Genomic DNA, 114,507 nt, shown 5'->3' with positions numbered 1-114,507 from the left:
CGGCAACCTGGCGCTGTACGCCGGCTACCGCAACTACAAGCGCACCTTCACCCCCGGTGCGCCGGATGACCGCAGCGATATGTACTGGGGCGGCGCCAGCTATGACTTCACGCCGGCGTTCACGCTGTACGGCGCGGTCTACAAGCAGAACATCAAGGGCGGCAGCAATGCCGACCCGATCCTGTTCTCGCTGCGCGGCCAGTACGCGCTGTCCAAGCGCACGCTGGCTTATCTGTCGGTGGGTTATGCCGAGGCACGCAACGGCCAGAAAGTCAGCGTCTCGCGCGACTTTGTCGGCTTCGGCAGCAACCAGACCGGCGTGATGGCCGGCCTGCAGCATCGCTTCTGAGGGTAGGACGGCCGCGTTGGCCGCGTTTGCCTGATTGGGAACTGCCAGCCGCCTGGCGCATGGGTGTGCGCCATCCAGGGTGGCCGGCAGCTTGAGGCGTGTTGCCTCAGCCGGGCGCAGGGCGTAGCCGCACGCCTTGCGCCCTTCTTTTACCGGCGGGCTTGCCAGTGAGCGGAGCGCCGCCGGCGTGCGTGCCGCTCAGGGCACGATCACGATCTTGCCGGTGACCTTGCGCGCTTCCATGTCCTTGAGCGCCTGCGGAGCCTGCTCCAGCGGATAGCGCGCCGAGATATGCGGGCGGATCTTGCCTTCCTTCATCCAGCCCAGCATCTGCGCCATATTGGCCTGGTTGGCCTTGGGCTCGCGCCGCACAAAGTCGCCCCAGAACACGCCTACCAGCGAGGCGCCCTTGAGCAGCGCCAGGTTCAGCGGCAGCCTGGGGATCTCGCCGTTGGCGAAACCCACCACCAGGTAGCGGCCGCGCCAGCCGATCGAACGGAAGGCCGGTTCGGCATAGATGCCGCCCACCGGATCGTAGATCACGTCCGGGCCCTTGCCGTCGGTCAGCGCCTTGATGCGCTCGCGCAGGTCCTCGGTACTGTAGTTGATGAGCGCGTCGGCGCCGTGCTCCTTGCACACCGCCAGCTTTTCGTCGGTCGAGGCGGCCGCGATCACGCGCGCGCCGATGGCCTTGCCGATCTCGATCGCCGCCAGGCCCACGCCGCCGGCCGCGCCCAGCACCAGCATGGTCTGGCCGGCCTTCAGCTCGCCCCGGTCGATGACCGCGTGGTGCGAGGTGCCGTAGGTCAGCGTGAAGGCCGCCGCGGTTTCGAAGTCGATGCCTGGGGGCATCGGCACCACCGAGGCCGCCGGCGCCTTGGCCTGGCTGGCGAACGCGCCATTGCCCAGGTAGGCAATCACCTTGTCCCCCGGCTTGACGTGGGTGACGCCTTCGCCGACCGCATTGACCACGCCGGCCAGCTCCGAGCCCGGGCTGAACGGCAATTCAGGCTTGGCCTGGTATTTGTTCTGGATGATGAGCACATCCGGGAAGTTGACGGCGGCCGCCTTGACGTCGATGACCACTTCGCCCTTGGCCGGCACCAGGTCGGGCAGGGTTTCGATGGTCAGCGAATCGGGCGGGCCCCAGGCTTTGCACAGTACGGCTTTCATCTTGTCTCCGGTGATATTGGTGGCATTCCGCAACAGTCAAGCTTATGCGGGCGGGCAGGGCAAGTGTAGCGCAGTAATAGCACGGTCGTTCAGTTCCATGCCGAAGCTGTGGGGGCGGTTATTTGTGGCCTGCATACCGCGTCAGAAACGCGCTTTCAGGGCGGCGCGCGGGCCGCTTGTGCCCGCGCGCTCAGGTACAATCGCGCCATGCATATCCTTCTCGCCAACGACGACGGTTATCTCGCGCCGGGACTGGCCGTTTTGCATGCTGCGCTCGCGCCGCTGGGCCGGATCACGGTCATCGCGCCGGAGCAGAACCATAGCGGCGCCTCCAATTCCCTGACCCTGCAGCGCCCGCTGTCGATCTACGAAGCGCGCGAAGGCGTGCAAAAAGGTTTTCGCTTCGTTAACGGAACGCCGACCGACTGCGTGCATATCGCGCTGACCGGGCTGCTCGACGAAAAACCCGACCTGGTGGTGTCAGGCATCAACCAGGGACAGAACATGGGCGAGGACGTGCTGTATTCCGGCACCGTCGCCGCCGCCATCGAGGGCTACCTGCTGGGGATTCCGTCGGTGGCCTTCTCGCAGGTGGACAAGGGCTGGGAACACCTGGACGCCGCCGCGCGCGTGGCGCGCACCGTGGTGGAGCGCATCATCAGCACGCCGCCGGCCGAGCCGTTCCTGCTCAACGTCAATATCCCGAGCCTGCCGTTCGAACATATCAAGGGCTACCGCGCCACGCGCCTGGGCAAGCGCCATCCGTCGCAGCCGGTGATCACGCAGGTCAATCCGCGCGGCGACACCAACTACTGGATCGGCCCGGCGGGCGATGCGCGCGATGCCAGCGAGGGCACCGATTTCCACGCGACCGCGCAGGGCTTTGTCTCGCTCACACCGTTGCAGCTCGACCTGACCCACCGCGGGCAGCTCGATGCGCTCGACCAGTGGCTGAAGTAGGCCGCCGGTCCTGAGCCGCAGAATCGCTGTGTCGCGCCCCCGATGAGTTCCACGCCCCCTCGCAACAAGTTTCCGCTGCCGCTGGATGCGGTGGTCGAACGCAAGCCCGCACCCGCCCGCACCGCCGGCATGCCCGCCGTGGGCGTGCCGCGGCCGGCCGCGCCCACCCCCACGTCGGCCAAGCCGGCCAAGCCGCGCCTGCCGCGCACCGCGGCACCGGCGCCCGCGCCGGTGCCTGCGAGCGCGGTCGAGCAGCGCGCCTCGGCGGCCACCGCCGGTGGTGGCGGCATGGCCTCGGCACGGGCGCGGGTTGCACTGGCGGCGCGGCTGCGCGCCGGGGGCATTCGCGACGAGCGTGTGCTGTCAGCCATCGCCACCGTGCCGCGCCACCTGTTCGTCGAGCCGGGGCTGGCATCGCAGGCGTATGAAGACGCCGCGCTGCCGATCGGCCACCAGCAGACCATCTCCAAGCCGTCGGTGGTGGCGCGCATGATCGAGCTGCTGCGCGAGGGCCTGGCCGCCGATACGCCGCTGGAGCGGGTGCTGGAGATCGGCACCGGCTGCGGCTACCAGGCCGCGGTGCTGGCCCAGGTGACGCGCGAAGTCTTCTCGATCGAGCGCATCCGGCCGCTGCATGAGCAGGCCAAGGCGAACCTGCGGCCGCTGCGCGTGCCCAACCTGCGCCTGCATTATGGCGACGGCATGCTGGGATTGCCCCAGGCCGCGCCGTTCTCGGCCATCATCCTGGCCGCCGCGGGCATGGAGGTGCCCGAGGCGCTGCTCGAGCAGCTGGCCGTGGGCGGGCGCCTGATCGCCCCGGTGGCGGTAGTGCCGCCGGCGGGCGTGCCGGGCCAGACCGTTACACAGCAGCTGTTACTGATCGAGCGACGCAACCGCCATCGCTTTCACAGAACCGCGCTTGAAGCCGTTTTCTTTGTGCCCTTAAAATCGGGCACCATCTGAGTCGAACTATGCACAACATCGTGAAATCGCAATATTTCGCACGCGCCGGACAACTTTTTGCGGCTTCGGCGCTCACGGCCCTGCTGGCCGCCTGCGCCAATTCGCCGATGCCGGCGCCGGTCGTTGACCGTACCTCCACTTCCGGTACCACGGCCGCGACGCAGGAACCGGCACCCCCGGGATACTATCGGGTCAAGCGAGGCGATACCCTTTACCGTATCGCGCTGGAAAACGGCCAGTCGTATCGCGATGTGGCAGCGTGGAACAATCTGACCAATGTGAACCAGATCGAGGTCGGCCAGCTGCTGCGCATTGTGCCGCCGGGTGCCGACGTCAACACTGCGCCTGGCGTGGCCACCATGCCGGTGGTGCCGGGCACGGTGCAGGCCCAGCCGATCGACCAGGCCCACCCGGTGGGCACGCCGGTGACGCCGCCGGTCGCCGCCGCGGCACCGGCGGCAGCGCCTGCCGCGGCCGCGTCGGCGCCGGTCGCCGACGGTTCGATGAAGCTGGCCTGGCCGGCAACCGGCCAGATGGTTGCTAAATTCGACGACAAAGGCAATAAAGGCATCGATATTGCGGGCAAGAAGGGTGATGCGGTGCTGGCCGCGGATGACGGTCGGGTGATTCACGTAGGCCCCTTGCGCGGCTACGGGAATCTTGTCATCATCAAACACAATGAGACATTTCTTACTGCTTACGGGCACAACGACAAGGTGCTCGTGACTGAGCAATCCACGGTCCGAAAGGGCCAGAAGATTGCGGAGATGGGCAACAGCGATACCGACCGGGTAAAGCTTCATTTCGAAGTTCGCAAGAACGGAAAACCGGTTGATCCGATGCGGTACCTGCCGCCACAGTGAGGGTTCATGCCACGCCAGAAAACTGTCTCCTCCGGAACCGTCAGCAGGGCGCGCCGTCCCAAGCAGCCGGAAGTGAAGGCTGGTGTGGCACATCCCGACGAGCGCGCCGATGCGGAAGGCTTCGAGCCTGATCTCGCGGCCGAGCTGATTCCCGTGACCGACGAGCCTATCGCCACGTCCACTTCAGTGGGCCTGCGCGAGGCCGACCTGCTTGCCGACGACAGTGAGCGCAGCGAGCGCCAACTGCGCGACGACGACGAGGACGACTCTGAGGACGAGGAAGAGGAAAGCGCGGAGAATGGCACCGACGGCGCCCCCGCCGAGCATGACGATTTCCGCACGGTACTGCATACCGAGCTGGCCGCGGACACGGTCCAGCATTACCTGAACCGCATCAGCATCAAGCCGCTGCTGTCGGCGCCGGAAGAGCTGCATTTCTCCACGCTGGCCAAGGACGGCGACTTTGCCGCGCGCCAGGTCATGATCGAGCGCAACCTGCGGCTGGTGGTCAGCATCGCCAAGGGCTACCTCAATCGTGGTGTGCCGCTGCTCGACCTGATCGAGGAAGGCAACCTCGGCCTGATGCACGCGATCGAGAAATTCGATCCGTCGCGCGGCTTCCGCTTCTCGACCTACGCGACCTGGTGGATTCGCCAGAGCATCGAGCGCGCCATCATGAACCAGGCGCGCACGGTCCGCCTGCCGGTCCACGTGATCCGCGAACTCAACCAGGTGCTGCGCGCCAAGCGCCATCTGGAGAAGGGCGGCACCGACGGGCGCGACGCCAGCCTCGAAGACATCGCCCACCTGCTGGGCAAGACGCCGGACGAAGTGCAGGACGTCCTGGCACTCAACGAACACACCACCTCGCTCGATACGCCGTTCGATCTCGATCCTGGCTCGAGCCTCCTGGATTTCCTCTCCGACGAGCACAACGCCGCCCCCGACCAGGAGGTGGCGCACCGCGAGCTGGAAGGGCTGATGAAGCTCTGGCTGGCGCGCCTGTCGGAAAAGCATCGTTATGTGGTGGAGCGCCGCTTCGGCCTTAACCATATCGAGCCCGCCACGCTGGAAGAGCTTGCCGAGGAGATGGGCCTGACGCGCGAGCGCGTGCGCCAGATCCAGCAGGAGGCGCTGGTCAAGCTCAAGCGGCATTTCGCTTCGCAAGGTGTCAGGAAGGACGCCGTTCTATGACCACTGTGCTGGTATTCGACATCGAGACCATTCCCGATGTCGCCGGCCTGCGCCGTTTGCATGACCATCCCGATGCGATGAGCGACGCCGAAGTCGCCGAGCATGCGTTTGCCGCCCGCCGCGAAAAGACCGGCAGCGATTTTCTCCCGCACTACCTGCAGCGCGTGGCCGCGATTTCCTGCGTGCTGCGCCGCACGCACCGCGACGGCTCGGCGGTGTTTCATGTCGGCTCGCTGGGCACCCCCGAAGACGGCGAGGCCACGCTGATCCAGAAGTTCTATGAACTGATCGCGCGCTACAGCCCGCAACTGGTTTCATGGAACGGCGGCGGTTTCGACCTGCCGGTGCTGCACTACCGCGGCCTGGTCAACGGTGTCACCGCGCCGCGCTACTGGGAAATGGGCGAGGGCCGCGAGGACGACAGCCGCGACTTCAAGTGGAACAACTACATCAGCCGCTACCACATGCGGCACCTGGACCTGATGGACCTGCTGGCGATGTACCAGCCCCGCGCCAGCGCGCCGCTGGATGACCTGGCCAAGCTGTGCGGCTTCCCGGGCAAGATGGGGATGGACGGCAGCAAGGTATGGCACGCTTACCAGGCCGGCCAGCTCGACGAGATCCGCGCCTATTGCGAGACCGACGTCGTCAACACCTACCTGATGTACTGCCGCTTCCAGCTGATGCGCGGCGGGCTCTCGCCGCGCGAGTTCGACATCGAGATGGAGTTCGTCCAGGAATCGCTGGCCGAGCTGCCTGGCGAGCAGTGGATGGAATACCTGCAGGCGTTCCGGCTGCAGCGTCTCACGCCGGAAGCCGAAGACCTCGAAGACTGAGGGCGCCGGCGTCCCGCCGGCACGGACTCACAGATCCAGCGACAGCAGGATCGGCTGGTGGTCCGAGCCGGCGGTATCCCCATCGACCTCGCAGCGCCGGATGCGCCCGGCGAGGTTCCCTGTCACAAACATGAAATCGCAGGCGAACGGCGGCTCAGGCCATTGCTCCTTGTCGTAGAGGGCGCAGGTGGGCGCATGCGGCTGGCCGGGATGCGTGTGCAACCAGGCATCGCGCCAGGGCGGCGTGGCATCGTCAAAGGGCTCGAGCACGCGGCGATAGGCGATATCGTCGGGTTTGCTGTTGAAGTCACCGCACAGGACGGCCTCTGACGGGCGTGGCTCGGGCGTGAACGGGCCTGGCCATTGCTCGCTGCGGCCGGGGCGTCGCGCTTGGTCGCAGGCTTCGGCGTGCCAGTTGCGCAAGGCTTCGGCCTGGGCGGCGCGCTGATGTGACGAATAATACTCCAGGTGCGTGCAGATCACGCGCAGCCGCCGGGTGCCGACTTCTACCGTGGCTTCCAGGGCCACGCGCGGCATCGACGCCACCTGCGGGTCCGCCGGCCAGGGCAGCGCATGGCGGAAGACTTCGCGCACCGGCAGGCGCGTGGCGATCAGGTTGCCAAATTGCTTGCGGCCGCCGATGGCGGTGCGCCGGTCGACACCCGGCGCATAGAGCAGGTGGTAGCCGGGCAGCAGGGCGGTCAACTCCGCTACTTGGTCGTCACCAGGGCTACCGCGCAGTTCGCCGAACCCGCGCGTGACCTCCTGCAGGCAAATCACGTCGGCGTCGGCAATGCCGCGCAGGGTGTCGACCTGGCGGCCCAGGTCGACATGCCCGTCGGCGCCACGGCCCCACTGAATATTCCACGAGATCAGTTCCATTTGCCGTCTCCGTCACGTCGGCGGGACGCTGCCACCGGTGCCGGCCCGGTCTGGCATACAATCCCGCTTTCGCAAAACAATACGTCAGGTTTCGTCTGGTGTCCCAAGCCGTGTCCTCTCCCCAAGAAACGCCGGCAGCCCCGGCCGCTGTTGCCGATCAAGGTGCTGCTCCCGTCGCAAAAGAGTCCCGTGTCCGCGCTGCCGCCGACGCTGGCGCCCCCGCGGCCGATCCCGTGGTATCGATCGACAGCCTCGACATGGAGGCCCGCGGTGTCGGCCGCCTGGTGAACGAGGATGGCACGCCCGGCAAGGTGATCTTCGTCGAGGGCGCGCTGCCCGGCGAAACCGTCAGCTACCGCAGCTACCGCCGCAAGCCCAGCTACGAGCAGGCCCACCTGGCCGAGATCCGGCAGGAATCGGTGATGCGGGTGAAGCCCGGTTGCCAGCACTTCGGTGTCTGCGGCGGGTGCTCGATGCAGCATCTGGACTCGCGCGCGCAACTGGCGATCAAGCAGCGCGTGCTGGAAGACAACCTGTGGCACCTGTCGAAGGTGAAGCCCGACGTGGTGTTCCGCCCGATCGCCGGCCCGGACTGGGGCTATCGCTACCGCGCGCGCCTGACCGTGCGCCACGTGGCCAAGAAGGGCGGGGTCCTGGTCGGTTTTCATGAGCGCAAGAGCAGCTACGTGGCCGACATGACCCGCTGCGAGATCCTGCCGCCGCATGTGTCGGCCATGCTGGTGCCGCTGCGCGAGCTGGTGGGCGGGCTGTCGATCCGCGACCGCATGCCGCAGATCGAACTGGCCGTGGGCCAGGAAGTCACCGCGCTGGTGCTGCGCATCCTGGAACCGCTGACCGATGCCGACAAGGACCTGCTGCGCGCCTTTGCCGACCAGTACCAGGTGCAGTTCTGGCTGCAGCCCAAGGGCCCGGACACGGTCTACCCGTTCTATCCGGCCGAAGCCGAGCTGGCCTACACGCTGCCGGAGTTCGGCATCCGCATGCCGTTCAAGCCGACCGACTTCACCCAGGTGAACCACCAGATCAACCGCGTGCTGATCGGCCGCGCGCTGCGTCTGCTGGATGCGCAGCCGCAGGACCGCTTGCTCGACCTGTTCTGCGGCATCGGCAACTTCACGCTGCCGCTGGCCACGCAGGGCAAGTCGGTGATGGGCATCGAAGGCAGCGAGGCCCTGACCACGCGTGCGCTGGCCAATGCCGAATACAACGGGCTGGCGGCCAGGACCGAGTTTGCGTGCCGCAATCTGTTCGAGGTCACGGCCGAGGACGTTGCTGCGCTGGGCCGCTTCGACCGCTGGCTGGTCGATCCGCCGCGCGAAGGCGCGCTGGCCGTGTGCAAGGCGCTTGGCGAACTGGCGCAGCAGGGCAGCGACGTGCTGCCGCGGCGCATCGTCTATGTCTCTTGCAGCCCCGCCACGCTGGCGCGCGACGCCGGCCTGCTGGTGCACGAGGCGGGCTACCGCCTCGCCGGCGCGGGCGTGGTCAACATGTTCCCGCATACCTCGCACGTGGAGTCGATCGCGGTATTCGATCGCGGCTGATCGCGCAGGTGTGCCCAAAGAAAAAACCGGCCATCAGGCCGGTTTTTTCATGCTGCGGGGGCGGTTGCCGTCAGTCGCGGCTGCCGCCGAAGATGCCCAGCAGCGCCAGCAGGTTGACGAAGACGTTGTACACGTCCAGGTAGATCGCCAGCGTGGCGGTGATGTAGTTGGTCTCGCCGCCGTTCACCACGCGCTGCACATCGAACAGGATGTACGCCGAGAAGATGCCGATCGCGATCACCGACACCGTGATCATCAGCGACGGCAGCTGCAGCCAGATATTGGCAACGCTGGCCAGGATCAGCAGGATCACGCCGACGAACAGGAATTTGCCGAGGCCGGAGAAATCACGCTTGCTGACCGTGGCGATGGTGGCCATCGTGCCGAACACCGCCGCCGTGCCGCCGAAGGCATACATGATCAGCGCGGGCCCGTTCGAGAACTGCAACGTCGCGCCGATCAGGCGCGACAGCATCAGGCCCATGAAGAACGTGAATGCCAGCAACAGGACCACGCCCATGCTGCTGTTCTTGGTCTTCTCGATGCCGTAGAAGAACCCGAACGCGATGCCCAGGAACAGGATCAGCGACAGTCCGGGGCTGCCCGCCATGAGGCTGAAGCCGCTGGCCACGCCGATCCACGCGCCGAGCACGGTGGGGATCATCGAGAGGGCCAGCAGCCAGTAAGTGTTGCGCAAGACCCGGTTGCGAACGACGACGTCAGTGACGGTCGACGCACTATTGCCGAAACCGTAGGTGTTCAGCTTGTTATCCATGGTGACTCCTGTCTCAAAACGGTGAGGCGCCGGGGATTCGAGGCTTCGGTTGCGAAGATTCGCATGGACCCCGGACGGAACCATCGTCAATGTGGCATCGGGTAGGCCGAATTGCAAGGGCGGAGTAATTCAAAGGGCACTCCGCACTGGTTTTACGTCCGTTCGACGCCGCTCACATTGGATGTTAGCCGGGGCGCCGCGTTCCCGGCATGACAAGGTTGTAATGTGCGCTCTGGAATACTTTGTGCCGGCTTGTGCCGCAGGGGCGGCCAGACACGCGCCAGAGCAGGGAAGACCCTCGAAAGGGTCATAGTCTTCGTGCTAGAATCGCACGTTTAATCCATTTGTAACCCCTTCATTTTTCGGAGTTTTTCATGGCGATCGAACGCACCCTGTCGATTATCAAGCCGGATGCCGTGGCCAAGAACGTGATTGGCCAGATCTACGCCCGTTTCGAGGCCGCCGGCCTGAAGATCATTGCTGCCAAGATGGTGCATCTGTCGCGCGGCGAAGCCGAGCAGTTCTATGCCGTCCACAAGGAGCGCCCGTTCTTCAAGGACCTGGTGGACTTCATGGTTTCCGGCCCGGTCATTATCCAGGCGCTGGAAGGCGAGAACGCCATCGCCAAGCACCGCGACCTGATGGGCGCCACCGACCCGAAGAAGGCCGAGAAGGGCACCATCCGCGCCGACTTCGCCGACAGCATCGACGCCAACGCCGTGCACGGTTCGGACGCCGCTGAAACGGCTGCCGTGGAAGTGGCGTTCTTCTTCCCGGGCATGAACGTCTACAGCCGCTGATTGCCTGGCGCTGCTGGACTAGACTGATACCGAAGCTGAGTTTGCCGTCATGAACGCTCTCGTCAACCTGCTCGACCTCGACGCGGACGCGCTCACCGCTTATTGCGGCGAGCTCGGCGAGAAGCCGTTCCGTGCGCGGCAACTGCAGCGCTGGATCCACCACTACGGTGCCAGCCGCTTCGACGCCATGTCGGATCTCGCCAAGTCGCTGCGCGAAAAGCTCGCGACGCGGGCCGAGATCCGTGCGCCCGCCGCCATCACCGACAACCTGTCGGCCGACGGCACGCGCAAGTGGCTGCTCGACGTGGGCGAGGGCAACGCGGTGGAAACGGTCTATATCCCCGAGGAAACGCGTGGCACGCTGTGCGTTTCCTCGCAGGCGGGATGCGCCGTCAACTGCCGGTTCTGTTCCACCGGCAAGCAAGGCTTTTCGCGCAACCTCAGCACCGGTGAAATCATCGGCCAGCTGTGGATGGCGGAGTTCGCCATGCGCGAACAACTGGGCCGCGGCCCCAAGGATGACCGCGTCATCTCCAACGTGGTGATGATGGGCATGGGCGAGCCGCTGCTGAACTACGACGCCGTCGTGCCGGCCATGCGGCTGATGCTCGACGACAATGCCTACGGCCTGTCGCGCCGCCGCGTGACGCTCTCCACCTCCGGCGTGGTGCCGATGATGGACCGGCTGTCCAAAGACCTGCCGGTAGCGCTTGCCGTGTCGCTGCACGCGTCCAACGACGCCCTGCGCGACGTGCTGGTGCCGCTGAACAAGAAGTACCCGCTGGCCGAACTGATGGCGGCATGCCGCCGCTACCTGGAATTCGCGCCGCGCGATTTCATTACTTTCGAATACTGCATGCTGGATGGCGTCAACGACGGCGTCGAGCATGCGCGGGAACTGCTGAAGCTTGTGGCCGACGTGCCGTGCAAGTTCAACCTGATCCCGTTCAACCCCTTCCCCGAATCCGGCCTGAAGCGTTCCAACAACGACCAGATCCGGCGCTTTGCGCAGGTGCTGATGGACGCGGGCATCGTGACCACCATCCGCAAGACCCGCGGCGACGACATCGATGCCGCCTGCGGCCAGCTGGCCGGGGAAGTGAAGGACCGCACGCGCCTGGCCGAACGCGGCAAGTTCGGCAAGATCACGCCACTGGTGCCGGTCAATGCCAACGGCCAGCCTCGGGAGGTTCGCCCTGCATGATCCGTCTGATCGCTGCGGCCTTTTTCGGGCTGCTGATGTTGTCCGGCTGCCAGCTGCCGCATGCGCCGGCGCAGGATCTCCAGACCGCTTCCGACCAGACCGATGCAAGGCGCCGCGCCGGCATCCGGCTGCAGCTGGCCACCAACTATCTCGAGGCCGGCCAGAATGCGGTCGCGCTTGACGAGATCAAGCAGGCCATCGCCATCGATCCGTCGCTCGCCGATGCCTACCATGTGCGCGCGCTGATCTACATGAACATGAACGAGCGGGTGCTGGCCGACGACAGCTTCCGCACCGCGGCGTCGATGCGTGGCAACGACGGCGACCTGCTCAACAACTATGGCTGGTTCCTGTGCCAGGAAGGGCGCTACGGCGAGGCCGTGCCGATGCTGCAGCGCGCGGCGTCGGCGCCGTCGGCCGGCGGCCCGGCCAAGCCCCTGATCAGCCTGGGCGCGTGCGAGCTGCGCCAGGGCCACAGTGCCGAGGCGGAGAAGAACCTGAAGGCCGCGCTCGGCTACGACCGCAACAACCCGGTGGCCAACACCAACCTCGCGCTGGTGTTCTACCGGCGCGGCGACTTCGCGCAGGCCCGGCAGTATGTCCAGCGCGTCAACAACAGCCAATTTGTCAGTGCGCAATCCCTCTGGCTGGGAGCGCGCATTGCCCACCGTGAGGGCGACGGCCGCGCGCAGGATGCGCTTGGGGCGCAGCTGCGCAGCCGCTTCCCCGACTCGCGTGAGTTGACCGCCTACGAACAAGGAGCATGGGATGAGTGAGCACGACCGCGCCGCAGGCCAGGCCGTACCGACGCAACAAGTCGGCGGGGGCGCGCACGAAGGAGACCGCGAAGCTGCCGCACGCGAGATCGGCGCAGCGCTGGCGCGCGAGCGCGAGGCGCAGCGGATGACGGTGGAAGACGTCAGCGCACGGCTGAAGGTGGCGGCAGGCAAGCTGCGCGCGATCGAGGCCGGCGACCTGCAGGCGCTGCCCGACGTGACCTTCGCCAAGGGCGTGATGCGTGCCTATGCCCGCATGCTGCATGTCGACATCGACCCGCTGCTGGCGCGTTTCCAGCCGCGCGCGGTGGCGCAGGTGGCGGAAATCGCCCGCCAGCGCGAAGGCGGCATCAACGCGGCCTTCGACGACCGCAACCGCTTCCGCTCCGGCGGCAGCGGCGGCCGCTGGGTCTGGCTGGCGCTGGTGGCGGTGGTGGTGGCCGCGGGCGCCTGGTTCGGGCTCGACCATATCCGCGCATGGATCGATGCGCGCAGCAGCGCTGCCGAAACGGTGAAGGCCGAAGCGCCCGCCGCCGAGATCCAGAGCACGGAAGCCGGCACCGTGACCGCGGCGCTGCCGCCGGTGATGGCTGCCAGCGATTCGCCGGCGCCGTCCGCCGAAACCGTCCCGGCCAGTGCCGCGGCAGCTCCCGCGGCCACGGCCACGGCCACGGCCGCGCAGGCGGCCCCGGCAGCGGCCTCGGTGCCCGCTGCCGCCACGGCTCCTGCCGCGGCAGCAGGCGAGGGCGAACTGCAGATCCGTTTTGCCGCCGATACCTGGTATGAAATCCGGGACAATAGCGGCAAGATCGTCATGGGCGGTACCGCCAAGGCTGGCCAGACCGTGGCCGGCGGCGGCACCGCTCCGTACAAGGTGGTGATCGGCAACGTCAAGGGTGTCGAGTCGCTGACGCGCAATGGCACGCCGGTCGACCTGAAGGCAGCCAACCGCAACAACGTGGCGCGCCTGACGCTGCCCTGAGGCGGGCGCAAGGTGCGGCGAGGTGCGTCTTTGCAAGGTGGTAACGCTATGAACCAACAGCTCTGTCTCCCGGTCCTGCCCGGCCCGCTGCCGCGCCGTCAGACGCGCCAGGCGCGCGTCGCGTGGGGCGACAACGTCGTGACCATCGGCGGCGGTGCGCCGGTGCGCGTGCAGTCGATGACCAATACCGACACGGTCGATGCCATCGGCACCGCGATCCAGGTCAAGGAACTGGCGCGCGCGGGCTCGGAGATCGTGCGCATTACGGTGAACACGCCCGAGGCGGCGGCCGCGGTGCCGTCGATCCGCGAGCAGCTTGACCGCATGGGTGTCGACGTGCCGCTGGTGGGTGATTTCCACTACAACGGCCACAAGCTGTTGCAGGACTATCCGGCCTGCGCCGAGGCGCTGTCCAAGTACCGCATCAACCCGGGCAACGTCGGCCAGGGTGCCAAGCGCGATACGCAGTTCGCGCAGATGATCGAGATGGCGTGCCGCTATAACAAGCCGGTGCGCATCGGCGTGAACTGGGGCAGCCTGGACCAGGACCTGCTGGCGCGCATCATGGACGAGAATGCCGGACGCGCCGAGCCGTGGCCGGCGCAGAGCGTGATGATCGAGGCGCTGATCACCTCGGCCATCGAATCGGCGAAAAAGGCCGAGGAAATCGGCCTGCCGGGCGACCAGATCATCCTGTCGTGCAAGGTGTCGCAGGTGCAGGAGCTGGTTGCGGTGTACCGCGAGCTGGCGCGCCGCTGCGACTACGCACTGCACCTCGGGCTGACCGAGGCCGGCATGGGCAGCAAGGGCATCGTGGCATCGACCGCGGCGCTGTCGGTGCTGCTGCAGGAAGGGATCGGCGACACCATCCGCATCTCGCTGACCCCGGAACCCGGAGCGCCGCGCGAGAAAGAGGTGTACGTGGGCCAGGAAATCCTGCAGACCATGGGCCTGCGCAATTTCACCCCGATGGTGATTGCATGCCCGGGATGCGGGCGCACGACCAGCACGGTGTTCCAGGAGCTGGCGGCCAGCATCCAGGCCTACCTGCGCGAGCAGATGCCGCAATGGAAGACCGCCTACCCGGGCGTCGAGGAAATGGACGTGGCCGTGATGGGCTGCATCGTCAATGGTCCGGGCGAGAGCAAGCACGCCAATATCGGCATCTCGCTGCCGGGCTCGGGTGAATCGCCCGCGGCGCCGGTGTTCGTCGACGGCGTCAAGGTGAAGACGCTGCGCGGCGAGCGCATTGCAGAAGAGTTCCAGGCGATCGTAGACGAATACGTTCGCACGCATTACGGCCCGGGCGCTGCGCGGACCGACAAAGAAGTGGCAGCCTGAGCCGGACCGGCCGGGTGCCAGCAGCCTGACAAGAACAGAATGACGCAATCCGAGAACGTGGCCGCCGAAGGCGCCAAGACCGAACCGAAGGTACGCCCCGCCAAAGCCCTGCAGGGCGTGAAGGGCATGAACGACATGCTGCCGGCCGACGCGCCGCTGTGGGAGCATTTCGAGAATGCCGCCCGGGCCATGCTGCGCGCCTACGGCTACCAGCAGATCCGCACGCCGATCGTCGAGCATACGCAGCTGTTCGTGCGCGGCATCGGCGAGGTCACCGACATCGTCGAGAAGGAAATGTACTCCTTCACCGATTCGCTCAACGGCGAGCAGCTGACGCTGCGCCCGGAAGGCACCGCCGCGGCCGTGCGCTCCACCATCGAGCACAACCTGCTGTACGACGGCCCGAAGCGCCTGTGGTACACCGGCCCGATGTTCCGCCACGAGCGCCCGCAGCGCGGCCGCTATCGCCAGTTCCACCAGCTTGGCGCCGAGGCGCTGGGCTTTGCCGGCCCGGACGTCGACGCCGAGATCATCCTGATGTGCCAGCGCCTGTGGGACGACCTGGGCCTGGTCGGCGTGCGCCTGGAGCTCAATTCGCTGGGGCAGGCCCATGAGCGCGCCGCGCACCGCGAAGAACTGATCAAGTACCTGGAAGGCTTCCGGGACATCCTGGACGACGACAGCAAGCGCCGCCTGTACACCAACCCGCTGCGCGTGCTGGACACCAAGAACCCGGCGCTGCAGGAGATGGCGTCCAACGCGCCCAAGCTGATCGACTTCCTGGGCGAAGAGTCGCTGGCGCACTTCGAGGGCGTGCAGCGCCTGCTGAAGGCCAACAACATCCCGTTCAAGATCAACCCGCGCCTGGTGCGCGGCCTGGACTATTACAACCTGACGGTGTTCGAGTGGATCACCGACAAGCTGGGCGCCCAGGGCACCATCGCCGGCGGCGGGCGCTATGACCCGCTGATCGCACAGATGGGCGGCAAGCCGGCGCCGGCCTGCGGCTGGGCCATGGGCATCGAGCGCATCATCGAGCTGATCCGCGAAGAGGGCGTGGTGCCCGAAGCGGTGGGTTGCGACGTCTACCTGGTGCACCAGGGCGAGGCGGCCGCGCAGCAGGCGATGGTGGCCGCCGAGCGCCTGCGCGACGCGGGCCTGGACGTGGTGCTGCATGCCAGCCCGGACGGCAAGGGCGGCAGCTTCAAGTCGCAGATGAAGCGCGCGGATGCAAGCGGCGCGGCCTATGCCGTTATCATTGGCGACGACGAAGTGGCCGCGGGCGTGGTCCAGGTCAAGGAACTCCGCCAGCGCGATCAGGCCGAAGGCGGTGGGCAACAGGCCACCGTGCCGGCTGAAGGGCTGGTCGATTACCTGATCGACGCCATGGTCGGCGCCAGCGAATAACGCGCGCCGCCACCGCAGTACCCGAGTATCCAACCAACGCAGGTGATTGCCTCGACATGGCTTACGATCTAGAAGAACAGGAACAGCTTGAGAATCTGAAGACCTGGTGGCGCCAGTACGGCAATGCGCTGACCTGGGTGCTGATCATTGCGCTGCTGGCGTTTGCCGGCTGGAACGGCTGGAAGTACTGGGAGCGCAAGCAGGCCGGTGAGGCCGCGGTGCTGTACGAGCAGGTGCTCAAGGCCGCCGAGGCACGCGATGTCGAGCGCATCAAGCGCGCCGCGACCGACCTGGAAGACAAGTTTGGCCGCACCGCATACGGCCCGATGAGCGCGCTGGTCGCGGGCCGCGTGCTGTACGATGCGGGCGACCTGGCCGCGGCCAAGAGCCAGCTGCAATGGGCCATCGACCACGGCGATGAAGCCTATTCGCACCTGGCGCGCGTGCGCCTGGCTGGCGTGCTGCTTGACGAGAAGGCCTATGACCAGGGCCTGGCGCTGCTCAAGGATGAGCCGCCGGCCGCGTTCGCCGCGCTGTATGCGGACCGCCGCGGCGACCTGCTCGCCGCACAGGACAAGCGCGACGATGCGCGCACGGCCTATCGCAAGGCGCTGGACAAGCTGGACCAGGCCGAGCCGGCGATGCGCCAGATCATCCAGTTCAAGCTCGATGCGCTGGGCACGGCCTGATCCGGCCGCTCCCGAACTCGTGCCATACCGTTTATCCCGCGGATCGAAAAACAGGACCGTAATTCTATGACGTCAGTGCTTTCCCGTGCCGTACATCGCCAGCCCGCCCGCACCATGAGCCGTGCGCTGGTGGTAGCCGCCTGCCTGGCCGCACTGGGCGGCTGCTCGCTGTTCAGCAAGGAAAACAAGCACCCGCCCGCCGAGCTCAAGCCGGTATCGGCCACGTTGCAGGTGCGCCAGGCCTGGAAGGCCGATGTCGGCAAGAGCGGCCCTTATTCGATGCAGCCGGCCGCGGCGGGCAACAATGTCTATGTGTCGTCCAACAACGGCAACGTGATGGCGCTGGAAGGTGCCAGCGGACGCCTGCTGTGGAAGGCCAAGACCGACGTCGACCTGACCTCCGGTCCGGGCAGCGATGGTTCGGTGACCGCGGTCGCGGGCGAAAAGGGCGCGGTCTATGCCTTTGACGCCAGCGGCAAGCAGATCTGGAAGAAACAGGTCAACGGCGAGGTGCTGTCGGCGCCGCTGGTCGGCAACGGCCTGGTGGTGGTGCGCACCACCGACACGCGCGTGTTCGGCCTGGACGCCGAGACCGGCGAGCGCCGCTGGATCTACCAGCGTTCGCAGACCCCGCTCAACCTGCGTGCGGCGATGGGGATGGTGTTCGCCGGCGACGGCATCGTGATGGGCTTTCCCGGCGGCAAGCTGGGCGTGCTGACGCCGGGTAACGGCGTGCTGCGCTGGGAAAGCGCGGTCTCGTACCCGAAGGGCGTGTCGGAGATCGAGCGCCTGAACGACGTCACCGGCCTGCCCATGGTCAGCGGCCGCCAGGTCTGCGCCACTACCTTCCAGGGCCGGATCGCCTGCCTGGAGCTGGCCAGCGGCCAGCCGCAGTGGGGCAAGGATTTCTCGTCGCCGAGCGGCCCCGCGCAGGATGACAATGCGATCTACGCCAGCGACGAGCAGTCGGTGGTGCATGCCTTCGACCGCCAGAACGGCGCCGAACGCTGGAAGAACGCCGACCTGCGCAACCGCCGCCTGGGCGCGCCGCTGGCGCTGGGCCGCTCGCTGGTGATAGGCGACTTCGAAGGCTATGTCCACTTCATGTCGCGCGAAGACGGCCAGGTCGTCGCACGCATGAAGACCGATGGCAGTGCCATCACCGCCGCGCCCGTAGTGGCGGGGCAGACCCTGGTGATCCAGACCCGCGACGGCGACGTCTACGGTTTCCAGCCTGGCTGACCGGGCGCCAGGCCCTAATGCGCGCTGCCGTACACCTGTCGGTACGGTCAGCGCCGAATCCGGTAGCATGATCCTTAGCGCGGCAATTGCAGCGGGTCCGTTGACCCGGTGCCGCGCCCGACAGGACAAGCGGCAGTCCGCGCCCAGGTGGCGCGGACTGCCGTCGGACCCATTGACTCCGGAGTTACCGGGGGGCGGCAATTGCCGGCCCCCGTTTCCGTTTATTGCATGAAACCAGTTATCGCACTTGTCGGCCGCCCCAATGTGGGCAAGTCGACGCTATTCAACCGCATGACCCGCTCGCGCGACGCCCTTGTCGCCGACCTGCCGGGCCTGACGCGCGACCGCCATTACGGGGAAGGACGCATCGGCGAACGTCCGTTCATTGCCATCGATACCGGCGGCTTCGAGCCGGTGGTCAAGGAGGGCATCGTCGCCGAGATGGCCAAGCAGACCAAGCAGGCAGTGGTCGAGGCCGACGTGGTGATCTTCATCGTCGACGGCCGCCTCGGCCTGGCGCCGCAGGACCGTGCCATTGCCGACTACCTGCGCAAGACCGGCCGGCGCATCATGCTGGCGGTCAACAAGGCCGAGGGCATGAAGTACACCTCGGTGGCGGCCGACTTCTACGAGCTGGGCATGGGCGATCCGTACGCGATCTCCGCTGCCCACGGTGACGGCGTGAGCGAACTGGTCGACGAAGCCATCGAGCTGGCCGTCCAGGAGCGCCCCGAACTGGCCGAGGAAGTATCCGACGAAGGCAAGGGCGTCAAGATCGCCATCGTCGGGCGCCCCAATGTGGGGAAATCCACGCTGGTCAACACCCTGATCGGCGAAGAGCGCGTGATCGCGTTCGACATGCCCGGCACCACGCGCGACGCCATCTACGTGGAGTTCGAGCGCGGCGGCAAGCCCTATACGCTGATCGATACGGCCGGCCTGCGCCGGCGCGGCAAGGTGTTCGAGGCGATCGAGAAGTTCTCGGTGGTCAAGACGCTGCAGTCGATCGCGGATGCCAACGTGGTGATCCTGCTGCTCGACGCGCAACAGGATATTTCCGAGCAGGATGCGCACATCGCCGGCTTTATCGTGGAGTCGGGCCGTGCGCTGGTGGTGGGCGTCAACAAATGGGACGGGCTGGACGGCCATACCCGCGACCGCATCAAGCACGACCTGGAACGCAAGCTGCAATTCCTGAGCTTCGCGAACTTCCATTTTGTGTCGGCACGCGAGCGCACCGGTATCGGCGCGCTGATGCGTTCCGTCGATGACGCCTTTGCCGCGGCCATGGTCAAGCTGCCGACGCCGCAACTGACGCGCGTGCTGCAGGAGGCCGTGGAGTTCCAGCAGCCCAAGCGCGTCGGCGCGTCGCGCCCGAAGCTGCGCTACGCGCACCAGGGCGGCTCGAACCCGCCCATCATCGTGGTCCACGGCAATGCCCTGTCGGGCGTGGCGGAAACCTACCGGCGCTACCTGGAAAACCGTTTCCGTTCGGCATTCAAGCTCAAGGGCACGCCCCTTCGCATCGAATTTCGCACGAACAAAAATCCGTACGCGGACTCGAAGGATTGAGTCCGGAATCGGATCCTTGCGGGGCCAGTTTTCGTTTGCGTTCGTTTGGAACTGCGGCTAAATTCACGGTAGCAGGGGGTTCCCTGTGCATTGACGCCAACTTGGTACCGTTTTTGATCTTTTTTCTGGCGCGTTTTTGCGCCGACTGACTTGAACCGGGGATTTCCACCCCCATCATTCACCACTAAACCTATAAATTTGGAGTGTGCCATGAGCAACAAAGGGCAACTGCTACAAGACCCGTTCCTGAACGCGCTGCGCAAAGAGCACGTGCCGGTTTCCATCTATCTCGTCAATGGCATCAAGCTGCAAGGCAATATCGAATCGTTCGACCAGTATGTCGTCCTGCTGCGCAATACCGTGACGCAGATGGTCTACAAACATGCGATCTCCACCGTCGTTCCGGCGCGCGCGGTCAATTTCCGCGTGGATGATTCCGCCGAGGCCTGATCTGACTGATCTGCCCGAGGGCATCGCGCGGGCGCCAGGCGGCGCCGCCTCGATGCCTGGCACCGGTGTGCCAATGCGCCCGGTGCCGAGCGGTCCGGCGGTTGCCAGTGCAGCCGCCGCTGCCGCCACGTTCCGCACCATGCGGCGGCCTGTCCCGGCAGGGGCCAGGACAGTGTCCGACATCCGCCAGCCTTCCCCCTGAACCCGTATTTCCCAGCGCATTCGCGCCCTCCCTTGGACCCCAGAGCTACTTCCAATACCGCACCTTCGCGCGCGATCCTTGTCGGCGTCGACTTCGGCAAGCATGATTTCCAGGAAAGCCTCAGCGAACTGGCGCTGCTGACCTCAACCGCCGGCTCGCTGCCGGTGCATACGCTGACGGGCCGCCGCTCGCGGCCGGACCCGGCGCTGTTCATCGGCTCGGGCAAGGCCGAGGAATTGAAGGAAGCCGCCGACGCGCTGGACGCTGACGTGGTCGTCTTCAACCACGCCCTGAGCCCGGCGCAGCAGCGCAACCTGGAACGATTCCTGAACCGCCACGTGATCGACCGTACCGGCCTGATCCTGGATATCTTCGGGCAGCGCGCGCAGAGCCACGTCGGCAAGGTGCAGGTGGAGCTGGCGCAGGTCCAGTACCGCGCATCGCGGCTGGTCCGCGCGTGGAGCCATCTGGAGCGGCAGAAGGGCGGTATCGGCATGCGCGGCGGCCCCGGCGAGCGCCAGCTCGAACTGGACCGCCGCATGCTGGACGAGCGCGCCAAGCGGCTCAAGTCCGATCTGTCGCGGTTGCAGCGCCAGCACAGCACGCAGCGGCGCGCGCGTGCCCGCAACGACACGCTCAGCATCTCGCTGGTGGGCTATACCAACGCGGGCAAGTCGACGCTGTTCAACGCGCTGACCAAGGCTGGCGCCTATGCGGCCGACCAGCTGTTTGCCACGCTCGACACCACCTCGCGCCGGCTGTTCCTGGACGGGCTGGGCAACGTGGTGCTGTCCGACACGGTCGGCTTTATCCGCGACCTGCCGACGCAGCTGGTGGCGGCGTTCCGCGCCACGCTGGACGAGACCGTGCATGCCGACCTGTTGCTGCATGTGGTGGATGCCTCAAGCCCGGTGCGCCACGAGCAGATCGAGCAGGTCAACCGCGTGCTGGCGGAAATCAACGCCCTGGACATCCCGCAGATCGTGGTGATGAACAAGATCGACGCGGCGCCCGAGCTGATGGACCAGGGCCCGCTGATCGAGCGCGACGAGGACGGTGTCCCCACCCGCGTGTTCCTGAGCGCGCGCGAGGGGCTGGGGCTGGACTCGCTGCGCGAGGCCGTGGTCGAGGTGGCGCAATGGCTGGCCACCCGCCCGCCCGAACCGCTGCCATATGATCCGCGCCTGGGCGACGTGCCACAGTACGATGATGCCGGCGCGGATGACCGTGCAGAGGACGGCGGCGTGGCTGACGGCAGCGACGACGCCGATGCTGGGGATTCGCGCCGGCCCTAGCCCGGCGGTGCGCCGCAGGATCGGCGCAAGTTCGCTGGCGGTTCTGCCCAATTCCGGTGCGATTACTGCCCGGATTGCGCGAATTGGCCAAAAGTGGCGCAGATGACTGCTAGAATCCCCCTGTTACAAACTTCCCCGGACCCGTGCACTTCATGCCCCAGTTTCCCCGGAATGCTGATTCGAGCCTGACACCAGGCGGCCGCTTCGCGCTGCGCGCGGGCTGGCAGCGCCTGCGCGCCATCTTCTCGCTGAACGATCCGCGTTGGGGTCGGGATGGTCAGGACGATGACAAGAAGGATGGCCGCGACGATAACCGCCAGCAGAACCAGCGTCCGCAGCAGGATGGCGGCCCGCCCGACCTGGACGAACTGTGGCGCGACTTCAACCGCCGCCTGAACGGCCTGCTTGGCCGCAAGGAAAACGGCGGTGGCGGCAACCAGGGCTTCAGCGGCCCGCGCACGCCGGGCAAGGGCTCGGGCGTTGGCGCCGGTGTGATCGTGGCGGCCGTGGTCGGCATCTGGCTGGCCAGCGGCTTCTTCATGGTGCAGGAAGGCCAGACCGCGGTGATCCTGCAGTTCGGCAAGTTCAAGTACACCACCGGCCCCGGCATCAACTGGCGCATGCCCTGGCCGGTCCAGTCGGCCGAGATCGTCAACCTGTCGGCCGTGCGTTCGGTCGAGGTGGGGCGCGCCACGTCGATCAAGGACAGCAACCTGAAAGACGCGTCGATGCTCACGCAGGACGAGAACATCATCGACGTGCGCTTCACCGTGCAGTACGTGATCCAGGACGCCACCGAATTCCTGTTCTTCAACAAGACCGACCGCGGTGGCGATGAAGAGCTGGTGACGCAGGCCGCCGAGACCTCGGTGCGCGAGATCGTCGGCCGCAACAAGATGGACGCGGTGCTGTACGAGAACCGCGAACAGATCGCGCAGCAACTGGCCAAGTCGATCCAGGCGATCCTGACGGCCTACAAGACCGGCATCCGCGTGATTTCCGTCAACGTGCAGAGCGTGCAGCCGCCCGAGCAGGTGCAGGCCGCTTTCGACGACGTCAACAAGGCCAGCCAGGATCGCGAGCGCGCGATCAGCGAAGGCCAGGCCTATGCCAACGACGTCATCCCGCGCGCCAAGGGTACCGCGGCGCGCCTGAAGGAAGAGTCCGAAGCCTATCGCTCGCGCGTGGTGGCGCAGGCCGAGGGCGATGCCTCGCGCTTCCGTTCGGTGCAGACCGAATACGCCAAGGCGCCGCAGGTGACGCGCGATCGCATTTATCTGGAAACCATGCAGCAGATCTACACCAATTCGACCAAGGTGCTGGTGGACGCGCGCCAGGGCAACAATCTCCTCTACCTGCCGCTGGACAAGCTGATGGGGCAGGCCGATAGCCGCGCCGCGCCGCAACCGGGCCAGCCGGGTGCCGCGAGCACGCCGGCACCGACGCCGGATGCATCGACGGACAACCGTTCGCGCGAATCGCTGCGCAACCGCGACCGCGACTCGCGCTGAGGAGACCGTCATGAACCGACTGATTTCCTTCGCGATTGGCCTTTTCATCCTGCTGGCCGTGGTGTCGTCGATGCTGTTCGTGGTCGACCAGCGCCAGTACGCCGTGGTGTTCGCCTTCGGCGAGATCAAGCAGGTGGTACGTGAGCCGGGCCTGCATTTCAAGCTGCCGCCGCCGTTCCAGAACGTGGTGTTCATGGACCGCCGCCTGCAGACCATCGACGCGGCCGCCAACGAGCGTTTCCTGACCGCCGAGAAGAAAAGCATGGTGGTGGACTGGTTCGTCAAGTGGCGCATCACCGATCCGCGCAAGTTCTTTGTCGCCTTCGGTGGTAACCTGCGCGGCGCGCAGGACCGCATGACCCAGCGCATCGACTCGGTGGCGCGCGAAGAGTTCGGCAAGCGCACCGTGGCCGACGTGGTCGCCGGCGAGCGCGAGCAGGTGATGCAGGCCATCCGCAACGGCATGAGCGAGTACGCCAAGTCGGTCGGCGTCGAGATCCTGGACGTGCGCCTGAAGCGCGTCGACCTGCTGCCCGCGATCAGCGAGTCCGTGTACCGCCGCATGGAGGCCGAGCGCAAGCGCGTGGCCAACGAGCTGCGCTCCACCGGCGCCGCCGAGGGCGAGAAGATCCGTGCCGACGCTGACCGCCAGCGTGAAGTGGTGCTGGCCGAGGCCTATCGCGACGCCCAGGTGATCAAGGGCGAGGGCGATGCCAAGGCGTCGCAGATCTATGCCGAGGCGTTTGGCCGCGATCCGCAGTTCGCGCAGTTCTGGCGCAGCATGGAGGCGTACCGCAACACCTTCCGCGACAAGCGCGACGTGCTGGTGCTGGAGCCCAACTCGGACTTCTTCCGCTACATGCGCTCCAGTGGCGGTGCCGCCGTGGCGGCCCCGGGCGGCTCCGGAGGCAAGCGCTAGCACCGCCGCTTGTCCGTGTGGCGAATTGACGAAACCCCGGCTTGCCGGGGTTTTGTCCGGCTGGAGCCATCATCGCCGAGTGATGGCGCGGGCGCGTGGCGTCCGCAACATTGAGTTTCCGGGCAAGGCCCGGCACCTGCAGGCCCTGCGCCCGCGGGCAACCGAATGACCGAGAAGAGATTCACCATGTCCAATCATTGGCTGCTGCCAGAAAACATTGCCGACGTGCTGCCGTCGGAAGCGCGCAAGATCGAAGAACTGCGCCGCCGCATGCTCGACCTGTTCCGCACCTACGGCTACGAGCTGGTGATGCCGCCGATGCTGGAATACCTGGAGTCGCTGCTGACCGGCACCGGCCATGACCTGGACCTGCGCACGCTCAAGCTGGTGGACCAGTTGTCGGGCCGCACCATGGGCCTGCGCGCCGATATCACGCCGCAGGTCGCGCGCATCGATGCCCACCTGCTGAACCGCCCGGGCGTGACCCGCCTGTGCTACGCCGGCAACGTGCTGCATGCGCGCCCGGCGGGTTTCCACGCCACGCGCGAGCCGATCCAGATCGGCGCCGAGATCTATGGCCATGCCGGCCTGGAAGCCGACGTCGAGATCCAGGAGCTGATGCTGGCCGCGCTGCAGGCGGCGGGGCTGTCGGAGATCCGCATCGACCTGTGCCATGCCGGCATTCTCGAGGCGCTGCTGGCAGGCCTGCCGTCGATCCGCAAGATCGAGGACGCGCTCTTTGCCGCGCTGGAAACCAAGGACGTGCCGGCGCTGCGCGAGCTGACCGTGGGCATGCCGCAGACCGAGCGCGATGCCCTGCTGGCGCTGCCGACGCTGTACGGCGGCGTCGACGTGATCGAGCGCGCGCGCTCGACGCTGCCGGCCAGCCCGGCCATCGGCCGCGCGCTGGATGAGCTGGCGGCCCTGGCGGTGCAGGTGCGCGGCGCCAGCGTGAATATCGACCTGTCGGATTTGCGCGGTTACCACTATCACAGCGGCGTGATGTTCGCGGCCTATGTTGCGGGCCTGCCCAACTACGTGGCGCGTGGCGGCCGGTATGACAAGGTGGGCGAGGCGTTCGGCCGTGCCCGTCCGGCGACCGGTTTCTCGCTGGACCTGCGTGAAGTGGCGGCACTGTCACCCATCGAGGTGCGCGCCCTGGCCATCTTTGCGCCGTGGGACGCGGACCCGGCACTTCGGGCCGCTATTTCCGCGCTGCGCGCGGCTGGCGAGATCGTGATCCAGTCGCTGCCCGGCCACACCCACGAGCTCGATGAATTCAACTGCGACCGGCAGTTGGTACGCCAGGACGCCGGCTGGGCAGTGGTGCCGCGCTGACGCTTGCGCATCGGGCCCGCCCAAAAATCGGCGCCTGCAAGTCGGAATGCCCGGCAACAAGAGTAGAATACGTTTTTAACCTATTGACCAAAGCAATATGTGCGCATCCGCAGTAGGCCAGGGACGCAATGTCGTCGTGATCGGCACCCAGTGGGGTGACGAAGGCAAAGGAAAAATCGTCGATTGGCTTACCGATCATGCAAAGGGCGTGGTGCGGTTCCAGGGTGGCCACAACGCTGGCCACACGCTGATCATCGGTGGCAAGAAGACCATTCTCCGGCTGATCCCCTCGGGCATCATGCGCGAAGGCACGATCTGCTACATCGGCAACGGTGTGGTGCTGTCGCCCGAAGCTTTGTTCCGTGAAATCGAAGAACTCGAAGGCGCCGGCCTGCAGGTGCAGAGCCGCCTGCGCATTTCCGAGGCCGCCACGCTGATCCTGCCGTACCACGTTGCCATCGACAAGGCGCGTGAAGCCCGCCGTGGCGCCGCCAAGATCGGCACCACTGGCCGCGGCATCGGCCCGGCCTACGAAGACAAGGTGGCCCGCCGCGCGCTGCGCGTGCAGGACCTGTTCGATCCGCAGCAGTTCGCCGAGCGCCTGCGCGAGAACCTGGATTACCACAACTTCATGCTGACCCAGTACCTGGGTGCCGAAGCCGTGGACTTCCAGCGGACCCTGGACGAAGCGCTGGCCTATGCGCCGCGCCTGGCGCCGATGGTGGCCGACGTGTCGGCCGAGCTGTACGCGGTCAACGCCGCCGGCGGCAACCTGATGTTCGAAGGCGCGCAAGGCACGCTGCTGGACGTGGATCACGGCACCTATCCGTTCGTGACCTCCAGCAACTGCGTGGCCGGTGCGGCCGCAGCCGGCGCGGGCGTTGGCCCGGGCCGCCTGAACTACATCCTGGGCATCACCAAGGCTTACTGCACCCGCGTGGGCGCCGGTCCGTTCCCGAGCGAGCTGTACGACAACGACAACCCGTCGCGCCAGGATCCGGTCGGCGTGCGCCTGGCCAACGTCGGCAAGGAATTCGGCTCGGTCACCGGCCGTCCGCGCCGCACCGGCTGGCTCGATGCCGCCGCGCTCAAGCGTTCGGTGCAGATCAACGGCGTGTCGGGCCTGTGCATGACCAAGCTGGACGTGCTGGACGGCCTGGAAAGCATCAAGCTGTGCGTGGGCTACGAACTGGACGGCAAGACCGTCGATATCCTGCCGCGCGGCTCCGACGCTGTGGCGCGCTGCGTGCCGGTCTACGAGGAATTCCCCGGCTGGAACGAGTCGACCTTCGGTGTGAAGGCGTGGGACGCGCTGCCCGAGCAGGCCCGCGTCTACCTGAAGCGCGTGGAAGAAGTGGTCGGCATTCCGATCGACATGATCTCGACCGGCCCGGACCGCGACGAGACTATCATGCTGCGTCACCCGTACAAGGCCTGACCTGCGGCAAAGCACGCCTTAAAGGCTGCGGCGCCACGAGCGCTGCGGCCCGCCAGAAATAAATAATCGGCCCGCGCAAGCGGGCCGAGCCATATCGGTCAACCGACCCGACGATACAAAGAGTAAAACGATGAACCTGCCAACGAACGATGACGAGAACCTGTGGGTCTCCTGGGATGAATACCATCGCCTGATCGCGCGCCTGTCGCTGAACGTGCATGAGTCGGGCTGGAAGTTCGACAAGATCCTGTGCCTGGCGCGCGGCGGGCTGCGCGTGGGCGACCAGATGTCGCGCATCTTCGACGTGCCGCTGGCCATCCTGGCCACCAGCAGCTACCGCGAGGCCGCGGGCACGCAGCAGGGCAACCTGGACATCGCGCAGTACATCACCATGACCCGCGGCGAGCTGACCGGCCGGGTACTGCTGGTCGACGACCTGGTGGATTCGGGCATCACGCTGGAGCGCGTGGGTCGCCACCTGAAGGAACGCTATCCGGCCGTGACCGAGGTGCGTTCTGCGGTGCTGTGGTACAAGGCGTGCTCGAAGGTCGAGCCGGACTACCACGTGACCTTCCTGCCCTCGAACCCCTGGATTCACCAGCCGTTCGAAGAGTACGACACGCTGCGTCCGCACAACCTGGCCGCCTGGCTCAAGCGCGGCAAGCGCGCCGCCCAGGACGACGGCGCGCAGGCCTGACGCGCTTGCGGCTTAGTAGCCGACCGTAAAACGCTGGCGTGAATGCGCCGGCTTCTCGATCTCGTCGAGCATCGCGATGGCGTAGTCTTCCATCGAAATCCAGCTCTTGCCGGCTGCGTCGCTCAGCAGGGTTTCCTCGCCAATGCGGAACTTGCCGGTGCGCTCGCCCGGCTCGAACAGCGCCGATGGCGACAGGAAGGTCCAGTCGATCTGTTGTTCCCCGCGCAGCGCGTCCAGGAAATCCCGGCCCGCGAGCGCCTCGGGCTTGTAGGCTTCGGGGAAGTTGGGGGTATCGACGAGTTGCACGCCCGGTGCGACATAGAGGCTGCCGGCACCACCCACCACCAGCAGGCGCGGCACGCCGGCCTGGCGTACGGCCGAGGTCACCTGCTGCGCGTTCAGCTGCGCAAAGCGCGCGCTGCTGATGACGACGTCGTTGCCGGCCAGGGCCGCGGCCAGTGCGGCGCTGTCGGTCGCATCCACGTCTTTGCTCGTCACGCCCGCGCGTGCGGGCAGTTTGCTGGCCTGGCGCGCAATGGCGGTCACCTGGTGGCCGCGGCGCAGGGCTTCGTCGGTCAGGCGCATGCCAACGCGGCCGGTGGCGCCGATGATTGCGATCTTCATGGTCACTCCTTGTTTCGGGTCGGGTTGATATGAAACCAATGTGGTTACATATCGGGATAAAAAAATCAGCGCTTGCGGCGCTGGTTGCTGCCTTCGATATCGGCGAGCATGCTGGCGATGGTGATGCCGGCAAGGGTATCGTCCATGGCCGCCTGCGCACGGTCAGCGACCTTGCGCAGCGCGCCGGTGATCTCGCGCCCCACCAGGCACGCCGGATTGGGCGCGCTCTGGTGCAGCGTGATCAGCGCGGTAGTCTCGACCACGCGGAACACGTTCAGCAGGGTGATCGAGGCGGCCGGGCGAGCCAGCGTGGCGCCGCCGGTACTGCCCATGGTGGTCGCCACCAGGCCGGCCTCGGCCAGCTGGCTCACCAGCCGCCGGATCAGCGCCGGGTTGGTGCCAACGCTGCCGGCGATCAGCGACGATGGCACCGGCTGCGCCGAACTGGCGAGCAGGGTAAGGATGTGAACCGCCACGGCGAACCGGCTGCTTGTGCTCACTGCTTGGACTCAGGACGTCAGGGTCAATGTGAAACCATGATAGTTACACATCGGCGCGCTTGTCAAGCAAGGGGCATGAGGCAGGAACGCAGGAAGGGGAGTCAGTGATACGCTGAAGTGGCCGCGAGTGGCCGGTGGAATGCCGGAATCGCCACTGAAGCTGTTACACTCCTCGACATTGCCGTACCCTTATGGTTCGGCTGCCGCGCGGGGTACGGTGCGCAGTTTCACGGACGGGAAAAAACCCGTACGCTCGCAGTTAAGACATCGCGGCAAGGCCGCCAAGCAAGGAGTGCAAGTTGCCGGATCTGATGCGCGAAACAGGCGTCAAAAACAAAAAACCCGCAGGGCTTGAAAGCGCTGCGGGTTTTCCGTTGATCTGGTGCCCAGGAGAGGACTCGAACCTCCACAGTGTTGCCACCGCTAGGACCTGAACCTAGTGCGTCTACCAATTCCGCCACCTGGGCAGGTGTCGAAACAACCGAAGCGCTCATTATAGAGAGCGCGAGAATTTTGTCAAATAGTTTCCAGAAAAAATTGAATCAGAACAACTATCCGATCCCCAGCCGGGAAGAAATCCTGGGCGTGCTGAGAACGTCGGGATCCCCCCAGTCGGCCGGCGATATCGCCAAGGCTCTCTCCGTCACGCGCAAGGAGCATGACGGTTTCCAGAAGCGCCTGGCGGCCATGGAACGCGACGGCCAGATCGAGCTGAACCGCAAGGGCCGCTATGAGCTGGCCCATCAGCCCAACTTCGTCACCGGCCGGGTGCAGGGCCACCGCGACGGCTTCGGCTTCCTGATCCGCGACGACGGCGAGGACGATATCTTCCTGCCCGAGCGCGAGCTGCAGAAGGCCATGCACAACGACCGCGCGCAGGTGCGCGTGATGGGCTACGACCGGCGCGGGCGCCCCGAAGGGCAGATCGTCGAGATCATCGAGCGCGCCAACCGCTATGTCATCGGCCGGCTGCTCAGCGAGGGCGGCGTGCTGGTGGTGGCGCCCGAAGACAAGCGCATCAGCCAGGACATCCTGATCCCGCCCAAGGCGCAGGGCAAGGCACGGGTGGGGCAGGTGGTCAGCGTCGAGCTGATCGAGTACCCCGACCGCTACGCGCAGCCGGTGGGCCGCGTGGTCGAGGTGCTGGGCGATATCGACGATCCCGGCATGGAGATCGAGATCGCCGTGCGCAAGTACGGCGTGCCGCATGCGTTCTCGCCGGCCGCCGCCCAGGAAGCCTCCGGGCTGCCCGACGAGGTGCGCCAGGCCGACCTGGACCACCGCATCGACCTGCGCGACATCCCGCTGGTGACCATCGACGGCGAAGACGCGCGCGACTTCGACGACGCGGTCTATTGCGAGCCGGTCAAGATCGGCCGCGCCAAGGGCTGGCGCCTGATCGTGGCGATCGCCGACGTGTCGCACTACGTGCGTCCGGGCACGCCGCTGGATGCGGATGCGCTGGACCGGGCCACTTCGGTCTACTTTCCGCGCCGCGTGATCCCGATGCTGCCGGAGAAGCTGTCCAACGGGCTGTGCTCGCTCAATCCGCACGTGGACCGGCTGTGCATGGTGTGCGATGCCGTGATCACCGCCAAGGGCGAGCTCAAGGGCTACCAGTTCTACCCGGCCGTGATGCATTCGACGGCGCGCCTGACCTACAACGAGGTCTGGTCGGTGCTGTCCAACACCAAGGGTCCCGAGGCGCACAAGCGCGGCGAGCTGGTGCCGCACCTGCAGAACCTGTACGAGCTGTTCCAGGTTCTGCTCAAGGCGCGGCGCGCGCGCGGCGCGATCGACTTCGACACCACCGAGACCTATATCGTCTGCAATGCGCAGGGCAAGATCGAGCAGATCCTGCCGCGCACGCGCAACGACGCGCACCGGCTGATCGAGGAGTGCATGCTGACCGCCAACGTGTGCGCGGCCGACTTCCTCGAGCGCTTCAAGCACCCGGCGCTGTACCGCATCCACGCGGGCCCCAGCGAAGAGAAGCTGAAGAACCTGCGCGAGTTCCTGCGCACCGCCGGCCTGTCGCTGGGCGGTGGCGACAAGCCGCAGGCCTCGGACTACGCCGAGGTGATGGACAAGATCAAGTCCCGCCCGGATGCGCCGATGCTGCAGACCATGCTGCTGCGCTCGATGCAGCAGGCGGTGTACAGCCCGGACAATATCGGCCACTTCGGCCTGGCGTACGAGGCCTACGCGCACTTCACCAGCCCGATCCGCCGCTACCCCGACCTGCTGGTGCACCGCGCGATCAAGGCGGTGCTGGCGCATACCAAGTACCAGCCGGCCTTCGCGCACGGCACCGAGCTGAACACGGCGATCTCGCCCAAGGCGCGCAAGCTGCAGGCCAGGGATGCCGAGCAGAAGGCAGAGCTGACCGCGGCCCGCGCCAAGCGCAACGAGGCCATCTGGGACGAGCTCGGCCTGCACTGCTCGGCCAACGAGCGCCGCGCCGACGAGGCTTCGCGCGATGTTGAGGCCTGGCTCAAGTGCTACTTCATGCGCGACAAGCTGGGCAGCGACTTCGCCGGCACCATCAGCGCCGTGACCTCGTTCGGCATCTTCGTGCAGCTCGACGAACTGTATGTGGAAGGCCTGGTCCACGTGACCGAGCTGGGCAGCGACTACTTCCAGTACGACGAGGCCCGCAACGAACTGCGCGGCGAACGCACCGGCATCCGCTACCGGCTGACCGACCGCGTGCGCGTGCAGGTGTCGCGCGTGGACCTGGATGCGCGCAAGATCGACTTCCGCCTGGTGCAGGAACCGTCGGCGAAGACCCTGCGTGCCCGCGCGGGCGGCACCGAGGCCCAGCCGCGCGTGCCCGCCGCCCATGCGGTGCCGGCGCGCAAGAAGGGTCGCCAGCTGGCTGCGTTGCTGGGCGGCTCGTCCAAGCCGGAAGAGTCGTTCGACGAGACGCTGGACCGCGTGATCGAAGAGCAGCCGGTGTTCGAGGCCGTGATCACGCCGCTCAGGCCGCATGTGAAGACCGGCGGCAAGCCGGCCAAGCACGCGGCCAAGCCCAAGCCTTCGCACCTGGAGAAGCCGCACAAGCCGGCCTCCAAGTCGCGCCAGGCCAAGCCGGCGGGCAAGACGCCGGCCAAGAGCCCGCGTACCCCGCGCACTCCGCGCAAGCGCTGAAGCCTGCGGCGGCCGCCATGGCCGCCGCCATGCCCATCGCCGCGCCCTCGCGCGCGGCGGCGGGTTTGGGGGCGGGGGCGAGTACAATCGCGCCATGGCTAAAAACAAACTCCTGATCGGCTTTCACGCCGTCACCGCACGCCTGCGCCAAGATGCCAAGGGCGTGACCGATATCTATATCGAATCCGCACGCCGCGACCGGCGCATGCAGGACTTCGTGCGCCTGGCCGAAAGCCTGGGCGTGCGCTTGCATCCGGTCGATGCCGAGCGCCTGCGCGGCATGGCCGGCACCGACCGCCATCAGGGCGTGGTGGCACGTGCCGAAGACGTGGCACTGGCGCTGAACCTGGATGAACTGCTCGATGGCATCGAAGGCACGCCGCTGCTGCTGGTGCTGGACGGCGTCACCGACCCGCACAACCTGGGCGCCTGCCTGCGCGTGGCCGACGGTGCCGGCGCGCATGCCGTGATCGCCCCCAAGGACCGCAGCGTCGGCCTCAATGCCACGGTGGCCAAGGTCGCCAGCGGCGCCGCCGAGACCGTGCCGTATATCACCGTGACCAACCTGGCCCGCACCCTGCGTGAACTGCAGGAACGCGGCATCTGGGTCATCGGCACCGCCGACGGCACCGAGAAGTCGCTGTATGACATGGACTTCAAGGGCCCGACCGCGATCGTGATGGGCGCCGAAGGCGAGGGCATGCGCCGCCTGACGCGCGAGACCTGCGATGAGCTGGTCGGCATTCCGATGGCGGGCGGCGTGGAAAGCCTCAACGTCTCGGTGGCCAGCGGCGTATGCCTGTATGAGGCCGTGCGCCAGCGGCGCCTGCCGCGATAAGCCTATGGCCGGTGATTCCGCTGAGCCGAACGGCGATTCCCGTGTTTCTGCGTTGCCCGGGCTTGAGGAGGTGCGCCGGCTGATCTCTGCCGCCAGCAATATCTTCGTGCTGACCGGCGCCGGCATTTCCGCCGAGTCCGGCGTGCCGACCTTCCGCGACGCGATGACCGGGCTGTGGGAACAGTTCGACCCGGAAGAGCTTGCCAGCGAGGACGCCTACCGCCGCCAGCCGGCGCTGGTCTGGGAGTGGTACCTGCACCGGCGCGAGCTGGTCGCGGCCGTGGGTCCCAACCCGGCGCACCATGCGCTGGTGGCGCTGGCCGCGCAGAAGCCGGTCACGCTGGTCACGCAGAACGTTGACGGCCTGCACCAGCGGGCCGGCAACGAGGGCGTGATCGAACTGCATGGCAACCTGTTCGCCAACAAATGGCTGGATGGGTGCGGACGCTGCAGCGAGGCTACCGCGCTGCCGGGCATGCCGCCGCGCTGCAACCTGTGCGGCGCGTTGATGCGTCCGGGCGTGGTGTGGTTCGGCGAGGACCTGCCGCGCGTGGCGCGCTACCGCGCCGAGCATGCGGCGCAGACCTGCGACCTGTGCCTGGTGGTCGGCACCTCGGGGCTGGTGTATCCGGCGGCGGGATTGCCGGGCGTGGCGCGCGAGCATGGCGCGCCGGTGATCGTGGTCAATCCGCAGCCCTCGGCGCTGGACCAGACCGCGGATATTGTGTTGTCCGCAGCGGCAGGCGCCTGCCTGCCGCTGCTGTGGCCGCAACTGGCTCGGGCAGCCAGTTGAGCGCATGTCCGGGCCTTGCGGCCCGGACATGCGCTTACTTTGCGATCTCGCCGATCAGCTTTTCCAGCTTGACCGCATCGGCCGCGAACAGGCGGATGCCTTCGGCCAGCTTTTCAGTCGCCATCGCATCTTCGTTCAGCTGCCAGCGGAAGGCCGGCTCGTCCGCGGCGATGCGGGCGATATTGGCGGCCTGGGCCTGGTCCACCGACAGCTTGTGCGCCACCGGGCCCTGGCCGGCGGCCAGCTGCTCGAGCAGCTCGGGGCTGATGGTCAGCAAGTCGCAGCCGGCCAGCGACAGGATCTGCGCGGTGCTGCGGAAGCTGGCGCCCATCACCTCGGTCGGGTAGCCGAACTTCTTGTAATAGTCGTAGATCTGGCGCACCGAGCGCACGCCGGGGTCGTTGTCGCCGCCGTTGGCGGCTGCGTCCCATTGCTCGCCGGCCTGCTTCTTGTACCAGTCGAAGATGCGGCCGACGAAGGGCGAGATCAGCTGCGCGCCGGCCTCGGCGCATGCCACTGCCTGCACCAGCGAGAACAGCAGCGTCATATTGCAGCGGATGCCGTCGCGCTGCAGGATCTCGGCCGCGCGGATGCCTTCCCAGGTGGAGGCGATCTTGATCAGCACGCGCTCGCGCGCGATGCCGCGCTGCTCGTACAGCTGGATCAGGTGGCGCGCCTTGGCCACGCTGGCCTCGGTGTCGAAGGACAGGCGCGCATCGACCTCGGTCGACACACGGCCCGGCACGATCGCCAGGATCTCGCAGCCGAAGGCGATCAGCACGGCATCCATCACCGCATCGATGCCGCCGTTGCCGTGGTGGTCGCGCACGGCCTGCTCCAGCAGGTGGCGGTATTCGGGTTTCTGCACCGCCTTCAGGATCAGCGACGGATTGGTGGTCGCGTCCTGCGGGGTGTACTGCTTCATCAGCTGGAAGTCGCCGGTATCGGCCACCACCGTGGTGAACTGCCTGAGTTGTTCGAGCTGGTTCATGGTCGCTTGGTCGTCTGCTTGAGCGTCTGCAAAATCGTTCGCGGGCATCAGGGGGCGCACAGGTCGCACCCGCCACGCCGGTCCGGCCCATTGTACCGTCGCCTGCATGACCTGCCGCCGCAATCCGCTACACTACGCGTTTCCTCCAACGCAATCTGGCTGTTGTCATGACTCAGGATGAACTCAAGGCGCTGGTCGCGCAAGCCGCCGCCGACTACGTCAAGCAGGAAGTGCCCGAAGGTGCCGTGCTCGGCGTGGGCACCGGCTCCACCGCCAATCTCTTCATTGACGCCGTGGCGGCGTTCAAGGAGCGCTTCGCGGGTGCGGTGTCCAGCTCCGAGGCTTCCACGCGCCGCCTGCAGCAGCACGGCTTCAAGGTGCTGGACCTGAACGAAGTCGACGAGATCCCGGTCTATGTCGACGGCGCCGACGAGATCGACGCCAGCGGCGCCATGATCAAGGGCGGCGGCGGCGCGCTGACGCGCGAGAAGATCGTGGCCTCGGTGGCCAAACGCTTTGTCTGTATCGCCGACGGCAGCAAGCTGGTCCAGACCATGGGCACCTTCCCGCTGCCCGTTGAGGTGATCCCGATGGCACGTGCCGCGGTGGCGCGCAAGCTGCAGGCCCTGGGCGGCCAGCCGCGCCTGCGCATGACCAAGGAAGGCGGCATCTACAAGACCGACAACGGCAATGTGATCCTGGACGTGGTCGGCCTGAAGATCGACGATCCGCGCGGCCTGGAGCAGACCGTCAACCAGGTGCCGGGCATGGTCACGGTGGGCCTGTTCGCGCTGCGCGGCGCGGATGTGCTGCTGCTGGGCACTGGCGACGGCGTGCAGCGCACGGACTACTGAGCCGGGCGTTCCGCCACTTAAAGCAGAAAGGGGTGCCTGAGGCACCCCTTTTGTCATGCGGCGGTCCGGATCAAGACTGCGGCGGCACGTAGCCCTGGGCCTGGTCGGCGCCTTCGCCGAAGAAGTACTTCTCGGTCTGCTTGAGCAGGTACTGGCGCGCGCGCGCATCGGCCATGTTCAGGCGGTTTTCGTTGATCAGCATGGTCTGGTGCTTGAGCCAGCCAGCCCAGGCTTCCTTCGATACGCTTTGCCAGATCTTCTTGCCCAGTTCGCCGGGCAGCGGCGGGAAGTCGAGGCCTTCGGCTTCCTTGTTCAGCTTGATGCATTGGACCATGCGGGCCATGGGGACTCCTTGGTATGTTCGTTTGAGCTTCGGCGCTGGCGCTATTGTAGCCAAGCGGGGCGCCCGGCCGCGGCGCGGCGGCGATTGCCCCTACGGTGTCACAGTTTTTTCATCAGCACCATGGACTTGCGCTGCCAGTTGTAGAGCTTGCGCTTGTCCTCGGGCAGGTCGTCGACGGTGGCGTGGACGAAACCGCGCTTGAGGAACCAGTGTTCGGTCCGGGTGGTGAGCACGAACAGCCGCTCCAGGCCGAGCGCGCGGGCGCGGCGTTCGATGCGCTTGAGCAGGCGCTCGCCGTCGCCAGTGCCCTGGGCTTCCTGCGAGACCGTCAGGCAGGCCATCTCGCCCATGTTCTCGCGCGGGTAGTCGTACAGCGCGGCGCAGCCGAACAGCACGCCGTCGTGCTCGATCACCGAGAAGTTGCCGATATCGCGCTCGATCAGGTGGCGGCCGCGCGGCACCAGCGTGCCGTCCTGCTCCAGCGGGGCGATCAGCTGCACGATGCCGCCGACGTCGTCGAGCGTGGCCTCGCGCAGGCTTTCCAGGTCGGTGTCGGACAGCATGGTGCCGACGCCGTCATGCAGGAACAGTTCGAGCAGCACCGAGCCGTCGAGCGAATAGGGGATCAGGTGCGCACGCGGCACGCCGCCCTTGAGCGCCTTGACCAGATGCTGCAGGTAGTTGGCCACGTCCGGCGGCAGGTGGTTGTTCTGCAGGCGCTCCACCGCGGTGCGCAGCGACATTTCCTGCATCATCTTGCCGACCGGGTCGGGCACGCCCGGCACCTCGGTGATGAAGATCAGCTTGTCGGCCTTGAGCGCCGTGGCCGTGGCGCTGCCCACGTCTTCCATCGACAGGTTGAAGGCCTGGCCGGTGGGCGAGAAGCCCAGCGGCGACAGCAGCACCACCTTGCCGTGCGATAGCGACATGCGCACGGATTCGGCGTCGATCTTGCGCACGAGGCCGGTGTGCTGGTAGTCGGTGCCGTTGACGATGCCGACCGGGCGCGCGGTGACAAAATTGCCGGAGATCACCGACAACTGGGCGCCCGCCATCGGTGTATTGGGCAGGCCCTGGCTGAAGGCGGCCTCGATGTCCAGGCGCAGCTCGCCGGCGGCTTCCTTGGCGCATTCGAGCGCGGCGTTGTCGGTGACGCGCACGCCATCGACGAACTGCGACTCGACATGGCGCAGCGCCAGCTGTTCTTCCACCTGCGGGCGCGAGCCGTGCACCAGCACGATCTGCATGCCCATGGCGTGCAGCAGTGCGACGTCGTTGACCAGCGCATTGAGCACGCCCGACTTGACCAGTTCGCCGGCGAAGGCGATCACGAAGGTCTTGCCGCGGAAGGCATGGATATACGGCGCCACCATGCGCAGCCAGTCGACGAACTGCTGGTGGTCGGGGCCGCTGCGCTCGGGATCGGCCGCCGTGGCGGACTCGGGGGCGGACGGGGCAGGTGAAGGGAGTTCAGCCGCGGCGAGCGGCTCCGCCGGCACGGGGGCGGCGGGTGCGGAGGCAGGCGCCGTCTGCGGCGCGTCGGTTCTGGCGTTCATCCCGCGGATTATAATCCCGGCCAATGTCAGAAGAACGCCCCGTCAAGCCCAAACCACCCGCCGCGCCGCGCCAGCGCGCCGGCGCCGGTCAGTCCGCCTCCCCAACCCAGTCCCGGCCGGCCCCAGGCCCGGCCAGGCAGCCGGACGTCCGTCCGCCGCCCGTCGCCGCCCGACCGGCCGGCGAGGCCGGACCGCGGCCGCCACGCGGCCCCCGCGAACCGCGCCCGCCGCGCGCGCCTAGGCCGGTCAACCCGCTGCCGCCGATCACCTTCCCCGAGGCATTGCCGGTATCGGGCCGCCGCGACGAGATCGCCGCGGCGCTGCTGGCCAACCAGGTGGTGATCGTCTCGGGCGAGACCGGCTCGGGGAAAACGACGCAGCTGCCCAAGATCTGCCTGTCGATCGGGCGTGGCCCGGGGCGCGAGGGCGGGGGGCTGATCGGCCACACCCAGCCGCGGCGCATCGCCGCCACCTCGACTGCCAAGCGCATCGCGCAGGAACTCGGCACGCCACTGGGCGAGCACGTGGGCTACCAGGTGCGTTTCAACGACACCATGTCGTCGGGCGCCTCGGTCAAGCTGATGACCGACGGCATCCTGCTGGCCGAGACCCAGAACGACCCGCTGCTGCGCGCCTACGACACGCTGATCATCGATGAGGCGCACGAGCGCAGCCTGAACATCGACTTCCTGATCGGCTACCTGCGCGAGATCCTGCCAAAGCGGCCGGACCTGAAGGTGATCATCACCTCGGCCACCATCGACGCGCAGCGCTTTGCCCAGCATTTCGCCTCGGGCGACCAGCCGGCGCCGGTGATCGAGGTCAGCGGCCGCCTGTATCCGGTGGAAGTGCGCTACCGCCCGATCACCGAGGACGTGCCCGCCGCCGGCGCGCCGCGCAGCCCGCAGGCGCGCGAGCGCGACCTGTACGACGGCATCGTCGAGGCCGTCGACGAGCTGTGCCGCGCCGGTCCCGGCGACGTGCTGGTGTTCCTGCCCGGCGAGCGCGAGATCCGCGAGGCCGCCGAGGCGCTGCGCAAGCACCATCCGCCGCATACCGAGATCCTGCCGCTGTTTGCGCGGCTGTCGGTGCAGGAGCAGGAGCGCGTGTTCAAGCCTTCGAACGCGCGGCGCATCGTGCTGGCGACCAATGTCGCTGAAACCTCGCTGACGGTGCCGGGCATCCGCTATGTGGTCGATACCGGGCTGGCGCGGGTCAAGCGCTACTCGTACCGCAACAAGGTCGAGCAACTGCAGGTCGAATCGATCTCGCAGGCGGCCGCCAACCAGCGCGCCGGCCGCTGCGGCCGGGTTGCCAACGGCATTTGCATCCGCCTGTATGAGGAGTCCGATTTCATCGGCCGGCCGCGTTTTACCGACCCTGAGATCCTGCGCTCGTCGCTGGCCGCGGTGATCCTGCGCATGAAGGCGCTGCGGCTGACCGATATCGAGGCGTTCCCGTTTATCGAGCCGCCGCTGGGCCGCGCCGTTGCCGACGGCTACCAGCTGCTGCAGGAACTGGGCGCGGTCGACGACGCCAACCAGCTGACCGGCACTGGCCGCCAGCTGGCCAAGCTGCCGCTGGACCCGCGCGTGGCGCGCATGATCCTGGCCGCGCGCGAGCACCAGTGCCTGCGCGAAGTACTGGTCATCGCCAGCGCGCTGTCGGTGCAGGATCCGCGCGACCGCCCGCAGGAGGCGCAGGAAGCCGCCGACCAGGCCCATCGCAAGTTCATGGACGAGAAGTCCGAGTTCCTGGGCTGGGTCAAACTGTGGAAGTGGTTCGAGGACGCGGTGGCGCACAAGAAGTCCAACCGCCAGTTGCAGGACCTGTGCCGCGCCCACTTCCTGTCGCACCTGCGGCTGCGCGAGTGGCGCGACGTGCATTCGCAACTGCTGACCACGGTGACCGAGCAGGGCTGGCGCCTGAACGACAGCGAGCCCACCTATGAGCAGGTGCACAAGGCGCTGCTGACCGGCCTGCTGGGCAATGTCGGCTGCCGCATCGAGGATGGCGATGGCAAGGGCCGCGAATACCTGGGCGCGCGCGGCATCAAGTTCCACCTGTGGCCGGGCTCGCTGATCGCGCGCAAGGTCGGGCGCTGGATCGTTGCGGCCGAACTGGTCGAGACCAGCCGGCTGTTCGCGCGCACGCTGGCGCGCATCGAGCCCGAATGGCTGGAGCAGGTGGGGCGCCACCTGCTCAAGATCAGCTGGAGCGACCCGCACTGGGAAAAGAAGGCCGGCCAGGTGCTGGCACTGGAGCGCGCCACGCTGTACGGACTGGTGGTCTACCAGCACCGCCGCGTGCACTACGGCCCGATGAACCCGCAGGAAGCGCGCGAGATCTTTATCCGCCGCGCGCTGGTCGAAGGCGAGTTCGACACGCGCCTGCCGTTCTATGCGCACAACCAGCGTCTGGTACGCGAGATCGAGAACCTGGAGCACAAGTCGCGCCGCCAGGACGTGCTGGTCGACGACGAACTGATCTACGCCTTCTACGATCGCGCGATTCCCGCCGACATCTGCCAGCAGACCACCTTCGAGCAGTGGTACCAGGCCGAGAGCGCGAAGGACCGCAAGCTGCTGTACCTGAACCGCGACGAGCTGATGCGGCACGAGGCGGCCGGCATCACCACCGACCTGTTCCCCAAGGCCATGAACGTGGCCGGGGTGGACATGGGGCTGACCTACCACTTCGAGCCGGGCAGCCACCGCGACGGCGTGACGCTGACGGTGCCGTTGTACGCGCTCAACCAGGTGCGGCAGGAGCGCGCCGACTGGCTGGTGCCGGGCATGATCAGGGAGAAGGTGCACCTGCTGCTCAAGTCGCTGCCGCAGAAGCTGCGCCGCCACTGCGTGCCGCTGCCAGAGTATGCCGCTGGCTTTGTCGCGCGCCAGCCGCTTGGCGAGGGCGAGCTGCTGGACGTGCTGATTGCCGATATCCGCGAGCAGACCGGCACCATGGTCAAGCGCGCCGACTTCAAGCTGGAAACGCTGCCCGCGCACCACACCATGAACTTCAAGGTGATCGACGAGCACGGCCGCCAGCTCGACATGGGCCGCAACCTGGCCCAGCTGCGCGCGGAGCTGGGCGGGCAGGCGCAGCAGTCGTTCCAGCGAGTGGCCGCGCAAGCCGCGGCGCAGGCGGCAAGCGAGGCCCCGGAGCAGGCGGCGCCGCTGGCCGCGGCCGAGCTCGGCAAGTACGAGGGCCTGACCGGCTGGAGCTTCGGTGAACTGCCCGAGCTCCTGGAGATCCGCAAGGGCAGCCAGACCCTGTTCGGCTACCCCGCGCTGGTCGACCGCGGCACGCATTGCGACGTGGAAGTGTTCGACGACCCGCAGGAGGCCGCCCGCGTCCACCACCTGGGCCTGCGCCGGCTGTTCGCGCTGCAGCTGCGCGAGCAGGTCAAGTTCATCGAGAAGAACATCCCGGGCCTGCAGCAGATGGCGATGCAGTACATGACGCTGGGCACGCAGGAGATGCTGCGCGAGCAGATCGTCATGCTGGCGCTGGAACGTGCCTGCATGCAGGCGCCGCTGCCGCGCAACGAGGCCGAGTTCAACGCCCGCAAGGACGAGGGGCGCACCCGGCTGTCGCTGCTGGCGCAGGAGATCGCGCGGCTGGTGGGGACCATCCTGGCCGAATACGCGGGGCTGCCGCGCAAGCTGCTGCAGGCCAAGCCGTTCGCCGGCCCCCATGCGGACATGGAGGCCCAGCTCGGGCGGCTGATGGGCAAGCGCTTTGTCGACGAAACCTCGTACACGCAGCTGGCCCATTTCCCGCGCTACCTGAAGGGTATCGCCATGCGGGTGGACAAGCTCAAGGGCGATCCGGGGCGCGATACGCAGCGCATGCAGGAGATGGCGCCGCTGGTGCAGCAGTGGCAGCGGGCCGAAAAACAGCTGCGCACCCAGGGCCGTGGCGGCGAGGATGCGCGGCTGGAAGAATTCCGCTGGATGCTGGAGGAACTGCGCATTGCGCTGTTCGCCCAGGAGTTGCGCACGCCGGTGCCGATGTCGGTCAAGCGGCTGCAGAAGGTGTGGGAATCCATGCAGCGCTGACGGCAAATACACGCAGGCATGCGGCGGAATGCCAGGGCGGGCCGGGTTTGGTCGCTAGGGCGCAACAAACTGCCAAATTCTTGATCGCTATCCGTTGCGACGTCAGCGGATTGCCACGCTCAACCGTTAGAATCGCCGGTTCAGTCTTATTCTGGCAGGTCTTATGTTTGCATTGCAGTTTGCATGGCGTCGTGTTGTGGCTGGTGGGATCACGGCGGGCGCCCTGGCGCTGGGCCTGCTGGCTGCCCCAGCATCGGCGGAAGTGGTGGTAATCCTTAATTCGGGTGATGCAACCGTCACGCTGATCGACAAGGACACGCAGAAGGTGCTGGAGACCTTCCCGATCGGCAAGGAGCCGCACCACCTCATCGCCACGCCGGACGACAAGTCGCTGATTGTCGCCAACGCGGTCGGCAACGACCTGGTGTTCCTGGATCCGGTCACGGGCAAGGTCCAGCAGCGCGTGCCCAATGTCGACGACCCCTACCAGATCGGCTTCTCGCCGGACCAGAAGTGGTTTATCGCCACCGGCAACCGGCTTGACCGCGTCGACCTCTACCGCTGGGACGGCAAGGCGCTGAAGCTTGCCAAGCAGTTCCCGCTGGCCAAGACCCCCAGCCATATCGCCTTCACCGCCGACAGCCGCATCGCCTTCATCACGCTGCAGGATTCCAACGAGGTGGTGGCCATCGACCTGGTCACGCAGAACGTGATGTGGCGCATGGCAACCGGCTCGTCGCCGGCAGGTATCTGGGTCACGCCGGACCAGAAATACCTGCTGGTGGGCATGACCGGGGCCGACTACGTGGCCGTGATCGACTGGCGCACGCGCACCGTGGTCAAGCAGATCCAGACCGGCAAGGGCGCGCACAACTTCCGCGCCGTGGGCGACAAGCGCCACCTGTTTCTCAGCAACCGCGTCACGGGCAGCATCAGCATCATCGACCAGCAGACCCTGACCAAGGTCGGCGACATTACCGGCCTGCCGCCGGGCCCGGACGACATGGAACTGACCGCCGACGGCAAGACCCTGTGGGTGACCTTCCGCTGGGCGCGCTCGGTCGGGCTGATCGACGTGGCCAGCCGCAAGCTGGTCAAGACCGTGCGCGTCGGGCGCTCGCCGCACGGCATCTATTTCCGCACGCGCGCGCCGCTGTATTGACCGGGCAGGGCAGGGACCATGCACGACACCAAGGCATCGCGATCCGGACGGCTCAGGAAGCTGCTGGCTGCGCTGGCGCTTGCCTGCGGCCTGCCTTCCGCGCTGCAGGCGGCGGATGCCCCCAGGCCTGCCGCCAGGGCATGCCCGGCGGGAACGCTCTATCTGACCTTCGACACCGGCAGCATGAGCCAGGCACAGCTGATTGCCGACACGCTGCGCCGCCACCATATCCGCGCCACCTTCTTCCTGGCCAATGAGCCGACGGTGCGCCAGGACAATTCGCTGGACCCGTCCTGGGCGCCATACTGGAAGGGGCTGGTGGCCGACGGCCACGCCTTCGGCACGCATACCTTCGACCACGTCTACCTGCGCAGCGTGCGCGCCGGCCATGTCACCATGCGGCCGCAGTTCGGCGCGCAGGCCGGCAAGGACGTGGCCATGGACACGGCTGCCTTCTGCCAGGAGCTGCGGCGCAGCGCCGAGGCCTTCCACGGCATGACCGGCGCCGACATGGTGCCGCTGTGGCGCGCCCCGGGCGGGCGCACCGCGCCGCAGACGGTGCAATGGGCCGAGCAGTGCGGCTTCCGCCATGTCGGCTGGGCGCCGGCGGGGTTCCTGGGCGATGAGCTGTCGTCCGATCGCTACCCCAACGCGGCGCTTCTGGAGCGCGCGCTGGCCAATCTGCGCGATGGCGATATCACCATGGCGCACCTGGGCATCTGGTCGCGCAAGGATCCGTGGGCACCCGGCGTGCTGGAGCCCTTGCTCGCCGGCCTGGAGCGCAAGGGATTCTGCTTCGCGACGCTGCGCGAGCACCCGGCCTACCGCGACTGGATCGCCAGGCCGCAGCCGGCCGGGCACACGGAGGGCAGGCGGTAATGTGGGAGACGCTGAACGGCTGGATCGGCCAGGTCGAAGGCACGTTGTTCCAGGACGTGGTGCTGCCCGTGGTCTACCACCTCGGGTTTGGCGGCTACGCCGAAGACGCCTTCACCGGCACCGAGTGGCTGCTGGTGGGGCTGGTGCAGATCGCCGTGATGGTGCTGATCCTGGGGCCGCTGGAGAAATGGCGCCCGGTCGAGCCCGTGGCCGACCGCGCCGCGATCCGCACTGACATCCTCTACACCGTGATCCACCGGCTCGGGCTGTTCCGGCTGGCCATGTTCTTCCTGCTGGCGCCGCTGACCGATGCGCTGGAAGGCCACCTGCGGCTGATGGGCTGGCACCGCGTCAATGTCGAGGACTGGTGGCCGGGCGTGACCTCGGTGCCGCTGGTCAGCTTCTTTGTCTACCTGTTGCTGTTCGACCTGCTCGACTACTGGTACCACCGCCTGTCGCACACCTTCCGCTGGTGGTGGCAGCTGCACGCGGTGCACCACAGCCAGCGCCAGATGACGCTGTGGAGCGACAACCGCAACCACCTGCTGGACGACATGCTGCGCGACCTGGTGTTTGCGCTGGTGGCGCTGGGGGTGGGCGTGGAGCCTTCGCAGTACGTGCTGCTGGTGGCGCTGTCGCAACTGCTGCAGAGCCTGCAGCACGCCAACGTGCGACTGCACTTCGGCGCCATCGGCGAGCGCCTGCTGATCTCGCCGCGTTTTCACCGCACCCACCATGCCGTGGGCATTGGCCATGAGGCCAACGGCGCACCGGCCAGGCTGGGCGGCTGCAACTACGGCGTGATCTTCCCATGGTGGGACATGCTGTTCGGCACCGCGGTCTTCACCGGGACCTACCACCCGACCGGCATCCGTGACCAGCTTCCGCCCCCGCTGGGCAAGGGCCGCGACTACGGCACGGGCTTCCTGTCCCACCAGTGGTACGGCATCAAGCGGCTGCTGCGGCTGCGCTGAAGCCAGCATTCGAGGCAGTCCTCCACCCGTGGCGAGCGAGGGCGCGCCGCGGCGGCAAGTGGCGTATGCTAGTGTTTCGGGTTGCCGCCGGTCCGGCCCAGTCTGACTTCTGCCGCGCCCGGCGCCTTTCCTCCTGTTTGCCTTCGACTGCATGAACGATATCTTCCGCTCGTTTGGCCGCGCGCTGGTCAGCCAGCTGCATCCCCGCATGCTGATGCTGACCGTGCTGCCTTTCGTCCTGGCCACGCTGCTATGGGGCGGGCTGCTCTGGTGGGGCTGGGACCCCATCATGGGCGCCACGCGCAGCTTCCTGGAAACCTCCATCCTGACCAGCTGGATCTACAGCGCGCTCGACTGGTTCGGCCTGCAATCGCTGCGTACCATCGTGGCGCCGCTGTTCGTGGCGGCGCTGGCGATCCCGCTGGTGATCGCCTCGATGCTGATGTTTATCGGCTTGTGCTCGGTGCCGGCGGTAGTGCGCCACCTGGAGCGCAGCTATCCGGACCTGGCCAAGGCCCATGGCGGCAGCGTCCTGGGCAGCGTGTTCCAGTCGTTGGGCAGCACGCTGGTGTTCCTGGTGCTGGTGCTGGTGACGCTGCCGCTGTGGCTGATCCCGCCTTTCTTTGCGCTGATCCCGCCGGTGCTGTGGGGCTGGCTGACCTACCGCGTGATGACCTACGACGCGCTCGCCGACCACGCCAGTGCCGAGGAGCGCAAGACGCTGGTGCGGCGCCACCGCACGCCGTTGCTGGTGATTGGGGTGGCAGTGGGCCTGCTGGGCTCGGCGCCGACGCTGCTGTGGGTGTCGTCGGCGGCGGTGATCTTCCTGTTTCCGTTCGTGCTCGCCGGCACGCTCTGGCTCTATGTGCTGATCTTTATCTTCTCGGCGCTGTGGTTCGGCCATTTCTGCCTGCGCGCGCTGGCGCAGCTGCGGGCTGAGCGCGCGGCGGTGCCGGCCCAGCCGCCTGCCGCCCAGTCGTCCGGCGGCGAAGTCATCGACCTGGCGCCGACCGACGTGCGCCGCATCGAAAATTCCTGAAGCGAGGGCATTATGGGTTTTGGCCTGATCGTCATTGGCGACGAGATCCTGTCGGGGCGGCGTGAAGACAAGCATCTGCGCCGCACCATCGAACTGCTGGGCGCGCGTGGCCTGGCGCTGGACTGGGCCGAGTACGTCGGCGACGACCGCGCCCGCATCACTGCCACGCTGCGCCGCACGCTGGCCGGTTCCGACGTGGTGTTCTGCACCGGCGGCATCGGCGCCACGCCGGACGACCACACGCGCCAGTGCGCGGCCGCCGCGCTGGGCGTGCCGCTGGTGCTGCATCCCGAGGCGCGCGAACTGATCGCGCTGCGCATTGCGGAGACCGCCGGCGGCGACCCGGTCAAGGGCGACCTGAACCTGCCGGAGAACCAGCACCGCTTCAAGATGGGCGAGTTCCCCGAAGGCGCGCGCATCATTCCCAACAGCTACAACCGCATCCCGGGCTTCTCGGTCGGCCACCATCACTTCATGCCGGGCTTCCCGGTGATGGCGTGGCCGATGATGGAATGGGTGCTGGACCACGACTATGCGCACCTGTTCCACCAGGTGCAGCAGCAGGAGCGGGCCTTCTACGTGTTCGAGGCGCCGGAGTCCACGCTGACGCCGCTGATGGAGAAGGTCGAGGCGGCGCATCCGGGCATCCGCGTATTCAGCCTGCCGTCGGTCGGCGACGTGCAGCGCGGCGACCGCTTCGCGCGCCGCCATATCGACCTGGGCGTCAAGGGCCCGGCCGATCTGCTGGCGCCGGCCTATGCCATGCTGCTCGAAGGCGTGCGGGCGATGGGCTTCGAGACCGTGGAGCAGCCGCCGCGCAAAGCCGCGCAGGCCTGAGGGCCACTGGTCGCAAAAAAAAGAAGGGGCAGCCAAGGCTGCCCCTTTTCCTATTCAGGCCCGACCGGGATCAGGCGCCGTGCCACGGCAGGTCGCGCACGCACCAGCCTTCCACGGTCTTGCGATGGTGGTGGTCGTCGCGGTTGCCCTCGAAGCCTTCCAGCACGTCCATGGCAAAGTGGTAGCCGGCTTCGGTGGCCACGCGCGCGGCGTGCTTGGAGCGCGCCGCGCTGCGGCACAGGAACAGCACCGGCACATCGGCCGGCACGCGTGCCTTCAGCTCTTCGACAAAGCGGGCGTTCTGCGCGCCGCCAGGGTAGGACATCCATTCGACATGGGCGAATTGCGCGTCGGGCACGTCGACGCCACCCACCCAGTCCAGCTCGGCCTGCGTGCGTACGTCGACCAGCACGGCCGAAGGGTCGTTCTGCAGCAGCGCATAGGCTTCCTGCGGCGACAGCGCGCCGAAATACGGGAGCTGGTTCTGTTGCTGGCGCTGGCGGGCGGCCTGGAGGAGATCGTCTCGGGTGGTCATCTGCGTGACAAATTTGAGGAATGGAATGAGGCCGTAATCCATTATTCTATAGCGCCGGCATGGTTCGAAGCCGGATTGCCGCGCGCTGGCCCGAAACCCTTGTCATCGCAGGGTACGAGATGACTCGTTTGGGTGCGTCTGCACTATTAATGTGCTGACGCTTGCTGAATGCACCATTGTGGTGTTTTATAAGGAGGCACTGCACCGGAATGTGTGTTATCGGTGCGCCACTCGGCCACGGGGCGGCCTGTGCCAAACCGGAGCCAGTCGCCGCCGCGGTGCGCGGTTCGCCGGCGTTGCACATTTTTCGAGCCACCAGCAGCAGAGGGGCGTTTGCTTGGCACGCTTTCTGCTAACATTCCTCGTCCTTTCGTGGCTGGTCGGGACGGCGCGATAAAGCATGTATCCATGCCCAGGCGCCGGTGACGACAGGCCCAAGAATTGGCTTTCTCAGACTTCCGCCGAATATCCAGGAGATTGGCATGGCCCACAGCGTTGCAGACGTGATGAAGCTGGTGAAGGAAAACGACGTCAAGTTCGTCGATTTCCGTTTCACCGATACCAAAGGCAAGGAGCAACACGTGTCCGTGCCCGTGTCGCATTTCGATGAAGACAAGTTCGAAAGCGGCCACGCCTTCGACGGTTCGTCGATCGCCGGCTGGAAGGGTATCGAAGCTTCGGACATGCTGCTGATGCCGGATCCGAATACCGCCAACGTCGATCCGTTCTACGAAGAACCCACGCTGGTGCTGACTTGCGACGTAGTCGAGCCGTCGGACGGCAAGGGCTATGACCGCGACCCGCGTTCCATCGCCAAGCGCGCCGAAGCCTACCTGAAGAGCACCGGCCTGGGCGACACCGCCTTCTTCGGCCCGGAGCCCGAGTTCTTCATCTTCGACGGCGTGACCTGGAACGTCGACATGCAAGGCTGCTTCGTGAAGATCCACTCCGAAGAAGCCCCGTGGTCGTCGGGCAAGGAATTCGAGCACGGCAACAGCGGCCACCGTCCGGGCAAGAAGGGCGGCTACTTCCCGGTTGCCCCGATCGACACCTTCCAGGACATGCGTTCGGAAATGTGCCTGATCCTCGAATCGCTGGGCATCCCCGTTGAAGTCCACCACCACGAAGTGGCTGGCCAGGGCCAGAACGAAATCGGCACCAAGTTCAGCACGCTGGTGCAGCGCGCCGACTGGACCCAGCTGCAGAAGTACGTGATCCAGAACGTCGCCCACACCTACGGCAAGACCGCCACCTTCATGCCGAAGCCGGTCGTTGGCGACAACGGTTCGGGCATGCACGTGCACCAGTCCGTGTGGAAGGACGGCCAGAACCTGTTCGCGGGCAACGGCTACGCCGGCCTGTCGGAATTCGCGCTGTACTACATCGGCGGCATCATCAAGCACGCCCGCGCCCTGAACGCCATCACCAACCCGGGCACGAACTCGTACAAGCGCCTGGTGCCGGGCTTCGAAGCTCCGGTCAAGCTGGCCTACTCGGCCCGCAACCGTTCGGCTTCGATCCGTATTCCGTATGTGGCCAACCCGAAGGGCCGCCGCATCGAGACCCGCTTCCCGGATCCGCTGATGAACCCGTACCTGGGCTTCTCGGCACTGCTGATGGCCGGCCTGGACGGCGTGATGAACAAGATCCACCCGGGCGAAGCCGCCGACAAGAACCTGTATGACCTGCCGCCGGAAGAGGATGCAAAGATCCCGACCGTTTGCTCGAGCCTGGACCAGTCGCTGGAGTACCTGGACAACGACCGCGAGTTCCTGACCCGTGGCGGCGTGTTCTCGAACTCGATGATCGATGCCTACATCGAACTGAAGATGGAAGAAGTCACGCGTTTCCGCATGACCACGCACCCGATCGAGTTCGACATGTACTACTCGCTGTAAGCGGCCTTTGCCCGGGAATGACGCAGGTTGTGACCGGGCAACAGTTGCACCAGAAAGGGGCGGCTTCGGCTGTCCCTTTTTGCTTTGCTCGCTAGAATGGGGAATCGTGTTCCATCCCCATTCAATCCAACCGCCATGTCCATGGACGCCTCTTCACGCACGGCTCGCCGGATCCTGCCCTTGCCCCGTTCTCTGCACCAAATTCGAGTCAGATTCCCCGTTCTGGTGAGTGCCGTGGCGCTGACGCTGGGCGCATGGGCCGGGCAGCCGCGCGCGCAGTCATCGGATGTCTATGTCTGCACCGGGCCCAATGGCGTGCCGGAGTACCGCAACGGCAATGGCGGCAAGGGTTGCAAGAAGCTGAACCTGCCCGAGGTGGTGACGGTGCCGGGTGGCCGCATCCTTGCGCCTGCCAAGGGTGGCGGCAGCACTGCGGGCACTGCCGGCAGCACCAGCTTTCCGCGCGTGGACAGCGCCACCCAGCGCAGCCGCGACAGCGAGCGCCGTACCGTCCTGACGCAGGAGCTGCAGGCCGAAGAGGCCAAGCTGCAGGCGCTGCGTGCCGAGTACAACAACGGCCAGCCGGAGCGCCAGGGCAATGAGCGCAACTATCAGAAATACCTCGATCGCACGGCAGCGCTGCGCGACGATATCGCCCGCAGCGAGGCCAATGCGGCGTCACTGCGGCGCGAGCTTGGCAATTTGAAGGACTAGTCTTATGCGTCGCCTGATTCGCGGAGTGTCACGCAAGGTCAGTGGTGCCGATGGCGCCCGTGGCGACTCGCCCGCGGCGGAAGCGGCACCGGCCGAAAGCAGCGCCCAGGTGCTGACCATGGGTGCCGTGGCGTTCCATGCCGGCCTGGACGTGGTGGCCAACCCGGTGCTGCTGGTGCGCCAGCCGGGGCTGCGCGTGGTTTATGCGAATCCGGCCGCCGAGGCCACCTTCGGCGTGTCGCGCAAGGGCATGGTGGAGCTGACGCTGCCAGACCTGTTCGGGCGTTCCGATGAGCTGCACAGCATGCTCGACACCGTGGTCACGCGGCAGTTCGACGTGCGCCGGCAGGACCTGATCCTGCACCCGCCGCTGCAGGAGCCGGTCCATGTGCACGTAGTGATCGCCGCGCTGGAAGCGTTGGCCGACACGGTGGTGGTCGAGATCCTGCCCAATGAGCAGAAGGTGCGCAGCGAGCGCGAAGAGCGCATCCTGGACCTGACCTCGGCCAACAAGGAACTGATCCGCAACCTGGCCCACGAGATCAAGAACCCGCTGGGCGGCATCCGCGGCGCCGCGCAACTGCTGGAGTTCGAGCTGCCGGAACGTTCGCTGCGCGAGTACACGCAGGTCATCATCAAGGAGTCCGACCGGCTGCAGACGCTGGTGGACCGGCTGCTGGAGCCGCACCGGCATCCGCATATCGTATCGAGCCTGAATATCCACGAGGTGCTGGAGCGCGTGCGCTCGGTGGTTCTGGCCGAATTTCCCAACGGGCTGGAGATCGTGCGCGACTACGACGCCAGCCTGCCCGAGCTGCGGGGCGACATGGAGCAGCTGATCCAGGCGGTGCTGAACATCGTGCACAACGCCGCGCAGGCGCTGGCCGACCGCATGGCGCGCGGTGACGCGCAGATCGTGCTGCGCACGCGCGTCGCGCGGCAGGTCACGATTGCCAAGCGCTTGTTCAAGCTGGCATTGGACTTGCATGTGATCGACAACGGCCCGGGAATTCCCGAAGACATCCGCGAACGCATCTTCTATCCGCTGGTATCGGGCAGGGATGGCGGCAGCGGACTCGGTCTCACACTCGCTCAAACCTTCGTGCAGCAGCACGAGGGCTTGATCGAATGCGAGAGCAGGCCGGGCTGTACCGACTTCCGCATCCTGCTGCCGCTGCACTAGCTTTTGCCGGCGTCCGCGAGCGCGTGCATCGCCGTGGCCGGGGCATGCGGAAGACCAAATGACACCGAGCAGACAAGCGACGCACATGAAGCCGATCTGGATAGTCGACGACGATCAATCAATCCGCTGGGTCCTGGAAAAGGCCCTTGCCCGTGAAAGCCTGCTCTCGCGCAGCTTCACCAATGTGCGGGACGCGCTGGCCGCGCTGGAAGACGACCAGCCGCAGGTGCTGATATCGGATATCCGCATGCCCGGAGGATCGGGCCTGGACCTGCTGCAGGCCATCAAGACGCGGCACCCGGGCCTGCCCGTCATCGTGATGACGGCCTACTCGGACCTGGACAGCGCCGTGGCCGCATTCCAGGGCGGTGCCTTCGAATACCTGGCCAAGCCCTTCGATGTCGACAAGGCGGTCGAGCTGATCCGCCGGGCGCTGGAAGAAAGCCTGCGCGAAGAAGAGCTGGAAGACCGCCTGGTCGACGCGCCCGAGATCCTCGGCCAGGCGCCGGCGATGCAGGACGTGTTCCGCGCCATCGGCCGGCTCTCGCAGTCCAACGTGACGGTGATGATCACCGGCGAGTCCGGCACCGGCAAGGAACTGGTCGCGCGCGCGCTGCACAAGCACAGCCCGCGCGCCAACGGACCCTTTATCGCGCTCAATACCGCGGCCATTCCCAAGGACCTGCTGGAATCGGAACTGTTCGGCCATGAGCGCGGCGCCTTCACCGGCGCGCAGACCATGCGACGCGGGCGCTTCGAGCAGGCCGAGGGCGGCACGCTGTTCCTCGACGAAATCGGCGACATGCCGTTCGACCTGCAGACGCGCCTGCTGCGCGTGCTGTCGGATGGCAACTTCTATCGCGTCGGCGGCCATAACCCCTTGCGCGCCAATGTGCGCGTGATTGCCGCCACGCACCAGAACCTTGAGCTGCGCGTCAAGGAAGGGCTGTTCCGCGAGGACTTGTTTCACCGCCTGAACGTGATCCGGCTGCGCCTGCCACCGCTGCGCGAACGCCCGGAGGACATCACGCTGCTGGCGCGTCATTTCCTGCAGAAGAGTGCCAAGGAACTGGGCGTCGAGCCCAAGCGCATGTCCGACGAGGCGCTGGTCTACGTCAGCACGCTGCCGTTCCCCGGCAACGTGCGCCAGCTGGAAAACCTGTGCAACTGGCTGACCGTGATGGCGCCGGCGCAGACCATCGAGGTCAAGGACCTGCCGCGCGAGATGCTGGAAGCGGGCACCAGCGAGCCGGTCAATGCGCCGCGGCCCGAGCGCGTGGCCGAAGTGCGCACGCCCGACTATGAAGGCGCACCTGACCTTGCCGACTACGGCGGGTATGCGGTGCCGGTGGCGGAAGGTGACACGGCCACCGCGGTGCGGCCGGCTTCCGTGGCCACAGTGGCTCCGGCGCTGGCATCGGCTGGCTGGGAAAGCCTGCTCGCCAGCGAGGCACGGGCCATGCTCGAATCCGGTCAGCCGGAAGTCATGGACGCGCTGACGCGCCGCTTCGAGAAGGCGGTGCTGGAAGCTGCGCTTGGTGTCACGCGCGGCCGCCGCGTCGAGGCCGCGACCCGGCTCGGGATCGGGCGCAATACCATCACCCGCAAGCTGCAGGAGCTCGGGTTCGACTGAGCCAGGGCAGGGCGGGCAATAAAAAAACCGGCCGGGATTCTCCTGGCCGGTTTTCTTTTTGCGTGGCGTATTCAGCCGCGCGCTTCGACCAGCCGCTGCGCCATCTCGGCAAAGCCCTCGCCGCCGGCGGCCGTGGTGATGTAGGCCGGCGGCACCGGCAACTGCGGCAGGATATCCCGCACATTGGCCACTCCCACCGAAAGCGGAAAGTGGGCGAACATGCTGGCATCGTTCGCCGAATCGCCAATAAACAACCATTCATCGCGGTGCGCGTCCAGGTCCTCGCCCAGCAGCTCGGCCACGCACAGCTTGCTCATCGACAGCTTGTCGTGCAGGCCGAACCAGCCGTTCACGTGGATTGAGCTGACCGTGGCGGTCATGCCGGCCTCGCGCATGATGGCCGCGATGCGGGCTACGGCGTCTTCGGGCAGGGGCGCAACGTCTTCCGCATGGTCGATGGCCAGGTCGGCGGCATGCCAGGCCTGGTCCGAAGCCAGCGCGCAGCCGGGCACCTCGCTCAGGATGCGTTGGCCGAGTGCATGGATGCGTTCCAGGTTGCGTGTGCGCGTGGGCGTATCGTCCAGGAAGCGCGTCCGCAGGCGGCCGTTGTGCAAGTGCAAGTAGAACGCACCGTTCTCGCCGATGATGGCGTCAACCGGCCACAGCCGGGTCAGGATCTCGGCCCAGGCGATGCAGCGGCCGGTGACCGGGATCACGTGCAGGCCGGCGCGGCGTAGGCCGTCGAGCGCCAGGTAGGTCGAGGCCGGCAGCCGCCCGTCGGTGGTCAGGGTGCCGTCGATATCGGTCAGTACGCCGCGCACGCTGCGCAACGCCATATCAGAGAGCTTGTTCAGGGATTGCATGGCGAGTCATTGTAACTGTGGATCTGGCGGTAATTTCTCCTATTGCACTGCAAAACGCACCGAGCTGGCCATACTGGTGAATCTGCTGATTTGCTAGTGCAGGTGCGACGGGCGTAACATGCCGCTGTCATAAAAGAATCACATGCTGTCGGATTTTCGACCGACTGAACAGACAGACCAAAGGAGAGCCACCGATGTCCTTTTCCCGTACCGTGCTCAAACTCGCCGCGCTGGCGGCCCTGACCGGGGCCGGCAGCGCCCACGCCGCTGTTGAGATCCAGTGGTGGCATTCGATGGAAGGGGCGCTTAACGACAAGGTGAATGCAATCGCCGGCCAGTTCAACGCCAGCCAGTCTGATTACAAGATCGTGCCGGTCTACAAGGGGCAGTACGACGAATCCCTGGCTGCTGGCATCGCCGCATTCCGCTCGGGCAATGCGCCGGCGATCCTGCAGGTATTCGAGGTGGGTACGGCCACCATGATGAACGCCAAGGGCGCCATCAAACCGGTGGCGACGGTCATGAAGGAGGCCGGCGAGAAGTTCGACGCCAAGGCCTACATTCCGGCGGTGGCGGGTTACTACACGTCGAGCAAGGGCGAGATGATGTCGTTCCCGTTCAACAGCTCGACCACGGTGATGTACTACAACAAGGATGCCTTCAAGAAGGCGGGCCTGGACCCCAACAAGCCCCCGGTGACCTGGCAGGAAGTGGCAACCGATGCCGCCAAGCTGAAGGCAGCCGGCGTGTCGTGCGGCTACACCACGGACTGGCAGTCGTGGGTGCAGCTCGAGAGCTTTTCTGCCTGGCATAACGTGCTCTTCGCCACGGAGAACAACGGCTTTGGCGGACCGGGTGCGCGCCTGGCATTCAATTCGCCCCTGCATGTCAAGCATATCGCCAACCTGCTCGACATGGCGCAGAAGGGCTACTTCGTCTATGGCGGCCGCAAGGACGAGCCCAAGGCCAAGTTCATCGCGGGCCAGTGCGCCATGCTGACTGGCTCATCGGCGGCCCTTGCCAACATTCGCAAGAACGCGAAGTTCGATTTCACCGTGGCCCAGCTGCCGTATGAACAGGGCGTGCCGGGTGCGCCGCAGAATACGATCATCGGCGGTGCCTCGCTGTGGGTGATGGGCGGGCGCAAGCCCGAGGAATACAAGGGCGTTGCCAAGTTCTTCAGTTACCTGTCGCGCCCGGACGTCCAGGCCGACTGGCACCAGTCAACCGGCTACCTGCCCGTGACGCTGGCGGCTTACGAGCTGACCAAAAAGTCAGGTTTCTACGAGAAGAATCCGGGGGCCGACGTGGCGGTCAAGCAGATGATCGTCAAGACCACCGATAAATCGCGCGGCATTCGCCTGGGCAACTTCCCGCAGATTCGCAGCGTGATTGACGAGGAACTCGAGGCGGTCTGGTCGGGCAAGAAGCAGCCCAAGGAGGCACTGGACGCCGCAGTGGCGCGGGGCAATGAACTGCTGGAGCGATTCCAGAAGACCGTGCGCGAGTAATCTCTGTCAGGCGGGCGCATGGCTGAGAACCTGCTCGGCCTGCGCCCAACTTCTTGGGCGCGGCAGCGCTTTCGCTGTCGCGGCACTGGATGCGCTATGGAAAAACGGGTCGTATTCCGCTCCTCGTGGCTGCCATACCTGCTGGTCTTGCCGCAGATGGCCGTGACGTTGGTTTTCTTCTTCCTGCCGGCGGCGCAGGCGCTGTATCAATCCATGTTTCAGCAGGATGCGTTCGGCATCGACCTGCAGTTCGTCGGGCTGGACAACTTCCGCACGCTGTTCAACGACACCGAGTACCTGAATTCGTTTCGCGTGACGGCGGTATTCGCGGTAGGCGTGACGCTGCTGGGCTTGTCGGTTTCGCTGCTGCTGGCTTACTTTGCCGATCGCGTGGTGCGCGGCGCAGCCGGCTACAAGCTCCTGCTCATCTGGCCCTATGCGGTGGCCCCGGCTGTAGCCGGCGTGCTCTGGATGTTCCTGTTCAATCCTACATTGGGCGTGGTGTCCTATGCACTGCACGCGCTTGGCGTGAACTGGAACTTCCTGCTCGACAGTACGCAGGCGATGACGCTGGTGGTGATCATCGCTGCATGGAAACAGGTCAGCTACAACTTCCTGTTTTTCCTGGCCGGCCTGCAGAGCATTCCGAAATCGCTGATCGAAGCGGCGGCGATCGACGGTGCCGGGCCCTGGCGGCGGTTCTGGTCGATCGTGTTTCCGTTGCTGTCGCCGACCACCTTCTTCCTGATGGTGATCAACGTTGTCTATGCCTTCTTTGACACCTTTGCGATTATCGATGCGGTGACGCATGGCGGCCCCGTCAATGCGACCAATACCCTGGTCTACAAGGTCTACCACGACGGTTTCCGCGGGCTCGATATCGGCGGCTCGGCGGCGCAGTCAGTGGTATTGATGGCGATCGTGATGGTGTTGACCGTGGTGCAGTTCCGGTACGTGGAACGCAAAGTCCAATATTGAAGGCGGGCAAGATGGTAGAGCGACGACCTTTCCTTGATGTGCTTTCCCACCTCGTGCTCCTGCTGGGCGTGGGGCTGGTGGCGTTCCCGGTCTATGTCACGTTCGTGGCGTCCACGCTGACCGCGGATGAGGTGCTGCAGGCGCCCATGACGCTGCTGCCCGGAAGCCACCTGCTTGAGAACTACCGGACTGTATTGATCGATGGTGTTGGCAATGCCGCGTCGCCGGTCTCGACCATGATGAAGAACAGCCTGATCATGGCGCTGGGCATTGCGCTGGGGAAGATCGCCATCTCGATCATCTCGGCCTTTGCCATCGTCTATTTCAAGTTCCCGCTGCGCAAGACCTTCTTCTGGCTGATCTTCATCACGCTGATGCTGCCGGTGGAGGTGCGCATCCTGCCGACCTACAAGGTGGTGTCGGACCTGGGGCTGCTGGACAGCTACTTCGGCCTGACCGTTCCGATCATCGCGTCGGCGACTGCAACGTTCCTGTTCCGGCAGTTTTTCCTGACCATTCCGGACGAGCTGGCCGAGGCCGCGCGCATCGACGGGGCAGGGCCTTTGCGCTTTTTCTGGGACGTGGTGCTGCCGCTGTCGCGCACCAGCATCGCCGCGCTGTTCGTGATCCAGTTCATCTACGGCTGGAACCAGTACCTGTGGCCGCTGTTGATCACCACGCAGAAGTCGATGACGCCGGTGGTGGTGGGGGTCACGCAGATGATTTCGCGCTCGGGCGATGCCGCTACCGACTGGAACCTGGTGATGGCCACGGTGATGCTGGCGATGGTCCCGCCCGCGGTGGTGGTGGTGCTGATGCAGAAGTGGTTCGTCAAGGGCCTGGTCGAAACGGAAAAATAAGGCGTGGCGCGCCACCCGCGCGCACGCAGGACTACAGCAATGGCAAAACTGTCGCTACGCAACGTTCAGAAAACCTACGCCGGCAACGTCAAGGTCGTGCACGGCATCGACATGGAAATCGCCGACGGCGAGTTCATCGTCATCGTCGGGCCCTCGGGCTGCGGCAAGTCCACGCTGCTGCGCATGGTGGCCGGGCTGGAAACCATCACCGGCGGCGACATCCATATCGGCGACAAGATCGTCAACGGGCTGGAGCCGGCCGAGCGGGACATCGCCATGGTGTTCCAGAACTACGCGCTCTATCCGCATATGAGCGTGTACGACAACATGGCCTACGGCCTGAAGATCCGCGGCATGGCCAAGACCGAGATCGCGCAGCGGGTGAACCATGCTGCCGGCATCCTGGAGCTGGCGCCGCTGCTGGACCGCAAGCCACGCCAGCTCTCCGGCGGACAGCGCCAGCGCGTGGCCATGGGCCGCGCCATCGTGCGCGAGCCGGCGGTGTTCCTGTTCGATGAGCCGCTGTCCAACCTGGACGCCAAGCTGCGCGTGCAGATGCGGCTGGAGCTGAAGGAGCTGCACCGGCGCCTGAGCACCACCAGCCTGTACGTGACCCATGACCAGGTCGAGGCGATGACGCTGGCCGACCGCATGATGGTGCTCAACGCCGGGCAGGTGGAGCAGATCGGCACGCCGCTGGAAGTCTATTCGCGGCCGGCCAGCACCTTCGTGGCCGGCTTTATCGGCTCGCCGCCGATGAACCTGATCCCGGTGGCGCGCAACGCCGGCGGCGACACCACCGCGCAGATGCGCGTGGTCGCAAAAGAGGGCGGGGCCGCCAACGCCACGCTCGGACACCTGCCGATGGGACTACACTTGCCGGAGCAGGCGCTGCTTGGGCTGCGCCCGGAGCATATCGAGCCGTGCGCCGCGCATGAGGCCATCGCCGAAGTCGATGTGCGCGTGGTCGAGGCCCTGGGCGCGGATTCCTTCGCCTATGGCTCGCTCGGCGGGCAGGCGGTGGTGGTGCGGCTGGACAGCCATGCGCGCGTGCGCGCCGGCGACCGGCTGCCGGTCACGTCGTCGGCAGAGCACCTGCATTTCTTTGCGCCCGATACGGGCAAGCGCATCGAGGCCTGATCATGGCAGACGAACAGACAAGCTGGGCAGGTGCGGTGACCACAGACAACTGGCCGTATCCGCGCCATATCGCGCACCGTGGCGCGGGCAAGCTGGCGCCGGAGAATACGCTTGCGGCCTTTCGCCACGGCGCGTCCTTCGGCTACCGGATGTTCGAGTTCGATGTAAAGCTGACGGCTGACGGCAAGCCAGTGCTGATGCATGACGCCACGCTGGACCGCACCACCACCGGCAGCGGACGGGTGGACAGCCTGACCCTGGGCGAAGTGGCGCTGCTGGATGCCGGCAGCTGGCACAGTGCAACCTTTGCCGGCGAGCCTGTGCCAACGCTGAAGGCGATCGCACGCTACACCTGCGCCAACGGGTATTGCATCAATATCGAGATCAAGCCCGTCCCCGGCCGCGAGACGCTGACCGGCGCGGCCGTGGCGCTGGACGCGCAGAGCCTGTGGCGCGGCGCGTCCGTGCCCCCGTTGCTGTCGTCCTTCTCCGACGAGGCCCTGGCGGCGGCGCGCCGGGTTGCGCCGGAGCTGCCGCGGGCGCTGCTGCTCGACAAGCTCCCCGCGGACTGGCTGGACCGGCTGCGCGAGCTTGACTGCGTGGCGCTGGACGCCAACCACCGCGTACTCAATGCCAAGGTCATTGCCGACGCGCATGCCGCCGGCTTCCGGGTCCTCAGCTACACCGTCAACGACCCTGAGCGTGCCGCGCAGTTGCTGGCCTGGGGTCTGGACGGCCTGATCACCGATGCGGTCGACCAGATCGCGCCGTGATTCATATTGTTGCGCGGCTGTTGCTAATTCGCTGAATACGCAAGGAATTGTCGCTCCAGTGTGTTTCGCATCGCGAAAAGTCCACATTGATCAAAAGCAATTCGTGCTATCCTTACCGCCGTGAAGACTTTAGGTCCTTCCCCGCACAACTTGCCCTTTCGGGCCCTGTGAGGAAGCCATCACATGCGGCACCCAGGCGGTGCCGTTTGCGTAGGCGCCTCAGTTGGGCTCCCAAGAGTTGTTTGCGATCCGCTAACCGGTCAAGCCGTGTCGCGGAAGGTTGAATAACCCGCTGAACTCCGGCATTCCCGGAGAAAAGTGAGCGTCCCCATGATGCAGCAGTATCAGAGCAACTCGTACCTCTTCGGCGGTAATGCCCCGTATGTCGAAGAACTGTACGAAGCCTACCTCCAGAATCCCGCCTCGGTTCCCGACAATTGGCGCGCGTATTTCGACGCCATGCAGAACGTTCCTGCGGTCGACGGCACCAGCGCCCGGGATATCGCCCACGCCCCCATCGTTGCCTCGTTCGCCGAGCGCGCCAAGCAAGGCCCCATCAAGACCATCGTTGCCTCGGCCGATTCCGACATGGGCCGCAAGCGCGTCGCTGCCACCCAGCTGATCGCCGCCTACCGCAACATCGGTTCGCACTGGGCCGACCTGGACCCGCTCAAGCGTCAGGAGCGTCCGCCCCTGCCGGATCTGGACCCGGCGTTCTACGGCTTCTCCGAAGCAGACCTCGACATCGTCTTCAATGCCAGCAATACCTACTTTGGCAAGGAGTCGATGAGCCTGCGCGAGCTGCTCAACAACCTGCGCGAGACCTACTGCGGCACCATCGGTTTCGAATTCATGTACGTGAGCGACCAGGCGCAGAAGCGCTGGTGGCAGGAGCGCCTGGAAACCACGCGTTCCAAGCCCGTGTTCACGCTGGACAAGAAGAAGCACATCCTGGACCGCCTGACCGCGGCTGAAGGCCTGGAGCGCTTCCTGCACACCAAGTACGTCGGCCAGAAGCGCTTCTCGCTCGAAGGCGGCGAAAGCTTCATCGCCGCCATGGACGAGCTGATCCAGCACGCCGGCAGCAAGGGCGTGCAGGAAATCGTGATCGGCATGGCCCACCGCGGCCGCCTGAACGTGCTGGTCAACACCCTGGGCAAGATGCCCGCCGACCTGTTCGCCGAATTCGAAGGCAAGCACGTCGACGACCTGCCGGCCGGTGACGTCAAGTACCACAAGGGCTTCTCGAGCGATGTCTCGACCGAAGGCGGCCCGGTCCACCTGTCGCTGGCGTTCAACCCGTCGCACCTGGAAATCGTCAACCCGGTGGTCGAAGGCTCGGCCAAGGCCCGCCAGGAACGCCGCGGCGAAGCCGGCCACGGGGAAGTGCTGCCGGTGCAGGTGCACGGCGACGCCGCCTTTGCCGGCCAGGGCGTGGTGATGGAGACGCTGAACCTCGCGCAGACCCGCGGCTACGGCACGGGCGGCTCGATGCACATCGTCATCAACAACCAGATCGGCTTCACCACCTCCGACCCGCGCGACGCCCGTTCGACGCTGTATTGCACGGACGTGGTCAAGATGATCGAGGCCCCGGTGCTGCACGTGAACGGCGACGATCCCGAAGCCGTGGTGTACGCCATGCAGCTGGCCGTGGACTTCCGCATGGAGTTCAAGAAGGATGTCGTGGTTGACATCATCTGCTTCCGCAAGCTGGGCCACAACGAGCAGGACACCCCGGCGGTCACGCAGCCGCTGATGTACAAGAAGATCGCCCAGCACCCCGGCACGCGCAGGCTGTACGCCGACAAGCTGGCCGCGCAGAACCTGGTTCCGGCCGAGTTCGGCGACGAGAAGGTCAAGGAATACCGCGCCGCGATGGACGCCGGCAAGCACACCGCCGACCCCGTCCTGTCGAACTTCAAGAACAAGTTCGCCGTGGACTGGATGCCGTTCCTGAACCGCAAGTGGACCGACGCCGCCGACACCGCCGTGCCGGTGACCGAGCTCAAGCGCCTGGCTGAACGCATCACCACCACGCCGGAAACGCTGAAGCTGCATCCGCTGGTGGAAAAGGTCGTCAAGGACCGCGCCAACATGGGCCGCGGCGACCAGCCGCTGGACTGGGGCATGGGTGAGCACCTGGCCTTCGCTTCGCTGGTGTCCTCGGGCTACCCGGTGCGCATCACCGGCCAGGATGCCGGCCGCGGCACCTTCACCCACCGCCACGCGGTGCTGCACGACCAGGCCCGCGAGCGCTGGGATGCCGGCAGCTACGTGCCGCTGCAGAACGTGTCGGAAAACCAGGCACCGTTCACGGTGATCGACTCGGTGCTGTCCGAAGAAGCCGTGCTCGGTTTCGAATACGGCTACTCGGCCGCCGAACCGAACGCGCTGGTGATCTGGGAAGCCCAGTTCGGCGACTTCGTCAACGGCGCCCAGGTGGTGATCGACCAGTTCATCTCGTCGGGTGAAGTGAAGTGGGGCCGTGCCTCGGGCCTGACGCTGATGCTGCCGCACGGCTACGAAGGCCAGGGCCCGGAACACAGCTCGGCCCGTATCGAGCGTTTCCTCCAGCTGTGCGCGGACCACAACATGCAGGTCTGCCAGCCGACCACGCCGGCCCAGATCTTCCACCTGCTGCGCCGCCAGATGATCCGCCTGTTCCGCAAGCCGCTGGTGATCATGACGCCGAAGTCGCTGCTGCGTAACAAGGACGCGGTGTCGCCGCTGTCGGACCTGGCCAAGGGTCACTTCGAGACGGTCATCGCCGACCACGAAGAACTCAACGCCAGCAAGGTCAAGCGCGTCATCATGTGCTCGGGCAAGGTCTACTACGACCTGGTCAACACGCGCAAGGAACGCGAGGCCAACGATGCGGCGATCATCCGCCTGGAACAGCTGTACCCGTTCCCGCACAAGGCCGTGGCCGCGGAGCTGAAGAAGTACCCGAACGCCACCGAAATCGTGTGGTGCCAGGATGAGCCGCAGAACCAGGGCGCCTGGTTCTTCGTGCAGCACTACATCATGGAAAACATGACGGATGGCCAGAAGCTCGGTTATGCCGGTCGTCCCGCGTCGGCTTCGCCGGCGGTGGGCTACTACGCAAAGCACAACGAGCAACAGAAGGCGCTGCTGGATGCTGCCTTCGCCAAGCTCAAGGGCTTTGTTCTGACCAAGTAATCAGGCGGCAGCCACGGCGGCGCGCGCAGGCGACCGCCGTGGCATTGCCAGCATAAAGACAACACGCATAACACGAGGAATTCACAACCATGGCTATCGTTGACGTCAAGGTTCCGCAACTGTCCGAATCGGTCGCCGAAGCGACCATGCTCAACTGGAAGAAGAGGCCGGGCGAGCCAGTTGCACAGGACGAAATCCTGATCGAGATCGAGACCGACAAGGTCGTGCTGGAAGTGCCGGCCCCGTCGGCAGGTGTCCTGTCGATTATCGTCAAGAACGACGGCGATACCGTCGTGGCCGAGGAAATCATCGCCAAGATCGACACCGAAGCCACCGCTGGCGCCGCCGCTCCGGCCGCCGCCGCTCCCGCACCGGCCGCTGCCGCCCCGGCACCGGCTGCTGCCGCTCCGGCCGCCGCCGGCGCCGTGGCGATGCCGTCGGCTGCCAAGCTGATGGCCGAAGCCGGCCTGTCGGCTGGCCAGGTTGCCGGCACCGGCAAGGACGGCCGCATCACCAAGGGCGACGTGCTGGGCGCGGCCGCCGCGCCGGCTCCCGCCGCCAAGGCTGCCCCGGCTCCGGCCGCCAAGCCGGCGCTGCAGCAGGTTTCGGCTCCGGTCGACTTCGCCGCGCTGGGCGACCGCCCGGAAGAGCGCGTGCCGATGAGCCGCCTGCGCGCCCGTATCGCCGAGCGCCTGCTGCAATCGCAAGCCACCAACGCCATCCTCACCACCTTCAATGAAGTGAACATGAAGCCGGTGATGGACCTGCGCAACAAGTACAAGGACCGCTTCGAGAAGGAACACGGCGTGAAGCTGGGCTTCATGTCGTTCTTCGTCAAGGCCGCAGTCCACGCGCTGAAGAAGTTCCCGCTGATCAATGCTTCGATCGACGGCAACGACATCGTCTACCACGGCTACTTCGACATCGGTATCGCGGTGGGCTCGCCGCGCGGCCTGGTGGTGCCCATCCTGCGCAATGCCGACCAGATGAGCCTGGCCGACATCGAGAAGAAGATCGCCGAGTTCGGCGTCAAGGCCCGTGACGGCAAGCTGTCGCTGGACGAACTGACCGGCGGTACGTTCTCGATCTCCAACGGCGGCGTGTTCGGCTCGATGCTGTCGACCCCGATCATCAACCCGCCGCAATCGGCCATCCTGGGCGTGCACGCCACCAAGGACCGCCCGGTGGTGGAAGACGGCCAGATCGTGATCCGCCCGATGAACTACCTGGCGATGTCCTACGACCACCGCATCATCGATGGCCGCGAAGCCGTGCTGGGCCTGGTCGCCATGAAGGACGCGCTGGAAGATCCGGCCCGCCTGCTGCTGGACCTGTAATACCGGTCCCCCCGCGCACGCCAAGGTGCGCGGGGTGCGCTCCCCGTGATGACGGAGCGCCGGCACTTGCTGTCGCCGGCGCCCACAAAGGAATTCCCATGAGCAAACAATTCGACGTGCTGGTGATCGGCGCCGGCCCCGGCGGCTACATCGCCGCTATCCGTGCCGGCCAGCTGGGCCTGAACGTGGCCTGCTGCGAAGGCAATCCGTATGACGATCCCAAAGGCGAAGCCCGCCTGGGCGGCACCTGCCTGAACGTGGGTTGCATCCCCTCCAAGGCGCTGCTGGCTTCCTCGGAAGAGTTCGAGAACGTCCAGCACCACCTGGGCGACCACGGCATCACCGTGGGCGACGTCAAGGTCGACGTGGCCAAGATGCTCAAGCGCAAGGACGATATCGTCGGCAAGATGACCAAGGGCATCGAGTTCCTGTTCCGCAAGAACAAGGTGACGCTGCTCAAGGGCTACGGCAAGTTCGTCGGCAAGACCGCCGAAGGCTTCCAGGTCGACGTCGCCGGTGAAGTCGTGACCGCCAAGCAGGTCATCATCGCCACCGGTTCCAAGGCTCGCCACCTGCCTGGCGTCAAGGTCGACAACGACCTCGTCAGCGATAACGAGGGCGCGCTCAAGTTCCCCGCAGTGCCGAAGAAGCTGGGCGTGATCGGCGCCGGCGTGATCGGCCTGGAGCTGGGCTCGGTGTGGCGCCGCCTGGGTGCCGAAGTGACCGTGCTGGAAGCGCTGCCCGCCTTCCTGGGCGCCGCCGATGAAGGCGTGGCCAAGGAAGCGCAGAAGCAGCTGACCAAGCAAGGCCTGAAGTTCAGCCTCGGCGTGAACGTGAATGAAGTGACGACCGGCAAGAACGGCGTCACCGTCAAATACACCGACAAGGACGGCGCCGCGCAGACGCTGGAAGTGGATCGCCTGATTGTGTCGGTCGGCCGCGTGCCCAACACCGACAACCTGGGCCTGGATGCCGTCGGCCTGGCCGCGGACCAGCGTGGCTTCATCGAGGTGGACGACCACTGCGCCACCAAGGTGCCGGGCCTGTGGGCCATCGGCGACGTGGTGCGCGGCCCGATGCTGGCGCACAAGGCCGAGGACGAAGGCGTGGCCGTGGCCGAGCGCATCGCCGGCCAGAAGCCGCACATCGACTACAACTGCGTACCGTGGGTGATTTACACCTTCCCGGAAATCGCATGGGTAGGCAAGACCGAAGCCCAGCTCAAGGCCGAAGGCCGCGAGTACAAGGCCGGCCAGTTCCCGTTCATGGCCAACGGCCGTGCGCTGGGCATGGGCCATGCCGACGGCTTCGTCAAGATGCTGGCCGACGCCAAGACCGACGAGATCCTGGGCGTGCACATCGTTGCCGCCAACGCCTCGGATCTGATCGCCGAAGCCGTGGTGGCGATGGAGTTCAAGGCCGCCAGCGAGGATATCGGCCGCGTCTGCCATCCGCACCCGTCGATGTCGGAAGTCATGCGCGAAGCCGCGCTGGCCGTCGACAAGCGTCAGCTCAACATGTAAGGCGCATGCCTTCCGTTGCCTGAGTACCGGCGCGCCGCATTCGCGGCGCGCCGTTTTCACTTGCGGGGCGTCCCCTGGGAACCCGCCCGCCAGAACCCGCCAGCATGAACGTCACCGAGTACTACCAGAAGGAACTGAAGGAGCGCGGCTACCAGTCCGACGAAGCGCAGCTTCGCGCCGTGGCCCGGCTGCAGCAGTGCTACGACGAATGGGTGGCCTATAAGAGCCGCCGCAACAACGCGCTGAAGAAGCTGCTGGTCCATCCCGATGTGCCTCAGGGCGTCTACATGTGGGGCGGGGTAGGGCGCGGCAAGTCCTTCCTGATGGACAGCTTCTATTCCTGCGTGCCGGTGGTGCGCAAGACGCGGCTGCACTTCCATGAGTTCATGCGCGAGGTGCACCGCCAGCTGGAAGATCTGCGCGGCCGTCCCGATCCGCTGGACGAACTGGCCAAACGCATTGCGCGCCGCTTCCGGCTGATCTGCTTCGATGAATTCCACGTCAATGACGTCGCCGATGCGATGATCCTGCACCGCCTGCTGCAGCAGCTCTTCGACAACGGCGTGCAGTTCGTGATGACCTCCAACTACCGCCCGGACCTGCTGTACCCGGATGGCCTGCACCGCGACCGCGTGCTGCCCGCCATCGCGCTGCTGCAGCAGAAGCTGGACGTGCTCAATGTCGACGCCGGCATTGACTACCGCAAGCGCGCGCTGGAACAGGTGCAGGCCTACCACACGCCGCTGGGCGCCAAGGCCAGTTCGGCGCTGCGCGACGCCTTCACCTCGATCGCCGGCGTGGCCGACGAATCACCGCTGCTGCATATCGAGCACCGCGAACTGCGCGCGCTGCGCAAGGCCAACGGCGTGGTGTGGTTCGACTTTGCCACGCTGTGCGGCGGCCCGCGCTCGCAGAACGATTACCTCGAACTGGCTTCCCAGTTCCATACCGTGATCCTGTCCGACGTGCCGCGCATGACGCCGCGCATGTCGTCCGAGGCACGCCGCTTCACCTGGCTGATCGACGTGTTCTATGACCACAAGGTCAAGCTGCTGATGTCGGCAGAAGTGCCCGCGGACGAACTCTATACCGAAGGCCAGATGGCCAATGAGTTCCATCGGACGGTATCGCGCATCATCGAGATGCAATCGCGCGAATACCTGGAATCCGAGCGCCGCACCGTGGACACCACGCTCACCTGAGCGTTGTTTTCCGGCCCGGCGCGACGATAGCCGGGCCGCATTGACCTATATCAAGGTCGATTCGGGGACCCGCATATACCCTCCACTGGGTAGAAAAAGGTCCCCATGTCGTCGCCCCCAGTCACCAGTCCTTCGGCCAGCTTGCTGGCGCCATTCCCGCCGGCCATCGATCGCGATGCCGCGGGCACGGCCGCAGCCGGCGCCGGCGCGCGGCTGGCCTGCTTCCATTGCGGCCTGCCCGTCACCGATGCCGAGCCCCTTGCCGCCGACCTGGACGGCAGCCGCCGGCTGTTCTGCTGCGGCGGTTGCCAGGCCCTGGCGCAGACCCTCCATGCAGCGGGCTTTGCCCATCTCTACGGGGATGAAGCCCGCTTCGCACGCCCCATCGACGACGACGCCCGGCGCGAGTCCGAGCCGATCTGGGCCGCCTACGACACCCCCGAGCTGCGCAGCCAGTTTGTCCGTCCCCTTGACGGCGGCCGCGCCGAGATCACGCTGGCGCCCGAGAACATCCGCTGCGCCGCCTGCGCCTGGCTGATCGAACAACACCTGAGCCGCCAGCCGGGTGTGGAGTCCGCGGTGGCCAACGTGGCCACGCGGCGGGTGGTGGTCCGCTGGCGTGACGGTGCCCAGTCGGTGGCCGGGCTGCTGGCCGCGCTGGCCGGCATCGGCTACATGGCCTGGCCGTTCGAAGTCTCGCGCACTGACCAGCAGGACCGCCGCGCGCGCCGCGGGCTGCTGATGCGCATGGCCGTGGCCATGCTTGGCATGATGCAGGTCATGATGTACGCGTGGCCGATCTACACCCACGAGGCCACCATCGACCCCGGGCAGCTCCAGCTGATGCGCTGGGCCAGTTTCGCGCTGACGTTGCCGGTGGTGCTCTATGCCGCCTCGCCGATCTTTGCCGGCGCCTGGCGCAGCCTGCGCCAGCGCCATATGGGGATGGACGTGCCGGTGGCGATCGGCATCGGCGCCGGCTTTGCCGCGAGTGCGCTGGCCACGGTGCGCGGCGTGGGCGAGGTCTATTTCGATTCGGTGACGATGTTCGTCGCCTTCCTGCTGCTGGCCCGCTACCTGGAGCTGCGCGTGCGCCAGGCCTCGCGCAGCGGCGCCGAGATGCTGGCGCGCCAGCTGCCGGCCACCTGCGAGCGGCTGGCCGCGACGGGTGCCGCCGGCGAGCGTGTTCCGGTCGCGCGCCTGCGTACCGGCGACCTTATCCGCGTCAAGGCTGGCGAGATCGCCTCCGCCGATGGTGCCGTGGTGGCGGGCGCGAGCGAACTGGACGAATCCATGCTGACCGGCGAGAGCCGCCCGGTGCGCCGCGCCGCCGGCGAGACCGTGCTGGCCGGCAGCTTCAATACGGCCAGCCCGCTGGAGCTGCGGGTGACCCGCGTCGGCGCCGGCACCCGCCTGGCCGAGATCGTCGCCGTGCTGGACCGCGCGCTGGCGGAAAAGCCGCGCCTGGCCACGCTGGCCGACCGCGTCGCGGGCTGGTTCGTGGCGACGCTGCTGGTGCTGGCGGCGCTGACTGGGCTGGTATGGGGCCTCTGGATCGATCCGTCGCGCGCCTTGCTAGTGACGATCGCGGTGCTGGTGGTCAGTTGCCCGTGCGCATTGTCGCTGGCCACGCCTGCTGCGTTGGCCGCGGCCGGCGCGGCGCTGTCGCGGCGCGGCGTGCTGCTGACGCGCGGCCACGCGCTGGAAACGCTGGCGCGCGTCACCGACGTGGTGCTCGACAAGACCGGCACGCTGACCGAAGGCCGCTTTGCCGTGGTGGCGGTCGAGCCGCTGGCCGACGCCGATCAGGCCCAATGCTTGTCGCTGGCCGCGGCGATGGAGCGCGGCGGCGAGCATCCGATCGCGCGCGCGCTGGTGGCCGCGGCGCAGGACAGCGCCGGCATGCCGCTGCAGGTCACCGGCATGCGCAACATTCCGGGCCAGGGCCTGGAGGCGGTCGTGGCCGGCCGCCGCCTGCGCCTGGGCCGTGCCGATTTTGTCGCGGCGTTGGTGGCCGATGGCCTTCCAGCGCGCGCAGCGTCCAGCGATCCGACCCATCCCGGTGCTACCGTAGTCCGGCTCGGCGCCGAAAGCGGGCTCCTGGCACGCTTTATCCTGGCCGATGTCGAGCGGCCGCAGACGCCTGAGTTGCTTGCGCGCCTGCACGAACTGGGCCTGCGTTGCCACCTGGTCTCGGGCGACAACACCGCGGCGGTGCACTGGTGGGCATCGCATTTCGGCATCGACTGCGTGGCCGGCGAGGTCCCCCCCGAAGGCAAGCGCGACTACGTGGCGCGATTGCAGCAGGGCGGGGCCGTGGTGCTGGCGGTGGGCGACGGCATCAATGACGCGCCGGTGCTGGCGCAAGCGCAGGTGTCGATTGCCATCGGCAGCGGCGCGCCGCTGGCCCAGGCCGGCGCGGACGCGGTGCTGACGCATGGCGGTGTCGCCGAGATCGCCACCGCGCTGGCGGTGTCGCGCCAGACCCGCGGCGTGGTGCGCCAGAACCTGGGCTGGGCCTTCTTCTACAACGTGATTGCCATTCCGCTGGCGGCGACAGGGCTGGTCACGGCATGGATGGCCGGCATCGGCATGTCGCTGTCATCGTTGCTGGTGGTGGCCAATGCCTGGCGCCTGCTGCGCGCAGGCAAGCCGCGCCACAAGGGAGTCTGACGATGGAAACGCTTTACCTGCTGGTGCCGATGAGCCTGGTGCTCGTGGTGGTCATCGCAGGCGCGCTGTGGTGGGCCCTTCATGCCGGGCAGTACGACGACCTGGACCGGCCCGCCGAATCGATCCTGCTGGACAACGACAAGCCCTGAATCCGCGGCAAAAGAGGGCCTCCGACCGGGGCTTTGCCCGCAGGTTCAACGCGTGCCCGGATCGACTTGATAAAGATCAACGCGCCTGCGGCACAGTTTTCCTAAAGTCACACTGTCAGCAGGTTTTCTCTTTTCTCTAAGCTTTGGGGGTCTGAATGGATGTCACTGCCGCGTCTTCACGCGTCGACACCTTCAATTATGGCGTCGTAAGACAGTTCGCTGTCATGACGGTAGTCTGGGGGATCGTCGGCATGGCCGTCGGCGTGCTGCTGGCAGCACAGCTGATCTGGCCCGAACTCAACTTCAACACTCCCTGGCTGTCGTTCGGCCGGCTGCGCCCGCTGCATACCAATGCGGTGATCTTCGCCTTCGGCGGCAGCGCGCTGTTCGCGACCTCGTACTACGTGGTCCAGCGCACCTGCCAGGCCCGCCTGTTCTGCGGCCCCCTGGCCGCGTTCACGTTCTGGGGCTGGCAACTAGTCATCGTCGCGGCCGCCATCACGCTGCCGCTGGGCATCACCAGCTCCAAGGAGTACGCCGAGCTTGAATGGCCCATCGACCTGCTGATCACCGCGGTCTGGGTGGCCTACGCGATCGTGTTCTTCGGCACCATCGTCAAGCGCAAGACGCGGCACATCTATGTCGCCAACTGGTTCTTCGGCGCCTACATCCTGACCATCGCGCTGCTGCACATCGTCAACAACATCGAGATGCCGGTGTCGCTGTGGAAGTCCTATTCGGCCTATGCCGGCGTGCAGGACGCGATGATCCAGTGGTGGTACGGCCATAACGCCGTGGGCTTCTTCCTGACCACCAGCTTCCTGGGGATGATGTACTACTTCATCCCCAAGCAGGCCGAGCGCCCGATCTACTCCTACCGCCTGTCCATCGTCCACTTCTGGGCGTTGAACTTCACCTATATGTGGGCCGGCCCGCACCACCTGCAGTACACCGCGCTGCCGGACTGGGCGCAGTCGCTCGGCATGGTGTTTTCGCTGATCCTGCTGGCGCCGTCCTGGGGCGGCATGATCAACGGCATCATGACCCTGTCGGGTGCCTGGCACAAGCTGCGCACCGACCCGATCCTGAAGTTCCTGGTGGTGGCGCTCTCGTTCTACGGCATGGCCACTTTCGAAGGCTCGATGATGTCGATCAAGACCGTCAACGCGCTCTCGCACTACACGGACTGGACCATCGGCCACGTGCACTCGGGCGCGCTGGGCTGGGTCGCGATGATCTCGATCGGCTCGCTCTACTACCTGATCCCGCGGCTCTTTGGCGAGAAGCAGATGTACAGCGTCCGCCTGATCGAGTGGCATTTCTGGATCGCGACCATCGGCGTGGTGCTGTATATCGCCTCGATGTGGATCGCCGGCGTGATGGAAGGCCTGATGTGGCGCGCCACGCAGCCTGACGGCACGCTGACCTATGCGTTCGTCGAAGCGGTCAAGGCCAAGTACCCGTTCTACCTGATTCGCCTGCTGGGTGGCCTGTGCTTCCTGTCCGGCATGCTGCTGATGGCCTACAACGTGCTCAAGACCATCGTCGGCAAGCGTGCCGTGGATGCGCCGATCCCGGCCAGCATCCCTGCCTCTGCCCACTGATCAATCCAGGATAGAAAGATGTCCGACAAACAACGCTTCTTTTCCCATGAAACGCTGGAAAAGAACATCGGCTGGCTGATCATCTGCACGATCCTCGTGGTCAGCATCGCGGGTCTGGTCCAGATCGTGCCGCTGTTCTTCCAGCACTCCACCACCGAGCCGGATCCGGGCATCACGCCGTATTCGCCGCTGCGGCTGATGGGGCGCGATATCTATATCCGCGAAGGCTGCGTCGGCTGCCACTCGCAGCAGGTGCGCACGCTGCAGGCCGAGACCGAGCGCTATGGCCATTTCTCCACGGCGGGCGAATCGGTCTACGACCATCCGTTCCTGTGGGGCTCCAAGCGTACCGGTCCCGACCTGGCCCGCGTGGGCGGGCGCTACTCGGATGACTGGCAGCGCATCCACCTGCGCAATCCGCGCGACGTGGTGCCGGAATCGGTGATGCCGTCGTACCCGTGGCTGGAAAAGGCCGAGCTGCCCACCAACGATATCCAGTCCCGCATGCGCGCGCTGGTCCGGCTGGGCGTGCCGTACACCGACGCCGAGATCGCCAAGGCACCGGACGAGCTCAAGGGCAAGACGGAAGAGGACGCGCTGGTTGCCTACCTGCAGGGCCTGGGCACCAACCGCCGCAACGTCCGCGTGGATTCCGCCGCGGCCGCGGCACCCAAGGAGTAAGCCATGGCCTTGATCACTGCCATTGCGACCGTCGTGTCGATGGTCGTCTTCCTGGGGATCTGCTGGTGGGCCTGGTCTGCCGGTCGGCAGGCCGCCAACCGGGAATCCGCCATGCTGCCGTTCGCGCTGCCTGACGAAACCACGACAACATCGAGCCGGAACACCTAGTCATGAGCGATTTCATTTCCGAATTCTGGAGTTATTACATTGCCGGCATCGCGCTCATCGGCATCGTCTGGTGCGTGTGGCTGCTGTTCTCGCAACGCAAGATCACCAAGACTGCCGGTGGCGCCGAGGATACCGGGCACGTCTGGGACGGTGACCTGCGCGAGCTGAACAACCCGCTGCCGCGCTGGTGGATGTGGATGTTCCTGCTGGCCTGCATCTTCAGCCTGGCCTACCTGGTGCTGTACCCGGGCCTCGGCTCGTACGCCGGCGTACTGAAGTTCTCCACGCAGGGCGAACTGGCGGCGCACCGCGCGGCGCAGGAGCAGATGCAGAACGAGATCTACGCCAGGTACCTGAAGATGGACGTCAAACAGGTGGCGGCGGACCCGCAGGCGCGCGAGATCGGCCAGCGCCTGTTCCTGAACTACTGCGCGCAGTGCCATGGCTCGGACGCGCGCGGCAGCCGCGGCTTCCCGAACCTGACCGACAATGACTGGCTGTATGGCGGCGAGCCGGAAACGATCCAGCAGACCATCGCCAAGGGCCGCAATGGCGTGATGCCGCCGTTCGCCGCCAGCATTGACGCCAAGCAGGCGGGCGATGTGGCGCAGTACGTGCGTTCGCTGTCCGGGCTGTCGTCGGATCCGATCCGCGCATCGCGTGGCGAGGGCACCTTCAAGACAACCTGCGTGGCCTGCCACGGCTCCGGCGGCAAGGGCAACCAGGCACTCGGTGCGCCGAACCTGTCCGACAACGTCTGGCTCTATGGCAGCTCGGAAGCCAGCATCGTCGATGCCATCCAGAAGGGCCATAACAGCCATATGCCGGCGCATGAGGAAATCCTGACGCCTGAACGCATTCGCATGCTGACGGCCTATGTCTGGGGTTTGTCCAATACCGGGGGCGGAGCCGGGCAATGACCGACGACTCATGTGAGCGGGCGCTGGTGGCTCGCGGGAGAGCATGCTCATGAACGCACCCGGGACTGAGGAAAGGGCCCGGGCGGCCGACCTGCAACGGTCGGCCGCTGCGCCGGGCGAGACCTCTGACGAAACGCTCTACGAGGTCCGCCGCAAGATCTATCCGCGCTCGGTGACGGGCGCCTTCTCCAGTTGGCGGGTCTGGATGGTGATCCTGACCCAGTTGATCTACTATGGCACGCCCTGGCTCCAATGGAATGGCCGCCAGGCCGTGCTGTTCGACCTTGGCGAGCGCAAGTTCTATATTTTCGGGCTGGTGCTGTGGCCGCAGGACGTCATCTACCTGGCGGTGCTGCTGGTCATCTCCGCGCTCGCGCTGTTCCTGTTCACGGCGATCGCGGGCCGGTTGTTCTGCGGATACGCGTGTCCGCAGACGGTCTACACCGAGATCTTCATGTGGATCGAGCGGCGGGTCGAAGGCGACCGCATCGCACGCATCCGCCTCGATGGCGATCCGTGGAGCCTGCGCAAGTTTCGCATCAAAGCCACCAAGCACTTCCTGTGGGTGCTGATCGCGCTCTGGACCGGCTTCACCTTTATCGGCTACTTCGCCCCGGTCCGCGAACTTGGCGGCGAGGTGCTGGCCCTGTCGCTGGGGCCGTGGCAGGCGTTCTGGATGCTGTTCTATGCGTTCGCAACCTGGGGCAACGCGGGCTTCATGCGCGAGCAGGTGTGCAAGTACATGTGCCCGTATGCGCGTTTCCAGAGCGTGATGGTGGACCGCGATACCTATGTCGTGACCTACGACGTCGGGCGCGGCGAGCCGCGCGGCAGCCGCTCGCGCAAGACTGACCACCACAAGGCGGGCCTGGGCGATTGCGTCAACTGCAGCATCTGCGTGCAGGTGTGTCCGACGGGCATCGATATCCGCGATGGCCTGCAGTATGAATGCATCGGCTGCGGCGCGTGTATCGACGCGTGCAACCAGGTGATGGACAAGATGGACTACCCGCGCGGCCTGATCCGGTACACCTCGGAGAACGCGATGCGCAAGGGCTTGTCCGCCGTGGCGTCGCGCAAGCGGCTGCTGCGTCCGCGCGTGATCATCTATTCAGTGGTCTGGGTCGCGCTGCTGGCCGGGTTCCTCGCGTCGATCGCGCTGCGCACGCCGTTGAAGGTCGACATCATCCGCGACCGCGGCGCGCTCGGCCGGGAAGTGGAAGGGCGCTGGATCGAGAATGTCTATCGCCTGCAGCTGATCAACACGACTGAAGCGCCGATGCAGATCCGTGTGAGCGCCGACAGCGACGAGCTGAAGAACCTGACGGTGGAGTACGACAAGCAGGCGGAATCGCTGGCGCCGACCTCCAACCGGTTGCTGCCGATCCGCATTCGCGTGCCGGTCGAGGCCGCGGCGCAGGGCACGCACAAGATCAGCGTGACAGTAACGAGCGAAGGCACGGGGCGGGGGCATGCCGAAATCCGGCAATCCACCAGTTTTATCGTGCCGCGCGATTTGTGAAGCTAGGGGACTCGGACGTAGTCGCCAAGATGAAGGGGGCAAGATGAGTCAGCAAGGGAATCCGTGGTGGAAGGAACCGTGGCCGTGGCTGCTGATGAGCGGTCCGCTGGTGGCCATGGTGGCGTGCGGCGTGACGATCTGGCTGGCGTCAACGCACCCCGACATGCCCGTGCAGGGTGTGGCGCGCCATGGCCTGGTGGTGGAGAAGGCCGCGGCCACGACGCCCAAGACTGCACCTGCGAGGCAGCCATGAGGTTGCGCTGGCTGATGTGGGTACTTTGGCCGGGGTTCCTGATGGCCGGCCTGGCGACTGCGACGGTCTTTTCCGTGGTGGATCCGGGCGAGCTGAACTTCTTCGGGCATCCGATCGAAGCGTCGCGCGAATCGGTCTACACCATCGGCTTCCTGGTCGCATGGGTGTTCTGCGCGCTGTCCAGCGGGCTGACGCTCTACACCATGCCGACGAGGCTCAGCGACACCGACGAACTGGAGTGAGGTTGGCGCTGCCATCGCCGCATGCGGCGATGGCAGCGTGGCAGTGGCTCAGCAGGAACGGCTGTAGAGTTGCTTGATGCCGTCGATGTCGACCAGCTTGACGTGGCGCTGGCGGATCTGGATCAGGCCGGCTTCGGCAAAGCGGGAGAACAGGCGGCTGACGGTTTCCAGCTTCAGCCCGAGGTAGCTGCCGATCTCTTCGCGGCTCATGCGCATCACGAACTCGGAAGCAGAATACCCGCGTGCCGACAGCCGCTCCGACAGGTTGATCAGGAAGGCGGCAAGGCGTTCCTCGGCGCGCATCGAACCGAGCGTGACCAGCATCAGCTGGTCGTGCGTGATCTCCTTGCCCATCAGGCGCAGGAACTGCTGCTGCAGCGATGGCAGGTCTGACGACAGCGATTGCAGATCGTTCATGCGGACCACGCACACCTCGGTATCTTCCAGCGCGGCGGCATCGGAGGCGTGCTGCATCTCGCCCAGTCCGTCAAGCCCGACGATTTCACCGGGCAGATGGAAACCGGTAATCTGCGAGCGGCCGTCTTCGGTGGTGACGTGGGTCTTGAGCGTACCGAAGCGGATGGCATAGACGGCGGTGAGCGGGTCGCCCATGCGATACAGGGTTTCACCCTTGTGCACGCGAATGCGCTCTTGCACCAGCGTGTCCATCTTGGCGAGGTCTTGCTGCGACATGCCAACCGGAAGGCACAGCTGCCCCATCGCACACGTGGAGCAACGGGGCGACATCTCGGTAACGGGAATGGAGGTGAGCAATTGGAACCTGCTAGAAATGGCAGCGAGGGCGCGATTAGGACATTTTACCGTGCGATGTGATGCGGCAGGGAGACAGAATTGACATTTGCGGTGCTGATCAGCGTTTTCCTGCTGGCTTTGCTCGGCGGCGTCCACTGTGCCGCGATGTGCGGTGGCGTGGCCCTCGCGGCGGAACAACGGCGCGGAATGCCTGCGACGGTCAGTCTGGTGCGCAGCCGCGCCGGCTGGCTTGTCGAGTTGTTGGTGATGCACATGGGCAGGATCTCGACTTATATGCTGCTGGGCGCGGCCCTTGGCGCCGCCGGCGCTTCGGCATGGAAGCAGGATTATCTGCCGGTGCAGCGCTGGCTGTTCGGAGTGGGCAGCCTGATGCTGCTGTGGTCCGGCTGGCGCCTGCTGCGCGGCAGTACCTTTACCGTGAACTGGCTGGAACGGCTGGCAGCGCGCGGCAGTGCCGCCGTGGCGCGGCGGCTGGGCCGCCTGGCCGGCGGCATGCCGGCATTCGTGCGGGCGCGCGGCGGGTTGGCGCGGCGCTATGGGGTGGGGCTGGCCTGGGGGCTGGTTCCCTGCGGCATGGTCTATGGCGCGCTGACGCTGGCGCTGCTGGCGGGCAACGCGGGCTCCGGGGCGCTGGTCATGGGGGTTTTCGGGCTCGGCACGCTGCCGAATCTGCTGGTCTTGTCCGGGCTGTCGGGCTATCTGCGGCTGTTGTCGCGGCGTCGCGGCGTGCGGCTGGGGGCAGGCCTCGCGGTGATGGCGTTTGGCGGCCTTGGCATTGCGCGAGCGGTGCTGCTGCCACATTCGCTGGCCGAGCAGGGGTTCTGTCTGGTGTTTTGATGCTGTCTGGGACTGTTCTGAGGCGTTGGCGCCGCATGGACAACGGATGATGGTTGCAGGCAGAGGCGGGAATGCCATACAATCGCCAACATTGCGGTATCGCGCGGAGTCAGACAGGCCGCGGTAAGCAGTGGCGAGCAGCGCCAGGCGGCCTTCATACCAGAAGGCGCGCTCAGGACAAGGGAAGCGGAAGGTTTTCGATGCCCGTCCCGCCCCCGCGGTCCATCCGGTTCAAAAGATCTGGTTCAAAAGTCCGGCTGGCCCCGTGGTGTTGTAGATGCCGGCCTTGCTCCCGATATCCGTTTTTTTCTTGCGTCCGAGGCGTTCAGTTCGCTGACAGCGACGTCCGTTGTGTGCGGATGCGCGACGCAAGAGGTTCGCTGGCCGGTCCATGACGGTATGCGGACGATCTCCTGTCGGAACGACCCGGCAACTCGATGCAAAGAAAGGGAAGTGCACGGCTTGGATGCAGCAGGTATCCGGCTCGCTGCGCAATGAGATGGCGGTGGCTTTCGCACCGCTGTATCCAAAATCTCCGGTGCCCCGGATCCGTCCGGGAGCAGGTGCAAAGACAGGCTGCACACCATCAACATGAATACCCAAGAGGCGAAGGTCGTCCTCGAGACGGCGCTGATCTGCGCGCAGGAACCGTTGCGCGTCAATGATCTGCGGCGACTGTTTGACGACGACGTCGGCGCAGACACCATCCGCGTGCTGCTCGAGGAACTGCGCCAGGACTGGCGGCCGCGCGGCGTGGAACTGGTGGCGCTGGCCAGCGGCTGGCGCTTCCAGAGCCGGCCGGAAATGCGGGAATACCTCGACCGCCTGAATCCGGAAAAGCCGCCGAAGTATTCGCGCGCCGTGATGGAAACCCTGGCGATCATTGCCTATCGCCAGCCCGTGACCCGGGGCGATATCGAGGAAATCCGGGGCGTGACCGTCAGCACGGAAGTCATCAAGAAGCTGGAGGACCGCAGCTGGATCGAGGTGATCGGCCACCGCGACGTGCCCGGCCGGCCCGCGCTGTATGCCACCACCAAGGCGTTCCTGGACGACCTTGGCCTGCGCACGCTGGACGAACTGCCGCCGCTGGAAGACGCCCAGGCACAGGCGCAGGCAACCTTGCTGGAGCAGCAGGCGATCAATTTTGAAGACCTGGCGGCGAACAAGCCGGCCAGTGCCGACGAAGAAGCTTTTGCCGAGCCGGCCACCCCGGCGGCGGCCGAAGCGTCTGGCGAGAATCAAGCCGACGAGGCCAGTCCGATGGACGAAGGCGCCAATGGCTTCGACGTGCGGCCGCTGCAACCGGCGGCTGACGAGGCTGATTCGAACGATTCCACCGAACCAGCCGCACCCAATCCGGACGGGGCGCGGGGCGAACTGCCCGACGACGGCATTCCGCCGCACCCGAGCGAGCACGACGAGCGCGTGCCGAACTGAACAACATGCAACATCCGATAGTGAATATCTTGTCTGATTCCGTTGAGCAAGACGCCCGCAACGCGGGCGCATCCGCCGACACCGGCGCCGCAGAACCCGGATCGGGCAGCGAAGCCGCGCCCCGCCGCAAGGGGCTGCGCCGCGGGCTGAGGAACCTGGTGGCATCGCGCCGCCAGGCGCAGGACCGCACCGAGGGTGCCGAAGGCGCCAGCGCCGGCGGCCAGGGCGAAGCCGGTGAGCCGGGTGCCGCACAGGCGGCGGGCGGCGCGCGTGGTGGCCAGCGAGGCCGCGGCAAGCGCAAGACGGGGCAGGGTGAAGGCGGCCAGGGCAACCAGGGCGGCCAGGGCAGCAGCAAGGCAGACAAGGTGGACCGCGCGGCCAGGGCCGAAGGCACCGACAAGCCGGAGCAGCCCGGCCGCAAGCGCAAGCCGGGCCAGCGCACCGGCAAGGCGGCAGCGCCTGGCGAGGCCCAGGGCGCCGGCGCGCGCCAGCAGGGGCGACGCAAGGAGGGCGGCAAGCCGCAGGCACCGCGCAAGGCCCCGGCCGGCGCAGACAAGACCGCGGCGGGCAGCGAAGACCTGTTCCGCTTCGTGATCTCCGAGCAGTACGACAGCGAAGACACCGTGATCCCGCGCACCAAGGCCAAGCCGGTGCGCGAGCTGTCGGCTGACGACGACGCGCCCAAGCTGCACAAGGTGCTGGCCGAGGGCGGGCTGGGCTCGCGCCGCGAGATGGAAGAGCTGATCCTGCAGGGCCGGGTCTCGGTCAACGGATTGCCGGCGCACATCGGCCAGCGCATCCTGCCGGCCGACCAGGTTCGCGTGAACGGCAAGCTGATCCACCGCAAGGTGTCGACCAAGCCGCCGCGCGTGCTGCTGTACCACAAGCCCGCCGGCGAGATCGTCAGTCAGTCCGATCCGGAAGGCCGTCCGACCGTGTTCGACAGCCTGCCGCGCATCAAGACCGGCAAGTGGGTCGCGGTGGGCCGCCTGGACTTCAACACCGAAGGCCTGCTGATCTTCACCACGTCGGGTGACATTGCCAACCGCTTCATGCACCCGCGCTACGGCGTGGAGCGCGAGTACGCGGTGCGCACGCTGGGCGAGCTGGCCGAAGCCGACCGCCAGCGCCTGCTGCACGGCATCAAGCTCGACGACGGCGAGGCCAACTTCCTGCGCATTGCCGACGGCGGTGGCGAAGGCGTCAACCAGTGGTACCACGTGGCCCTGACCGAAGGCCGCAACCGTGAAGTGCGCCGCATGTTCGAGGCGGTCGGCCTGACCGTGTCGCGCCTGATCCGCACCCGCTACGGCCAGTTCCTGCTGCCGCGCGGCCTCAAGCGCGGCCGCTGGCAGGAAGTGGAGCCGAATGACGTCAAGGCGCTGATGGCCGGTGTCGGCCTGAAGGTGCCCGGCAAGGGCGAGCAGGCACCCAGGGGCGCCACCAAGGTCGGCGGGCGCAAGCAGCGTACCGAAGCCGCGATTGCCGGCATGCCGATGCCCACGGGCATGGACGGCCTGCCGCGCTTCGACCAGGGCGGTGCCCGCGGCGGCAGCCGCAGCAGCCAGCCGGATCCGATGAAGACGTCAATGGGCTATATCAGCCACGGCCCGACCTTGCTGACCTCGCACGCGGCCAACCTGGGCGGCGGGCGCGGTACCGGCGCGCGCCAGGGGCGCGGTGGTGCCGGCATGGGCGGCATGGGCGGCATGGGTGGCATGCGCGGTCAAGGCGGCCAGGGCCAGGGTCAAGGCCAGGGCAAGCCGCGCCGCGGCGGTGGCGAAGCCAATGGCAATGTGATGCCGAAGGCGGCGAAGCCGGGTGGTAACCGCTCGCCGCGTGGCGGCGGCGGTGGTGGCGGTGGTGGTGGCGGCAATCGCGGTGGCAACCGCGGCGGCAACCGATAAGCGCTGATTGCGGCGCACGGCGGGCAGAATGCCCGCTGGCGCCGCGTGCAGTGTGCGGAAATGTCTGGCTTTTGCCTTTTCGACATAATCCGCGTATAATTCAAGTCTATTCAAAAAGCCATCCTCGTCGAGGATGGGCGAATGATGGGCATTGCGCCCATTTTTTTTTGGTTCGCCCGTTTTTCGGTTCTCTCCGCTGGGGCGGGGGGATGGCGGACAGGCAGGGCTGCAGCAGGGTCGTCCCGGACGGCACCGGCGGGTTTGCCTGCCGCGGTGTTGATGGCCATTACTCGGGATAACAGTGCATCTGGCAGATTTGATCGAAACCACCCTTAGCGGCATGGGATATGAGCTGGTCGAGCTCGAGCGTGCCCCGGCTGGATTGCTGCGTGTCTATATCGATCAGCCTGAAACCGGCATTGCCATCGAGGATTGTGAAAAGGTGAGCCGCCAGCTCACCCACGTGTTCACGGTCGAGAACGTCGACTACGAACGCCTCGAGGTCTCGTCGCCCGGACTGGACCGGCCGCTGAAGAAGCTGGCCGATTTCATCCGCTTTGCCGGCGAGGAGGTGCGCGTGACGCTGCGCCTGCCCGTCAACGGACAGAAGAACTTCACAGGCATCCTGCGCGAGCCCACCGGCGCGGCGGGCGAGGAGAAGATTGGCCTGGAGTTCGAGGGCAAAGATGGCCCGGCGCTGCTGGAATTTGCCGTATCCGATGTCGACAAGGCACGCCTGGTGCCGGTGATCGACTTCAAAGGAAATCAAAGAAAAGGGAACAAGCAATGAGCCGCGAAGTTCTGTTGCTCGTCGATGCGCTTGCGCGTGAGAAGAACGTCGACAAGGATGTGGTATTCGGTGCCCTGGAGGCGGCGCTCGCCTCGGCCACCAAGAAGCGTTTCGAGGAAGACGTGGATATCCGTGTCGCGATCGATCGCGAGTCGGGCGAGCATGAAACCTTCCGCCGCTGGCTGGTCGTTCCCGACGAGCTGGGTCTGCAGGAACCGGACAAGCAGATCCTGCTGTTCGAGGCCCGCGAGGAAAACCCCAGCATTGAGCTGGACGACTATATCGAGCAGCAGATCGAGTCGGTCGAGTTCGGCCGCATCGGCGCGCAGGCTGCCAAGCAGGTGATCCTGCAGCGCATCCGCGACGCCGAGCGCGAGCAGATCCTGAACGACTACCTGGATCGCGGCGAGAAGATCATGACCGGCACGGTCAAGCGCGCCGACAAGAAGGGCCTGATCGTCGAATCCGGACGCGTGGAAGCGCTGCTGGCCCGCGACCAGATCATCCCCAAGGAAAACCTGCGTACGGGCGACCGTGTGCGTGCATATATCCTGAATGTGGACCGCGCCGCGCGCGGCCCGCAGATCGAACTGTCGCGCACCGCGCCCGAGTTCCTGATCAAGCTCTTCGAGAACGAAGTGCCGGAAATGGAAGAGGGCCTGCTGGAGATCAAGGCGGCTGCCCGCGATCCGGGCGTGCGCGCCAAGATCGCCGTGGTCGCGCATGACAAGCGCATCGACCCGATCGGCACCTGCGTGGGCGTGCGTGGCACGCGCGTCACCGCGGTGCGCAACGAGATCGGCGGCGAGGCGGTGGACATCGTGCTGTGGTCGGAAGACCCGGCGCAATTCGTGATCGGCGCGCTGGCGCCGGCGCAAGTGCAGTCGATCGTGGTGGATGAAGAGAAGCACAGCATGGACGTGGTGGTCGACGAGGAAAACCTCGCCGTCTCCATCGGCCGCAGTGGTCAGAACGTGCGCCTGGCGTCCGAGCTGACCGGCTGGCAGATCAACATCATGACGCAGGAAGAATCGGCGCAGAAGCAGGCCGAAGAGAGCGATGTCGTGCGCAAGCTGTTCATGTCCAAGCTGGACGTGGATGAGGAAGTTGCCGACATCCTGATCGAGGAAGGCTTCTCCACGCTGGAAGAAGTGGCTTATGTCCCCATCAGTGAAATGATGGAGATCGAGGCCTTTGACGAAGACACCGTCAACGAGCTGCGCAATCGCGCGCGTGATGCGCTCCTGACGATGGAACTGGCCCGGGAAGAAAAGGTGGAAGAGGTGTCGCAGGATCTGCGCTCGCTCGACGGCCTCAACCCGGAATTGATCGGCAAGCTGGCCGAAGGCGATATCCATACGCGTGACGACCTGGCCGAACTGGCCGTGGACGAGCTGGTCGAGATGACCGGTGTCAGCGAGGAAGAAGCCAAGTCGCTGATCATGAAAGCACGGGAACATTGGTTCAACTGAGGGACACGGCCGGGCCGGCCTACAACTGGCCCGGGCGCGCTTTCCGCAACAATTTGTCCCGACGTAGAAACCAAGCATTGAAAGGGTTTGAATGGCAAGCACAACAGTTGCCCAACTGGCCGCAGAACTGAGTCGCAGCGCAGCTGCCCTGCTGGAACAATTGCAGGCGGCTGGGGTGGGCAAAGCGACGCCAGAAGACATCATCACGGAATCGGATAAGACCAGGCTGCTGGACTATCTGAAGCGCTCGCACGGCCAGGCCGACGACAGCGCCCGCAAGAAGATCACACTGACCAAGCGCGAAACCTCCGAGATCCGCCAGTCGGATGGCACCGGCAAGACCCGCACGGTCCAGGTAGAAGTGCGCAAGAAGCGCGTGCTGATCAAGCGCGACGAAGCTGCGCACGATGCCCAGGCCGACGGGGTCGAAGCGCAGGCGCCTGTCGTCGACGCTGCCGATGAGGCACACCGCGAAGCGGAAGAACGCCAGCAGGCAGAACTGCTGGCGCGCCAGGAAGCTGAAGCCAAGGCCGCCCGCGAGGCTGCCGAGCGCGAGGAAGCCGAGCGCCGCGCCCGCCAGGAAGCACTGGAGGCTGAACAGCGCCGCCAGGCCGAACTCGCCGCCCGCAAGGCGGAGGAAGAGGCTGCAGCATCGCTCGCCGTGACCGAGGCCCACGAAGACTCCTCGCGCAAGAAGGCTGAGGACGAGAAGGCCCGCGTCACCGCCGAACGCGCCGAGGCGCAGAAGGCTGCCGACGAGGCCAAGGCCGCCGCCGACAAGGCCCGTGCCGAGCAGGAAGTCGCGGCCCGCAAGCGCCGCGAGGCTGCAGAAGCCGAGGCCCGTGCGATCCAGCAGATGCTGAACGCACCGGCACGCGTGCTGAAGGCGCCGTCCGAGCGCAAGGCCGAGGAAAAGAAGGCCGAGCAGACCGGTACGCTGCACAAGCCGGTCAAGCCGGCCGGTGCGACCACGGAAGCGAAGAAAGACGACAAGAAGCCGGCCACCACGACCACGACCACGACCACGGCGACCGCCGACAAGAAGGGCAAGGTCGTGAAGGCGGGCTGGCAGGACGACAGCAGCCGCAAGAAGGGCAGCGGCCTGAAGACCCGCGGCGATACGTCGGGTGGCGTGGGCGGTTGGCGCGGTGGCCCGCGTGGCCGTGGCGGCAGGCAGCAGCATGACGACAGCCGCAGCAGCTTCCAGGCGCCGACCGAGCCGGTCGTGCGTGAAGTGCACGTGCCGGAAACCGTCTCCGTGGCCGACCTGGCGCACAAGATGGCCGTCAAGGCATCCGAGGTCATCAAGCAGATGATGAAGCTCGGCCAGATGGTGACCATCAACCAGGTGCTGGACCAGGAAACCGCCATGATCGTGGTGGAAGAAATGGGCCACAAGGCGCATGCCGCCAAGCTGGACGATCCGGAAGCCCTGCTGGTCGTGGACGGCGAAGACCACACCGACGCCGAACTGCTGCCGCGTCCGCCGGTGGTGACGGTGATGGGTCACGTCGACCACGGTAAGACCTCGCTGCTGGATTACATCCGCCGCACCAAGGTGGCCGCGGGCGAAGCCGGCGGCATTACGCAGCACATCGGTGCCTACCACGTGGAAACCGACCGCGGCGTGATCACCTTCCTGGACACCCCGGGTCACGAGGCCTTCACGGCCATGCGTGCCCGCGGTGCCAAGGCGACCGATATCGTGATTCTGGTGGTTGCCGCCGACGACGGCGTGATGCCGCAGACCAAGGAAGCCATTGCGCATGCCAAGGCTGCCGGTGTGCCGATCGTCGTCGCGATCAACAAGATCGACAAGCCCGATGCCAACCCGGACCGCGTCAAGCAGGAACTGGTGGCGGAGCAGGTGGTGCCGGAAGAATACGGCGGCGATTCGCCGTTCGTGCCGGTGTCCGCCAAGACCGGCGCAGGCATTGAAGACCTGCTGGAGCAGGTCTCGCTGCAGGCCGAAGTGCTGGAGCTGAAGGCACCGGTGGATGCCCCGGCCAAGGGCCTGGTGGTGGAAGCCCAGCTGGACAAGGGCAAGGGCCCGATCGCAACCATCCTGGTCAGCAGCGGCACGCTCAAGCGTGGCGATGTGGTCCTGGCTGGCAGCGCCTACGGCCGCGTGCGTGCCATGCTGGACGAGAACGGCAAGCCGACCAAGGAAGCCGGCCCGTCGATCCCGGTGGAAATCCAGGGTCTGTCGGAAGTGCCTGCCGCCGGTGAAGAAGTGCTGGTGCTGCCGGACGAGCGCAAGGCACGTGAAATCGCGCTGTTCCGCCAGGGCAAGTTCCGCGACGTGAAGCTGGCCAAGCAACAGGCCGCCAAGCTCGAGAACATGCTTGAGCAGATGGCCGAAGGCGAAGTCCAGACGCTGCCGTTGATCGTCAAGGCCGACGTGCAGGGTTCGCAGGAAGCGCTGGTGCAGTCGCTGCAGAAGCTGTCGACCGCCGAAGTGCGCGTGCAGATCGTGCACGGCGGCGTGGGTGGCATCTCCGAATCCGACGTCAACCTGGCGACGGCTTCGAAGGCGGTCATCATCGGCTTCAACGTGCGTGCCGACGCTGGTGCGCGCAAGCTGGCCGAGCACAACGGCATCGATATCCGCTACTACAACATCATTTACGATGCGGTAGACGAGATCAAGGCGGCGATGTCGGGCATGCTGGCGCCGGAGAAGCGCGAAACCACCATCGGCCAGGTCGAGGTGCGCCAGGTGTTCCGCGTGCCGAAGATCGGTGCGGTGGCCGGCTGTATGGTTACCGACGGCCTGGTCAAGCGCAACTCGCTGGTGCGCGTGCTGCGCAACAACGTGGTCATCCACGACGGCGAGCTGGATTCGCTCAAGCGCTTCAAGGACGACGTCAAGGAAGTCAAGCAAGGCTTCGAGTGCGGTTTGTCGATCAAGAACTTCAACGATGTTCAGGAAGGCGACCAGCTCGAGGTGTACGAAATCACAGAGGTGGCGCGTACGCTGTAAGGCGTCGCAAGCAACGGCAGGCTTCGGCCTGCCGTTGTCATCTCGACTAGACGTAACTGAATGGCCAAGAAAGGCAATATCTCCTCCCGCAATCTCCGCATCTCCGACCAGATCCAGAAGGACCTGGCCGAGATGATCCAGCGCGAACTGCGCGACCCGCGCCTCGGCCTGGTCACGCTGCAGTCGGTCACGCTGACGCCCGACTATGCGCACGCCAAGGTGTATTTCACCGTGCTGGGCGCCGAAGCCGCCGAAGCGGAAGCCATCCTGAATGAAAAGTCAGGCTACCTGCACTCGCTGCTGTACAAGCGCCTGCATATCCATACCGTGCCGACGCTGCGCTTTTTCCACGACACTTCGGTCGAACACGCGATCGAGATGTCCAAGCTGATCAACGAAGCGAACGCCACGCGTTCGAAAGACGACTGATGCCGGCACCCATGCCGCCTGGCATGGGCTAGCTTGCTGCGGCCTCCATTCGCGCCGCATCGTCGCCTTCAGCTTCCTCCCGCTTTCTCCCGATGACCGATTCCAACGCCAACCGTCCGCCGCGTCTGCCGCGTCGCGAGGTCCATGGTGTGCTGCTGCTCGACAAGCCGCTGGGCCTGTCGTCCAACGACGCACTGGTGCGCGCCAAGCGTCTCCTGCGTGCAACCAAGGCCGGGCATACCGGCACGCTGGACCCGCTTGCCACCGGGCTGCTGCCGCTGTGCTTCGGCGAGGCCACCAAGTTCTCGCAGGACCTGCTGGAGGCGGACAAGACCTATGACGCCGAAGTGCGCCTGGGCGCGCGCTCGAGCACCGGTGACGCCGAAGGCGAGTTGCTTGACGTGCGCGAGGTCACCTGCGACCGCGCCGCGGTGGAGCGGGCGCTTGCAGGTTTCCTGGGCGAGATCGAGCAGGTGCCGCCGATGCATTCGGCGCTGAAGAAGGATGGCCGTCCGTTGTACGAATACGCGCGTGCCGGCCAGACCGTTGAGCGCGCGGCGCGCCGCGTCACCATCCATGCGATCGCGCTGCTGGACTGTGCCTTGCCCGATGCCCCGTCGTTCACGATGCGGGTGACATGCAGCAAGGGCACCTATATCCGCACGCTGGCCGAGGACATCGGCGAAGCGCTGGGCTGTGGCGCGCACCTGACCGGACTGCGCCGGATCGCCGTGGGCGACCTGACGCTGGACGGCGCGGTGACGCTGGCACAGATCGAACAGCAGGATGACCTGCAACGTCCGGCCATGCTGGCCCCGGTGGATGCGTTGCTGCAGAAATGCGTGCCCGTGCATCTGGATGATGCCGCGGCAGGGCGTTTCCTGCAGGGCCAGCGCATTGCCCAGCGCGACCTGCCGGCCGGCACCCAACTGGCCGAGGATGCGCTGGCGCGCGTCTACGCCGGCGCGCCAGCGCGCCTGCTGGGCGTGGCGCGCATGCGCGAAGGCGCGTTGCGGCCGGAGCGGCTGGTCAAGCTGTAACTTGCGCAAGGGGCGCAAGCGCGCGCCCCGTCGGCAACTACTCGAGCGTGACCTTGGCCGTCTTGATGACGTCGGCCCACATCTTCCGGTCCTGAGCGAGGAACCCGGCGAAATGCTCCGGGGTATCGCCCACGGGTTCGGAGCCGAATTCCGCCATCTTCTTCCTGACTTCCGGGTTCGCCAGCGCCTTGATCAGCGCCTGGTTGTAGCGTGCCACGATCGCCTTCGGCAGGTCCTTTGGCCCGAAGATGCCCTGCCAGGTCGGCATGTTGAAGTCCTTCAGGCCGCTCTCGGCAAGCGTCGGCACTTCCGGCAACAAGGGCGAACGCTTGCTGCTGGTGACGGCCAGGGCCTTGACCTTGCCGGTCTTGGCCAGCGTTGCCGCGGTGGTGATGTTGTCGACCGTCATGGCGATATGGCCGCCCATCAGGTCGGTGATCACCGGGGTGGCGCCCTTGTACGGCGCATGAACCATGTCGATGCCAAGGCGGTGCAGCATGGTCTCTGCAATCAGGTGATTCGACGTGCCGACGCCGGCGGTGCCGTAGGTGACCTGCGGCGTCTTTTTGACGTAGGCGACGAAGTCGGCCATGGTCTTGACCGGCAGGGCCGGATTGACGATCACGACATTCGGCTGCGTGGCCAGCATGGCGACGGGCGTGAAATCATCCACCTTGTACGGCGTGCCCTTGGAGTTGAGCAGGTGCGTCACCGTCATCGCGCCGGCTGCGCCCATGCCGATGGTGTAGCCGTCGGCCGGTGCCTTGGCCAGCTTGTCGGCGGCGATATTGCCGCCCGCGCCCGGCACGTTCTCCACCACGATCGGCACCCCCAGGCTTTCCGACAGCGGCGCCTGCACCAGGCGCGCCAGCAGATCAGCCGAGCCGCCGGGTGCAAAGCCCACCAGCAGGCGCACCGGCTTGGTCGGCTTCCACTCCTGCGCCTGCGCGCCCGGGATCACCGCCGCGCCCACGCTCATCCACATCATGCCGCGCACCAGCGGCACCATCCACTTCGCTACCTTTTCCATTATGACTTCCACCCCAGCTGTGTCATGGACAATCTGTCAGCGGGCTTGCCCTTACCCGAAAATGCATGCGCTTCTTGCCCTGATTCAGGCGGCGGCACCAGCCAGCACCTGACGCAGCAGCGTTGCCACCATGCGGTTGGAGAGCAGCACCGGGGCGCCGGCATGGCGCGCCACCTCGGCCCGCATGGCTTCGGTGTAGCCCATGCAGTGCATCACCACCAGGTCGCAGCCGCGCAGCGTCTCGCCTGCCTGCGCGAAGCGATCGGTGCTTGCGTCGGTGTAGGGCGAGGCATGCGTGACGCGCAGTTCGCAGGGCACGGGCTGGATCAGATGGAAGCCGCTCACCTGGGCCTCCAGCGGCAACACGATGCCGAGCCGCTTGCAGCCCTGTGCCAGCGCCACGGTCAGGTGGTCCACCACCTGCTGCGGTTCGATGACCAGCGTGCGCATCGGCGGCAGCGCGGTGCCGGTGCATAGTGGCACCAGTGCATCGAAGCGGCCGTCGTCCAGCGAGGTCATCAGCCGGGCCAGCATGGCTTCGGCCACCGGCTTGCCCATCACCGCCTGCGTGCCGTCACGCAGGCGGCTGGCGAACCGGTATTCGCCGGGCGCGGGCGCCAGCGCGGCAATGTCTTCGCGGTTCAGCGCATCCAGGATGCCGAACTCTTCCACCGTCGCCGCCAGGCCCAGGTCGTCAACCATCTGCGGGACTATGTCGGTCCTGGGCGCCTGCCCGATGGTGACGAAGGCCACGCGCGGCTGGCGTGGGGCGGCGGCGCTCATGCCTCGGCTCCCACGGTCTGCAGGTGCGCCAATGAGCCATAGCGGCGCTGCAGCTCGGCCCACTCGGCTGCATCGTAGAAGTCGCACTGGCCCTGGCCGAACTGCTTTGCGACCTCGATGCAGAAGCGCGTCGCCACGTCGATGTCGAAGGCGTTGGTGACGCCGGTTGCGCACCCCGGCACCGTGGTCTGCGCGGTCAGCGCCACGCCTACGACCGGGGCAGGGGTCACGATGGCGGGCTGCATGATCGAATTGACATGCCACAGACCGTTCTCGTACGGCGTGATGTCCTGGGTGGTCAACGGCAACACCATCGGCAGTTCGCCACTGACCCATCCCATCAGGTCCAGCATCCGCTCCGGCAGGCGCAGCAGCCAGCCTTCCTTGGCCACCGGCGTCAGCGCCACGCCGCGGCGGTTGACGAAGCGGTTGCCGCGCGTGGTGTCAACCGACAGGATCGCCGCCATGCGCGGGTGCACCTCGTGCGACATCATCGTGCGCATCGCAAAGGGCGATTTCATCATTGGCACCGGCTGGTGCGGCCGCGTGGCGGCGTGTGGGCAGATGTGGGTATGGATGCGCACAGGACCGGCCAGCACGTCACCGCCGGCGGCCATGTCGGCCAGCTTCAGGGCGGTGGCGACCGCCACGATGGCGCCGTCGGCATCGGACACCAGGCCCGTCACGGCAGGGCGCGCACCGACGCCGCCCAGCCGGCCCACCACGCCCAGCGCGGGCGCATCCGGGTTCTGCCCGGGGACCGTGCAGGCGAGGAAATCCGTGTAGAGGCCGTTCTCTTCCACGCGCGTGACGGTGACATCGTCCACGCCGCGCGCACGCAGCAGCGAGGCGACGGCTTCGCCGTCGACATTCGCTGCCGACAGCAGCTCGATCGATTCAATAACCTGCTTGATTGACATCTTGATTCACTTCCTGGGGCTGGGGGGGCCGTACGCCGGGGCTCAGGCCGGCAGATTCAGCGCGGCAGCGACAGCGCGCCGGGCTGGACGTCGGTAATGTCCGCGCCCTTGAACCATCGCGCGGCATGGGCACCACCCATCTCGATGCGATCATTCGAGATGCGCAGCCAGTTGCCTTCGGGCAGGCCCAGCACTGGCATTTCTGGCTTCAGCACGGTGAATTCGGCAAGGCGCTGGTCGCGCGTTTCGCCGCGGAAGCCGGGCACCACAAGGTTGAAGTAGTGTGGATTGATCTGGAACGGGACCAGTGCGAGTGCATCCAGGCCGCCGGGATCGGCCACCGGCATGTCGTTGGTGGTGCTGATGGTCGGGCAGGCCAGGTTGGCGCCGGCGCTCCAGCCGATATAGCGCGCCGCACCCGATCGCACCTGTGCCGCGATGGCCGCCAGCAAGCCGCGCTCGCGCAGGCACTGCAGCAAGCGGAAGGTGTTGCCGCCGCCAACGACGATCAGTTCGGCCGCATCGATGGCGCGCGCGGCCTCGGCCGGCTCGGCCAGCCGGTGCAGTGATTGCACCGCGATGCCGGTCGGCGCGAAGGCGTCGCGGACCAGGGTTTCGTATGTGTCCCAGTCGCGTGTGACGCCGGCGAAAGGGATGAAGCAGGCAGTCTTGCGCCCATCGGCCAGTTCGCGGATCGCCGCCTGGGCGTGGACCAGGTAGCCGGCATCGCTGCTGGAGTTGCTGAGTAACAGGAGTTCCATGGGTACTTTCGGCGGTGTCTAGTTAAGCGAGGCGGCGTCAAGCCAGAGCGGGTCGCCGAGGCGCTGTCCCGCCGGTGCTACGGCTTGCACCAGCGTTTCGCGCAGCGCCCGGGCCTGGGCCTGGCTGACCTGCATCGCGGTGAACGACAGGCACAGCCCGCGCACGTCCCCCGAGAGCGGGTCTGCCAGCGTGGTGGCGACGGCGCCGATGCCGGGCATGCCTTCGTTCACGGCGATGGCGCTGCGCTCGCTGCGGGCCGTGGCCACGCGTTCGCGCAATTCGGTGACGGTGGCGGGACAGCCGGCGGGCGCATCCGGCAGCTTGCGGGCACCGGCGTAGCGCGCGCTGAATTCAGTCTCGGGCAGGCGCGACAGCAGGACCCGGCCCATTGCCGTGGTGAAGGCCGGTCGGCGTGCGCCGGGCGGCGACAGCACCTGCACCGGGTTGCTGCCGTTCAGGCGTTGCAGCACGACGGTGTCGGTGCCGTCGAGCATCGACAGGTAGGCAGTGAAGCCCGTGGCATCGGACAACGTCGCCAGGATCTCGCGGCATTGCTCGTCGAAGGGATGCGCCTGCGTTGCCGCCTGCGCCGCGCGGATCACCAGGGTGCCGGGGCGATATCGCCGCGTGGACGGCTGCAATTCCAGCAGGCGGTAGCGCACCATCTGGGCGAGCAGGCGCGAGGCCGAGCTCTTGGCCAGGCCCAGTTCGTCCAGGACATCGTTGAAAGTGATTTCGTGCCGGTCATGCCCGAACATGTCCAGCACGCTTTCCACGCCTTCAAGAATGCTCACTTCTTCACTCCGGGATTCACCTTGTACTGATTTTCTAAGGTTCCATTTTTCGGAACCATGGTTCCGGAATTCGGTTTGCAAATATTAGAGCGAGGAAGGCAGGAGCACAAGGGGTATTCCCCCGCGCAGCAACCGGGAGCGAGGCAAAAAAAGGTTCATCGCCGATTTGCGGGGTGGCTGAGGGTCGCAGAATGACCCTTCTGCGCCATTCGACTGCGCGAGGCCGAAGGGCTGATTCTGTCCGCATTTGGGACATTCAGGCTTACAGCGCGCACCGCTACGGCCAGCAGCGCCATGGCCCGGCCGGCAACCTCGGCTGCCAGTCACAACTGTAGTTCGGGCTCGCACATCAGTGGCGGCAGGGTAGTAGGCACGTAGATGCCCTGCATGTATCGCCAACCCAGGAGCGCCCGTTTCGCGCTGAAACGCAAGGAAATCGAGAACGTGCTGGCGCTGCCGTGGATCCGGCGGTGAAGTAAAGCGCCGGCGACCGGTCCGGCACCCACGGGATTGGGTGTCTTCTGATGTGGCATCAGCCGGCGTAACCGAGCCGTTCCGCGTCGGTCATGCCATCCATCCGCAGCTCATCGAACGCCGTAAGCAATGCCCGGACCTTGGGCGGCATCAGTTTCCTCGCAGGGGTCATAGCATAGACCTTCACCGGCGACGAGAGCATCGAAGGCAAAAGACGCACCAGCTCACCACGACGCATGTAATCGGCGACGAAGCTCGGCGGCAGTCTCACCACCCCCAGCCCTTCGATTGCCGATCGCACACGTATTTCCGCATTGGGTGCCCGGATGCTGGGACGAACCCTGATTCGAGCAACTTCCCTACCATTGTCGAAGACGTCCCACTGCTGGTCTTCCGCGTCCACGATGGCTGGCCAGGAATCCAGGTCTGACGGTTGCCGGGCAAGACCCAGTTTCGTGACAAGCGCCGGTGATGCGTAGAAGGCGCGGTCCATGGCGACGACTCGCTTGCTGATCAGCGAACTGTCCGGCAGTCTTGCATCGGTCTTGATGAAGGCGATGTCATATCTCTCCTCCAGCAGATCGGGCAGATCCCGGATATCGTCGATTTCAACCCGGAGCTCGGGATAATCCTTCAGTACGGATGCCAGCGCCGGCGCCAGATGGAGCCAGCCTGTTTCGTATGGCGCAGCGATTCGCAGCGTACCGGACACCTCGTGTTGACTGGATCTTGCCGCGCTTTCGACCTCGCGAAGCTGGCTAAACAACGGCGCAACACGCGCGTAAAGTAGCTCACCAAATTCCGTGACGCGCACCTTTCGCGTTGTGCGATCTAGCAATCGGCTACCAAGTCGCGCCTCCAGTCGCGCCAGCGACGAACTGACCGAAGACTTGGGAATGCCGGCACGATCGCCTGCCGCTGTTAAGCTTCCAGTCTCTACGATCCGGCAAAAGTTCTCCCAGTCACGCCAGTCCGTGACGTCATCAGGTCTTTTGTACAACATGGTTCTCTACCGCAAGATACTACCGATGAATGAGGCTAGACCGCCGCTTTGCCTATTGAAGCGCCGCCATCCACGAACAATGTCTGCCCGGTGATGAACGCGGCAGGCTCGGAAAGCAGGAATTCGATCGCCGCAGCCAGTTCATCTGGCTTGCCCAGGCGACCCATCGGCACCAGGGAAAGAAAGCGCTTCTCGGCGTCACTGCCTTGGGGCGTATTGACGCGGAACATTTCCGTCTCTACGGGGCCCGGCGCGATGGCATTCACCGTGATTCCTGTCGGCGCAAGCTCAAGTGCCCAGGTCCGTGTGAAGCTGACCATGGCGCTCTTGGCCGCGGCATAAACGGAGCGGTTCGCTACACCCAGTACGACCAGGCTCGACAAATTTACGATGCGCCCCCAGCCTCGCTCCCGCATGCCGGGAAAAAGCGCCTGAACGAGCTGGACGGCTGGGCGCAGGTTCGATCGGAAGATGTCGTCCATGACATTCAGGTCGATGCTACCAAGCGGCGCAAGCTCGATGAATCCCACATTGTTGACCACGCCATCGATAGCGTGCTCGGCCTTCAGCTTCGTCAGCGTCTCTTCGGTCGCGACGGCATCGGTCAGGTCGATCGGCACCAGAATGCCGGGAAAATCGCGGTCGGCATTGCGCGCCACCCCAATCACCTTATGCCCGGCAGACGCCAGGCGATGGGACAGGGCACGGCCGATTCCCTTGCTGGCACCGGTAATCAAAAAAGTCTTCTGTGACCTGGCATTTCCAGGTTCGGTGCGGGGAGCAATATCCCTGCGCACCCTCTTTGCATCGAAAGGTACAAAACGGTTGTAAATCGATGAGCACAAAACGCAGTTGGCCCATCAAGGCACCACAACGACTGTATGGTCTGGGGTTACGCGTGCCAAAACGCAATCGAATCGGCCGCCTGAGTACCACGAGTGTTGTGGAATTCTCGACAGAAGTTTGCACAGCAATCTCCTGAAACGCAGCTACAGGCGGCATGCCTCATACGCGGCAAGCGTGATGACTTGGTGTGGTTCGGCGAACCGTCGAACCAGTACGCGTCAGGGATAGTCACCGTGCTGGGTTGGTACAACACGTCCGAAGAGGTCGGCCAGGATAGCCAGGACCAGCAGCGCGGCGCCCGTCAGAAACAGCACCCGATGATTTCCGCCCGTCGCACCATACAAGGCCGAGAATCCGTAGGCGCCAATGGCAAGCGCGACGGCTGAAATGATGCTCGCGCGCGTCCACGCGATGTTTTGGCGTGGACCATTGTGTGGCACAAGCTCATGCACGCACGCCAGCGCAAGCGGAACCATTCCCGGCGCAAACGTGCCGATCGCCAGCGTGAGGATCCCGAGGACGTAGATATTGTCGGTGATGTAGAACGCCGCCAATACGGGCAGCATGGCCGCGCAAACGGCTCTCGCGACTGCGCGAGGACGCAGGCGATCCGCCATGTAGCCATAGAGCGGGGGTCCCACGATCGCTCCCAAGCCGTATATCGCCCAGAACAGTGCGCCCTGGTCCGCGCTGCGGCCGAGCCCGCGTGTGACGAAGTCGACCAGGAATACCATCGGTGGGACGGCCGACGCCGCCATCAGCGCATATTGACCATACAGCAGGCGGACAGCGCGGCCGAATCGGACCATGTCGTGTGTCGACGTCGGGGCATGAACTCCTTTGGCCGCAAGCTTGCCTGAAGGCCACGCGAACCAGCTTGCCGCCGTGAGAAGTGCGGACACTGCGGCGAGGCCGATCCAGGTCTGCGCCAGTCCCAGCTTGAGCAGCAGCGGAATCAGCGTTCCCGAGCCGGCAATGCCCAGTCCGAGCCCCAGGAATATGGCCCCTCCCGCAGCGCCTCTACGTGCTTGGGGCACATGCGGGAGGATCGTGCCGGCCAGCAGCACCATGACCACGCCGCCCGCCACACCTGAGATGAAGCGCCAACTGAAGTACCAGAGAAAGGACAGCGGATACGCGCAGGCAACGAAAGCCAGCGAGATCAGCACCATCATCAATCGCAAGACACGCTCGTTGGTAAGCCAGTTGGCAATGCGTCTGCCGATCAGCGCGCCCAGCACGTAGCCCGCGAGATTTGCCGCCCCGAGGTAGACAACCGTCGTTGCCGGAAACCAGTGCGACTGGATCAATTCCGGGATCAGCGGCGTAAAGGCGAAGCGCGCCAGTCCGATGCTCACTAGGCTTGCGCACAAGCCGGCAAATATATAGCGCCATACGAGCCGTCGATCGATTTCTGCCGACGTCAGGCCGGCTGCGTGAGTGGACATGTCTGATTCCCTGATTGCGACTGACCAACGGCACACGTCCCCGCAGGATCGCGCACCCCTATCTTTGACACTCGTGTCATGAATAGGCGCAATCTAGGCTAGTTTGACAGTGGTGTCAATGTTGGTGTCTAATTCCCGCTACGGACGACTACGGTGCGGGAAGACAAAAAATGGTTGGAGTTCGCCAGTTCAATGAGGATGACGTGCTGGACAAAGCCTTGACGCTGTTCTGGAGCAAGGGCTACGCGAATACGACCATGCAGCAGCTTGCGGAGGCGACAGGTGTGCAGCGTGGGTCGCTCTATAACGCGTATGGCGACAAAGAGACCCTGTTCCTGCGGGCCTTCAGCCTTTACCGTGAAAAGTATGTCGGCCAGATGCGCCTGGCGCTGGGCGAGCCACGGCTACGGGAGTCGTTGCGGAAGTTCTTCGGCTTCGTCATTACGTCGATGACGAGCGGGACGCCGACGCGTGGTTGCCTCAGTACGAAAACCGCGGTGGGTTCGGAAGATCTGGACGATGCGATTCAGATCGTACTCAAGGGCCTGCTGGACGATATCGAAGCCGCTATTTTCGAACGGTTCTCACGCGCTGATGTGGAGGGGCAACTCGCGCTGCCGGCACGCCAGGCCGCTCGGTTAATCGTCACGATGACACGGGGCCTGGTCGTCATCGAGCGTATCTATCACGATGAGAAACGTATGCGCGCAACGGCGGATTCGCTGCTGACATTGTTGCTGCGGGACTGAAAGCCCACTGGCGCGCCGGCCCATGTAGTGGACAAGTTGTCCTACCCCAATGCGTGCCACTATGCATTGCAAAGCTTCATGGGCACGTAAAGGGCAGCAAGGTAGGGGGCGGCGTGGGTCTTCGGCATCGATTCTGACGGACATCAGCGTTGCAACGCGCGGAAACGGACGGAGAACGGACATCGAGAAAATTCCAGGTTGATGTCCGTTGCTGGCCGCACTCAGCCGTCGGACCATCGGCCTTCCCCGGAAATCGGAGATGAACCAAAAAAAATGGCCCCGACGAGGGGCCAAATCTTGACTACCGGCGAGGTCGGGTCAGTGCGCCGCCATCGCGTCCGCCGACCCGCCGCCACCCTTGGCCGGCCGCGTCAGCCAGACAAAGCCGATCAGCACGAAGAACAGCACCCCTGAAATCCAGAAGATATCGTTGGCACCGAGCATGGCCGCCTGCTGGGTGATATTGCGCTCGATCACGCCCATCGCCTGCGCCTGGCCCATGCCCATCTGCATCAGGTGATTGAGCTGGTCGTGGTAGACCGGGTTGTACGAGTTGACCTGTTCCACCAGTTGCGCGTGGTGCAGGGCCGAGCGGTTTTCCCAGATGGTGGTCGAGATCGACGCCCCGATGCCGCCGAAGGTGATCCGCACGAAGTTCGACAGGCCCGAGGCTGCCGGGATCTTCTCCGGCGGCTGGCCCGACAGGATGATCGATGTCAGCGGGATGAAGAACATGGCCATGGCCGCGCCCTGGATCAGCGTGGGCACCATCAGCGTCCAGGTATCCACCTGCGTGGTGAAGCCCGAGCGCATCAGGCTGACGATGCCGAAGGTGACGAAGGCCGCGGTGGCGACCCAGCGCGCGTCCATCTTCGGCAGGTTGCGCCCGATCACCGGCGACAGCAGGATCGCGAAGATCCCGACCGGCGCCATCACGATGCCCGCATCCGTCGCGGTATAGCCGACGATGGTCTGCAGCCACAGCGGCAGGATCACCAGGTTGCCGAAGAACAGCCCGTACGCCACCGAGATCGCCACCACGCCAGCGCTGAAGTTGCGGCCCTTGAACAGGCTGATGTCGACAATGGGATGCTTCTCGTAGGTTTCCCATGCCAGGAAGAACAGGAAACCGACGATTGCCACCAGTGTGAGCACCACGATCTCAGTCGAGTGGAACCAGTCCAGCTCCTTGCCCTTGTCGAGCATCAGCTGCATCGAGCCCACCCAGATCACCAGCAGCGCCAGGCCGATGCGGTCGATCGGCAGGATCTTGGTCGGCGTCTCGCGGTCTTTGTAGATGGCCCATGTGACGTAGGCCGTGATGATGCCGACCGGCACGTTGATGTAGAAGATCCACGGCCAGGTCATGTTGTCGGAGATCCAGCCGCCCAGCAACGGGCCCATGATCGGCGCCACCAGCGTGGTCATGCCCCATAGCGCCAGCGCCATGGTGCTCTTCTGCGGCGGATAGCTCGACAGCAGCAGCGACTGCGACAGCGGGATCATCGGCCCCGCCACCGCACCCTGCAGCACCCGCGCGGCCAGCAGCGTTTCCAGGTTGGGCGCGACGCCGCACAGCCACGATGCCAGCACGAACAGCAGGATCGAGGTGATGAACAGGCGCACCGCGCCGAAGCGCGTGGTCAGCCAGCCGGTCAGCGGCACCGAGATCGCATTGGCCACCGCGAACGAGGTGATGACCCAGGTGCCCTGGTTGGGCGCCACGCCCAGGTCGCCCGAAATCGCCGGGATCGACACGTTGGCGATCGACGAGTCCAGCACGTTCATGAACGTGGCCAGCGACAGGGCGATGGTGCCAATCACCAGCTTGCCGCCGGAGAGCGGCTGCGGCTGCTGCGGCGCGGCCCGCGCCGGGCCGGCGCCGGGCTGCGCGCCGTGCGCGGCGGTGGGGGAGTTCGGCATGTTCAGGTGTTGGCAGGCTTGGCGTTGGCGGCGCTGGCCGCGGGCAGGCCGGTGCTGCGGCCGCCGTTGTTGGCGGCGATAATGCGTGCGATCAGCTGGTCGGCGTCCTGCGCGACCTTGTCATAGACATCGGTCTGCATCGGCTTGGCCGGCGCGGCGGCGGCCAGGGAGGCGCCTTCCTCGCGGCGCACGTCGACCTTGACGGTCATCGACAGGCCCACGCGCAGCGGGTGGTCCGTGAGCTGCTGCGGGTCAAGCGCGATGCGCACCGGCAGGCGCTGCACCACCTTGATCCAGTTGCCGGTGGCGTTCTGCGCCGGCAGCAGCGAGAAGGCCGAGCCGGTACCGGCCGAGAAGCCGGCGACCTTGCCCTGGTATTCCACCTTGGAGCCATACACGTCGGCTTCCAGCGTGACGGGCTGGCCGATGCGCATATGCGTGATCTGCACTTCCTTGAAGTTGGCGTCGACCCAGACCTGGTCCAGCGGCACCACGGCCATCAGCGGCGCGCCGGCGGCCACGCGCTGGCCGACCTGCACCGAGCGCTTGGCGACGTAGCCGGTCACCGGCGCGGGCATCGACGAACGCGCGAAGGCCAGGTAGGCCGAGCGCAGGTTGGCGGCGGCGCGCTGCACGTTGGGGTGCTTTTCCACCGTGGTCTGGTCGGTCAGCACCTTGTTCGAGGCCAGCTGCTCGCGCGCGGCCTGCAGCGCCGACTCGGCGCCCTTGAGCGCGGACTGCGCGTGCGAGATCTCTTCATTGGAGACCGCGCCCGAGCCGGCGATCGCCTGGCGGCGGCGCAGGTCGTCGCGGGCCTTGGCCACGTCGGCTTCGCGCAGCGCCACGTTGGCGGCGAGCGAGCCGTTGTTGACATACAGCGTGCGCACTTCGCGCACGGCCTGCGCGAGCTGCGCCTCGGCCTGTTCCAGCATCACCTGCGAATCGGCGCGGTCAAGCTGGATCAGCGGCTGGCCGGCGGTGACCAGTTGCGTGTCGTCGGCGGCGATCGACACCACGGTGCCGCCCACCAGCGGCGTGACCTGGACCACGTTGCCGGCGACATAGGCGTCGTCGGTGTTTTCGAAATGCCGGGCATACAGGCCCCAGTACACGCCGTAGCCGATGCCGGCGACGACGAGCGCCGCGGTCAGCGACAGCAGCATGCGCTTGCGCTTGCCATTGTTGCTGGTGGCCGGAGTGGGTTGGGCGGGGTGCTGGGGATTGTTGGTGCCGGCCGCTTGCTGGTTGTTGCTCATGATGTTTTCTGAAGAATCTTGTCTGCGATCACTGGGTGCGCGGATCAGCCGCGGGCGCCCGCCTGTGTGTTGTCCGGTTGCTGCGCCTGGTCGTGGCCGGCGCCCTCGTGGCCTTCGGCGGGCTCCTGGTAGCCGCCGCCGAGCGCCTTCATCAGGCCCATCTGCAGGTCCAGCCGCCGTGCCTGCAGGTCGGTCGCCAGGCGGCGCTGCTGCAACACGTTGCTTTCAGCGTTGAGCACGGTCAGTTGCGTGCCCAGCCCGGCCTTGTAGCGCATGGTGGCCAGGGCGTAGGCGTGCTCGGCCAGGTCCAGGGCTTCGCGCTGGGTCTGGATCTGTTTGTCGACGCTGCGGATGCTGGTCATGGTGTCGGCGGTCTCGCGCAGCGCGTCGACCAGGGCCTGGTTGTAGTTGGCCACGGCGATGTCGTAGCCGGCGTACTTGCCCTTCAGGTTGGCGCGCAGTTGGCCGCCTTCGAAGATCGGCAGGCGGATGGTCGGGCCGATGCCGAAGGTGCGGCTGATGCCCATCAGCAGCTTGGACGGGTCCAGCGCGGCCAGGCCGGCGAACGCGGTCAGGCTGACGTCGGGCAAAAATTCCTTCTTGGCGACATTGATGTCCTTCGATGCCGCCTCCACGCGCCAGCGTGCCGCCACCAGGTCGGGCCGGCGGCCCAGCAGGCCGATGGTCAGGTTGTCGGGCAGCGTAGGCGTGGCCTGCGCCAGCAGCACCGGACGCTGGATCTGCAGGCCGCGGTCCGGGCCCTTGCCCAGCAGCGCCGCCAGCTGGTTGCGCGCCAGTGCGATTTCCTCGTCCACGCGCTGCAGGTCGGTCTGCGATGCGGCGACAGTGCCGCGCGCCTGCGTGGTCTCGACCTGGGTATCCAGGCCGGCGGCCAGGCGCTGGCGCGACAGCTCGGTCAGGTCGCGGCGCTGGGCGATGGCGCGCTCGGCCACGTCGCGCTGGGCATAGAGTGCGGCCAGGCGCGCGTAGTTGCGCGAGATCGACGTGGCCAGGATCAGGCGCGAGGCCTGGCTTTCGGCTTCGGCGGCGCGGTCGTCGGACAGGGCGGCTTCGAGCGCGTCGCGGTTCTTGCCCCAGAAGTCGAAGTCATAGGACAGGCCTACCTGCAGGCGCGACTGGTTCTGCCACGATCCGGCCAGCGGCGTGCCCTCGAACAGGTCGTTGTTGGAGAAGCGCTGGCGCAGCAGGCTGCCTTCGAACTCCAGGTGCGGATAGAGCGCGCTGCGGGTGGCATCGGCCATCGCGCGCGAGGCTTCCACGCGGGCGAACGCGGCCTGCAGGTTGGGGTTGTCCTTGACCGCCTCATCGACCAGGGCGCTCAACTGCGGGTCATTGAACTGGGCGACCCAGTCCTGCGATGGCCACTGGCCGTGCTCGCCGGGCAGGGTTTGCGAAGTTGCCATCGCGGCCGGATCGGCCACGGTCTGGGTGCTGTGCGAATTGCCGAGCGCCGCGCACCCGGCCAGCACTGCCGCGGCCATGGCGGTCAGCGCAAGCGTGCCGGCACGGCGCGCCAGCTCGCGTGAGCCGGCGGGCTGGAGAGATTGGGAAGAGAGAGCTTGTTTCATGTTGTTGCTCCGTCGCCGGAGCTATACGGTTTCTACGGGCAGATACAGTTTCCGGTTGGCCGGACAATCCGGCGTGCCGGCGGCGCGGCGCGCAGGCCCGCTACCCGCTGTTGTTATCGATGATCCGTCGTAGCATGCTGCGCAGCGCCAGGAGCTCGTCCTCGGAAAAACCGCGAAAGTGGTGAGAAAGCACCTTGCAGAAGATGGCGGGCAGTTGTTCCACCAGTTCCTGGCCCTGTGGCGTGACCGACAGGTCGACCACGCGGCGGTCGGCGTCGCGGCGGCGGCGCTCGATCAGGCCGCGCTTTTCCATGCGGCTGAGCAGGCGCGTGACCGAACCCATGTCGGTATTCAGTTCGCGGCCAAGGTCGGTGACGGTCGAGGCGCGCCCGGTGGCCAGCATCATCAGGCAACTGGCTTGTGCGTGCGTGATGTCCAGGCTGCTGACTTCCTGCTCGACCCCGTGCGCCAGCATGTTCTTGGCGCGCTGCATCAGGTAGCCGACGCTGTCGGACATCTGGTATTGGGCGGGATCGAACTGGCCGGCCGTGGATTCGGCTGGCCGATCGGGGGAAGGGAACGGTGACATCTTTGCCTTTGCAATCTTTGCTGTGGCAAATATATGTTCACGTTTAATGATGCGCAAGAACGGAAATTTGTTATTCCACTTTTCGCAATAATTTTCCCTGGGTAAGTGACGGTTCCGGTCAACGCGTCTTGCGCCGCAACATGCTAGAATGTTGGGTTACCTCAGATTCTCCAAAGCGAGACGCAGCAATGACCCGCGCCATCCGAAATATCGCCATCATCGCCCACGTCGATCATGGCAAGACCACCCTGGTCGACCAGCTCCTGCGCCAGGCAGGCACCTTCCGCGACAACCAGCAAGTCGCCGAACGGGTGATGGACTCGAACGACCTGGAAAAGGAACGCGGGATCACGATTCTCGCGAAGAACTGTGCCGTCGAATACAACGGTACCCATATCAATATCGTCGACACCCCGGGCCACGCCGACTTCGGCGGTGAAGTGGAGCGCGTGCTGTCGATGGTCGACGGCGTGCTGCTGCTGGTCGACGCGGTCGAGGGCCCGATGCCCCAGACTCGCTTCGTCACGCGCAAGGCGCTGGCGCTGGGCCTGAAGCCGATCGTGGTGGTCAACAAGATCGACCGCCCGGGCGCGCGCCCGGACTGGGTGATCAACCAGACCTTCGACCTGTTCGACAAGCTGGGCGCCACCGACGAGCAGCTGGACTTCCCGGTGATCTACGCCTCGGGCCTGAACGGCTTTGCCGGCCTGACCGAAGACGTGCGCGACGGCGACATGAAGCCGCTGTTCGAAACCGTGCTGGACAAGGTGCCAGTGCGTGACGACGATCGGGACGGCCCGCTGCAGCTGCAGATCATCTCGCTGGACTACTCCAGCTACGTCGGCAAGATCGGCGTGGGCCGCATCTCGCGTGGCCGCGCCCGTCCGCTGCAGGACGTGGTGGTCAAGTTCGGCCCGGAAGGCAACCCGATCAAGGGTCGTATCAACCAGGTGCTGAAGTTCCAGGGCCTGGAGCGCGAGATCGTGTCCGAGGCCGAAGCCGGCGACATCGTGCTGATCAACGGCATCGAAGAACTGGGTATCGGCTGCACCGTGTGCGCGCCGGACGCCCTGGACGCGTTGCCGATGCTGAAGGTGGACGAGCCGACTCTGACCATGAACTTCTGCGTCAACACCTCGCCGCTGGCCGGCCGTGAAGGCAAGTTCGTGACCAGCCGCCAGCTGCGCGAGCGCCTGGACCGCGAACTGAAGTCCAACGTGGCACTGCGCGTCGCCGATACCGGCGACGACACCATCTTTGAAGTGTCGGGCCGCGGCGAACTGCACCTGACCATCCTGCTGGAAAACATGCGCCGCGAAGGCTACGAGCTGGCCGTGTCGCGTCCGCGCGTGGTGTTCAAGGAAATCGACGGCGTCAAGAACGAGCCGTACGAACTGCTGACCGTGGACGTCGAAGACAGCCACCAGGGCGGCGTGATGGAAGAGCTGGGCCGCCGCAAGGGCGAACTGCTCGACATGGCGTCGGACGGCAAGGGCCGTACCCGCCTGGAATACCGCATCCCGGCCCGCGGCCTGATCGGCTTCCAGGGCGAGTTCATGACGCTGACGCGCGGCACCGGCCTGATCAGCCATATCTTCGACGACTACGCACCGGTGCGCGAAGGCGGCCTGGGCGAGCGCCACAACGGCGTGCTGATCTCGCAGGACGACGGCGATGCGGTGGCCTACGCGCTGTGGAAGCTGCAGGACCGCGGCCGTATGTTCGTCAAGCCGGGCGATGCGCTGTATGAAGGCATGATCATTGGCATCCACAGCCGCGACAACGACCTGGTGGTCAACCCGATCAAGGGCAAGCAGCTGACCAACGTGCGTGCTTCGGGTACCGACGAAGCGGTGCGCCTGGTGCCGCCGATCCAGATGTCGCTCGAATATGCGGTGGAATTCATCGCCGACGACGAGCTGGTCGAGCTCACGCCCAAGAGCATCCGCCTGCGCAAGCGCCACCTGAAGGAACACGAGCGCAAGCGCGCTTCCCGCGAAGGCGCATAAGCGCTGACGCCGGCCACAAAAAACCGCGCCTTTCTGGCGCGGTTTTTTTTATCGCGTGCCGGGCAGCGGCTCCAGTGCCGGCGCCCGCGGGCTGCGCCATTCGGGCGGTTTCCACAGATAGCGCCGGTCATGGTCCCGCCACGCATCGGCGAACATGTCGCGCCATTCATGGAAGGTCAGCGTCAGCGGGTTATGGGTGCGCACCTGGCGCGTGATGCCGTACACCGGCGCCTCATGCTCGGGGACGAAGGTGCCGAACAGCCGGTCCCAGATCGTCAGCACGCCGGCGTAGTTGCGGTCGATGTACTGCGGGTTCTTCGCATGATGCACGCGATGGACCGACGGCGTGTTCAGCAGCGACTCGACCAGCGGCCAGCGCTGCCCCAGCCGCGTATGCACGAAGAACTGGAAGGCCAGGTTCAGGCCCACCGCCAGGATCACCCAGTCCGGCGTAAAGCCGATCCACGCCAGCGGAATCCAGAACAGCCACATGCCCGAGAGCGGATACGTAAGGCTCTGGCGGAACGCCGTCGAGAAATTCATGCCCTCCGACGAATGGTGCGTCACGTGCGAGGCCCACAGCCAGCGCACGCGGTGACTGGCGCGGTGGAACCAGTAATAGAGAAAGTCCTGCAGCAACAGCAGCAGGGCGAATGACCACAGCGTTTCCGGCATGGCGCGCAGGCCATGCTGATAGCACCACGCATAGACCGTGCGGATCATCAGCCAGAGGAAGAACGCATCCGAGGCCTGGTGCATCAGGGCCAGTGCCGCGTTGGAGATAGTGTCGCGCGGGCTGTAGACGGTCGGGTCGCGGCGGGCCCAGTACCAGGCTTCGGCGCCGATGGTCAGCAGGAACACTGGCGCAAAGGCCAGCAGTACGAGTCCGGGATCGAGCGATTCAGTGTTCATCTCGCCAGTTTGCATATTTCGCGTGGAATTGCCACGAGGGGTTCCTCCAAACGGCGCCGAGCGGGGCTATCGCGGCGCATCCGCCACAAGGTGGATTGCTGTACTGCCACGCAATTCTGTCACGCGTGTGAGGGCGGTGAATACCGGTAAAGGACGCGGCCAGCGCGCCGTAGTTGAACAGGGCGGCCGCGCGGCGCGCGCTCCCGAGTCCCCTGATTCCTCTTCCCCCGGAGCCCTCATGTTCAAGAACACTACCATCGGAGCCAGATTGTGGTTCCTCACCGTCGTCACAAACTTGTTGTTGTTGATTGTCGGCGCGGTGGGCTGGCTCGGCATGTCGCGCAGCAACGAGGCCACGCGCCAGATCTACCAGCAACAGCTGTCCGCCGCTGTCAACCTGGCCGAAGCGCGTTCGAACCAGTTGCTGGTGCGTGTGCTGCTCGACCAGGCCACCTTCGCCACCGACCCCGCCGATGCGAAAGCGCGCGCCGCGACCGCAGAAGGCTTTGCACGCGATTCCGAGAAAGCCTGGAAGGCCTATCTCGCCTTGCCGCGCTCGGCTGAAGAGGCCAGGGCGGTGGAGGATGTCACCGCCAGGCGCGATGCACTGTTCGGGCAGGGTGTGACGCCGATGATCGCCGCGCTGCATGCCGGCGACCGTGATAGCGTGATGAAGGCCGTGCTCGAAACCATCCCGCGGCTCGACATCGCCTTTACCGCCGTCAACACCGAACTGAACAAGCTGCAGGTCGCGAGCGCGAAGCAGGTCTACGAGGCCTCGCAACAGCGCTACTTCAACCTGTTCACGCTGTCGGTGTGCGTGCTGGCGGTGGGCCTGGTTTTCAGCACGGTGATGGCATGGCGCCTGCGCCGTTCGATCGTGCGGCCGCTCGATACGGCGATTGCGCGCTTCGAGAACATCTCGGGCGGCGACCTGAGCGTCGCGGCATCCGGCGGCGAGGTACTGGCCGACGAAACGGCACGCAACGAGACCGCGCGCATGCTCGGCATGCTGGGCCGGATGCAGGCCAGCCTGGTGGCCATGGTGGGCGACGTGCGCGGCGGTGCGGACTCGATCGCCGCAGCCAGCAAGCAGATCGCCAGCGGCAATACCGACCTGTCGCAGCGCACCGAACAGCAGGCGGCTTCGCTGGAAGAGACCGCTTCGAGCATGGAGGAACTGACCAGCACTGTGCGCCAGAATGCCGACAGCGCACGCGAGGCGCGCGCGCTTGCAACCGATGCCGCGACCCTGGCCGGGCGCGGCAGCGATGCCGTGCTGCGCGTCGTCAGTACGATGCAGTCGATCGACGCCAGCTCGGGCAAGATCGTCGACATCATCGACGTGATCGAGAAGATCGCCTTCCAGACCAACATCCTGGCCCTGAACGCAGCCGTGGAAGCCGCGCGCGCCGGCGAGCACGGCCGCGGCTTTGCCGTGGTGGCCGGCGACGTGCGCGACCTGGCGCAGCGCTGCGCCGGTGCATCGAAGGAAATCCGCACGCTGATCGGCGCCTCGGTAGCCAATGTGCGCGAAGGCTCGGAACTGGTCGATGACGCGGGCCGCGCGATGCAGGATATCGTCGATGCGGTGCAGCGTGTGAGCGCCATCATCGGCGATATCAGCTCGGCCTCTGATGAGCAGTCCAACGGCATCGAGCAGGTCAATGTGGCCGTGACGCAGATGGACAGCATGACGCAGCAGAATGCGGCGCTGGTGGAGCAGGCGGCCGCCGCGGCCGCATCGCTCGAAGACCAGGCACAGCGCCTGACGTCGCTGGTGGCGACATTCCGGCTGGCCTGATGAGCAAGGGTGGAGCGGGGCGCATGCGCAGCGTTTGCGCATGCGCCGCAAGCTGCCCACAGGGGTGCGCTTGCCTATGCGACTGGCGTAAAATCGCGAGTTGCATTGGAGGAGTACGACATGACTGAATTCGTCACGACAGAGGTCCGCGGTGGCATCGGATACCTGACGCTGAACCGCCCGCAGGCGCTCAACGCCCTGTCGCTCGACATGATCCGCGCCATCACCCGGGCGCTGCAGGCCTGGGCCGCCGCGCCCGAGGTAGTGGCCGTGGTGGTCACCGGTGCCGGCGGCAAGGCATTCTGCGCCGGCGGCGACATCCGCTATTTCCACAAGGCTGCGCACGAAGGCGATCCGCTGCTTGACCAGTTCTTTGTCGAGGAATATGCGCTCAACTTCCTGATCCACCGCTACGCCAAGCCCTATATCGCGCTGATGGATGGCGTGGTGATGGGCGGCGGCATGGGCATCTCGCAAGGGGCCAGGCTGCGCCTTGTCACCGATCGCACCAAGATGGCGATGCCGGAAACCAATATCGGCCTGTTCCCGGATGTGGGCGGCGGCTGGTTCCTGGCGCGCACGCCGGGGCGCATCGGCGAGTACCTGGGCCTGACCGGCACCGTGATCCACGCCGCCGACGCGCTCTACGCCGGGCTGGCCGACGCCTACCTGCCGGGCAACCGCCTCGCGGAACTGGTCGATTCGCTGCGCACGCAGCAGTTTGCCAGCGGCGACGCGGTGCTGGCCCACATCGAAGGCTTCACCGCCACGCACCGCAATGATTGCGCACCGGCGCAAAGCGCGCTGGCCGGGCTGTCGGCACAGATCGACAGCCTGTTCGCGGGCAGCACCATGCCGGACATCCTTGCCGCCGTCAGCGACGCCCCGGGCGACTGGGCCGCGCAGACCGCCGCCATGCTGCGCAGCCGCTCGCCGCTGATGCTGTGCGTGACGCTGGAGCAGATCCGCCGCGCACGCAGCATGTCGCTGGACGACGAGCTGCGCATGGAGCTGGACATGATGTACTACGTGTTCCGCAAGGGCGACGGCGTTGAAGGCATCCGCGCGCTGGCCGTCGACAAGGACCACAAGCCGCGCTGGCAGCATGCCCGGCCCGATGAAGTCAGCCGCGAAAAGGTGATGTCGTTTTTCGACAGCCCGTGGCGCGCCGGGGAGCATCCGCTGGTGGCGCTCGGCAAGAATGCGTGACATCCGCTGCGCAGGACATGCCGGCTCCGACTCGGGTAGAGTGACGGCTGGACTGGCGCCCGCTGCCATGGCAATGCAGGCTGCGGGCGCCGTCCATGCCAACCCGTCCACACAGTCAAAGGAGCCGCAATGAGTAATCCTCGTGATGTCGTTGTACTGGTGGGAAGCCTGCGCAAGGAGTCATACAACGGCAAGCTGGCCAAGGCGCTGATCGCGCTGGCGCCGCCGCAGCTCAGGCTGGAGATCGTCGAAATCGGTGCCCTGGAGCTATACAACCAGGACCTCGATGACAAACCGACCCAGGCCTGGACCACCTTCCGCGATCGCGTCCGCCGCGCCGACGCCGTGCTGTTCGTGACCCCGGAATACAACCGCTCCGTGCCCGCGCCGCTGAAGAACGCCATCGACGTGGGCTCGCGCCCGTATGGCAGCAGCGTCTGGGACGGCAAGCCCGGCGCCATCATGAGCGCTTCGCCCGGGGCCATCGGCGGGTTCGGTGCCAACCAGCACCTGCGCCAGTCGATGGTGTTCCTCAATGTCCCGATGCTGCAGCAGCCCGAGGCGTATATCAGCGGCGTCGACAAGCTGTTTGACGAGCAGGGCGGAATTGCCAATGAGTCGACGAAGGGCTTTCTGGGCAAGTTCCTGACGACGTTTTCGACCTGGATCGAGCGGACTGCGCCGCGCTGATACAGGGGCGGAGCACTGCGAACTTAAGTATGCGCATCCACCGCGGCGCCTGTCAGCGAACGTTCAGAGGTCAAGCCGGGAACCGTCGAGTGCCATCCATACCCAGAGGAGAAGCACTGGCATCCCGGCCAGCCAGCGCAGCCAAATGCTGCGGTTCATCGCCAGCAACGCCCAAATTCCAAGTGAGCACCCGAGCAGGCATGCGAAGCACGACAGCAGGTAGTTCGCCTGTGATTGATATGCCCACATTGCTGCCGATGGTCCTTGGCCGCCGAACGGATATTCCTCGGGGGCTGTCCATGCTCCCCATATCTCTACCAGCATCAGCATGGCGATGAGAGCGAGGATGCTGGATCCGACTGCCCTAATAGCGAACTTCCAGTTCCATGTCTTTGGCATAGTACAAGAACTCTTTGGCAAAGGAATTCATTGAACTGGTGAGGTCGATGCAGCCTGCAGAGCCTGGGTAGCTTCCGCCGTGGATCGTGAAATTGCTTCGGCCAAACACGTTTGTTCCGGGGCGTGGCTGCAATCCAATGCGCCGGGTGCCCCAGGCTGTCGTACAGCCTGGCCATCGCCCGGCCTTGATGTTGATGAGCCTGAGAATGCAGGCAGCTCTGTTGAAGATGCTCGTATCTTCCCAGCGCTGAAAATCATCCTGCCGCGCGGTGTACAGGCCTTCGGGTATGGGGCCTGCATCCCTGGTGCTCTGATGTTCCTTGGTCTGGTAGCCGGTCCGCCCTGAGACGGCCGGCCAACGCATCTGCGTTGCGCCGCCTTCTATCCTTTGCTGGGACTTGCCGTCGAAAAGGAGCTTGGCCTTACGCCAATGAATCTGGCGCTCCAGTTCGTCAAGCCTCAAGAGCTTGACGATCTCACGCGGCGAATCCGGGCGGTTGAGTGTATATCCAAAGCGTTCTCTCACTAGTTCTTCAAGGCCTCTGCGCAGGATGCTGTTATCCCGGATTTCAGATTCAAGGAAGCTCATCTGCTTAAGCGACTCATAGCGTATTGTGGGCGGGGTGCGGGGTCCCTGTCGGGGGCACGCACATTCCCATTTGCGCGCAGATGCCTTCGGGAATCAATCAGCGTAGTCCGAATATAGTGGAGTTGCTATGTTATCTGTGCTGCACGTTTTCTATTTCTTTGGGCATCGGAAGGCCGTGCTGAGGTAGCCAGGCCAAGCCGCGCGTGCGGGCTGATGCGAGGGGGCGCTTCCGTTTTGAGGGTGCACCTGCGTTGCCTTGATCGATCTCGATCGGCCCCTCGATGGTAAACTCAACGAGTTTCCGCTCGTCTGTGAACCCGTCGTTTCGTGGCTGACGGACGAAGGCAATTTCTGAGATTTGTAGGTAGGAGTATCGGTCCAGGTGGATCGCTGTGAAATGACTGATTATCAAGGGAAAATCGCTGCTACAAGCCCGCGCCGGGTATCCGTAGCGCCGATGATGGACTGGACCGACCGACATTGCCGCATGTTCCACCGCCAGCTCAGCCACCACACCTGGCTGTACACCGAGATGGTGACCACGGGCGCGCTGCTGCATGGCGACGTGCCGCGCCACCTGGATTTCGATGCGTCCGAACACCCGGTCGCGCTGCAACTGGGCGGCAGCGAGCCGGCCGACCTCGCCATGGCGGCCAAGCTGGGCCAGCAATGGGGCTACGCGGAAATCAACCTGAACTGCGGCTGCCCGTCCGAGCGCGTGCAGCGCGGCGCCTTCGGTGCTTGCCTGATGGCAGAGCCGCAACTGGTGGCTGACTGCGTGAAGGCGATGCGCGATGCGGTGGACATCCCGGTCACCGTCAAGCATCGCATCGGCATCGACAAGATCGAGCACTACGATTTCGTCCGTGACTTTGTCGGCAAGGTGGCCGAGGCGGGCTGCGGCACGTTTATCGTCCATGCGCGCAATGCGATCCTGAAGGGCCTGAGCCCGAAGGAAAACCGCGAGATTCCGCCGCTCCGGTACGAAGTCGCCTACCAGCTGAAGCAGGAGTTTCCCGATCTGGAAATCCTGATCAACGGCGGCATCGTCAGCTATGACGAGATGGCGGCCCATCTGGAACACGTCGATGGCGTGATGATCGGTCGCGAGGCTTATCACCAGCCCTATGTCTTGGCGGAAATGGATGCGCGCTTCTATGGCGATGCGAGCGCCCCGGTGCCGTCGCGGCTCGATGTCGAACTGGCGATGCAGCGCTACATCGGCAACCTGGTGGAGAGGGGTGGGTATATGGGTGCCGTGACGCGGCACATGCTTGGCCTGCATCGCGGCATTGCCGGCGGACGTGGCTGGCGCCGCGTACTGTCGGATTCGAAGCGGATGAACGCGGCGCGCACGCGGGCTGACGTGGATGCGCTGTTCGAAGAGGCCCGCACGCATTTGCGGCCGCAGGCCCAGGAGCCGCTGGCCGCGTAAGCGCTTGCGGCCAGCGCGCGCGATGCCGAGGCCGCGCTCTAACTCCGAATCATGAAAGTATGCGTGGCTGCGCGGGGGTACCGCGCGCCGCACTTGCAGTCCCTGATTGCCCGGAAACCGGCACCAGGAAAGGGATTCCCCTAATTCGCTGAGGCAGGGCACTTTCATACACTGTGCCTGCCCTCGAATACAGGGCTTTCTTCAACTGATTATTAGCCCGCTTCGGCGGGCTTTTTTTTCGTCGGCGTTGTTGTCGCTCGCCGCTCTTCGTTTACCCGAATGGTGCATTCCCGGGATGGCAGTTACAGTGCAACGGCCTTCAGGGCATTTGAGATCGCTAAAGTTAAGAGTCCGTGCTGCGGACTCTTTTTTTTGCGCGCTCGTTTTGCATGCGCCGGACGAAGGAATTAGACGGCCATCGTCATAAAGAGTTCCATCGGTCATGCTGCCCTGATTCAGCCCGCCTCAGCGCGTATGGCTGATGCCCACGTCCAGCGTGCCGTAAGTCGTAACGCTCGATTTCTCGCCATCGGCGCCGCCGGCAGCGCAGCCGCCGAGCATGGCCGCCACGGCCGCTACGGTAAAAATCCTCGCCGGCCATCTACACTTGATCTGCATGCCTGTTGCCTGCATTCAATAACGTCGGTTGGGCTCGCGCATGGGCGCAAGGTTCCGTCGCCAGAGGCTGGCGGCGCGGAAGTACCCGAAAGTACTGGCTGGGAAGGGGGCAAAAAGAGGCAGGCGGCCCGATGGGGCGGGCCGCCTGACGGGAAGGTCGAGGGGGGTCAATGTCCCTCAGGCACGAGTATCGCTTCGGGCACGTGCGGCATGAACCCTGCGGAGGTAGGGGCTGTGCACAGCATATTTCCGCTGTCGATGGCCGGATGCCGCCAGACGCTTGCTGGCGTGAACGACCTGCCCGGCGGCCGTGATACGATTCCTCGCACTGCCCCAGGCGAGATAGGGCAAGATATGCGGACCGTGCCGGCAGGGGGGGAGCAGCATGGAAAAAGACAACGTGGAAAACGAAGCGCCGTTCGGCGTCGTCTATGAAGACTTCAGGGTGGTTTGGGTGGCCGAGCAGCTGCAGGACGGCAAATGGACGGCACGCTACTGCTGGCATCCTGGCACCTCGGAAGCGGCAGGGAAGGCATTAAACGAGGCTGTGCTGAACGGCAAGTCGCGCCGGCTGCTGGGGCAGTTCGATACCGAGGCCGAGACCATCGAAGCCATCAAGCGGGCAGTGCTGCTGGAGGCGAAGTGGAGTCCATCACGGACCTGATCGATCCCGTCGAAAAAATTTGTGCGGGATACTAGCCATCTCGGAAAACTGTTTGTATAATCTTGTTTTTCGTCGATCAGCGCTTCGCTGATGACCTCTACGGTGGCTGTAGCTCAGTTGGTAGAGTCCAGGATTGTGATTCCTGTCGTCGTGGGTTCGAGTCCCATCAGCCACCCCAAAATTCTCTTTCGCATCAAGGCCTTACGGGTTTCCTAACCGTTCCATGATGCGGAATTTCCCACAGAAATGGGAATTTTCCCACGGCGCCACTGGCGCCGTTTCTGTTTTCTGCTCCCTTATTCTGTCGCTGCTGCCCGTTTGGCCTTGCGCCGATCGTAGTGACGGTGGGTGGTCGATGGATTCGCGTGCGCCGCGAAGTCGTAGGCATCGGCGGACCGGCGCTCGAGCTTCGTGGTGATGGCGGCCGGGCGGATGTCGAGCGTCGAGAAGAAAGCCTCATGCTCGGCAATCGAATATCCGGACGTCCAGGCGCCCATGCTCCTGTCCTTCCGCGTCGCGGCGGACTGCGCCCGCTCGGCACGCAGCGCCTCTGCTGCCTCGGCATCGATCGTCGAGATCCATTCCCACATCGCGTCCTGCCAGACCGACCCCCAGCCGCTTTTGCTGTACGGCTGGCCTTTGCGGTTCGGGAGCGGGTAGAGGCTCTGCACCACGAACTTCTTCGTGGTGGTCTCGGCGGCCGTGCGCTTCGCCCGCTCGACAACGGCGTGCAGGCGCGCTGACCAGTCCCGGACCTTGACCACCTCGGCCGCCCTGATCCAGCCGACGGACGTGGCCTTCACGAAGCAGGAGACGCCGCAGATCGTCGCCTGCACGGCCGAGGGCGACATGCTCGACGGCACCGACGGCCTGTTCTTCGGCACCACGGACGGCTACGTCATGCGCGAGGACGTCGGCACCAGCTTCGACGGCTTGGCGATCAAGGCCGTAATGCGGCTCCAGTTCAACCAGTTCAAGCTGCCGGCCAACAAGAAGCGCTTCCGCAAGCTCGTGCTGGAGATGGAGGCGCTCGACAGCGTCAACATCAGCTTCCGCCAGCAGTTCGACTACTCGGACGGCAACTATGCCGCCTCGGGGACTCAGGGCGCGAATGCTGGCGCGGGCGGCGGCGTCTGGGACGCCTCTTCATGGGACACCTTCTACTGGTCCCAGCCCCTCGTCAGCCAGGCCGAGGCCAATATCGACGGCGTCGGCCGAAACATGTCCCGCGTGCTCTGGCATGAGAGCGCCGCCACCTCGCTGAAGCGCTTCGTCCGATTCGACGCGGCACCCTCCAGCGACGTCAATGATGCTCTGGACACACTTTCGAGTGGGCTGGACACCCTGCAAGGCGACGTCAACCGGGCGCTCAAGCTGCCGGCCGGCACCGCCGACCAGACGCTGGCACTGACGGCTGGCCAGCGCGCAAACCTAGTGCTTGCGCTCGACGCCTCCGGCAACCTCACCACAAACGGCGGTATCAATGGCATCTCGGATCGGCGCATGCTCTGGGCTCGCGCCAAGTCTGCCTTTGGGGTCGCATGAATCCAATGGTGAACTTGAGCGGCGCCGCGCGCGCCGCGCTGGTCGGTGCAGCACTGCTGGCCGTCGCTGCACTCGGCGCCTGGCTGGCAGCACAGTACTACGGCCCGCAACGGGATGCTGCGATCGCGCGCGCGGCCGCCGCGCAGGCCCAACTCGGCCTGGCGCTGGCCGCGAATCAGCAGTGCGACGCTGACGTCGGCAAGGCAAACTCGGCCGTGGCCAGCCTCAAGGCGGAAGCTGATGAGAGGGCGCGTGCGGCGGCCGCGGCGGTCGCTCAGGCGCAAGACCGCGCTGATGCAGCGCAGGCCCGGGCCGCCGACCTGGCCAAGCGCCCACCGTCGAAGCCGGCCGACCTGTGCGCATCGCTTGACGATCTGCTGACCACGCAGATTCGGGTACGCCAGGAGGAGCAATGATGCGATCGATCACGCTACTGCTCGCCGTGGCCATCGCCGGCTGCGCCAGCGCGCCGCAGGTCATCACGCAGACTCGGACGGTAGAGGTACCGATCGCCGTGCCGTGCCGGCCGCCGGTGGTGGTGCGCCCGGCATGGGCTCTTGACCAGGTAGATCCTGGCGCGGGCCTCTACACCAAGGGCCGCGCCGCGCTGGCCGAACTTGAGCAGCGTGCCGGGTATGAGGCGCTGCTGGAGGCGGCGCTGCTGTCGTGCCGCTGAGCTTGGCCATCAGATCGCCCGGTGAAACCTGCCGGGCGGGATCGCGCCGGGTCGCTGGATCTACATCCAGTCGAGCGATTGCTCGCCAGAGTGAAAAGAAAAGCCCTCACCCAGGATAGGCGAGGGCTGTGTCCATCTAATGACGGAAAAAAGGGCCCTTGGAGCCTGGGGGCGTTCCCCAGGGCCCGTAAAGGCGAGGTCACGAGCCCCGCTTATTCCATGCTGGCTGATTGTCATTGGATTGGCATCCGTCTTAGTGCGTAAATCGGTGCCCCATGAAGTGTGTTTCAACGGTGAATGGGTAGCGTGCCCAGCTGGTGCGGTCGCGTGCCGATTGGCAAAAGAAAGCCCTCGGCCAGAGTTGGCGAGGGCTGAAATAGTGGTGGGCGAGTCGCGGAACCGCCCGGGAGGAATGGTCGCAAGGGCCCGCTGATCGTGCATCCTTCTAAATAGAGGTGTCGCAGCAATGCGACGGCGCCATGGCAGTCAGAGTGTCATGAGCGCGTAGGGCCTTGGCCGGGCAGGGCACCATCTAGATCGTGTATCTGGAGATCGATGTGTTCGCGCCTGGCTCGGTTCCAGCCGGCGTCGATTGCCGCTTCGAGCGTTGGAAATTTGTGGGGCCTGGGGCCTGTCGACAAGACCATCTATCTCGAGCACCCAGCCAACGTCGGGCCGGCATTACGCGAATGCTTCGCACAGGCATTGGATCCCCCTGTCTCGCTGACCGCTTCAGACTCCACGGCCCGGTCATTCTGATCGTTGCGAGATCCTTGCACTACCCCCATGTGGGGTACGCGCCTATAGTGGCAGTTGGGCATCCACGGCGACAGGCGGCGGCTCTTTCGGGCGGCGCACGATCGGCGCAGGCTCGGCAGCCATTTGGTCCTCCGGATAGAGCGCCATGAAGCTGCGCGCCAGCTCCGGGTCGCGGCACGTCAGTCAGTGGTCCCACGGCAGCCGCGGCACGATCACCACAGACCGCTTCTCCTTGCCCGGGGCGTGCATGCGCTTCATCACCGGGTGCTGGTCGGCGTTCACCGTCAGCATGGTGAACGAGAAGGTGCCGTCAGGCCAATCCAGCCACAGGCCGGCTATCCCGAACGCCGGTTCGCCCGGCAGCCAGATTTTGTACCGGGTCGACTTGGGCCCCGCCTCGTAGTTCGGCTCATAGACGATATGTGCTGCTGCTTCGGTCATGCTGTGTATGGCTGCGGCCGGACTTTGGCTGCGATGTAGAGCGGGTGTTTCGGGCTGCCGTCCTGATTCAGCCCAAGGTGATAGAGCAGGTTGCCGCGACCGCACATGCGCACGATACGCAGCACCTCTGCTGCGCGGGCAGGCGCCGCCTTGTGGGCGCCCCAGGCGCAAATCACCAGCGAGCATTGGTCGATCGCATCCATGACGGCGCCGTTGGCGGTGTCCTCGCGCCCCAGCGGCGCCGGATGCGACAGCAGGCCGTCAGGATCGGTCGAGCGCAGGGGGAACAAGTTGACCACCTCCAGCCTGCCGTACTTGCCGGCCAGCGCACGCTGCATGCACCTGGTGATGGTCGGGTCGTTGACCTGGTGGTCGGCGGTCGACGGGTTGAGCATGATGAAACCCAGCGCCGGCCGGCTGGCATCCCATTCGCGCCAGAGGCGATAGCGGTATTGCTCGCAGTCGGAGAAGATGCAGCCCGCCTCACCGTCGAGGGTTTGGGTGGTCAGGTGTTTCATGCCTCGATCTCCTTAATCGCTACCCGCAAAACGAGGGGGCGGCGAAATCGGTCACCAACCTGTGCACCCGCGCGCCGTATGCTAGGGTGTATTAAATGGCCGTTGAATTGACTGCGGCGGATCCTAGGTGGTCGATATGAGGGGTGCTCACATGTCTATTGCAAGGTATCGAGGCTACATAGTCGAGGGGTTCGCAAAACCTGCCGGGAACGGAGAATTCGCATCCTTGGGGCGGGTGACCAGCGGCCGCCATACCATCAAGGAGTCTGACGTGCTTGGGCTTCACGAAAGGGATGAACGCGCCCAGAGCGAAGGCATCTCGTGGGCTCAGAGGTATGTTGATCAACTTGAGGGGCCACATGACGCCTAGCTCGTTGTGGGCGATTGCGCGCACCATGGCGCGGCGAAAGAGGCTGGGCAGTTCGTTGCTCATACTACGATTTTCCGAAACGATGGGAGATGGCCATGGGTCGCGCGGCAGAGTGGCTTGAAGGTGCAGTCGAAGGAACGGATGTCTTTCCGAACGATGCCGAATTTGATGACTCGGGGGATGACCGACACGTTAGGGTTACCTGGACTGTTCGCGATTCTCGCGAGCAGCGACGGAATGCACCGCTCGTTATCGTCATCGATCCAGCGCTCATCGATCGCTGGGACGGCGCCAGCGCCCGCGAGCAAAATCGCATTTTCGATAGGGCCGTAGAAATACTTGATGCCAATCTGGCCAACTACGATCCCAACGGTAGAGTCGACGTGCCTGCTGCCTTCCGGATTCATTTGGAGGAGGGCGGTTTCTAGTTCACCGCCGTCCAGGATGGCGCGCACCATTGCG

At 65.7% G+C, this 114,507-nt stretch carries 104 protein-coding genes, 2 tRNA genes and 1 pseudogene (2 of these 107 running past the window's edge); 74 read left to right on the top strand and 33 right to left on the bottom strand.

Going from position 1 to position 114,507, the window contains the following annotated elements:
* Positions 1–349, top strand: partial view of a porin gene (locus tag DN412_RS09020; RefSeq protein WP_115014168.1) — the end only. The gene continues 710 nt to the left of window position 1, outside the view; 349 of the gene's 1,059 nt are visible here — the last part of the coding sequence; its start codon lies beyond the left edge, outside the window; it ends in the stop codon at positions 347–349.
* Between the two features lie 198 nt (positions 350–547).
* On the opposite strand, the gene DN412_RS09015 is transcribed toward DN412_RS09020, so the two are convergent.
* Positions 548–1,522: an NADPH:quinone oxidoreductase family protein gene (locus DN412_RS09015; RefSeq protein ID WP_115014167.1), complete on the bottom strand. Its 975-nt coding sequence runs from the start codon at positions 1,520–1,522 to the stop codon at positions 548–550.
* Between the two features lie 207 nt (positions 1,523–1,729).
* Between DN412_RS09015 and surE the strand changes: the two genes are divergently transcribed.
* From surE to DN412_RS08990, 5 genes are read left to right on the top strand one after another with little or no spacing between them, the layout of a single operon-like run.
* The gene (gene surE, locus DN412_RS09010; RefSeq protein WP_115014166.1) at positions 1,730–2,482 is read left to right on the top strand and encodes a 5'/3'-nucleotidase SurE; all 753 of its coding nucleotides are present in this window, start codon (positions 1,730–1,732) and stop codon (positions 2,480–2,482) included.
* 42 nt (positions 2,483–2,524) lie between these two features.
* Positions 2,525–3,445, top strand: coding sequence for a protein-L-isoaspartate(D-aspartate) O-methyltransferase (locus tag DN412_RS09005; protein ID WP_115014165.1), 921 nt, complete (start codon positions 2,525–2,527; stop codon positions 3,443–3,445).
* Between the two features lie 8 nt (positions 3,446–3,453).
* A complete protein-coding gene (locus tag DN412_RS09000) occupies positions 3,454–4,308 on the top strand; it encodes a peptidoglycan DD-metalloendopeptidase family protein (protein WP_115014164.1) in 855 nt (284 codons plus the stop codon).
* Positions 4,309–4,314: 6 nt separating this feature from the next.
* Positions 4,315–5,502, top strand: a complete 1,188-nt coding sequence (gene rpoS, locus DN412_RS08995) for an RNA polymerase sigma factor RpoS (protein ID WP_078196836.1) — start codon at positions 4,315–4,317, stop codon at positions 5,500–5,502.
* Complete coding sequence (locus tag DN412_RS08990) at positions 5,499–6,338, top strand: 3'-5' exonuclease (RefSeq protein ID WP_115014163.1); 840 nt, start codon at positions 5,499–5,501, stop codon at positions 6,336–6,338. The genes rpoS and DN412_RS08990 overlap by 4 nt, the downstream gene beginning before the upstream one ends.
* Positions 6,339–6,365: 27 nt before the next feature.
* Here the strand turns inward: DN412_RS08990 and DN412_RS08985 are convergent, their stop codons facing one another.
* On the bottom strand, positions 6,366–7,220 hold the full coding sequence (locus tag DN412_RS08985; RefSeq protein WP_115014162.1) for an endonuclease/exonuclease/phosphatase family protein: 855 nt from the start codon (positions 7,218–7,220) through the stop codon (positions 6,366–6,368).
* Positions 7,221–7,477: 257 nt separating this feature from the next.
* Here DN412_RS08985 and rlmD point away from each other — a divergent pair, with 257 nt between their 5' ends.
* The gene (gene rlmD, locus DN412_RS08980) at positions 7,478–8,782 is read left to right on the top strand and encodes a 23S rRNA (uracil(1939)-C(5))-methyltransferase RlmD (RefSeq protein WP_244222599.1); all 1,305 of its coding nucleotides are present in this window, start codon (positions 7,478–7,480) and stop codon (positions 8,780–8,782) included.
* Between the two features lie 70 nt (positions 8,783–8,852).
* Here rlmD and DN412_RS08975 read toward each other — a convergent pair whose 3' ends face one another.
* Positions 8,853–9,557 carry a Bax inhibitor-1/YccA family protein gene (locus DN412_RS08975; protein ID WP_078196832.1) on the bottom strand — a complete coding sequence of 235 codons (705 nt, stop codon included), beginning with the start codon at positions 9,555–9,557 and terminating at the stop codon, positions 8,853–8,855.
* Between the two features lie 374 nt (positions 9,558–9,931).
* Here DN412_RS08975 and ndk point away from each other — a divergent pair, with 374 nt between their 5' ends.
* The 16 genes from ndk to DN412_RS08895 all read left to right on the top strand — a co-directional run bounded on the left by ndk (position 9,932) and on the right by DN412_RS08895 (position 27,420).
* On the top strand, positions 9,932–10,357 hold the full coding sequence (ndk, locus tag DN412_RS08970) for a nucleoside-diphosphate kinase (RefSeq protein ID WP_078196831.1): 426 nt from the start codon (positions 9,932–9,934) through the stop codon (positions 10,355–10,357).
* A 49-nt stretch (positions 10,358–10,406) separates the two neighbouring features.
* Positions 10,407–11,561, top strand: coding sequence for a dual-specificity RNA methyltransferase RlmN (rlmN, locus tag DN412_RS08965; protein WP_078196830.1), 1,155 nt, complete (start codon positions 10,407–10,409; stop codon positions 11,559–11,561).
* Entirely contained in the window at positions 11,558–12,337 is a 780-nt protein-coding gene (gene pilW, locus DN412_RS08960) for a type IV pilus biogenesis/stability protein PilW (protein ID WP_115014160.1), read from the top strand. The genes rlmN and pilW overlap by 4 nt, the downstream gene beginning before the upstream one ends.
* Positions 12,330–13,319 carry a RodZ domain-containing protein gene (locus DN412_RS08955; protein WP_115014159.1) on the top strand — a complete coding sequence of 330 codons (990 nt, stop codon included), beginning with the start codon at positions 12,330–12,332 and terminating at the stop codon, positions 13,317–13,319. Before pilW ends, DN412_RS08955 begins: the two co-directional genes overlap by 8 nt.
* 48 nt (positions 13,320–13,367) lie before the next feature.
* Positions 13,368–14,660 (top strand): flavodoxin-dependent (E)-4-hydroxy-3-methylbut-2-enyl-diphosphate synthase, encoded by a 1,293-nt coding sequence (gene ispG, locus DN412_RS08950; RefSeq protein WP_115014158.1) that lies wholly within the window; start codon positions 13,368–13,370, stop codon positions 14,658–14,660.
* Between the two features lie 39 nt (positions 14,661–14,699).
* The gene (gene hisS / locus DN412_RS08945; protein ID WP_115014157.1) at positions 14,700–16,067 is read left to right on the top strand and encodes a histidine--tRNA ligase; all 1,368 of its coding nucleotides are present in this window, start codon (positions 14,700–14,702) and stop codon (positions 16,065–16,067) included.
* Between the two features lie 56 nt (positions 16,068–16,123).
* On the top strand, positions 16,124–16,756 hold the full coding sequence (locus tag DN412_RS08940) for a tetratricopeptide repeat protein (RefSeq protein ID WP_115014156.1): 633 nt from the start codon (positions 16,124–16,126) through the stop codon (positions 16,754–16,756).
* A 66-nt stretch (positions 16,757–16,822) separates the two neighbouring features.
* Complete coding sequence (bamB, locus tag DN412_RS08935; protein ID WP_115014155.1) at positions 16,823–17,998, top strand: outer membrane protein assembly factor BamB; 1,176 nt, start codon at positions 16,823–16,825, stop codon at positions 17,996–17,998.
* A 228-nt stretch (positions 17,999–18,226) separates the two neighbouring features.
* The gene (der, locus tag DN412_RS08930; protein ID WP_078196823.1) at positions 18,227–19,570 is read left to right on the top strand and encodes a ribosome biogenesis GTPase Der; all 1,344 of its coding nucleotides are present in this window, start codon (positions 18,227–18,229) and stop codon (positions 19,568–19,570) included.
* Between the two features lie 210 nt (positions 19,571–19,780).
* Positions 19,781–20,020 (top strand): RNA chaperone Hfq, encoded by a 240-nt coding sequence (hfq, locus tag DN412_RS08925; protein ID WP_012353158.1) that lies wholly within the window; start codon positions 19,781–19,783, stop codon positions 20,018–20,020.
* Between the two features lie 234 nt (positions 20,021–20,254).
* Positions 20,255–21,517 carry a GTPase HflX gene (gene hflX / locus DN412_RS08920; protein ID WP_078196822.1) on the top strand — a complete coding sequence of 421 codons (1,263 nt, stop codon included), beginning with the start codon at positions 20,255–20,257 and terminating at the stop codon, positions 21,515–21,517.
* Positions 21,518–21,669: 152 nt separating this feature from the next.
* Positions 21,670–23,028, top strand: coding sequence for an FtsH protease activity modulator HflK (gene hflK, locus DN412_RS08915; RefSeq protein ID WP_115014154.1), 1,359 nt, complete (start codon positions 21,670–21,672; stop codon positions 23,026–23,028).
* A 10-nt stretch (positions 23,029–23,038) separates the two neighbouring features.
* A complete protein-coding gene (gene hflC, locus DN412_RS08910; RefSeq protein WP_078196820.1) occupies positions 23,039–23,947 on the top strand; it encodes a protease modulator HflC in 909 nt (302 codons plus the stop codon).
* Between the two features lie 186 nt (positions 23,948–24,133).
* The gene (locus DN412_RS08905) at positions 24,134–25,285 is read left to right on the top strand and encodes an ATP phosphoribosyltransferase regulatory subunit (protein WP_115014200.1); all 1,152 of its coding nucleotides are present in this window, start codon (positions 24,134–24,136) and stop codon (positions 25,283–25,285) included.
* 97 nt (positions 25,286–25,382) lie between these two features.
* Positions 25,383–26,723 (top strand): adenylosuccinate synthase, encoded by a 1,341-nt coding sequence (locus DN412_RS08900; RefSeq protein ID WP_115014153.1) that lies wholly within the window; start codon positions 25,383–25,385, stop codon positions 26,721–26,723.
* 130 nt (positions 26,724–26,853) lie between these two features.
* Positions 26,854–27,420, top strand: a complete 567-nt coding sequence (locus DN412_RS08895; RefSeq protein WP_078196818.1) for a phosphoribosyltransferase — start codon at positions 26,854–26,856, stop codon at positions 27,418–27,420.
* 12 nt (positions 27,421–27,432) lie between these two features.
* On the opposite strand, the gene DN412_RS08890 is transcribed toward DN412_RS08895, so the two are convergent.
* From DN412_RS08890 to DN412_RS08880, 3 genes are all read right to left on the bottom strand, one after another.
* Complete coding sequence (locus tag DN412_RS08890; RefSeq protein ID WP_115014152.1) at positions 27,433–28,044, bottom strand: NAD(P)-dependent oxidoreductase; 612 nt, start codon at positions 28,042–28,044, stop codon at positions 27,433–27,435.
* A gap of 65 nt (positions 28,045–28,109) precedes the next feature.
* The gene (locus tag DN412_RS08885) at positions 28,110–28,544 is read right to left on the bottom strand and encodes an Rrf2 family transcriptional regulator (RefSeq protein ID WP_115014151.1); all 435 of its coding nucleotides are present in this window, start codon (positions 28,542–28,544) and stop codon (positions 28,110–28,112) included.
* 380 nt (positions 28,545–28,924) lie between these two features.
* A tRNA-Leu gene (locus DN412_RS08880) sits at positions 28,925–29,011 on the bottom strand.
* A 70-nt stretch (positions 29,012–29,081) separates the two neighbouring features.
* Between DN412_RS08880 and rnr the strand changes: the two genes are divergently transcribed.
* From rnr to DN412_RS08865, 3 genes are all read left to right on the top strand, one after another.
* A complete protein-coding gene (gene rnr, locus DN412_RS08875) occupies positions 29,082–31,694 on the top strand; it encodes a ribonuclease R (protein WP_115014150.1) in 2,613 nt (870 codons plus the stop codon).
* A gap of 94 nt (positions 31,695–31,788) precedes the next feature.
* Entirely contained in the window at positions 31,789–32,532 is a 744-nt protein-coding gene (rlmB, locus tag DN412_RS08870; RefSeq protein ID WP_078196813.1) for a 23S rRNA (guanosine(2251)-2'-O)-methyltransferase RlmB, read from the top strand.
* A gap of 4 nt (positions 32,533–32,536) precedes the next feature.
* Positions 32,537–33,325 (top strand): SIR2 family NAD-dependent protein deacylase, encoded by a 789-nt coding sequence (locus DN412_RS08865; RefSeq protein ID WP_244222597.1) that lies wholly within the window; start codon positions 32,537–32,539, stop codon positions 33,323–33,325.
* A gap of 34 nt (positions 33,326–33,359) precedes the next feature.
* Here DN412_RS08865 and tal read toward each other — a convergent pair whose 3' ends face one another.
* A complete protein-coding gene (tal, locus tag DN412_RS08860) occupies positions 33,360–34,316 on the bottom strand; it encodes a transaldolase (RefSeq protein WP_115014149.1) in 957 nt (318 codons plus the stop codon).
* A gap of 167 nt (positions 34,317–34,483) precedes the next feature.
* On the opposite strand from tal, the gene rpiA reads away from it, so the two are divergent.
* Positions 34,484–35,170 (top strand): ribose-5-phosphate isomerase RpiA, encoded by a 687-nt coding sequence (gene rpiA, locus DN412_RS08855; protein WP_115014148.1) that lies wholly within the window; start codon positions 34,484–34,486, stop codon positions 35,168–35,170.
* Between the two features lie 70 nt (positions 35,171–35,240).
* On the opposite strand, the gene DN412_RS08850 is transcribed toward rpiA, so the two are convergent.
* Both DN412_RS08850 and argA read right to left on the bottom strand, forming a co-directional pair.
* On the bottom strand, positions 35,241–35,513 hold the full coding sequence (locus DN412_RS08850) for an oxidative damage protection protein (RefSeq protein ID WP_010809445.1): 273 nt from the start codon (positions 35,511–35,513) through the stop codon (positions 35,241–35,243).
* A 98-nt stretch (positions 35,514–35,611) separates the two neighbouring features.
* On the bottom strand, positions 35,612–37,069 hold the full coding sequence (argA, locus tag DN412_RS08845; protein WP_115014147.1) for an amino-acid N-acetyltransferase: 1,458 nt from the start codon (positions 37,067–37,069) through the stop codon (positions 35,612–35,614).
* 23 nt (positions 37,070–37,092) lie between these two features.
* On the opposite strand from argA, the gene hrpA reads away from it, so the two are divergent.
* The 6 genes from hrpA (at position 37,093) to DN412_RS08815 (ending at position 46,024) form a co-directional block, all read left to right on the top strand.
* Positions 37,093–41,133, top strand: coding sequence for an ATP-dependent RNA helicase HrpA (gene hrpA, locus DN412_RS08840; RefSeq protein ID WP_115014146.1), 4,041 nt, complete (start codon positions 37,093–37,095; stop codon positions 41,131–41,133).
* Positions 41,134–41,296: 163 nt separating this feature from the next.
* Positions 41,297–42,295 (top strand): YVTN family beta-propeller repeat protein, encoded by a 999-nt coding sequence (locus DN412_RS08835; protein WP_115014145.1) that lies wholly within the window; start codon positions 41,297–41,299, stop codon positions 42,293–42,295.
* Positions 42,296–42,313: 18 nt separating this feature from the next.
* Positions 42,314–43,174 (top strand): polysaccharide deacetylase family protein, encoded by an 861-nt coding sequence (locus tag DN412_RS08830; RefSeq protein ID WP_115014144.1) that lies wholly within the window; start codon positions 42,314–42,316, stop codon positions 43,172–43,174.
* The gene (locus tag DN412_RS08825; protein WP_115014143.1) at positions 43,174–44,148 is read left to right on the top strand and encodes a sterol desaturase family protein; all 975 of its coding nucleotides are present in this window, start codon (positions 43,174–43,176) and stop codon (positions 44,146–44,148) included. The genes DN412_RS08830 and DN412_RS08825 overlap by 1 nt, the downstream gene beginning before the upstream one ends.
* Before the next feature lie 151 nt (positions 44,149–44,299).
* Positions 44,300–45,187, top strand: coding sequence for an EI24 domain-containing protein (locus DN412_RS08820; RefSeq protein WP_115014142.1), 888 nt, complete (start codon positions 44,300–44,302; stop codon positions 45,185–45,187).
* Positions 45,188–45,199: 12 nt separating this feature from the next.
* Positions 45,200–46,024 carry a competence/damage-inducible protein A gene (locus tag DN412_RS08815; protein ID WP_115014141.1) on the top strand — a complete coding sequence of 275 codons (825 nt, stop codon included), beginning with the start codon at positions 45,200–45,202 and terminating at the stop codon, positions 46,022–46,024.
* Between the two features lie 70 nt (positions 46,025–46,094).
* Here the strand turns inward: DN412_RS08815 and DN412_RS08810 are convergent, their stop codons facing one another.
* Positions 46,095–46,559, bottom strand: coding sequence for a rhodanese-like domain-containing protein (locus tag DN412_RS08810; protein WP_078198569.1), 465 nt, complete (start codon positions 46,557–46,559; stop codon positions 46,095–46,097).
* 482 nt (positions 46,560–47,041) lie between these two features.
* Between DN412_RS08810 and DN412_RS08805 the strand changes: the two genes are divergently transcribed.
* The 4 genes from DN412_RS08805 to ntrC all read left to right on the top strand — a co-directional run bounded on the left by DN412_RS08805 (position 47,042) and on the right by ntrC (position 51,987).
* Positions 47,042–48,457: a 3-hydroxylaminophenol mutase gene (locus tag DN412_RS08805; RefSeq protein ID WP_078196801.1), complete on the top strand. Its 1,416-nt coding sequence runs from the start codon at positions 47,042–47,044 to the stop codon at positions 48,455–48,457.
* 141 nt (positions 48,458–48,598) lie between these two features.
* Entirely contained in the window at positions 48,599–49,171 is a 573-nt protein-coding gene (locus DN412_RS08800; protein WP_115014198.1) for a DUF4124 domain-containing protein, read from the top strand.
* A gap of 4 nt (positions 49,172–49,175) precedes the next feature.
* Positions 49,176–50,354, top strand: coding sequence for a nitrogen regulation protein NR(II) (glnL, locus tag DN412_RS08795; protein ID WP_115014140.1), 1,179 nt, complete (start codon positions 49,176–49,178; stop codon positions 50,352–50,354).
* Between the two features lie 85 nt (positions 50,355–50,439).
* Positions 50,440–51,987, top strand: coding sequence for a nitrogen regulation protein NR(I) (gene ntrC, locus DN412_RS08790; protein ID WP_115014139.1), 1,548 nt, complete (start codon positions 50,440–50,442; stop codon positions 51,985–51,987).
* A 71-nt stretch (positions 51,988–52,058) separates the two neighbouring features.
* Here ntrC and DN412_RS08785 read toward each other — a convergent pair whose 3' ends face one another.
* Positions 52,059–52,850 (bottom strand): HAD-IIB family hydrolase, encoded by a 792-nt coding sequence (locus DN412_RS08785; protein WP_115014138.1) that lies wholly within the window; start codon positions 52,848–52,850, stop codon positions 52,059–52,061.
* A 194-nt stretch (positions 52,851–53,044) separates the two neighbouring features.
* Here DN412_RS08785 and ugpB point away from each other — a divergent pair, with 194 nt between their 5' ends.
* From ugpB to DN412_RS08695, 18 genes are all read left to right on the top strand, one after another.
* Positions 53,045–54,361: a sn-glycerol-3-phosphate ABC transporter substrate-binding protein UgpB gene (gene ugpB / locus DN412_RS08780; RefSeq protein WP_078196797.1), complete on the top strand. Its 1,317-nt coding sequence runs from the start codon at positions 53,045–53,047 to the stop codon at positions 54,359–54,361.
* A gap of 96 nt (positions 54,362–54,457) precedes the next feature.
* On the top strand, positions 54,458–55,339 hold the full coding sequence (gene ugpA, locus DN412_RS08775; RefSeq protein ID WP_115014137.1) for a sn-glycerol-3-phosphate ABC transporter permease UgpA: 882 nt from the start codon (positions 54,458–54,460) through the stop codon (positions 55,337–55,339).
* A gap of 11 nt (positions 55,340–55,350) precedes the next feature.
* Positions 55,351–56,199, top strand: coding sequence for a sn-glycerol-3-phosphate ABC transporter permease UgpE (gene ugpE, locus DN412_RS08770; RefSeq protein WP_115014197.1), 849 nt, complete (start codon positions 55,351–55,353; stop codon positions 56,197–56,199).
* Positions 56,200–56,238: 39 nt separating this feature from the next.
* Positions 56,239–57,339: a sn-glycerol-3-phosphate import ATP-binding protein UgpC gene (locus DN412_RS08765; RefSeq protein ID WP_115014136.1), complete on the top strand. Its 1,101-nt coding sequence runs from the start codon at positions 56,239–56,241 to the stop codon at positions 57,337–57,339.
* 2 nt (positions 57,340–57,341) lie between these two features.
* Complete coding sequence (ugpQ, locus tag DN412_RS08760; RefSeq protein ID WP_115014135.1) at positions 57,342–58,112, top strand: glycerophosphodiester phosphodiesterase; 771 nt, start codon at positions 57,342–57,344, stop codon at positions 58,110–58,112.
* Positions 58,113–58,442: 330 nt separating this feature from the next.
* Positions 58,443–61,295, top strand: coding sequence for a 2-oxoglutarate dehydrogenase E1 component (locus DN412_RS08755; protein WP_078196793.1), 2,853 nt, complete (start codon positions 58,443–58,445; stop codon positions 61,293–61,295).
* An 89-nt stretch (positions 61,296–61,384) separates the two neighbouring features.
* Complete coding sequence (gene odhB, locus DN412_RS08750) at positions 61,385–62,632, top strand: 2-oxoglutarate dehydrogenase complex dihydrolipoyllysine-residue succinyltransferase (protein WP_115014134.1); 1,248 nt, start codon at positions 61,385–61,387, stop codon at positions 62,630–62,632.
* A 98-nt stretch (positions 62,633–62,730) separates the two neighbouring features.
* Positions 62,731–64,155, top strand: coding sequence for a dihydrolipoyl dehydrogenase (gene lpdA / locus DN412_RS08745; RefSeq protein ID WP_115014133.1), 1,425 nt, complete (start codon positions 62,731–62,733; stop codon positions 64,153–64,155).
* Positions 64,156–64,259: 104 nt separating this feature from the next.
* Positions 64,260–65,357, top strand: coding sequence for a cell division protein ZapE (gene zapE / locus DN412_RS08740; RefSeq protein ID WP_115014132.1), 1,098 nt, complete (start codon positions 64,260–64,262; stop codon positions 65,355–65,357).
* 105 nt (positions 65,358–65,462) lie between these two features.
* Positions 65,463–68,030 carry a heavy metal translocating P-type ATPase gene (locus tag DN412_RS08735; RefSeq protein ID WP_115014131.1) on the top strand — a complete coding sequence of 856 codons (2,568 nt, stop codon included), beginning with the start codon at positions 65,463–65,465 and terminating at the stop codon, positions 68,028–68,030.
* Positions 68,031–68,032: 2 nt separating this feature from the next.
* Positions 68,033–68,179, top strand: coding sequence for a cbb3-type cytochrome oxidase assembly protein CcoS (gene ccoS, locus DN412_RS08730; protein WP_010809469.1), 147 nt, complete (start codon positions 68,033–68,035; stop codon positions 68,177–68,179).
* 155 nt (positions 68,180–68,334) lie between these two features.
* The gene (gene ccoN, locus DN412_RS08725) at positions 68,335–69,783 is read left to right on the top strand and encodes a cytochrome-c oxidase, cbb3-type subunit I (RefSeq protein WP_115014130.1); all 1,449 of its coding nucleotides are present in this window, start codon (positions 68,335–68,337) and stop codon (positions 69,781–69,783) included.
* Between the two features lie 18 nt (positions 69,784–69,801).
* A complete protein-coding gene (gene ccoO / locus DN412_RS08720; protein WP_115014129.1) occupies positions 69,802–70,464 on the top strand; it encodes a cytochrome-c oxidase, cbb3-type subunit II in 663 nt (220 codons plus the stop codon).
* Between the two features lie 3 nt (positions 70,465–70,467).
* Complete coding sequence (locus DN412_RS08715) at positions 70,468–70,632, top strand: cbb3-type cytochrome oxidase subunit 3 (RefSeq protein ID WP_078196786.1); 165 nt, start codon at positions 70,468–70,470, stop codon at positions 70,630–70,632.
* A gap of 2 nt (positions 70,633–70,634) precedes the next feature.
* Entirely contained in the window at positions 70,635–71,552 is a 918-nt protein-coding gene (gene ccoP / locus DN412_RS08710) for a cytochrome-c oxidase, cbb3-type subunit III (protein WP_115014128.1), read from the top strand.
* Positions 71,553–71,601: 49 nt separating this feature from the next.
* Entirely contained in the window at positions 71,602–73,074 is a 1,473-nt protein-coding gene (gene ccoG / locus DN412_RS08705) for a cytochrome c oxidase accessory protein CcoG (protein ID WP_115014127.1), read from the top strand.
* A 43-nt stretch (positions 73,075–73,117) separates the two neighbouring features.
* On the top strand, positions 73,118–73,327 hold the full coding sequence (locus DN412_RS08700) for a hypothetical protein (RefSeq protein WP_078196783.1): 210 nt from the start codon (positions 73,118–73,120) through the stop codon (positions 73,325–73,327).
* Entirely contained in the window at positions 73,324–73,569 is a 246-nt protein-coding gene (locus DN412_RS08695; RefSeq protein ID WP_115014126.1) for a hypothetical protein, read from the top strand. The genes DN412_RS08700 and DN412_RS08695 overlap by 4 nt, the downstream gene beginning before the upstream one ends.
* Before the next feature lie 48 nt (positions 73,570–73,617).
* Here DN412_RS08695 and fnr read toward each other — a convergent pair whose 3' ends face one another.
* A complete protein-coding gene (gene fnr / locus DN412_RS08690; protein WP_115014125.1) occupies positions 73,618–74,343 on the bottom strand; it encodes a fumarate/nitrate reduction transcriptional regulator Fnr in 726 nt (241 codons plus the stop codon).
* Between the two features lie 78 nt (positions 74,344–74,421).
* Here fnr and DN412_RS08685 point away from each other — a divergent pair, with 78 nt between their 5' ends.
* The 8 genes from DN412_RS08685 to truB all read left to right on the top strand — a co-directional run bounded on the left by DN412_RS08685 (position 74,422) and on the right by truB (position 85,241).
* Entirely contained in the window at positions 74,422–75,180 is a 759-nt protein-coding gene (locus DN412_RS08685) for a sulfite exporter TauE/SafE family protein (RefSeq protein WP_115014124.1), read from the top strand.
* Between the two features lie 591 nt (positions 75,181–75,771).
* The gene (scpB, locus tag DN412_RS08680) at positions 75,772–76,620 is read left to right on the top strand and encodes an SMC-Scp complex subunit ScpB (protein WP_115014123.1); all 849 of its coding nucleotides are present in this window, start codon (positions 75,772–75,774) and stop codon (positions 76,618–76,620) included.
* Between the two features lie 5 nt (positions 76,621–76,625).
* Complete coding sequence (gene rluB, locus DN412_RS08675) at positions 76,626–78,527, top strand: 23S rRNA pseudouridine(2605) synthase RluB (RefSeq protein WP_115014122.1); 1,902 nt, start codon at positions 76,626–76,628, stop codon at positions 78,525–78,527.
* 301 nt (positions 78,528–78,828) lie between these two features.
* Positions 78,829–79,317: a ribosome maturation factor RimP gene (gene rimP, locus DN412_RS08670; protein WP_078196777.1), complete on the top strand. Its 489-nt coding sequence runs from the start codon at positions 78,829–78,831 to the stop codon at positions 79,315–79,317.
* Positions 79,314–80,789: a transcription termination factor NusA gene (nusA, locus tag DN412_RS08665; protein WP_078196776.1), complete on the top strand. Its 1,476-nt coding sequence runs from the start codon at positions 79,314–79,316 to the stop codon at positions 80,787–80,789. Before rimP ends, nusA begins: the two co-directional genes overlap by 4 nt.
* A 91-nt stretch (positions 80,790–80,880) precedes the next feature.
* Positions 80,881–83,772 (top strand): translation initiation factor IF-2, encoded by a 2,892-nt coding sequence (gene infB, locus DN412_RS08660; RefSeq protein WP_115014121.1) that lies wholly within the window; start codon positions 80,881–80,883, stop codon positions 83,770–83,772.
* Between the two features lie 60 nt (positions 83,773–83,832).
* Positions 83,833–84,201 carry a 30S ribosome-binding factor RbfA gene (rbfA, locus tag DN412_RS08655; RefSeq protein ID WP_115014120.1) on the top strand — a complete coding sequence of 123 codons (369 nt, stop codon included), beginning with the start codon at positions 83,833–83,835 and terminating at the stop codon, positions 84,199–84,201.
* Positions 84,202–84,293: 92 nt separating this feature from the next.
* Complete coding sequence (truB, locus tag DN412_RS08650; protein ID WP_115014119.1) at positions 84,294–85,241, top strand: tRNA pseudouridine(55) synthase TruB; 948 nt, start codon at positions 84,294–84,296, stop codon at positions 85,239–85,241.
* Positions 85,242–85,278: 37 nt separating this feature from the next.
* Here the strand turns inward: truB and DN412_RS08645 are convergent, their stop codons facing one another.
* The 8 genes from DN412_RS08645 to DN412_RS08610 form a co-directional block, all read right to left on the bottom strand.
* On the bottom strand, positions 85,279–86,271 hold the full coding sequence (locus tag DN412_RS08645) for a Bug family tripartite tricarboxylate transporter substrate binding protein (protein ID WP_115014118.1): 993 nt from the start codon (positions 86,269–86,271) through the stop codon (positions 85,279–85,281).
* A gap of 84 nt (positions 86,272–86,355) precedes the next feature.
* Positions 86,356–87,054, bottom strand: a complete 699-nt coding sequence (locus DN412_RS08640; RefSeq protein WP_115014117.1) for an AroM family protein — start codon at positions 87,052–87,054, stop codon at positions 86,356–86,358.
* Complete coding sequence (locus DN412_RS08635; protein WP_115014116.1) at positions 87,051–87,974, bottom strand: DUF1177 domain-containing protein; 924 nt, start codon at positions 87,972–87,974, stop codon at positions 87,051–87,053. Before DN412_RS08635 ends, DN412_RS08640 begins: the two co-directional genes overlap by 4 nt.
* 56 nt (positions 87,975–88,030) lie before the next feature.
* Positions 88,031–88,735: a dipeptidase PepE gene (gene pepE, locus DN412_RS08630; protein ID WP_115014115.1), complete on the bottom strand. Its 705-nt coding sequence runs from the start codon at positions 88,733–88,735 to the stop codon at positions 88,031–88,033.
* Positions 88,736–88,753: 18 nt separating this feature from the next.
* Entirely contained in the window at positions 88,754–89,530 is a 777-nt protein-coding gene (locus DN412_RS08625; protein ID WP_115014114.1) for an IclR family transcriptional regulator, read from the bottom strand.
* 532 nt (positions 89,531–90,062) lie between these two features.
* Entirely contained in the window at positions 90,063–91,007 is a 945-nt protein-coding gene (locus DN412_RS08620) for a LysR family transcriptional regulator (RefSeq protein WP_115014113.1), read from the bottom strand.
* A 35-nt stretch (positions 91,008–91,042) separates the two neighbouring features.
* On the bottom strand, positions 91,043–91,792 hold the full coding sequence (locus DN412_RS08615) for an SDR family oxidoreductase (RefSeq protein WP_115014196.1): 750 nt from the start codon (positions 91,790–91,792) through the stop codon (positions 91,043–91,045).
* A 279-nt stretch (positions 91,793–92,071) separates the two neighbouring features.
* On the bottom strand, positions 92,072–93,301 hold the full coding sequence (locus tag DN412_RS08610) for a YbfB/YjiJ family MFS transporter (RefSeq protein ID WP_115014112.1): 1,230 nt from the start codon (positions 93,299–93,301) through the stop codon (positions 92,072–92,074).
* 203 nt (positions 93,302–93,504) lie between these two features.
* Between DN412_RS08610 and DN412_RS08605 the strand changes: the two genes are divergently transcribed.
* Positions 93,505–94,050 carry a TetR/AcrR family transcriptional regulator gene (locus DN412_RS08605; protein ID WP_341868063.1) on the top strand — a complete coding sequence of 182 codons (546 nt, stop codon included), beginning with the start codon at positions 93,505–93,507 and terminating at the stop codon, positions 94,048–94,050.
* Positions 94,051–94,368: 318 nt separating this feature from the next.
* Here the strand turns inward: DN412_RS08605 and DN412_RS08600 are convergent, their stop codons facing one another.
* The 4 genes from DN412_RS08600 to DN412_RS08585 all read right to left on the bottom strand — a co-directional run bounded on the left by DN412_RS08600 (position 94,369) and on the right by DN412_RS08585 (position 99,407).
* Positions 94,369–95,973 carry a DHA2 family efflux MFS transporter permease subunit gene (locus DN412_RS08600; protein WP_244222595.1) on the bottom strand — a complete coding sequence of 535 codons (1,605 nt, stop codon included), beginning with the start codon at positions 95,971–95,973 and terminating at the stop codon, positions 94,369–94,371.
* A 2-nt stretch (positions 95,974–95,975) separates the two neighbouring features.
* Entirely contained in the window at positions 95,976–97,229 is a 1,254-nt protein-coding gene (locus DN412_RS08595; RefSeq protein WP_115014110.1) for an HlyD/EmrA/EmrK family protein, read from the bottom strand.
* 44 nt (positions 97,230–97,273) lie between these two features.
* Positions 97,274–98,818 (bottom strand): efflux transporter outer membrane subunit, encoded by a 1,545-nt coding sequence (locus tag DN412_RS08590; RefSeq protein ID WP_115014109.1) that lies wholly within the window; start codon positions 98,816–98,818, stop codon positions 97,274–97,276.
* A gap of 100 nt (positions 98,819–98,918) precedes the next feature.
* Positions 98,919–99,407 carry a MarR family winged helix-turn-helix transcriptional regulator gene (locus DN412_RS08585; protein WP_115014108.1) on the bottom strand — a complete coding sequence of 163 codons (489 nt, stop codon included), beginning with the start codon at positions 99,405–99,407 and terminating at the stop codon, positions 98,919–98,921.
* A 188-nt stretch (positions 99,408–99,595) separates the two neighbouring features.
* Between DN412_RS08585 and typA the strand changes: the two genes are divergently transcribed.
* Positions 99,596–101,416 (top strand): translational GTPase TypA, encoded by a 1,821-nt coding sequence (typA, locus tag DN412_RS08580; protein WP_115014107.1) that lies wholly within the window; start codon positions 99,596–99,598, stop codon positions 101,414–101,416.
* Positions 101,417–101,464: 48 nt separating this feature from the next.
* Here the strand turns inward: typA and DN412_RS08575 are convergent, their stop codons facing one another.
* Positions 101,465–102,328, bottom strand: coding sequence for a sterol desaturase family protein (locus DN412_RS08575; protein WP_115014106.1), 864 nt, complete (start codon positions 102,326–102,328; stop codon positions 101,465–101,467).
* A gap of 238 nt (positions 102,329–102,566) precedes the next feature.
* Between DN412_RS08575 and DN412_RS08570 the strand changes: the two genes are divergently transcribed.
* The 3 genes from DN412_RS08570 to DN412_RS08560 all read left to right on the top strand — a co-directional run bounded on the left by DN412_RS08570 (position 102,567) and on the right by DN412_RS08560 (position 106,031).
* The gene (locus DN412_RS08570; RefSeq protein ID WP_115014105.1) at positions 102,567–104,132 is read left to right on the top strand and encodes a methyl-accepting chemotaxis protein; all 1,566 of its coding nucleotides are present in this window, start codon (positions 102,567–102,569) and stop codon (positions 104,130–104,132) included.
* A gap of 120 nt (positions 104,133–104,252) precedes the next feature.
* A complete protein-coding gene (locus DN412_RS08565) occupies positions 104,253–105,341 on the top strand; it encodes an enoyl-CoA hydratase/isomerase family protein (RefSeq protein ID WP_115014104.1) in 1,089 nt (362 codons plus the stop codon).
* 129 nt (positions 105,342–105,470) lie between these two features.
* On the top strand, positions 105,471–106,031 hold the full coding sequence (locus DN412_RS08560; protein ID WP_115014103.1) for an NADPH-dependent FMN reductase: 561 nt from the start codon (positions 105,471–105,473) through the stop codon (positions 106,029–106,031).
* Between the two features lie 63 nt (positions 106,032–106,094).
* Here DN412_RS08560 and DN412_RS42980 read toward each other — a convergent pair whose 3' ends face one another.
* Both DN412_RS42980 and DN412_RS08550 read right to left on the bottom strand, forming a co-directional pair.
* Complete coding sequence (locus tag DN412_RS42980; protein WP_133303035.1) at positions 106,095–106,430, bottom strand: hypothetical protein; 336 nt, start codon at positions 106,428–106,430, stop codon at positions 106,095–106,097.
* Positions 106,396–107,019, bottom strand: coding sequence for a L,D-transpeptidase (locus tag DN412_RS08550; RefSeq protein ID WP_115014101.1), 624 nt, complete (start codon positions 107,017–107,019; stop codon positions 106,396–106,398). Before DN412_RS08550 ends, DN412_RS42980 begins: the two co-directional genes overlap by 35 nt.
* Before the next feature lie 397 nt (positions 107,020–107,416).
* On the opposite strand from DN412_RS08550, the gene dusA reads away from it, so the two are divergent.
* Positions 107,417–108,454 carry a tRNA dihydrouridine(20/20a) synthase DusA gene (gene dusA, locus DN412_RS08545; RefSeq protein WP_115014100.1) on the top strand — a complete coding sequence of 346 codons (1,038 nt, stop codon included), beginning with the start codon at positions 107,417–107,419 and terminating at the stop codon, positions 108,452–108,454.
* Positions 108,455–108,919: 465 nt separating this feature from the next.
* Here the strand turns inward: dusA and DN412_RS43750 are convergent, their stop codons facing one another.
* Positions 108,920–109,072: a hypothetical protein gene (locus DN412_RS43750; protein WP_167471078.1), complete on the bottom strand. Its 153-nt coding sequence runs from the start codon at positions 109,070–109,072 to the stop codon at positions 108,920–108,922.
* 385 nt (positions 109,073–109,457) lie between these two features.
* Here DN412_RS43750 and DN412_RS08540 point away from each other — a divergent pair, with 385 nt between their 5' ends.
* Positions 109,458–109,736 carry a hypothetical protein gene (locus DN412_RS08540; RefSeq protein WP_208647583.1) on the top strand — a complete coding sequence of 93 codons (279 nt, stop codon included), beginning with the start codon at positions 109,458–109,460 and terminating at the stop codon, positions 109,734–109,736.
* Positions 109,737–109,838: 102 nt separating this feature from the next.
* Positions 109,839–109,914: transfer RNA gene (locus DN412_RS08535), tRNA-His, on the top strand.
* A 118-nt stretch (positions 109,915–110,032) separates the two neighbouring features.
* Here DN412_RS08535 and DN412_RS08530 read toward each other — a convergent pair.
* On the bottom strand, positions 110,033–110,539 hold the full coding sequence (locus DN412_RS08530; protein WP_133303034.1) for a hypothetical protein: 507 nt from the start codon (positions 110,537–110,539) through the stop codon (positions 110,033–110,035).
* Between DN412_RS08530 and DN412_RS08525 the strand changes: the two genes are divergently transcribed.
* From DN412_RS08525 to DN412_RS08515, 3 genes are read left to right on the top strand one after another with little or no spacing between them, the layout of a single operon-like run.
* Positions 110,529–111,281, top strand: a complete 753-nt coding sequence (locus DN412_RS08525; RefSeq protein ID WP_115014098.1) for a hypothetical protein — start codon at positions 110,529–110,531, stop codon at positions 111,279–111,281. The two genes, DN412_RS08530 and DN412_RS08525, sit on opposite strands and share 11 nt — an antisense overlap.
* A 5-nt stretch (positions 111,282–111,286) precedes the next feature.
* On the top strand, positions 111,287–111,697 hold the full coding sequence (locus DN412_RS08520) for a hypothetical protein (RefSeq protein WP_115014097.1): 411 nt from the start codon (positions 111,287–111,289) through the stop codon (positions 111,695–111,697).
* Positions 111,694–111,957 (top strand): flagellar basal body L-ring protein FlgH, encoded by a 264-nt coding sequence (locus DN412_RS08515; protein ID WP_244222594.1) that lies wholly within the window; start codon positions 111,694–111,696, stop codon positions 111,955–111,957. The genes DN412_RS08520 and DN412_RS08515 overlap by 4 nt, the downstream gene beginning before the upstream one ends.
* Positions 111,958–112,451: 494 nt before the next feature.
* Here DN412_RS08515 and DN412_RS08510 read toward each other — a convergent pair whose 3' ends face one another.
* From DN412_RS08510 to DN412_RS08490, 4 genes and pseudogenes are all read right to left on the bottom strand, one after another.
* Positions 112,452–112,604, bottom strand: coding sequence for a DUF2188 domain-containing protein (locus tag DN412_RS08510; RefSeq protein WP_115014096.1), 153 nt, complete (start codon positions 112,602–112,604; stop codon positions 112,452–112,454).
* A 154-nt stretch (positions 112,605–112,758) separates the two neighbouring features.
* Positions 112,759–113,103: pseudogene (locus DN412_RS44430) on the bottom strand (SOS response-associated peptidase family protein); the annotation flags it as partial.
* A gap of 50 nt (positions 113,104–113,153) precedes the next feature.
* A complete protein-coding gene (locus tag DN412_RS08500; protein ID WP_115014095.1) occupies positions 113,154–113,675 on the bottom strand; it encodes a DUF1643 domain-containing protein in 522 nt (173 codons plus the stop codon).
* 429 nt (positions 113,676–114,104) lie between these two features.
* Positions 114,105–114,507, bottom strand: partial view of a hypothetical protein gene (locus tag DN412_RS08490; protein WP_115014093.1) — the 3' portion only. Its footprint extends 167 nt past the window's final position; only the last 403 of its 570 coding nucleotides appear in the window; the start codon falls outside the window, past its right edge; the stop codon is at positions 114,105–114,107.

This window comes from Cupriavidus lacunae, from assembly GCF_003353055.1.
In the GTDB taxonomy this organism is placed as follows: Bacteria; Pseudomonadota; Gammaproteobacteria; order Burkholderiales; family Burkholderiaceae; genus Cupriavidus; species Cupriavidus lacunae.
The sequence above is the reverse complement of the archived record's forward strand: the minus strand, read 5'-3'. Positions and strand labels throughout refer to the sequence as shown.

Bases quoted from the DNA above. Each gene is read 5' to 3' on its own strand.
- DN412_RS09015 (WP_115014167.1), bottom strand. From the start codon at position 1,522: ATGAAAGCCGTACTGTGCAAAGCCTGGGGCCCGCCCGATTCGCTGACC.
- surE (WP_115014166.1), top strand. From the start codon at position 1,730: ATGCATATCCTTCTCGCCAACGACGACGGTTATCTCGCGCCGGGACTG.
- DN412_RS09005 (WP_115014165.1), top strand. From the start codon at position 2,525: ATGAGTTCCACGCCCCCTCGCAACAAGTTTCCGCTGCCGCTGGATGCG.
- DN412_RS09000 (WP_115014164.1), top strand. From the start codon at position 3,454: ATGCACAACATCGTGAAATCGCAATATTTCGCACGCGCCGGACAACTT.
- rpoS (WP_078196836.1), top strand. From the start codon at position 4,315: ATGCCACGCCAGAAAACTGTCTCCTCCGGAACCGTCAGCAGGGCGCGC.
- DN412_RS08990 (WP_115014163.1), top strand. From the start codon at position 5,499: ATGACCACTGTGCTGGTATTCGACATCGAGACCATTCCCGATGTCGCC.
- DN412_RS08985 (WP_115014162.1), bottom strand. From the start codon at position 7,220: ATGGAACTGATCTCGTGGAATATTCAGTGGGGCCGTGGCGCCGACGGG.
- rlmD (WP_244222599.1), top strand. From the start codon at position 7,478: ATGGAGGCCCGCGGTGTCGGCCGCCTGGTGAACGAGGATGGCACGCCC.
- DN412_RS08975 (WP_078196832.1), bottom strand. From the start codon at position 9,557: ATGGATAACAAGCTGAACACCTACGGTTTCGGCAATAGTGCGTCGACC.
- ndk (WP_078196831.1), top strand. From the start codon at position 9,932: ATGGCGATCGAACGCACCCTGTCGATTATCAAGCCGGATGCCGTGGCC.
- rlmN (WP_078196830.1), top strand. From the start codon at position 10,407: ATGAACGCTCTCGTCAACCTGCTCGACCTCGACGCGGACGCGCTCACC.
- pilW (WP_115014160.1), top strand. From the start codon at position 11,558: ATGATCCGTCTGATCGCTGCGGCCTTTTTCGGGCTGCTGATGTTGTCC.
- DN412_RS08955 (WP_115014159.1), top strand. From the start codon at position 12,330: ATGAGTGAGCACGACCGCGCCGCAGGCCAGGCCGTACCGACGCAACAA.
- ispG (WP_115014158.1), top strand. From the start codon at position 13,368: ATGAACCAACAGCTCTGTCTCCCGGTCCTGCCCGGCCCGCTGCCGCGC.
- hisS (WP_115014157.1), top strand. From the start codon at position 14,700: ATGACGCAATCCGAGAACGTGGCCGCCGAAGGCGCCAAGACCGAACCG.
- DN412_RS08940 (WP_115014156.1), top strand. From the start codon at position 16,124: ATGGCTTACGATCTAGAAGAACAGGAACAGCTTGAGAATCTGAAGACC.
- bamB (WP_115014155.1), top strand. From the start codon at position 16,823: ATGACGTCAGTGCTTTCCCGTGCCGTACATCGCCAGCCCGCCCGCACC.
- der (WP_078196823.1), top strand. From the start codon at position 18,227: ATGAAACCAGTTATCGCACTTGTCGGCCGCCCCAATGTGGGCAAGTCG.
- hfq (WP_012353158.1), top strand. From the start codon at position 19,781: ATGAGCAACAAAGGGCAACTGCTACAAGACCCGTTCCTGAACGCGCTG.
- hflK (WP_115014154.1), top strand. From the start codon at position 21,670: ATGCCCCAGTTTCCCCGGAATGCTGATTCGAGCCTGACACCAGGCGGC.
- hflC (WP_078196820.1), top strand. From the start codon at position 23,039: ATGAACCGACTGATTTCCTTCGCGATTGGCCTTTTCATCCTGCTGGCC.
- DN412_RS08905 (WP_115014200.1), top strand. From the start codon at position 24,134: ATGTCCAATCATTGGCTGCTGCCAGAAAACATTGCCGACGTGCTGCCG.
- DN412_RS08900 (WP_115014153.1), top strand. From the start codon at position 25,383: ATGTGCGCATCCGCAGTAGGCCAGGGACGCAATGTCGTCGTGATCGGC.
- DN412_RS08895 (WP_078196818.1), top strand. From the start codon at position 26,854: ATGAACCTGCCAACGAACGATGACGAGAACCTGTGGGTCTCCTGGGAT.
- DN412_RS08890 (WP_115014152.1), bottom strand. From the start codon at position 28,044: ATGAAGATCGCAATCATCGGCGCCACCGGCCGCGTTGGCATGCGCCTG.
- rlmB (WP_078196813.1), top strand. From the start codon at position 31,789: ATGGCTAAAAACAAACTCCTGATCGGCTTTCACGCCGTCACCGCACGC.
- DN412_RS08865 (WP_244222597.1), top strand. From the start codon at position 32,537: ATGGCCGGTGATTCCGCTGAGCCGAACGGCGATTCCCGTGTTTCTGCG.
- tal (WP_115014149.1), bottom strand. From the start codon at position 34,316: ATGAACCAGCTCGAACAACTCAGGCAGTTCACCACGGTGGTGGCCGAT.
- rpiA (WP_115014148.1), top strand. From the start codon at position 34,484: ATGACTCAGGATGAACTCAAGGCGCTGGTCGCGCAAGCCGCCGCCGAC.
- DN412_RS08850 (WP_010809445.1), bottom strand. From the start codon at position 35,513: ATGGCCCGCATGGTCCAATGCATCAAGCTGAACAAGGAAGCCGAAGGC.
- argA (WP_115014147.1), bottom strand. From the start codon at position 37,069: ATGAACGCCAGAACCGACGCGCCGCAGACGGCGCCTGCCTCCGCACCC.
- hrpA (WP_115014146.1), top strand. From the start codon at position 37,093: ATGTCAGAAGAACGCCCCGTCAAGCCCAAACCACCCGCCGCGCCGCGC.
- DN412_RS08835 (WP_115014145.1), top strand. From the start codon at position 41,297: ATGTTTGCATTGCAGTTTGCATGGCGTCGTGTTGTGGCTGGTGGGATC.
- DN412_RS08830 (WP_115014144.1), top strand. From the start codon at position 42,314: ATGCACGACACCAAGGCATCGCGATCCGGACGGCTCAGGAAGCTGCTG.
- DN412_RS08825 (WP_115014143.1), top strand. From the start codon at position 43,174: ATGTGGGAGACGCTGAACGGCTGGATCGGCCAGGTCGAAGGCACGTTG.
- DN412_RS08820 (WP_115014142.1), top strand. From the start codon at position 44,300: ATGAACGATATCTTCCGCTCGTTTGGCCGCGCGCTGGTCAGCCAGCTG.
- DN412_RS08815 (WP_115014141.1), top strand. From the start codon at position 45,200: ATGGGTTTTGGCCTGATCGTCATTGGCGACGAGATCCTGTCGGGGCGG.
- DN412_RS08810 (WP_078198569.1), bottom strand. From the start codon at position 46,559: ATGACCACCCGAGACGATCTCCTCCAGGCCGCCCGCCAGCGCCAGCAA.
- DN412_RS08805 (WP_078196801.1), top strand. From the start codon at position 47,042: ATGGCCCACAGCGTTGCAGACGTGATGAAGCTGGTGAAGGAAAACGAC.
- DN412_RS08800 (WP_115014198.1), top strand. From the start codon at position 48,599: ATGGACGCCTCTTCACGCACGGCTCGCCGGATCCTGCCCTTGCCCCGT.
- glnL (WP_115014140.1), top strand. From the start codon at position 49,176: ATGCGTCGCCTGATTCGCGGAGTGTCACGCAAGGTCAGTGGTGCCGAT.
- ntrC (WP_115014139.1), top strand. From the start codon at position 50,440: ATGAAGCCGATCTGGATAGTCGACGACGATCAATCAATCCGCTGGGTC.
- DN412_RS08785 (WP_115014138.1), bottom strand. From the start codon at position 52,850: ATGCAATCCCTGAACAAGCTCTCTGATATGGCGTTGCGCAGCGTGCGC.
- ugpB (WP_078196797.1), top strand. From the start codon at position 53,045: ATGTCCTTTTCCCGTACCGTGCTCAAACTCGCCGCGCTGGCGGCCCTG.
- ugpA (WP_115014137.1), top strand. From the start codon at position 54,458: ATGGAAAAACGGGTCGTATTCCGCTCCTCGTGGCTGCCATACCTGCTG.
- ugpE (WP_115014197.1), top strand. From the start codon at position 55,351: ATGGTAGAGCGACGACCTTTCCTTGATGTGCTTTCCCACCTCGTGCTC.
- DN412_RS08765 (WP_115014136.1), top strand. From the start codon at position 56,239: ATGGCAAAACTGTCGCTACGCAACGTTCAGAAAACCTACGCCGGCAAC.
- ugpQ (WP_115014135.1), top strand. From the start codon at position 57,342: ATGGCAGACGAACAGACAAGCTGGGCAGGTGCGGTGACCACAGACAAC.
- DN412_RS08755 (WP_078196793.1), top strand. From the start codon at position 58,443: ATGATGCAGCAGTATCAGAGCAACTCGTACCTCTTCGGCGGTAATGCC.
- odhB (WP_115014134.1), top strand. From the start codon at position 61,385: ATGGCTATCGTTGACGTCAAGGTTCCGCAACTGTCCGAATCGGTCGCC.
- lpdA (WP_115014133.1), top strand. From the start codon at position 62,731: ATGAGCAAACAATTCGACGTGCTGGTGATCGGCGCCGGCCCCGGCGGC.
- zapE (WP_115014132.1), top strand. From the start codon at position 64,260: ATGAACGTCACCGAGTACTACCAGAAGGAACTGAAGGAGCGCGGCTAC.
- DN412_RS08735 (WP_115014131.1), top strand. From the start codon at position 65,463: ATGTCGTCGCCCCCAGTCACCAGTCCTTCGGCCAGCTTGCTGGCGCCA.
- ccoS (WP_010809469.1), top strand. From the start codon at position 68,033: ATGGAAACGCTTTACCTGCTGGTGCCGATGAGCCTGGTGCTCGTGGTG.
- ccoN (WP_115014130.1), top strand. From the start codon at position 68,335: ATGGATGTCACTGCCGCGTCTTCACGCGTCGACACCTTCAATTATGGC.
- ccoO (WP_115014129.1), top strand. From the start codon at position 69,802: ATGTCCGACAAACAACGCTTCTTTTCCCATGAAACGCTGGAAAAGAAC.
- DN412_RS08715 (WP_078196786.1), top strand. From the start codon at position 70,468: ATGGCCTTGATCACTGCCATTGCGACCGTCGTGTCGATGGTCGTCTTC.
- ccoP (WP_115014128.1), top strand. From the start codon at position 70,635: ATGAGCGATTTCATTTCCGAATTCTGGAGTTATTACATTGCCGGCATC.
- ccoG (WP_115014127.1), top strand. From the start codon at position 71,602: ATGAACGCACCCGGGACTGAGGAAAGGGCCCGGGCGGCCGACCTGCAA.
- DN412_RS08700 (WP_078196783.1), top strand. From the start codon at position 73,118: ATGAGTCAGCAAGGGAATCCGTGGTGGAAGGAACCGTGGCCGTGGCTG.
- DN412_RS08695 (WP_115014126.1), top strand. From the start codon at position 73,324: ATGAGGTTGCGCTGGCTGATGTGGGTACTTTGGCCGGGGTTCCTGATG.
- scpB (WP_115014123.1), top strand. From the start codon at position 75,772: ATGAATACCCAAGAGGCGAAGGTCGTCCTCGAGACGGCGCTGATCTGC.
- rluB (WP_115014122.1), top strand. From the start codon at position 76,626: ATGCAACATCCGATAGTGAATATCTTGTCTGATTCCGTTGAGCAAGAC.
- nusA (WP_078196776.1), top strand. From the start codon at position 79,314: ATGAGCCGCGAAGTTCTGTTGCTCGTCGATGCGCTTGCGCGTGAGAAG.
- infB (WP_115014121.1), top strand. From the start codon at position 80,881: ATGGCAAGCACAACAGTTGCCCAACTGGCCGCAGAACTGAGTCGCAGC.
- rbfA (WP_115014120.1), top strand. From the start codon at position 83,833: ATGGCCAAGAAAGGCAATATCTCCTCCCGCAATCTCCGCATCTCCGAC.
- truB (WP_115014119.1), top strand. From the start codon at position 84,294: ATGACCGATTCCAACGCCAACCGTCCGCCGCGTCTGCCGCGTCGCGAG.
- DN412_RS08645 (WP_115014118.1), bottom strand. From the start codon at position 86,271: ATGGAAAAGGTAGCGAAGTGGATGGTGCCGCTGGTGCGCGGCATGATG.
- DN412_RS08640 (WP_115014117.1), bottom strand. From the start codon at position 87,054: ATGAGCGCCGCCGCCCCACGCCAGCCGCGCGTGGCCTTCGTCACCATC.
- DN412_RS08635 (WP_115014116.1), bottom strand. From the start codon at position 87,974: ATGTCAATCAAGCAGGTTATTGAATCGATCGAGCTGCTGTCGGCAGCG.
- pepE (WP_115014115.1), bottom strand. From the start codon at position 88,735: ATGGAACTCCTGTTACTCAGCAACTCCAGCAGCGATGCCGGCTACCTG.
- DN412_RS08620 (WP_115014113.1), bottom strand. From the start codon at position 91,007: ATGTTGTACAAAAGACCTGATGACGTCACGGACTGGCGTGACTGGGAG.
- DN412_RS08610 (WP_115014112.1), bottom strand. From the start codon at position 93,301: ATGTCCACTCACGCAGCCGGCCTGACGTCGGCAGAAATCGATCGACGG.
- DN412_RS08600 (WP_244222595.1), bottom strand. From the start codon at position 95,973: ATGCCGAACTCCCCCACCGCCGCGCACGGCGCGCAGCCCGGCGCCGGC.
- DN412_RS08595 (WP_115014110.1), bottom strand. From the start codon at position 97,229: ATGAGCAACAACCAGCAAGCGGCCGGCACCAACAATCCCCAGCACCCC.
- DN412_RS08590 (WP_115014109.1), bottom strand. From the start codon at position 98,818: ATGAAACAAGCTCTCTCTTCCCAATCTCTCCAGCCCGCCGGCTCACGC.
- DN412_RS08585 (WP_115014108.1), bottom strand. From the start codon at position 99,407: ATGTCACCGTTCCCTTCCCCCGATCGGCCAGCCGAATCCACGGCCGGC.
- typA (WP_115014107.1), top strand. From the start codon at position 99,596: ATGACCCGCGCCATCCGAAATATCGCCATCATCGCCCACGTCGATCAT.
- DN412_RS08575 (WP_115014106.1), bottom strand. From the start codon at position 102,328: ATGAACACTGAATCGCTCGATCCCGGACTCGTACTGCTGGCCTTTGCG.
- DN412_RS08570 (WP_115014105.1), top strand. From the start codon at position 102,567: ATGTTCAAGAACACTACCATCGGAGCCAGATTGTGGTTCCTCACCGTC.
- DN412_RS08565 (WP_115014104.1), top strand. From the start codon at position 104,253: ATGACTGAATTCGTCACGACAGAGGTCCGCGGTGGCATCGGATACCTG.
- DN412_RS08560 (WP_115014103.1), top strand. From the start codon at position 105,471: ATGAGTAATCCTCGTGATGTCGTTGTACTGGTGGGAAGCCTGCGCAAG.
- DN412_RS42980 (WP_133303035.1), bottom strand. From the start codon at position 106,430: ATGCCAAAGACATGGAACTGGAAGTTCGCTATTAGGGCAGTCGGATCC.
- DN412_RS08550 (WP_115014101.1), bottom strand. From the start codon at position 107,019: ATGAGCTTCCTTGAATCTGAAATCCGGGATAACAGCATCCTGCGCAGA.
- dusA (WP_115014100.1), top strand. From the start codon at position 107,417: ATGACTGATTATCAAGGGAAAATCGCTGCTACAAGCCCGCGCCGGGTA.
- DN412_RS43750 (WP_167471078.1), bottom strand. From the start codon at position 109,072: ATGCAGATCAAGTGTAGATGGCCGGCGAGGATTTTTACCGTAGCGGCC.
- DN412_RS08540 (WP_208647583.1), top strand. From the start codon at position 109,458: ATGGAAAAAGACAACGTGGAAAACGAAGCGCCGTTCGGCGTCGTCTAT.
- DN412_RS08520 (WP_115014097.1), top strand. From the start codon at position 111,287: ATGGTGAACTTGAGCGGCGCCGCGCGCGCCGCGCTGGTCGGTGCAGCA.
- DN412_RS08515 (WP_244222594.1), top strand. From the start codon at position 111,694: ATGATGCGATCGATCACGCTACTGCTCGCCGTGGCCATCGCCGGCTGC.
- DN412_RS08510 (WP_115014096.1), bottom strand. From the start codon at position 112,604: ATGGTCTTGTCGACAGGCCCCAGGCCCCACAAATTTCCAACGCTCGAA.
- DN412_RS08500 (WP_115014095.1), bottom strand. From the start codon at position 113,675: ATGAAACACCTGACCACCCAAACCCTCGACGGTGAGGCGGGCTGCATC.